The 114,508-nt window shown below is 62.8% G+C and carries 99 protein-coding genes, 5 tRNA genes, 2 pseudogenes and 1 riboswitch (1 of these 107 cut by a window edge); of the genes and pseudogenes, 39 read left to right on the forward strand and 67 right to left on the reverse strand.

What is annotated here, in order from left to right; translation table 11 throughout:
- From flhF to ACTG4K_RS05230, 3 genes are all read left to right on the forward strand, one after another.
- Positions 1-1,181, forward strand: a 1,181-nt coding sequence (gene flhF / locus ACTG4K_RS05220) for a flagellar biosynthesis protein FlhF (protein WP_439113149.1), incomplete at its 5' end; no start/stop codon positions are given.
- Positions 1,178-2,053 carry a hypothetical protein gene (locus tag ACTG4K_RS05225; protein ID WP_439113150.1) on the forward strand — a complete coding sequence of 292 codons (876 nt, stop codon included), beginning with the start codon at positions 1,178-1,180 and terminating at the stop codon, positions 2,051-2,053. The genes flhF and ACTG4K_RS05225, both read left to right, overlap by 4 nt.
- A 4-nt stretch (positions 2,054-2,057) precedes the next feature.
- Positions 2,058-2,777: a sigma-70 family RNA polymerase sigma factor gene (locus ACTG4K_RS05230; protein ID WP_439113151.1), complete on the forward strand. Its 720-nt coding sequence runs from the start codon at positions 2,058-2,060 to the stop codon at positions 2,775-2,777.
- Here the strand turns inward: ACTG4K_RS05230 and ACTG4K_RS05235 are convergent.
- From ACTG4K_RS05235 to ACTG4K_RS05280, 10 genes are all read right to left on the reverse strand, one after another.
- Positions 2,763-3,197 (reverse strand): hypothetical protein, encoded by a 435-nt coding sequence (locus ACTG4K_RS05235; protein WP_439113152.1) that lies wholly within the window; start codon positions 3,195-3,197, stop codon positions 2,763-2,765. The two genes, ACTG4K_RS05230 and ACTG4K_RS05235, sit on opposite strands and share 15 nt — an antisense overlap.
- 2 nt (positions 3,198-3,199) lie before the next feature.
- Positions 3,200-3,535: a flagellar biosynthesis anti-sigma factor FlgM gene (locus tag ACTG4K_RS05240; RefSeq protein WP_439113153.1), complete on the reverse strand. Its 336-nt coding sequence runs from the start codon at positions 3,533-3,535 to the stop codon at positions 3,200-3,202.
- Between the two features lie 11 nt (positions 3,536-3,546).
- Complete coding sequence (gene flgA / locus ACTG4K_RS05245; RefSeq protein ID WP_439113154.1) at positions 3,547-4,209, reverse strand: flagellar basal body P-ring formation chaperone FlgA; 663 nt, start codon at positions 4,207-4,209, stop codon at positions 3,547-3,549.
- A 41-nt stretch (positions 4,210-4,250) separates the two neighbouring features.
- The gene (locus tag ACTG4K_RS05250) at positions 4,251-5,723 is read right to left on the reverse strand and encodes a hypothetical protein (RefSeq protein ID WP_439113155.1); all 1,473 of its coding nucleotides are present in this window, start codon (positions 5,721-5,723) and stop codon (positions 4,251-4,253) included.
- Between the two features lie 37 nt (positions 5,724-5,760).
- Positions 5,761-7,209, reverse strand: coding sequence for a hypothetical protein (locus ACTG4K_RS05255; protein ID WP_439113156.1), 1,449 nt, complete (start codon positions 7,207-7,209; stop codon positions 5,761-5,763).
- Positions 7,206-7,517, reverse strand: coding sequence for a hypothetical protein (locus ACTG4K_RS05260; RefSeq protein ID WP_439113157.1), 312 nt, complete (start codon positions 7,515-7,517; stop codon positions 7,206-7,208). The genes ACTG4K_RS05255 and ACTG4K_RS05260 overlap by 4 nt, the downstream gene beginning before the upstream one ends.
- A gap of 44 nt (positions 7,518-7,561) precedes the next feature.
- Positions 7,562-8,731, reverse strand: coding sequence for a PDZ domain-containing protein (locus ACTG4K_RS05265; protein WP_439113158.1), 1,170 nt, complete (start codon positions 8,729-8,731; stop codon positions 7,562-7,564).
- Positions 8,728-9,570 carry a hypothetical protein gene (locus ACTG4K_RS05270; protein ID WP_439113159.1) on the reverse strand — a complete coding sequence of 281 codons (843 nt, stop codon included), beginning with the start codon at positions 9,568-9,570 and terminating at the stop codon, positions 8,728-8,730. Before ACTG4K_RS05270 ends, ACTG4K_RS05265 begins: the two co-directional genes overlap by 4 nt.
- On the reverse strand, positions 9,563-10,225 hold the full coding sequence (locus ACTG4K_RS05275) for a hypothetical protein (protein ID WP_439113160.1): 663 nt from the start codon (positions 10,223-10,225) through the stop codon (positions 9,563-9,565). The genes ACTG4K_RS05270 and ACTG4K_RS05275 overlap by 8 nt, the downstream gene beginning before the upstream one ends.
- 715 nt (positions 10,226-10,940) lie before the next feature.
- Complete coding sequence (locus ACTG4K_RS05280) at positions 10,941-11,375, reverse strand: bactofilin family protein (RefSeq protein WP_439113161.1); 435 nt, start codon at positions 11,373-11,375, stop codon at positions 10,941-10,943.
- Between ACTG4K_RS05280 and ACTG4K_RS05285 the strand changes: the two genes are divergently transcribed.
- Positions 11,374-11,559, forward strand: a complete 186-nt coding sequence (locus tag ACTG4K_RS05285) for a hypothetical protein (RefSeq protein ID WP_439113162.1) — start codon at positions 11,374-11,376, stop codon at positions 11,557-11,559. The genes ACTG4K_RS05280 and ACTG4K_RS05285 overlap by 2 nt on opposite strands.
- Positions 11,560-12,048: 489 nt before the next feature.
- Here the strand turns inward: ACTG4K_RS05285 and ACTG4K_RS05290 are convergent, their stop codons facing one another.
- A complete protein-coding gene (locus ACTG4K_RS05290; RefSeq protein ID WP_439113163.1) occupies positions 12,049-12,912 on the reverse strand; it encodes a response regulator in 864 nt (287 codons plus the stop codon).
- 161 nt (positions 12,913-13,073) lie between these two features.
- Here ACTG4K_RS05290 and ACTG4K_RS05295 point away from each other — a divergent pair, with 161 nt between their 5' ends.
- From ACTG4K_RS05295 to ACTG4K_RS05305, 3 genes are read left to right on the forward strand one after another with little or no spacing between them, the layout of a single operon-like run.
- Complete coding sequence (locus ACTG4K_RS05295; protein ID WP_439113164.1) at positions 13,074-14,495, forward strand: ATP-binding protein; 1,422 nt, start codon at positions 13,074-13,076, stop codon at positions 14,493-14,495.
- Complete coding sequence (locus ACTG4K_RS05300; protein ID WP_439113165.1) at positions 14,492-15,949, forward strand: sensor histidine kinase; 1,458 nt, start codon at positions 14,492-14,494, stop codon at positions 15,947-15,949. Before ACTG4K_RS05295 ends, ACTG4K_RS05300 begins: the two co-directional genes overlap by 4 nt.
- Entirely contained in the window at positions 15,927-16,580 is a 654-nt protein-coding gene (locus ACTG4K_RS05305) for a response regulator transcription factor (RefSeq protein ID WP_439113166.1), read from the forward strand. The genes ACTG4K_RS05300 and ACTG4K_RS05305 overlap by 23 nt, the downstream gene beginning before the upstream one ends.
- Positions 16,581-16,741: 161 nt before the next feature.
- On the opposite strand, the gene ACTG4K_RS05310 is transcribed toward ACTG4K_RS05305, so the two are convergent.
- Together ACTG4K_RS05310 and ACTG4K_RS05315 are read right to left on the reverse strand one after the other, a co-directional pair.
- Positions 16,742-17,983 carry a flavin-dependent oxidoreductase gene (locus ACTG4K_RS05310; RefSeq protein WP_439113167.1) on the reverse strand — a complete coding sequence of 414 codons (1,242 nt, stop codon included), beginning with the start codon at positions 17,981-17,983 and terminating at the stop codon, positions 16,742-16,744.
- Positions 17,984-17,991: 8 nt separating this feature from the next.
- The gene (locus tag ACTG4K_RS05315) at positions 17,992-18,924 is read right to left on the reverse strand and encodes a tripartite tricarboxylate transporter substrate binding protein (RefSeq protein ID WP_439113576.1); all 933 of its coding nucleotides are present in this window, start codon (positions 18,922-18,924) and stop codon (positions 17,992-17,994) included.
- A gap of 133 nt (positions 18,925-19,057) precedes the next feature.
- Between ACTG4K_RS05315 and ACTG4K_RS05320 the strand changes: the two genes are divergently transcribed.
- On the forward strand, positions 19,058-19,543 hold the full coding sequence (locus tag ACTG4K_RS05320) for a MarR family winged helix-turn-helix transcriptional regulator (RefSeq protein ID WP_439113168.1): 486 nt from the start codon (positions 19,058-19,060) through the stop codon (positions 19,541-19,543).
- Positions 19,544-19,971: 428 nt separating this feature from the next.
- On the opposite strand, the gene ACTG4K_RS05325 is transcribed toward ACTG4K_RS05320, so the two are convergent.
- From ACTG4K_RS05325 to ACTG4K_RS05335, 3 genes are all read right to left on the reverse strand, one after another.
- Positions 19,972-21,156, reverse strand: a complete 1,185-nt coding sequence (locus ACTG4K_RS05325; protein ID WP_439113169.1) for a branched-chain amino acid ABC transporter substrate-binding protein — start codon at positions 21,154-21,156, stop codon at positions 19,972-19,974.
- Positions 21,157-21,383: 227 nt separating this feature from the next.
- Positions 21,384-21,827, reverse strand: a complete 444-nt coding sequence (locus tag ACTG4K_RS05330) for a DNA polymerase III subunit chi (protein WP_439113170.1) — start codon at positions 21,825-21,827, stop codon at positions 21,384-21,386.
- A 27-nt stretch (positions 21,828-21,854) separates the two neighbouring features.
- Positions 21,855-23,363: a leucyl aminopeptidase gene (locus tag ACTG4K_RS05335; protein ID WP_439113171.1), complete on the reverse strand. Its 1,509-nt coding sequence runs from the start codon at positions 23,361-23,363 to the stop codon at positions 21,855-21,857.
- Positions 23,364-23,388: 25 nt separating this feature from the next.
- Here ACTG4K_RS05335 and lptF point away from each other — a divergent pair, with 25 nt between their 5' ends.
- From lptF to ACTG4K_RS05360, 5 genes are read left to right on the forward strand one after another with little or no spacing between them, the layout of a single operon-like run.
- Positions 23,389-24,513 carry an LPS export ABC transporter permease LptF gene (gene lptF / locus ACTG4K_RS05340; RefSeq protein WP_439113172.1) on the forward strand — a complete coding sequence of 375 codons (1,125 nt, stop codon included), beginning with the start codon at positions 23,389-23,391 and terminating at the stop codon, positions 24,511-24,513.
- A complete protein-coding gene (gene lptG / locus ACTG4K_RS05345; RefSeq protein WP_439113173.1) occupies positions 24,510-25,628 on the forward strand; it encodes an LPS export ABC transporter permease LptG in 1,119 nt (372 codons plus the stop codon). The genes lptF and lptG overlap by 4 nt, the downstream gene beginning before the upstream one ends.
- A 7-nt stretch (positions 25,629-25,635) precedes the next feature.
- On the forward strand, positions 25,636-26,001 hold the full coding sequence (locus ACTG4K_RS05350) for a sirohydrochlorin chelatase (protein ID WP_439113174.1): 366 nt from the start codon (positions 25,636-25,638) through the stop codon (positions 25,999-26,001).
- Positions 25,998-26,942, forward strand: a complete 945-nt coding sequence (locus tag ACTG4K_RS05355; protein ID WP_439113175.1) for a CysB family HTH-type transcriptional regulator — start codon at positions 25,998-26,000, stop codon at positions 26,940-26,942. The genes ACTG4K_RS05350 and ACTG4K_RS05355 overlap by 4 nt, the downstream gene beginning before the upstream one ends.
- Before the next feature lie 41 nt (positions 26,943-26,983).
- Entirely contained in the window at positions 26,984-28,162 is a 1,179-nt protein-coding gene (locus ACTG4K_RS05360; RefSeq protein ID WP_439113176.1) for a pyridoxal phosphate-dependent aminotransferase, read from the forward strand.
- Positions 28,163-28,179: 17 nt separating this feature from the next.
- Here the strand turns inward: ACTG4K_RS05360 and ACTG4K_RS05365 are convergent, their stop codons facing one another.
- The 6 genes from ACTG4K_RS05365 to cysS form a co-directional block, all read right to left on the reverse strand.
- Positions 28,180-28,896: a twin-arginine translocation signal domain-containing protein gene (locus ACTG4K_RS05365; protein WP_439113177.1), complete on the reverse strand. Its 717-nt coding sequence runs from the start codon at positions 28,894-28,896 to the stop codon at positions 28,180-28,182.
- A gap of 114 nt (positions 28,897-29,010) precedes the next feature.
- A complete protein-coding gene (locus tag ACTG4K_RS05370) occupies positions 29,011-30,291 on the reverse strand; it encodes an aspartate kinase (RefSeq protein ID WP_439113178.1) in 1,281 nt (426 codons plus the stop codon).
- Positions 30,292-30,389: 98 nt separating this feature from the next.
- Positions 30,390-31,280 (reverse strand): tRNA lysidine(34) synthetase TilS, encoded by an 891-nt coding sequence (gene tilS / locus ACTG4K_RS05375; protein ID WP_439113577.1) that lies wholly within the window; start codon positions 31,278-31,280, stop codon positions 30,390-30,392.
- A gap of 106 nt (positions 31,281-31,386) precedes the next feature.
- Positions 31,387-32,376, reverse strand: coding sequence for an acetyl-CoA carboxylase carboxyltransferase subunit alpha (locus ACTG4K_RS05380; protein ID WP_439113179.1), 990 nt, complete (start codon positions 32,374-32,376; stop codon positions 31,387-31,389).
- A gap of 136 nt (positions 32,377-32,512) precedes the next feature.
- The gene (locus ACTG4K_RS05385) at positions 32,513-33,163 is read right to left on the reverse strand and encodes a DNA-3-methyladenine glycosylase family protein (RefSeq protein WP_439113180.1); all 651 of its coding nucleotides are present in this window, start codon (positions 33,161-33,163) and stop codon (positions 32,513-32,515) included.
- Positions 33,163-34,551, reverse strand: coding sequence for a cysteine--tRNA ligase (gene cysS, locus ACTG4K_RS05390; RefSeq protein ID WP_439113181.1), 1,389 nt, complete (start codon positions 34,549-34,551; stop codon positions 33,163-33,165). The genes ACTG4K_RS05385 and cysS overlap by 1 nt, the downstream gene beginning before the upstream one ends.
- A gap of 272 nt (positions 34,552-34,823) precedes the next feature.
- Between cysS and ACTG4K_RS05395 the strand changes: the two genes are divergently transcribed.
- The 6 genes from ACTG4K_RS05395 (at position 34,824) to ACTG4K_RS05420 (ending at position 40,259) form a co-directional block, all read left to right on the forward strand.
- Positions 34,824-35,840 (forward strand): tetratricopeptide repeat protein, encoded by a 1,017-nt coding sequence (locus ACTG4K_RS05395; protein ID WP_439113182.1) that lies wholly within the window; start codon positions 34,824-34,826, stop codon positions 35,838-35,840.
- 260 nt (positions 35,841-36,100) lie between these two features.
- The gene (locus ACTG4K_RS05400) at positions 36,101-37,345 is read left to right on the forward strand and encodes a L,D-transpeptidase family protein (protein WP_439113183.1); all 1,245 of its coding nucleotides are present in this window, start codon (positions 36,101-36,103) and stop codon (positions 37,343-37,345) included.
- A complete protein-coding gene (locus tag ACTG4K_RS05405; RefSeq protein WP_439113184.1) occupies positions 37,345-37,953 on the forward strand; it encodes a peptidylprolyl isomerase in 609 nt (202 codons plus the stop codon). Before ACTG4K_RS05400 ends, ACTG4K_RS05405 begins: the two co-directional genes overlap by 1 nt.
- A gap of 2 nt (positions 37,954-37,955) precedes the next feature.
- Positions 37,956-38,462, forward strand: coding sequence for a peptidylprolyl isomerase (locus tag ACTG4K_RS05410; protein ID WP_439113185.1), 507 nt, complete (start codon positions 37,956-37,958; stop codon positions 38,460-38,462).
- A gap of 42 nt (positions 38,463-38,504) precedes the next feature.
- Positions 38,505-39,344: a UDP-2,3-diacylglucosamine diphosphatase gene (locus tag ACTG4K_RS05415; protein ID WP_439113186.1), complete on the forward strand. Its 840-nt coding sequence runs from the start codon at positions 38,505-38,507 to the stop codon at positions 39,342-39,344.
- Between the two features lie 18 nt (positions 39,345-39,362).
- Positions 39,363-40,259 (forward strand): zinc-dependent peptidase, encoded by an 897-nt coding sequence (locus ACTG4K_RS05420; RefSeq protein ID WP_439113187.1) that lies wholly within the window; start codon positions 39,363-39,365, stop codon positions 40,257-40,259.
- 127 nt (positions 40,260-40,386) lie between these two features.
- Here the strand turns inward: ACTG4K_RS05420 and ACTG4K_RS05425 are convergent, their stop codons facing one another.
- Positions 40,387-43,146 (reverse strand): DUF349 domain-containing protein, encoded by a 2,760-nt coding sequence (locus ACTG4K_RS05425; RefSeq protein WP_439113188.1) that lies wholly within the window; start codon positions 43,144-43,146, stop codon positions 40,387-40,389.
- Positions 43,147-44,135: 989 nt separating this feature from the next.
- Between ACTG4K_RS05425 and ACTG4K_RS05430 the strand changes: the two genes are divergently transcribed.
- The 3 genes from ACTG4K_RS05430 (at position 44,136) to nrdR (ending at position 47,064) form a co-directional block, all read left to right on the forward strand.
- Positions 44,136-45,035 carry a transglycosylase SLT domain-containing protein gene (locus ACTG4K_RS05430; RefSeq protein WP_439113578.1) on the forward strand — a complete coding sequence of 300 codons (900 nt, stop codon included), beginning with the start codon at positions 44,136-44,138 and terminating at the stop codon, positions 45,033-45,035.
- Between the two features lie 78 nt (positions 45,036-45,113).
- Positions 45,114-45,291: riboswitch (ZMP/ZTP riboswitch) on the forward strand.
- Between the two features lie 47 nt (positions 45,292-45,338).
- Entirely contained in the window at positions 45,339-46,583 is a 1,245-nt protein-coding gene (gene glyA, locus ACTG4K_RS05435) for a serine hydroxymethyltransferase (protein ID WP_439113189.1), read from the forward strand.
- 31 nt (positions 46,584-46,614) lie between these two features.
- Positions 46,615-47,064, forward strand: coding sequence for a transcriptional regulator NrdR (nrdR, locus tag ACTG4K_RS05440; protein ID WP_439113190.1), 450 nt, complete (start codon positions 46,615-46,617; stop codon positions 47,062-47,064).
- Between the two features lie 6 nt (positions 47,065-47,070).
- Here nrdR and ACTG4K_RS05445 read toward each other — a convergent pair whose 3' ends face one another.
- A complete protein-coding gene (locus tag ACTG4K_RS05445) occupies positions 47,071-47,637 on the reverse strand; it encodes a GspH/FimT family pseudopilin (RefSeq protein ID WP_439113191.1) in 567 nt (188 codons plus the stop codon).
- 392 nt (positions 47,638-48,029) lie between these two features.
- Between ACTG4K_RS05445 and ACTG4K_RS05450 the strand changes: the two are divergent.
- Positions 48,030-49,382, forward strand: a pseudogene (locus ACTG4K_RS05450) (transposase).
- 133 nt (positions 49,383-49,515) lie between these two features.
- Here the strand turns inward: ACTG4K_RS05450 and ACTG4K_RS05455 are convergent.
- The 3 genes and pseudogenes from ACTG4K_RS05455 to ACTG4K_RS05465 all read right to left on the reverse strand — a co-directional run.
- Positions 49,516-49,767, reverse strand: a pseudogene (locus ACTG4K_RS05455) (transposase); the annotation flags it as partial.
- 125 nt (positions 49,768-49,892) lie between these two features.
- The gene (gene aceA, locus ACTG4K_RS05460) at positions 49,893-51,212 is read right to left on the reverse strand and encodes an isocitrate lyase (protein ID WP_439113192.1); all 1,320 of its coding nucleotides are present in this window, start codon (positions 51,210-51,212) and stop codon (positions 49,893-49,895) included.
- A 109-nt stretch (positions 51,213-51,321) separates the two neighbouring features.
- Positions 51,322-51,552, reverse strand: coding sequence for a hypothetical protein (locus ACTG4K_RS05465; RefSeq protein WP_439113193.1), 231 nt, complete (start codon positions 51,550-51,552; stop codon positions 51,322-51,324).
- A 43-nt stretch (positions 51,553-51,595) separates the two neighbouring features.
- On the opposite strand from ACTG4K_RS05465, the gene ACTG4K_RS05470 reads away from it, so the two are divergent.
- A complete protein-coding gene (locus ACTG4K_RS05470) occupies positions 51,596-52,522 on the forward strand; it encodes a DMT family transporter (RefSeq protein WP_439113194.1) in 927 nt (308 codons plus the stop codon).
- Positions 52,523-52,551: 29 nt separating this feature from the next.
- On the opposite strand, the gene ACTG4K_RS05475 is transcribed toward ACTG4K_RS05470, so the two are convergent.
- Positions 52,552-53,223 carry a sulfite exporter TauE/SafE family protein gene (locus tag ACTG4K_RS05475; RefSeq protein ID WP_439113195.1) on the reverse strand — a complete coding sequence of 224 codons (672 nt, stop codon included), beginning with the start codon at positions 53,221-53,223 and terminating at the stop codon, positions 52,552-52,554.
- Positions 53,224-53,285: 62 nt separating this feature from the next.
- Entirely contained in the window at positions 53,286-54,665 is a 1,380-nt protein-coding gene (gene hemN / locus ACTG4K_RS05480) for an oxygen-independent coproporphyrinogen III oxidase (protein ID WP_439113196.1), read from the reverse strand.
- Between the two features lie 183 nt (positions 54,666-54,848).
- Here hemN and fnr point away from each other — a divergent pair, with 183 nt between their 5' ends.
- A complete protein-coding gene (gene fnr, locus ACTG4K_RS05485) occupies positions 54,849-55,568 on the forward strand; it encodes a fumarate/nitrate reduction transcriptional regulator Fnr (protein ID WP_304822919.1) in 720 nt (239 codons plus the stop codon).
- A gap of 110 nt (positions 55,569-55,678) precedes the next feature.
- On the opposite strand, the gene ACTG4K_RS05490 is transcribed toward fnr, so the two are convergent.
- The 9 genes from ACTG4K_RS05490 to ACTG4K_RS05530 form a co-directional block, all read right to left on the reverse strand.
- Entirely contained in the window at positions 55,679-55,972 is a 294-nt protein-coding gene (locus ACTG4K_RS05490; RefSeq protein ID WP_439113197.1) for a hypothetical protein, read from the reverse strand.
- 245 nt (positions 55,973-56,217) lie between these two features.
- Positions 56,218-56,514, reverse strand: a complete 297-nt coding sequence (locus ACTG4K_RS05495) for a hypothetical protein (RefSeq protein WP_439113198.1) — start codon at positions 56,512-56,514, stop codon at positions 56,218-56,220.
- A 45-nt stretch (positions 56,515-56,559) separates the two neighbouring features.
- Entirely contained in the window at positions 56,560-58,026 is a 1,467-nt protein-coding gene (ccoG, locus tag ACTG4K_RS05500; protein WP_439113199.1) for a cytochrome c oxidase accessory protein CcoG, read from the reverse strand.
- 77 nt (positions 58,027-58,103) lie between these two features.
- A complete protein-coding gene (gene ccoP / locus ACTG4K_RS05505) occupies positions 58,104-59,012 on the reverse strand; it encodes a cytochrome-c oxidase, cbb3-type subunit III (protein ID WP_439113200.1) in 909 nt (302 codons plus the stop codon).
- A gap of 26 nt (positions 59,013-59,038) precedes the next feature.
- Positions 59,039-59,176, reverse strand: a complete 138-nt coding sequence (locus tag ACTG4K_RS05510) for a cbb3-type cytochrome oxidase subunit 3 (protein WP_439113201.1) — start codon at positions 59,174-59,176, stop codon at positions 59,039-59,041.
- 15 nt (positions 59,177-59,191) lie between these two features.
- Positions 59,192-59,812 (reverse strand): cytochrome-c oxidase, cbb3-type subunit II, encoded by a 621-nt coding sequence (gene ccoO / locus ACTG4K_RS05515; RefSeq protein WP_439113202.1) that lies wholly within the window; start codon positions 59,810-59,812, stop codon positions 59,192-59,194.
- An 11-nt stretch (positions 59,813-59,823) separates the two neighbouring features.
- Entirely contained in the window at positions 59,824-61,269 is a 1,446-nt protein-coding gene (ccoN, locus tag ACTG4K_RS05520) for a cytochrome-c oxidase, cbb3-type subunit I (protein WP_439113203.1), read from the reverse strand.
- 68 nt (positions 61,270-61,337) lie between these two features.
- Positions 61,338-61,475 (reverse strand): cbb3-type cytochrome oxidase assembly protein CcoS, encoded by a 138-nt coding sequence (ccoS, locus tag ACTG4K_RS05525; RefSeq protein WP_304880519.1) that lies wholly within the window; start codon positions 61,473-61,475, stop codon positions 61,338-61,340.
- 62 nt (positions 61,476-61,537) lie between these two features.
- Positions 61,538-63,961, reverse strand: coding sequence for a heavy metal translocating P-type ATPase (locus ACTG4K_RS05530; RefSeq protein WP_439113204.1), 2,424 nt, complete (start codon positions 63,959-63,961; stop codon positions 61,538-61,540).
- A 109-nt stretch (positions 63,962-64,070) separates the two neighbouring features.
- Between ACTG4K_RS05530 and ACTG4K_RS05535 the strand changes: the two genes are divergently transcribed.
- Entirely contained in the window at positions 64,071-64,514 is a 444-nt protein-coding gene (locus ACTG4K_RS05535; protein WP_439113205.1) for a universal stress protein, read from the forward strand.
- A 121-nt stretch (positions 64,515-64,635) separates the two neighbouring features.
- On the opposite strand, the gene ACTG4K_RS05540 is transcribed toward ACTG4K_RS05535, so the two are convergent.
- The 7 genes from ACTG4K_RS05540 to ilvD (ACTG4K_RS05570) all read right to left on the reverse strand — a co-directional run bounded on the left by ACTG4K_RS05540 (position 64,636) and on the right by ilvD (ACTG4K_RS05570) (position 72,926).
- Entirely contained in the window at positions 64,636-66,192 is a 1,557-nt protein-coding gene (locus ACTG4K_RS05540; protein ID WP_439113206.1) for a malonate--CoA ligase, read from the reverse strand.
- 38 nt (positions 66,193-66,230) lie between these two features.
- A complete protein-coding gene (locus ACTG4K_RS05545) occupies positions 66,231-66,998 on the reverse strand; it encodes an enoyl-CoA hydratase/isomerase family protein (RefSeq protein ID WP_439113207.1) in 768 nt (255 codons plus the stop codon).
- A gap of 2 nt (positions 66,999-67,000) precedes the next feature.
- Positions 67,001-67,987, reverse strand: coding sequence for a Bug family tripartite tricarboxylate transporter substrate binding protein (locus ACTG4K_RS05550; RefSeq protein WP_439113208.1), 987 nt, complete (start codon positions 67,985-67,987; stop codon positions 67,001-67,003).
- A gap of 28 nt (positions 67,988-68,015) precedes the next feature.
- Positions 68,016-69,344, reverse strand: coding sequence for a malonyl-CoA decarboxylase domain-containing protein (locus ACTG4K_RS05555; protein WP_439113209.1), 1,329 nt, complete (start codon positions 69,342-69,344; stop codon positions 68,016-68,018).
- Positions 69,341-70,009, reverse strand: coding sequence for a GntR family transcriptional regulator (locus ACTG4K_RS05560; protein WP_439113210.1), 669 nt, complete (start codon positions 70,007-70,009; stop codon positions 69,341-69,343). The genes ACTG4K_RS05555 and ACTG4K_RS05560 overlap by 4 nt, the downstream gene beginning before the upstream one ends.
- Before the next feature lie 176 nt (positions 70,010-70,185).
- On the reverse strand, positions 70,186-70,989 hold the full coding sequence (lgt, locus tag ACTG4K_RS05565) for a prolipoprotein diacylglyceryl transferase (RefSeq protein ID WP_439113211.1): 804 nt from the start codon (positions 70,987-70,989) through the stop codon (positions 70,186-70,188).
- A 77-nt stretch (positions 70,990-71,066) separates the two neighbouring features.
- On the reverse strand, positions 71,067-72,926 hold the full coding sequence (gene ilvD, locus ACTG4K_RS05570) for a dihydroxy-acid dehydratase (RefSeq protein WP_439113212.1): 1,860 nt from the start codon (positions 72,924-72,926) through the stop codon (positions 71,067-71,069).
- A 160-nt stretch (positions 72,927-73,086) separates the two neighbouring features.
- On the opposite strand from ilvD (ACTG4K_RS05570), the gene ilvD (ACTG4K_RS05575) reads away from it, so the two are divergent.
- Positions 73,087-74,790, forward strand: a complete 1,704-nt coding sequence (ilvD, locus tag ACTG4K_RS05575; RefSeq protein WP_439113213.1) for a dihydroxy-acid dehydratase — start codon at positions 73,087-73,089, stop codon at positions 74,788-74,790.
- A 12-nt stretch (positions 74,791-74,802) separates the two neighbouring features.
- Here the strand turns inward: ilvD (ACTG4K_RS05575) and ACTG4K_RS05580 are convergent, their stop codons facing one another.
- Positions 74,803-75,045: a TIGR04438 family Trp-rich protein gene (locus tag ACTG4K_RS05580; protein ID WP_439113214.1), complete on the reverse strand. Its 243-nt coding sequence runs from the start codon at positions 75,043-75,045 to the stop codon at positions 74,803-74,805.
- Between the two features lie 121 nt (positions 75,046-75,166).
- On the opposite strand from ACTG4K_RS05580, the gene ACTG4K_RS05585 reads away from it, so the two are divergent.
- Positions 75,167-75,472, forward strand: a complete 306-nt coding sequence (locus tag ACTG4K_RS05585) for a c-type cytochrome (protein ID WP_439113215.1) — start codon at positions 75,167-75,169, stop codon at positions 75,470-75,472.
- Between the two features lie 93 nt (positions 75,473-75,565).
- Here ACTG4K_RS05585 and acs read toward each other — a convergent pair whose 3' ends face one another.
- Positions 75,566-77,560 carry an acetate--CoA ligase gene (gene acs, locus ACTG4K_RS05590; RefSeq protein ID WP_439113216.1) on the reverse strand — a complete coding sequence of 665 codons (1,995 nt, stop codon included), beginning with the start codon at positions 77,558-77,560 and terminating at the stop codon, positions 75,566-75,568.
- A 166-nt stretch (positions 77,561-77,726) separates the two neighbouring features.
- Between acs and ACTG4K_RS05595 the strand changes: the two genes are divergently transcribed.
- On the forward strand, positions 77,727-78,602 hold the full coding sequence (locus ACTG4K_RS05595; RefSeq protein WP_439113217.1) for an ion transporter: 876 nt from the start codon (positions 77,727-77,729) through the stop codon (positions 78,600-78,602).
- A 48-nt stretch (positions 78,603-78,650) separates the two neighbouring features.
- On the opposite strand, the gene fumC is transcribed toward ACTG4K_RS05595, so the two are convergent.
- The gene (fumC, locus tag ACTG4K_RS05600) at positions 78,651-80,048 is read right to left on the reverse strand and encodes a class II fumarate hydratase (RefSeq protein WP_439113218.1); all 1,398 of its coding nucleotides are present in this window, start codon (positions 80,046-80,048) and stop codon (positions 78,651-78,653) included.
- A gap of 153 nt (positions 80,049-80,201) precedes the next feature.
- Between fumC and ACTG4K_RS05605 the strand changes: the two genes are divergently transcribed.
- The 3 genes from ACTG4K_RS05605 (at position 80,202) to ACTG4K_RS05615 (ending at position 83,137) form a co-directional block, all read left to right on the forward strand.
- A complete protein-coding gene (locus ACTG4K_RS05605; protein ID WP_439113219.1) occupies positions 80,202-81,755 on the forward strand; it encodes a fumarate hydratase in 1,554 nt (517 codons plus the stop codon).
- A complete protein-coding gene (gene murI / locus ACTG4K_RS05610; protein ID WP_439113220.1) occupies positions 81,752-82,564 on the forward strand; it encodes a glutamate racemase in 813 nt (270 codons plus the stop codon). Before ACTG4K_RS05605 ends, murI begins: the two co-directional genes overlap by 4 nt.
- A gap of 162 nt (positions 82,565-82,726) precedes the next feature.
- Positions 82,727-83,137 (forward strand): DUF4332 domain-containing protein, encoded by a 411-nt coding sequence (locus ACTG4K_RS05615; RefSeq protein ID WP_439113221.1) that lies wholly within the window; start codon positions 82,727-82,729, stop codon positions 83,135-83,137.
- 205 nt (positions 83,138-83,342) lie between these two features.
- Here the strand turns inward: ACTG4K_RS05615 and ACTG4K_RS05620 are convergent, their stop codons facing one another.
- The 17 genes from ACTG4K_RS05620 to ACTG4K_RS05700 form a co-directional block, all read right to left on the reverse strand.
- Complete coding sequence (locus ACTG4K_RS05620) at positions 83,343-83,966, reverse strand: DUF6806 family protein (protein WP_439113222.1); 624 nt, start codon at positions 83,964-83,966, stop codon at positions 83,343-83,345.
- A gap of 42 nt (positions 83,967-84,008) precedes the next feature.
- Positions 84,009-84,097, reverse strand: a tRNA-Leu gene (locus ACTG4K_RS05625).
- 225 nt (positions 84,098-84,322) lie between these two features.
- Positions 84,323-84,398, reverse strand: a tRNA-Gly gene (locus tag ACTG4K_RS05630).
- Between the two features lie 24 nt (positions 84,399-84,422).
- Positions 84,423-84,496 (reverse strand) — tRNA-Cys (locus tag ACTG4K_RS05635).
- A 72-nt stretch (positions 84,497-84,568) separates the two neighbouring features.
- Positions 84,569-84,644, reverse strand: a tRNA-Gly gene (locus ACTG4K_RS05640).
- A gap of 77 nt (positions 84,645-84,721) precedes the next feature.
- Positions 84,722-87,154 (reverse strand): endopeptidase La, encoded by a 2,433-nt coding sequence (gene lon / locus ACTG4K_RS05645; protein ID WP_439113223.1) that lies wholly within the window; start codon positions 87,152-87,154, stop codon positions 84,722-84,724.
- A gap of 101 nt (positions 87,155-87,255) precedes the next feature.
- Complete coding sequence (clpX, locus tag ACTG4K_RS05650; RefSeq protein WP_439113224.1) at positions 87,256-88,521, reverse strand: ATP-dependent Clp protease ATP-binding subunit ClpX; 1,266 nt, start codon at positions 88,519-88,521, stop codon at positions 87,256-87,258.
- A 146-nt stretch (positions 88,522-88,667) separates the two neighbouring features.
- Positions 88,668-89,285, reverse strand: coding sequence for an ATP-dependent Clp endopeptidase proteolytic subunit ClpP (clpP, locus tag ACTG4K_RS05655; protein WP_304840021.1), 618 nt, complete (start codon positions 89,283-89,285; stop codon positions 88,668-88,670).
- Positions 89,286-89,514: 229 nt separating this feature from the next.
- Complete coding sequence (gene tig / locus ACTG4K_RS05660; RefSeq protein ID WP_439113225.1) at positions 89,515-90,825, reverse strand: trigger factor; 1,311 nt, start codon at positions 90,823-90,825, stop codon at positions 89,515-89,517.
- Positions 90,826-90,895: 70 nt separating this feature from the next.
- Positions 90,896-90,982, reverse strand: a tRNA-Leu gene (locus tag ACTG4K_RS05665).
- A gap of 106 nt (positions 90,983-91,088) precedes the next feature.
- The gene (locus ACTG4K_RS05670) at positions 91,089-91,733 is read right to left on the reverse strand and encodes an aspartate/glutamate racemase family protein (protein ID WP_439113226.1); all 645 of its coding nucleotides are present in this window, start codon (positions 91,731-91,733) and stop codon (positions 91,089-91,091) included.
- Complete coding sequence (locus ACTG4K_RS05675) at positions 91,730-94,306, reverse strand: TRAP transporter permease (RefSeq protein WP_439113227.1); 2,577 nt, start codon at positions 94,304-94,306, stop codon at positions 91,730-91,732. The genes ACTG4K_RS05670 and ACTG4K_RS05675 overlap by 4 nt, the downstream gene beginning before the upstream one ends.
- 108 nt (positions 94,307-94,414) lie before the next feature.
- A complete protein-coding gene (locus ACTG4K_RS05680) occupies positions 94,415-95,389 on the reverse strand; it encodes a TAXI family TRAP transporter solute-binding subunit (RefSeq protein ID WP_439113228.1) in 975 nt (324 codons plus the stop codon).
- A gap of 139 nt (positions 95,390-95,528) precedes the next feature.
- Positions 95,529-96,908, reverse strand: a complete 1,380-nt coding sequence (locus ACTG4K_RS05685; RefSeq protein WP_439113229.1) for an aspartate aminotransferase family protein — start codon at positions 96,906-96,908, stop codon at positions 95,529-95,531.
- A 52-nt stretch (positions 96,909-96,960) separates the two neighbouring features.
- Positions 96,961-97,854 carry a MurR/RpiR family transcriptional regulator gene (locus tag ACTG4K_RS05690; protein WP_439113230.1) on the reverse strand — a complete coding sequence of 298 codons (894 nt, stop codon included), beginning with the start codon at positions 97,852-97,854 and terminating at the stop codon, positions 96,961-96,963.
- 153 nt (positions 97,855-98,007) lie between these two features.
- On the reverse strand, positions 98,008-101,172 hold the full coding sequence (locus tag ACTG4K_RS05695) for an efflux RND transporter permease subunit (RefSeq protein WP_439113231.1): 3,165 nt from the start codon (positions 101,170-101,172) through the stop codon (positions 98,008-98,010).
- Between the two features lie 8 nt (positions 101,173-101,180).
- The gene (locus ACTG4K_RS05700) at positions 101,181-102,293 is read right to left on the reverse strand and encodes an efflux RND transporter periplasmic adaptor subunit (protein ID WP_439113232.1); all 1,113 of its coding nucleotides are present in this window, start codon (positions 102,291-102,293) and stop codon (positions 101,181-101,183) included.
- Between the two features lie 280 nt (positions 102,294-102,573).
- Between ACTG4K_RS05700 and hpnC the strand changes: the two genes are divergently transcribed.
- The 4 genes from hpnC to hpnD all read left to right on the forward strand — a co-directional run bounded on the left by hpnC (position 102,574) and on the right by hpnD (position 108,806).
- On the forward strand, positions 102,574-103,494 hold the full coding sequence (gene hpnC / locus ACTG4K_RS05705) for a squalene synthase HpnC (RefSeq protein ID WP_439113233.1): 921 nt from the start codon (positions 102,574-102,576) through the stop codon (positions 103,492-103,494).
- 239 nt (positions 103,495-103,733) lie between these two features.
- Positions 103,734-104,759 (forward strand): efflux RND transporter periplasmic adaptor subunit, encoded by a 1,026-nt coding sequence (locus ACTG4K_RS05710; RefSeq protein ID WP_439113234.1) that lies wholly within the window; start codon positions 103,734-103,736, stop codon positions 104,757-104,759.
- A gap of 13 nt (positions 104,760-104,772) precedes the next feature.
- A complete protein-coding gene (locus tag ACTG4K_RS05715) occupies positions 104,773-107,913 on the forward strand; it encodes an efflux RND transporter permease subunit (RefSeq protein ID WP_439113235.1) in 3,141 nt (1,046 codons plus the stop codon).
- Positions 107,914-107,939: 26 nt separating this feature from the next.
- A complete protein-coding gene (gene hpnD / locus ACTG4K_RS05720; RefSeq protein ID WP_439113236.1) occupies positions 107,940-108,806 on the forward strand; it encodes a presqualene diphosphate synthase HpnD in 867 nt (288 codons plus the stop codon).
- A 45-nt stretch (positions 108,807-108,851) separates the two neighbouring features.
- On the opposite strand, the gene ACTG4K_RS05725 is transcribed toward hpnD, so the two are convergent.
- Positions 108,852-109,169: a high-potential iron-sulfur protein gene (locus tag ACTG4K_RS05725; RefSeq protein ID WP_439113237.1), complete on the reverse strand. Its 318-nt coding sequence runs from the start codon at positions 109,167-109,169 to the stop codon at positions 108,852-108,854.
- A 207-nt stretch (positions 109,170-109,376) separates the two neighbouring features.
- On the opposite strand from ACTG4K_RS05725, the gene hpnE reads away from it, so the two are divergent.
- The 3 genes from hpnE to ACTG4K_RS05740 all read left to right on the forward strand — a co-directional run bounded on the left by hpnE (position 109,377) and on the right by ACTG4K_RS05740 (position 113,818).
- On the forward strand, positions 109,377-110,738 hold the full coding sequence (gene hpnE / locus ACTG4K_RS05730) for a hydroxysqualene dehydroxylase HpnE (protein WP_439113238.1): 1,362 nt from the start codon (positions 109,377-109,379) through the stop codon (positions 110,736-110,738).
- Positions 110,739-110,783: 45 nt separating this feature from the next.
- A complete protein-coding gene (locus ACTG4K_RS05735; RefSeq protein ID WP_439113239.1) occupies positions 110,784-113,213 on the forward strand; it encodes a Lon protease family protein in 2,430 nt (809 codons plus the stop codon).
- A gap of 131 nt (positions 113,214-113,344) precedes the next feature.
- The gene (locus ACTG4K_RS05740) at positions 113,345-113,818 is read left to right on the forward strand and encodes an SH3 domain-containing protein (protein WP_439113240.1); all 474 of its coding nucleotides are present in this window, start codon (positions 113,345-113,347) and stop codon (positions 113,816-113,818) included.
- A 66-nt stretch (positions 113,819-113,884) separates the two neighbouring features.
- Here ACTG4K_RS05740 and ACTG4K_RS05745 read toward each other — a convergent pair whose 3' ends face one another.
- A protein-coding gene (locus tag ACTG4K_RS05745; RefSeq protein ID WP_439113241.1) for a quaternary amine ABC transporter ATP-binding protein crosses the window boundary here: on the reverse strand, positions 113,885-114,508 show its 3' portion. It continues 480 nt past the right edge of the window; only the last 624 of its 1,104 coding nucleotides appear in the window; the start codon falls outside the window, past its right edge; it ends in the stop codon at positions 113,885-113,887.

Below are 114,508 nucleotides of genomic sequence, written 5' to 3' on the forward strand. Positions count from 1 at the left end.
TGACGGCGCGGCCCGCTGCGCCAGCCGCAGCGCCCTGGCCGGCGGCGCCTGCTGACTTGGCGCCTGCGGCGGCTGTAGCACCTGTGGCAGCCATGGCGCCTGTGGCACCTGTGGCAGCCATGGCGCCTGTGGCAAGCGTGGCAGCCGTGGCACCTGCTGCGCCTGTGGCAGCGGTGGCGCCGGTGCCGGTGGCGCCCGAAGCGGCTGCGCCCGACCCGGCGGTGTCAAACCTGACGGTGCAAATGAGCGAGATGAAGGCACTGCTGTCGGGCCACCTGGCGGCCAACATGTGGAGTTCGCTGCAACAGGACTCGCCCGCGCGCGCGCTGCTGACACGGCGGCTGCTGAACGCGGGGCTTTCGTCGCAGGTGATTGCGCAGATGCTGAGCGACCTGCCGGCCGAAGACACGCTGGAAGCGCTGCTGGGCCATGCGCAGCGCTGGGTGCAGGCGCGGCTGGAAACGCGAGACGCGTTTGCGCTGTTTGACACGGGCGGTGTCTACGCTTTTCTGGGCCCCACCGGGGTGGGCAAAACGACCACGGTGGCCAAGATTGCGGCGCGCTGCGTGCTGCGCTATGGGCGCCAGCAGGTGGCTTTGCTGACCACCGACACCTACCGGATCGGCGCGCAGGAGCAGCTGAAGGTGTTTGCACGCATCTTGGGGCTGCCGGTGGTGTCGCTGCGCGACAGCGAAGACCTGCAGTCCAAGGTGTCGGAGCTGTCGCGCCGAAAAATCGTGTTGCTGGACACCGCCGGCGTGGGGCAACACGACACCATGATGCTGGAGCAGCTGGACATGATTCGCGAAGGCTGCGCGGACGTGCGCCGGGTGTTGGTGATGAGCGCCACAACGTCCACCCGAACGATGGACGATGTGGTGGAGGCGCACCAGAACGCGCTGGGCGTGCACAACATTGACGCGGCCATCGTGACCAAAATGGACGAGGGCATGAGCCTGGCCCCGGCCATGGACTGCGTGATGCGGCACCGCCTGCCTTTGCTGTTTCTGGCCAATGGGCAGCGGGTACCCGAAGATTTGTTCACCGCCGACGCGGCCTACCTGGCCCACCGCACCGTGAACCCGCGTGGACGCGACGCGAGCGACACCGATGTCGCCCACATTCCCGCCCTGATGGCCGACGAGATGTCGACCTGGACCGAGCACCTGAAAAAATCATGACCCCACTGCAGGACACCCCCACCGAACTTTCTGCGGCTGCAGCAGCAGCAGCCGACCCGATGGCCGATGCGCTGGAGCGCGACGCTGCGGCGCCCAGCGGTATTGCGCGCAACCAGGCCGATGGCTTGCGCACGCTGTTTGGCCAACGCGAACCGGTGGTGTTTTGTGTGGCGAGCGCGCTGTCTCCCGATGCCACGGTGGCTCTGGGCCTGGGCACCGCGCATGCGCTGCGCCGCCGGGGGCACTTGACGCTGCTGGTGGACGAGGTGCCTTTGTTTGAACGCCATTCGCTCACCACGCCGTTTCCGGTGCGTTACGACCTGGGCCAGGTGTTTGGCGGCGATGTGGCCCTGAACCGGGCGCTGCGCAAGGTGATGGACAACCTGTGGTTTGCCTCGGGCATGCGGGTGCAGGCTGCGGTGAACAGCAAGCGCGCGCGCGGCCCCTCGCTGGTGCGCATGCTGCAGGGCACAGAGCTGGATTTTGACGTGGTGGTGGTGGCGACCTGCGAGCCGTTTGGCAGCACGATGCGCTGCTACGGCAACCAGATCCACCGGGTGATGGTGGTGGGCATTGACGATGCGTCGCTGACGCGGGGCCTGTCGCATGTGCGGGAGCTGTCGATCATGAGCGGCGGGGAGCCGGTGCCGGTGATGGTGGTGGGGGGCAACGACGCGGAGGCGGCACGCGAGGCCTTCGACCGGCTGGAAGCCGGCTCGATGGATCTGATGGAACAGCCGCTGGCCTGGATGGGGTGGTTTCGCGCGGCGAGCACGAGTGTGTTTGGTGACAGCCCGGTGGACGGGGAGTTTTTGCCCATTTCGATGTACCAGCTGCTGGCCCGGCACATGGCCGAACAAACGGCGGACTGAGCGCATGGGCTTGCAGCGCGCGCGCAAGGGCGAGGCTTACGGCGCAGCCGTGGCAGACGCGCTGGTGCATGAACATGCCCCGCTGGTGCGCCGGCTGGCGCACCAGATTGCGTCGCGCATGCCGGCCTCGATTGAGCTGGACGATGTGATCCAGGAGGGCATGCTGGGCCTGCTGGATGCCGCGCGGCGCTGGCAGCCGCAACCCGATGGCGCGCCGTTTGCGGTGTATGCGCGGCTGCGCATACGCGGTGCCATTTACGACTGGCTGCGCAGCAACGATTTGTTGCCACGCCACCAGCGCGGGAAATTGCGCGCGGCACAAGACGCGATCACCGCACTGGCGCACGCGCTGGGCCGCGAACCCGAAGACGGCGAAGTGGCGCAGGCGTTGGACATGTCGCTCACGCAGTACCACACGCTGCTGGAGGGGGCGGTGTCGATCACGGTGGTGGAGCAGGTGGCGGAGTCGGACGAGCCCATGGCCGAGATGGACAGCGACCCGTTTGAACAGGCTTCGGTGCGCGAAACGCTGCAACAGCTGGAGCCTTTGCTGGCGCGGCTGGCGGTGAAGGAGCAGCAGGTGTTGGCGCTGCATTACACGGAGCATCTGAGCTACCGGGAAATTGCCCAGGTGTTGGACCTGACACCGGGGCGCATCAGCCAGCTGCACACGCAGGCGATGCTGCGCCTGCGGGCTTGGCTGGAAACGTCAGGCGCGCCGTGAGAGCTGGGAGCCCGTGACGGCGGGCACGCCGGGCGCGTAGGTGGCGAGGTCGCTGGCGGCGAGATGAAAAGCCTGCAGCGCGGCAATGCGCTGCGCGGCAGCGCGTATCAGGGCGCCACTGATGCGGTGTTCCAGGCGGATCTGCACCAGGCGGTCGAGGTTTTCTTGCCGCGAAGCTTCGGGCAGGGCTTTTACGCAGGCGGTGAAGCCGGCAACACCACCCTGCCACCGCTCGATGGGGCCAAAGCAGGCTTCAAGCTCGCTGTTGATGGCGGCGATCTGGTCCAGCTGACCGTCTTCCAGCGCTTGGCACAGGCGCTTGGAAGCCGCCTGCAGGGCCAGCAAAAGGGATTCCACCGTGTGGGTACCCGGGGGCGAGGGCTCGGGCTGGTGGGAATGGGCTGCGCCGGGGGTGTTCATGTTCAACGCTGTTGGCCCATCGCCTGCAAGGCGTCTTCCACGAGGGAGCGGGCGAGGCTTCCGTAGTCAATGTGGAATTCGCCGGCGGCGATGCGGGCCTTGAGGGTGGCGATCAGCTCGGCATCGCTGGTGCTGGATTCGCCGAGCCGTGCAGCGGTGGCCAAGCTGCCTGCCGCTGCCGCCGCAGACACCTGCACGCTGGCAGCGGGAACCGGTACCGCGCTGGGCGCAGCGGGCGCTGCGCCCGCGCGCACGGCTTCGCCGTCCGCGCGGGCAGCGGGTGCGCGGTCAATGGCGTTGGTTGGCACGCCGGTGCCTGGCAGTTGTCGGAGGTTCATGGAAAGCTCCCTTAAAGTCGTATCGCTACTTCGCCGCTGCGCACCACCTCGGCGTTGAGGGGTTTGCCGTCGACCATTTTCACTCGGATGGTGTCGCCTGTGGCGCCACTTTGCAAGGCCGTGCCTTGGCTGAGCACTTCAAAGGTGCTACCCAGTACGCGCACAGAAATTCGGTCACCTGCTTTGATGACGGTCGGCAAGCGCAATGTGTTTAGTGAAATACTGCTTTTTTCGCGCAAGGGGCGCGAGGTTTCTAGGCCCAACACCTGATCCAGCCCGGTGGCGCCCCCGGGTGGCTCCAGAAAAATGTCCACTTCAACGAGCTGCACATCGTCGGGCTGCACCACAGAACCGCTGGGCAAGGCGCGCCGCGTACGCACCACCGGGCTGTAGCGCTTGACGTTCACCATCACGTTCCAGCGCCAGGCGGGCTGCTGGCACTGCAGGCTTACGCGCAGGCGGCCGCGCCACACCGACGGCGAGGGATTGAGCAGGGCCAGGCCTTTGTCGCAACGGGGCGGGCCGGGCTGGTCTGGCGCAAAAGCCAGCTCGGTGCGCACGCCGGGAGGCAGCGCTTGCTGCTCTGCATGGGCCTGCAGAAGCGCTTGCCATGCGGGCACCTCGCGGGCATGAAGGGCACCCGGCAGGCCCAGCGCCAGCCCAGCCCAGACCAACAGCGCGCCAAGGAGCCCCCACCGTGAACAGCGCCGGGCCATCAGCACGGCCGGTTGAGTTGGTATTGCTGGCCTTCGGTGACCGCTTGGGGCACCAAGAGCGGCATCACGCGGCCGTTCACATCGGTGACCACCGCATCCCAGCCCTCGGGGCGCGGCCAATGGCTGGCTGGCGGTAGCTCAAACCGCCAGACGTCCACGGGCGCAGGCTGCTCCGAAAAGCTCTCCATGCGGCAGGGCAGTGCCAGTTGCAGCTCAAGGGCGCCAAACCGGAGCGAGAGCAGACCGGTGACATGGTGCGGCGCATCGGTGACCCAAGCTTCAAATTGCAGGGCATGGACGGCGACGGGGCCTGCGTCGGTTTCGAGCACCACCACCCGCAGCCGATCGGTGTCGGCCGGGACGCTCAAGCGCCATCCCATGGGGCTGGCGTCGATGCGGCCACCACATTGGCCCATAGCGTCGCCCGCAGCGGCCATGGCAAAGGCCGACGTCTCCCGCGCGGCGACGTCGATGCAGACGGTTCCGTCGTCGCCCGGGACGGGCTCTGCGACAGACACCCCAAGGTGCTCAAACGCGGCGCCGAGCCCACCCAGCGCGAGCAACGAGGCCGAAACGGGCGTTTGCAGGGTGACGGCGTCGATTCGGCTGCAGGGCAGGCGCAGGCCTTCGAGCAGCTGCCACACCTGCGCACTGGCGGCGCGCTGTTCGGGGCCCGGATCGAACAGGGCCAACTGGCCATGCAGGTACTGAGCTTGCGAAAGCAGGGCTGTGCGCGAGCGGGTTTCAAAACCGTAGCCCGCAGGTTGTTGGGCGAGCGCGGGCGGCTCGGCAGGCCCGTCCAAGGCCGAACGAGGCGGCCACGCACCGTCTGTGCCGTCTGTGCCGTCTGTGCCGTCTGTGCCTTCTATGCCGTCTGCGCCGGGGAGCATTTCAACGGGCAACACCGCAGCGGCCTGGGCCACTGCTGCGGTGGGCGCGAACCCAGCGGCCAGCGCTGGGTGGGGCTGGGGCGGCTGGGGCGGCACGGTCGAGGACACCGTTGCTGGTGTTGGAGTCGGTGTTGGTGCTGGAGTCGGTGTTGGCGTGGCCGCATCCAGGGGCGGGCTGCCCGTGGGGGGCGGCGTGAGCGGGGCCTGCAACGCCACAGGTGGCTGGCGGGTGCCGTATTCGGCGGCCCACATGGCCGCGAACTCGCTGCCGTCGTCCACCTCTTTTTGGTGGCGCAGTTGCTCAATGACGTCGCTGAGCCGTGCGCTCAGGGTGGCGGCGGCGGCCCGATCGCTGTCCAGGTCGGGCGCCGCGCTGGCGCCGCGCAGGCGGGTCGCCAAGCTCAGGGCGCATGTGGCGTAGTGGTGCAGCCCCAAGCTGCGCAGCAGGTCGCCCAGCGCATCGGCGGCATGGGCTGCGCCACTGGGCGCTGTCACCGACCGACCCCGAGCAAACCGCTGCACTTCACTGGTCAAGTGCTGGGCATCAATCAGAAACAACTCGTTGACTTCACCGATGGTCATGCTCTATCCCGTGTTGAAGACGTACCGATGCGCCCGCTCATGGCGAAAGGGGGCGCGCTTGCAGCAGCTGCTGCAAGCGTTTGGACAGGCTTCGAAGCTCTGCCTGTTGTCGGGCCAGCTGGTGTTGCAGTTCAAACTGCAACACCGTGAGGGTGCGGCGGGACACGAGTGTTTGCGGGCCTTCGGCGTCTCGACCTGTTTCACCTGCGGTGAAGGCATGCAACTGGCTCAACAGCGCCATGGCCGCGGTGAGGTGGCGTTCCAGAAGCTCTGCGGCGGAAAACCGCTTCTCGCTGGCGAGGCTCTCGTCCAGACCAAACGCCATGTTGATGGCGCCCTCTCGTGCATGGAGCAGCAAGCCGTCGAGTTGCTGCAGGGTCTGCGCCATCTGCATCGCGCTTTCGTTGGGCTGGTTCACAGCCCCTTCGACCATGCTTTTCACCCGGCGGTCAAAGCCAGCACTGGACTCCACGGCGCTGTCAACCGCTGTTTGGAGCTCGCGGCACACGCTGTCGAACCGGAGCGACATGTCGGACACGGCGAGCAAGGCTTTGGCGTCGGGCCGCTGGGGTGGCACCGGGCTGAGCGCGGGTGGCGCCATGGGCGCTGCGGGTGGCGCTATGGGTGGTGCGGGTGGTGGCACCGGTGGCGCTGGGCTGGGCTGGGGTGCAGGGGCGCTGCGGTCAACGAGACGCCGGATCTCATCGGGCGGCACCAGGCGCCGGTTGTCGGGTTGGCGCAGCGCCATCAAAACGAGCAGGAGCAGGCCCACAACAGCCGCTGAAACGCTCAGGTTGCGCTGCATGCCCACCGGCAAAACCTCAACGTCCTGAAGGCTGGACAGGCGCAGCTCGTCCGTCATCGACAGCACGTCCGTGCGGTGCGATTCAAAGCGGTCGATGGTTTCGATGCCGGCGCGCAGCGCAGCAGGCGCGTTGGCAACGCCCACCAGAAACGGGTCTTGCACAGCGCCCAGGCCGGTGGCGGGCCGCCGGGCCAGCAAAAAGGCCCTCAACCGCACCAGGTCGTTGGCCGATGTGGTGGAGCCGCGCAGGTTTTGAAGCAGCCGTTGCAGCTGCATTTCGGTCGACGGGACGTCCGCCATGCTACCCAGCAGCCGCGCCAGCGATGCAACCGCTTCCTGCTCGCGCTCAAAATCCGCGAAGGTTTCACGCAGCTGCTTCAACCGTTGAACTTGTGGGGTGAGCCCGAGCAAACGCACATCCTGTTCCAGACGCTGCTCCAGTTGTTCAGTCGCCTGGGCCAGGAGCGCCAAGCGGTTCGGGTGCTGCGGGTCAAGCAGCAGCGGTTGGACCAGCAGGTTGCCCGCGTTGTTGTTCAACTGGGCCATGTCCATGGCGAGTTGTTGCCGGGCGTGGCGCACTTCGCTCAGCCCGAGCGACAGCAGCAGGACGCTCAGGACAGCCGTCCAGGCCAGCAAGACAACCAGATTGAAAGGGCTTCTTTTCACTGCGAAAAATCTCATGAGGGTATGGCGTGTTCGGCCGAAGTGGCTGGCGTCGAGACGGTGGCGTATGCATCTGAAACGACAAAACCGTCCACAGCACAGACGCCAAAGGCCAACACCGGCTGCGCTGGTGCCGAGAGCACGATGGCCCAGGCCGGGTGCGGGGAGGTGTCCACCTTGTCAAGAAACGCCTGCGCCGAAAGCACCACCACCGGCCCCAGATCGGTCTGGGCCAGCATCAAAGGGGATCCCGTGGCGTCTGAGCCCGACCAGCTGACACGGTCCAGCAGACCAACCCGCGCCACCGAAGACAGGGGAAGGTTCACCGTGTCCGCCCCAATCCGCACGCGAAGGCAACGCACTTGCTGTGTCATGAGACCTCCCATTGGGAGCGCATGGCCACACCAAGCCCGACCAGGCAGGCCAAACCCGCGGCGAGCAGCCCCAAACCCAGCTCGTACAAAGCTTGCGTTTGCAATGCCTGCAAGCGCATCAGGGTGGTGCGCTGCCCGTCAGCCGCCTCCAGAAATTTCCCGTGGTACCAGCTGAGCAGCTCCTCGCTGCGGATGTAGTTTTTCCCATCGGGCGGCGCCGCCGCCAAGGCCGACAGGTTGGCGACGATTTCCTGGGTCATGGTCAGCAATCCGTCCACATAGGCTCTGCGCCATTCGGACGGGGCAGCATTGACATAGTCTGTGCGCAGCTGTTTGGCCAGGCGGCTCACGTCGGTGGGGCCGAGGTAGCGAATGTGCGCCGGCACATCAAACAGCAGACCGTGGTTGGTCATGTCAAACGCTGCGCCCTCCTCCAGATCGGCCACCGCGTTCAGCGGTGCCTCGCCGCGCTGGAACGCGATGGCAATCGATTGCTGTGGCGTTTGTGTGAGGGCTTTGTAAAGGTCCCACACGAAGTCCGCCGGCGCCTCGTTGATCCGCGTGATGCGGTCGCCCACCTGAAGGCCTGCAGCGGCGGCGGGCGAGCCCGCGAGCACCGATTGAACGGTGGTGGGTGAGGAGCGCAGCAGCTCCTCTGCGCGGGCATTTTCAAAAGCGGCAATGTTTTGGAATACGCGCACCAAGCTGTCTTGCTCGGGCGAGAGCAGCCGTTGTATGTCTTGATCCAACACAGGCGGGCTGAACAACCGGGTCTGCGCCAGCGGTGGATAGGCCTTCAGCACCGGCGGGCGCAAACGCACCTCCGCGCTGGCATGGGCCACCGAGACGAGTGCCCAGGCAGAAAACATGATCCAGACCACCACGCTCGCACACAGCAGCAGGCCGACCAAGGTCGTCCACTGCCCCGCGCTTCGAAAGACCGGTGGCCGGAGGGTTTCGCCCCGCAGTCCGTCGGCGTCAGCGCTGGGGCCCGGGCTCGCCTGAAGCTGCAGCCGTTTGCGAAACGCCTGGATCAATGGCGACGCTGAGTCCGCCACCGAAGCGCCCGAGGCGGCGGGCTTGTTCAAGCCGCGCAGGTCCACCATTTTTTCGTCCGGCCCTGTCGAACGGGACAGACCGACATAAGCCAATGCTTTTCGAATCATGTATCGGACCTCTGCGTCATTAGCGAACCATTCAGTCCGAAGTCATCGCGCATTTTTTCCAGCTCCCGGTATTGAGAATGAAGCAAAAGGGTTTCACGGCGCTCGTCCATGAGCGCGCGGGAATCGAGTAACACATCGACCCAAGGACCCGGCCGGTACATGGACACCGTCGCATCCAGGATGTGCAGGCGCTGCTGATCGAGGAACACACGGGAGGTCAGCACGGGGTGGTCGTGGCCGTCAAACAGGCTCAACTCGTCAAATGTCGAGCGCGACAATTTGAACGTCCGGCAGGTCACCCGCAAAGGCCGGCCAAAGCAGGTGAAGTCGACCACGTAGTGCGCCGCAGCGGCATCAAGCACCAAAACCGGCCCCGGTTCAACACCCACCATCTGGTGCCAATCGCGGTCAGCCTGCTGCACCAGCAACGACTTCTTGGGCAAGGCGCGCAGGCTCTGGTAAATCTCGTGCACCACGTGCGGCAGACGCATCTCTGATGCCGACTGCCGCAACAACTGGGCGGTGGACTCCACGCGCGCCTTGGTCAACTCGGCCTGCGCACGCGTGTGTTCCAACCGCTCGCGCAGCGACGCTTGGAGGCGGCTGTATTTCTCCAGGCTTTCCAAGGTCTTCGCGAGCGCCGCCGCCGACGGGGCATCTGAAACCTGGGCCGGCTCATCGATGCGCTCACCGGTCGGCGCGCCAGGCCCCGCCACCCGGTGGCGGCGCCGGCGAATCCGGCTCACGCCGATCAATACAACGATACAAATCAGCGTTGCCAGAATCCAGGCCACCTGGTAGCCCGGTCGGAGCGGAAAGTCGAGAAACCAATCAAGCATGGGGCACCTCCACCGGCGAGGGCCACCGTTGGCCTTGCAGCCAGCCCCTCAGGTGTTCAGCCAAGTCAGGCGCGTTGGGCGCGTCAAGTCCAAGCGACAGGTGCTCATTCAGCGCGGCCAGCAGCAGCTCACAGGCTGCTGCCTCCATGGCGAGTGCCTCCCGGTTCAGCACCACCGTGACGGGCAGGGCTGGCGGAATAACCAGCGACACAAACTCCAGGCTCGCCGCACAGCCGGCGGCGCGCGTCCAAGACACACTGCCCGGGGGATAAACGCCCTGCAACCCCAGGGGATGGGACGTGACCGCAACACGGGAGAGAAGGCGCCGGGCGATCCGCGCCGTGCCCAGGCGCAGCAGCACATCGCTGACCTGCGCGGACAATCCGGCGCCGCGTCCGTACGGCAGCGCGTCCTGGCCCATAAACGGAAACAAGGCCAACAGGCGTTGCTGGCTCAACACGTCGGTGCGCGCGGCAGCACTGAGCAGCAGCGTGCCGGCCACGCCAACGCCCACCAAGGCACTGGCGCCCAGGCATTCGCGCCGCAGACGCTCCAGGTTGTCGACCAGCGGCACGTCGCCAAGAACCAGCTCATGGAGCGCGCAAGGCAAACGGTCCACCGCCTGAAGCAAGCCTTGCGACACAGGGTCAGGCATGTTGGAGAACGTGATCAAAACGCATGGGTTCAAGCTGCTTCACTTTCAGCGCAGGGCGCGCACACAGGATGTGCCCACGCCTCGGAGCCGGCTTGGGCACGAAGCATCCTCACCGCCAAACTGGATACATACCGCCATAGCACTTTAAAGTAAAAAATGCGATTTTACTATTTTTCATGATTTAAAGCGTGTCACCACTGCAGAGAAAGTGCCGCCCTGCAGCCGGTTTGAAACGGGATCAGCATCAACAGCCGACACCCTGAACGCCCATACAGCGTGCAGCTGCACAGCGGCGCCACCAATGTGCCCAGCACATCCCGGGGTCGCTGCGCGTTTCGCACCACCGCGCCACCAACGGGGCGGCAAGCCCCCAGCGACAAGGGCTGGATAGACCTGGCTCAGCAGCGCGCAGACCGACAGGGCCCGCCACACCGCCAAGGCCCGGGAAGGGAGACTTCATGCCCATGCAGAGGGCCTGCGCGGCGGAAGGCCTTAGAGCGAAACGGGTGGAAATAGAGCCCCAGGTCGCCGTGCTTTTGAGGACGGTTGCCGTTGCCACAGCCGGAAAAACAGGGGCTAAGTGAGACTTTTCTCCATCCGCTGCAGCCGATGCGCTTTTGCCACGCTGGCGCATGGGCACGAACCCGCCACCGGTGAAGCGATCAAGCGGTGAACCGATGCCTGAAAAACACGGCTCACGGAGGCATGGGGCCCGTTATTCGCTGCCCAAGACCCTGGATATGTCGGGCAAGCTGGTGAGTTCGGGCTTCACATCCAGCGGCTTGGCGGCTGCGCGTGCGGCCTCAGAAACGACCAGCAGCTCCGTCGGGCTGACCTGCCCGACGATGGTTCCACCGCGTGCAATTTCAATTTTTCCGTAGATGGCGGAACCGTGGACCTGGCCCGTGCTGCGAATAATCAAATGCTCTTTGGCCTCGATGCTGTCGTGCGTCGAGCCGTGAATGTCTGCAATGCGCACCACCACCTTACCGACCACGTTGCCCTCAGGCCCCACCACCAACTCGTCCGCCTCCAACTCACCCTTGAGCCAACCATTGATGGTTGCCTTGCCCGGCACACTCAGGGAACCGGTCATGGTCACACCCTCGCCGATGAGGATATTCCCGCTTTTCTCGATGTCTTGGGTCATGCTGCTGTGCAAAAAATGGGAGGAACTTACAGGGCTTGGTCACCAGCGCGGACGCTGCGGCACACCGGTTGGGCGCTGCGTGGCGCGGTACGGTGCGCAAATCACCATGTTTGAAGATTATGTCACTTTAACATTAAAAATGATTTCAAACAATAATTTGTTCCAGCCCGCTTGGCCGGTTTGAGGCGCTGGCGCCAGGACGCAGCCCTCAGGCGCCCTGCCCTTGCGGTCCGGCTGGGGCTGGAGCTACACCTTCACCGTCCGGCGGCAGGGCCACACAGCGACCGCCCTCAGAAGGGTTGCGCCACCCTGGTTTCGGGCTTGAAGTGTGGTGTTAGCCAACCGTTCCGCGGCTGGGAAAATGCAAGATGGGGGCCTTGGTCTGCTTCAGAAGGGTGCCGAACGGCGCAGCACCGCCGCAGTGGCACGCGACCATGAGCAACGCATGGACCAGGCCTGCCGGGAAACCGACCGCAGCAGGCGCCTGGGAGCCTGCCGGGGGTGAGGGTTCAGGCCAAAGAAGCCCACGAGCCCAGGCACCTGCCACCGCCAAATACCCCATTGCATCGGGTGCACACTCGTGTGCGGCTGGTGTGCGGCTGTTGTGCGGCTGGCCGCCTTGCAAGCAGGCCTTGATGCCAATGGTTTTTTTTAACGCGCTCGCTCGGGCGGATTACAGTTCGGGTTGAACCTGTTTCGGCACCGCCGGCGCGCTGATGACATGGCGCGTGGACAGCGCGGTCACAAAACCCTGCAGCCAATTGGGATCGACCGGTTTGCTCAAGACAATGGTGTGTTCGGGCAGGCCGCCCCGGCGTTCAATGTCCAACTCAGACATCCCGGTGATGGCCACCATCACCACCTTTTCAAATGTCGAGTTGCCGCGCAGCGTGCGCAGCAACGCAAAACCATCCACACCCGGCATATTGAGGTCGGTCATGAGCACGTCGGGTCGCAGGTTTTGCATGTCCATCAAAGCTTCCAGGCCCGAAGCCATGAACGTGCAATCAATGGACAATTTCCAACGACCGATCAACTCACCCATCATCTCGCGGGTCGGGGCGTCGTCGTCGATCACAACCATGCGCATGACCGGGTTATTGGCCATCAGCGCAGACGCCTTGACGCCGTACAGCGCCTGGTAGGCCCGTATGGAGGCGATGGATATGCGGCGATGCCCACCCGTGGTTTTCCAGGCTTCGAGCTCGCCTTTTTCCACCATGGACTGGATTTTTCCAACAGACAAGGCCAACAAACGGCTGGCGTAAAAAGTCCCGCAATAGCCGGCTGTTGAGTGGTTCAAAGTTTTGTCTGGCATATGCGCAAACTTTTTGACTTCCTTGTCAACCTGGAAACCACCGTTTTTGGTGTTGGAGTTTTCGCGGGGATCTGATGGCATAGGGCTGGGTGAATATAGAGATAGGGTAAGGCCATCTGATGATCGAACAAATGGCATCGGCGAAAACAAAAAACCGTGTAAGTTGCTCACCTTTCTCAATTTTTTATGGAAAAAACTGCTCGACGGTGACTTGAGCAATCGGTCGCCGCCAAAAATTTTCAGAATGATTTTTAGTTTTCACCATGCTGGGCCGGCGAGCTTATTTTATTCATGCAATGCAGTGAGTGAACTGATCCAAAGTACAGTTGTTACCTCTTGGGGCTGTAATGGCCTCTTCGATGTTATAAATAACAGATCTGATGATTGATAGCCTGACCGCGTTTCTGCTGGCGGCACTGCTGTTCGCCGTGCTTTCGATGATGCTCGCGCTGATCACAGCCGGGCAGCGCAATGTGGCGGTCGCTTGGTGGTGCATGGGCAGTGTGTTCGCTGCGCTGGGCATCGTCTTGGTTGGGGTGCATCCCTGGATACCCCGATGGCTCAGCTTCACGACCGCCAGCGCCAGCTTGGTGGCGGGGTATATGTTTTGGGCCCAGTCGTTGCGGTCGGTGCAGGGCCGGCCTTGGGCGTTGCGCCGGATCGTTGGTTCAATTGTGCTGTTCGCCCTGTGTTACGGCATGCTTTACAGTGAGTTTCAACCCAAGATGAGCGCCATGGCGGTGCGCGCTTCCTTGGGTTTTTTGTCGCTCTTCATTGCGTTGCAGGCCTGGCGGCTGTCGCACGCCTTGACCAGCCACAACGCTACGGCCATCGGCGTGTGTTACGGGATCATGGGCTTGGGTCTTTGGGCACAGACGCTGTCCATTGCTTTTCGGCATGCAGACCACGTCCCCAATTTGTTTGACGACACCTGGTACGCCAACGGCATCGCACTGGTCGCGCTGGTCATCGCCGTGGGTGGGCACTTGTGTTTCGCCGGCATGGTGCTGGATGCATCGAAGCACGAGCGGCTGCGAGCGGCCCGGGAACAGGCAGCGGCCGAGGAGACAGCCCGGCTCGAAGCGCTCTTGCAACTGCACGACCGGCAAACCCGCATGGTGCTGGTTTCGGGATCGCTTGCGCACGAACTGAGCCAACCCCTGACCGCCGCGCTGCTGCAGGCACAGGTGGCGCAGCGCCACCTGCGCAGCGGCGTGGTCCAACACGGGCTGATGGTCGAGCTGCTGGAACGCATGTTGGTGGGCCTGCAACGAACCAGCGCCATCCTGGACCGCATCCGATCGGCCACCCAGGCCAGCGACCAGCCACACGCACATCAGCGGCTGGACCTGCGCACCGTGGTTCGGACCTCGTCGGACATGCTGCAGGCGTATTGGGCCTCGCTGGGCGTGCGGGTCAAGGTCTCCATGGGCAGCGTCCCCCTGATGTGCAACGGCGACGAGGTGGCGCTTTCGCAGGTGCTCATGAATTTGCTGCGCAACGCCACGCAAGCGGTGGAGCGGGGTGAGCAGCGTCTGTTGCATGTGCACGGGCGGGCCGAAGGGAACCAGGTTCATGTCGTGGTGCGGGACCATGGCGCCGGTGTGGCGGACGAGGTACTTGAGGGCTGGGGCGCGCCGTTCATCAGCACCCGCAAGCACTACGCCGGCCTGGGGTTGGGCCTGGCCATTTCCCTGGCCATTGTTCGGCAGCACCGGGGTAGTCTGAGCTTGCGCAACCACCCCGAGGGCGGGACGGAGGCTGTGCTCAGCTTGCCCGGTGCACCCGAGGTGCCCGCATGATCGGTACCGACCTGGACGCGCGCACCCTGATGCTGATCGCCGGTGCCATGTATGTGCTGCTCCCGCTGGGGGTGTGGTTCGTCCTGGGTTTTCCGTGGAAGCGATCCCCCATTTTGTGGTGCGCAGGAAGCATGTTCGGCGGCGTGGGCATTGTGCTGATGGGGCTGCGTGGCCGGGTGGGCGACGAACTCAGCTATGTCCTGGGTCAGCCGCTGATCTTGCTTGGCATTTTGCTGGTCACGCAAAGTTTGCGACCCGCCAGTGAGCGCCCACCGGTGTGGTGGCGCATGGGCTTGGTGTGCATCAGTTACGCCGTCCTGTTGTGGTGGCTGCTTTCTGTGGCGTCGCCGCAGGTGCTGGGCGTGCTGCTGCGGGCGATAAATCTGATCCCGATGCTTGTTTTGGTCGCGGCAGCCTGGCGCATTGGCCAAACCGAGGTGAGCCGCAACGCACAGTTCATTGCCGGCTCTTTTTTTGTGCAGTCGTTGGCCATCGCTGCGAACATGGTCAACGCCGGCTTGGGCTCCCCTGACATCCATACGCTGGCCGGTAGCGCGGTCATCGTGTTGTCCAGTCTGACGTTCCTCGTGATGGCGCTTGTCGCGTCCATGGGCTACCTCGGACTGTCGCTGGAGCGCGCCTTGCGGCACGAGGTGCAACAGGCGCAAACGCTGGCACGCGCGCAGCAGTGGCGCGCGCGCCACGACGGCCTCGTCGCGCTGGACCGCGAACGGCTGCTGGGTGTGCTGTCCGAGTCGCTGGGCCAGGAAATTCGACAACCCCTCACGGCCGCGTTGCTGCATGTTCAGCATGGGCAGCGCATGCTTCGGGCCGAAACACCCCCGGCCGAATACCTCATACCTGGCATGGACCGGGTGATCCACAACATCCGTCGGGCTGAACACACCATCGACCGCACCCGCCACCTGATGGCGCCGGTCGCAGTGGCGTCGGTGCCTGTGGCTGTTTCGGTGCTGTTGCAGGACGCGGCCCAATTGATTCGCCTGAAAGCGATCAGCCGCAACGTGAACCTGCACTTCCCGGCACCCGACACGCGGGCCTGGGTCGAGGGCGATGCGCTTCAGCTGACGCAGGCTGTGTTGCAGGTGATTCTCAATGCCATTGCCGCCGTGGCGGATGAAGCGCTGCGTGAGGTGCACGTGGCTTTGGAGGTGACCGATCGGCTGGTGCGTCTGCAGATCACCGACACCGGGCCTGGGTTTGCGCCGTCTCTGCTGGAGCGCACCCCGGGCAGCTTCCAAGGGGACCCGATGTCGCTGGGAGGCATCGGCCTCTACGTGGTGCAGAGCATCCTTGATCAACATCGGGGCGGGCTCGTGCTGAACAATCAAACCCACGGCGGTGCGGAGGTGACACTCTCCATGCCTCGCATTTTTCCGGCTGACGCTGCTACCGACGAAAAGACCCAACTTGCATACCCCACCATTCAATGACCCCCCAGCCACCACGCAGCACGGACGTGTGATCGTGATCGACGACGATCCAGACATTCTGGATGCGTTTCGCAGTTTGCTGTCTTACGAAGGCCATGCCTGTGAGACCTATTCAGGGCCGCAGGCGTTTCTGGACGCCACCGAGTCGGGCGCATCGCCCACTGTCCCGCTGACCTGCGTGGTGTGCGATGTCAACATGCCGGACATGACGGGTCTGGAGCTTCAAGTGCGGCTGCAACAGCTGCCCGATCTGGGTTTTATCCTGATGAGCGGGTCCAGTGGTGCGTTGGAGGCGGTCACGGCGTTCAGAGCGGGCGCGGTGGATTTTTTGCTCAAACCCATTGATGCAGACCAGCTGATGGCTGCCGTCGAACGGTCGCTGGCACGCAGCCTGCGGCGCCAACAAGCAGCTCAGCGCCGTGCTGAAGCCAGCGCGCTGCTGAGCAGCTTGACCGCTCGCGAAGCCGAGGTGGCCCGCCTGGTGGCGGCAGGCCTGACCGGTGTGGGCATTTCTCTGCAATTGGACATTTCGCTGAGCACCGTCAAGTTTCACCGCCAGCGCATCATCGAAAAACTGGGCATTTCGGGAACGCCCGAACTCGTTCGCCTGCTGCACGCAGCCGACGATTGAGCCGGCCCCGAGCAGACTTGAGCGCGCACCACACCGGGAGAATCGGTGCCCATGTGTGCCTTTGGCTGCTTTCGCCCCAAACTTGGCGAGCGCCGCAGGCGCGAACCGTTCCCCGTTGGGTGGCGGTGGTGGCGTTTGAGTGCACGCCGGGAGCGAAGCCTTCAACGAGGTGACGCTAACGCAAACCCAGCGACCTGTTTGTAGCGGTCGGAAATCGCTTGAAGCTGATCCCGGCTGATCAGGTCATCGATGTTGTCAAAAGGCTGTCCGCCGCTCAACTCGTCGGCCTTCATGATGATGGCGTCGGGGGGTTGCGTTCGGTTGGTCTGCACCACGTTGGCGGTGGCGGGCAGTCGCTTTCCCTCGTAAAGCGCAAGGGCTTGCAGCTCGTCCGGGTGCTGGGCCAGCAGATCCGCCAGGGTGCGTGCATCGAGCAACGCCTGAGCGGACCCGTTCGAGCCCCTGGGGTACATCGGATGTGCGGCGTCGCCCATGAGCGTCACACGACCATGCGTCCATCGCGGCAAAGCATCTTTGTCCACCATGGGATATTCGAATATGTGCTGCGCGCCCCGAATGAGCTCGGGTACGTCCAGCCAGTCGTAGCGCCAATCGGCAAACGTGGGCAAAAAATCGTCCAGATCGCCGGGCTGATTCCAGTCGTTCATCTTGGCGTCTGGGCGCCTGATTTCTGCGACCCAGTTGATCAGCTGGTTGCCTTGGCCATCCACGTTGTCCACGATGGGGTAAATCACCATCTTGCCGGTGTCGATGGAGCCGATGCGGATGTAGCTCTTGCCCGTCAAAATAGGCTTGTGCACAGAGACGCCGCGCCAGGTGTTGATGCCCGCGAAGCACACCGCGTCGCTGGGGAACAGCTGGCGACGTATCGCGGAGTTCACCCCGTCACAGGCCACCACCAGGCGCGCTCTCACGGGCTGGACGGGCTCGCCATCCCCGATGGGCCGGAAATGGAGCGTCACGCCACTGGCATCCTGCTCGAAGTGGGTGCAACGGTGCTGGGTATGCACATGCTCCACCCCCAATCGCTCACAGGCGGCCCGGTACAGGATCTGGTGAAGCTTGCCGCGGTGAATGCCCAGTTCGGGGACTTCGTAGCCCGCGTGGCGACCGCGGGGTTCGCTGTAGATGAACTGTCCGTGGCGGTTAAAAAACACGCTTTCCAGGTTCTCGATCGCCACGGCCTCCAATGCCGGTTGCAAACCCAGTTCGGTCAGTTCTTGCATGGCATGGGGCAACAACGTGATGCCCACGCCAATTTCTTGAACTTCAGGAACGGCTTCAAAGACTTCGCACGTTATCCCCCGTTTGTGAAGGGCCAGCGCCAAGCTGAGGCCTGCAATGCCGCCACCCACGATCGCGATTGGATCTTTGTCACGCATGGCGTTGCTCACTCCGCCTTGATGTTTTGTACGCGAATCAGCTCGGCCCAGCGCTGGGCGTCCTGGCGAACCAGTTCGGCAAACGCCTGCGGTGTGCTGTAGCTGGGGTCCATCCCTTGGGTCTGGAAGGCCTTTTTGACGGCTTCGCTGGCGAGGATCTCCTTGAGCTCGGCGTTCAACCGGTTCACCAGTTCGGTGGGCGTGTCTTTGGGGGCAAAGATGCCGTACCACATGTCAACGTTGACATTGCCCGCACGGGCTTCGGCCAAGGTGGGAACCGCCGGCAGCAGGGGGTGCCGCTTGTCGCTGCCAATGCCCAAGGCCACCAGTCTGCCGGCCTGGATCTGGGGCAAGGCGACGTGTATGGGCAGGAACATGGCGTCGACCTGCCCACCGATCAGCTCTCCCACGGCGGGTCCTGTTCCGCGGTACGGGATGTGCGTCAGAAACACGCCAGCGGTGTTCTTGAACAACTCCATGGACAGGTGGTGTGGTGTGCCGACGCCTGGAGAGGCGTAGTTCAACTTGCCGGGCGATTTTTTGGCTGCCGCAACCAGGTCGGTTGCTGTCTTGAAGCCGGTGCGCGGATGGGTGACCAGCAGCAACTGACCCCAGCTGGTGCGGGCAACAGGTACCAGATCTCTCACGGGGTCGAACGGCAGGCTGGCGTAGAGGCTGCGGTTCATGACCAAGGTGTTCACGCTGACGAGCAGGGTTGACCCGTCCGCAGCCGCGCGCACCACACCTTCTGTTCCGATGTTGCCGGAGGCACCAGGGCGGTTGTCGACCACCACCGGGCGGCCCAGGCGCTCAGCCAGCTGAGGTCCCACGGTGCGCGCGATCAGATCGATCCCGGTGCCGGGCGTGAAAGGAACAATCAAACGGATCGGTCCGGTGTTGGGGGCTTGGGCCGCGACCGGGAGTGTTGCGGACACGCCCATGACCAACCCGGTCACCAAAAGCCAGCGCCGTGCTTTGACGGGAAATTCATACATCATTTGTCTCCTAAGATTGTTAGCATGCCAACAATTTTGATCCAGATCAACCAGCACTTCTATCCATACAATCCCTAGCATGGAGACACCCGACCGGCCCTTGTTCGAGCCACTGCAGCCGATGTATGCCCGCCCGGGTTTTTTGCTCCGAAGAGCGCACCAAATATCGGCTGCCGTTTTTGAGTCCCACTGCGCGGCGCTGGGTTTGACGCAGGCACAGTACGGAACGATGACGGTGCTGGCCAATGCGCCCGGTCTTGACCAGACGCGACTGGCCAGAGCGCTGGCTTTTGACAAAGTCACCGTGTTGCGCGTCATCCGAGGCCTGAGTGATCGCGGTCTGGTGCGCCGCGCCACATCCGCACAAAGCCGGCGCCAGTTGGCGTTGGAGCTGACCGATGAGGGCTGGACGGTGCTGCGTTCGGCGCAATCGCTAGCCGGCGCCGCGTACCAACAACTGACGGGCCCGTTGGATGCGAAAGAAACCAAAGAGCTTGTGCGCTTGCTTCAAAAGCTGAACAGCGGCCTCGCCAACAGCGCGCGGGCACCCTTCCAGCCTTTGTAGGCTTGTGGCGCCGTGCCGCCGTGCCGCAGTTGTTCACCGCCTGCGCTGCCGAGCCGACAGAAACGTGTCTTCCGCCCAAACGGTGACCAGGTCGAACGTGTCCGTCGTTTGGTGACACCAGCGTTTTGGTGGCTGCCCCACCCCCTGCTGAACGCCGATACGCCACCAGGACCTTTGCCGGCAACCGGTGAGCACGCCCGAGGCAATGCCGATGGGTTGGGTGCGGCAGATGACATGCTTGCGCCAAGGCCCGACAACCGCCCGCCATGGCGCCCACCACCGAGACCCCATACCTTTATGCAAGCAAGATGGACCCATGAAGCGGGATGCGTGCAATCGGTCTGCGCAAAGCAAAAAACCACCTTTCGGTGGTTTTTTGCAGGTGGTCAGAGCCCGAAAGCTCTGGCGGTAACTTGCGGGCCGCGCAATCAGCGAATGACGGCCAAGGTGGTGCGTGCACCGGCCTTGTAGGTCATCAGCGTCAAAGCACCGTTCTTGATGTCGCCTTTTTCGTCAAAAGCGATGTTACCGGTCACGCCTTTGTAGTCCGTGGCTTTGAGGGCCGGCAGGTACATGGCTGGGTTGGACGAGTTGGCGGTCACCATAGCGTTGGCCATGACTTTCACAGCGTCATACACGTAGGGTGCGTACACCTGCACTTCAGCGCCGAACTTGGCTTTGAAGTCTTCACGGAACTTGTCCATGCCGGCTTTTTGCTCGCCTTCAACGCCACCGGCTTCCGCGCAATACACCTGGTCGTCGGCCATGCCGTCGCCGGCCAGCTTGGGCAGCTCGCTGGAGCAGATGCCGTCGCCGCCCATGAACTTGGCGTTGATGCCGAGTGCCTTCATTTGCTTGAGCATAGGGCCGGCCACAGCGTCCATACCGCCGAAGAACACAACGTCAGGCTTCTTGGCACGCAGCGTGGTCAGGATGGCGTTGAAGTCAGAGGCTTTGTCGTTGGTGAATTCACGACCCACCACGGTGCCGCCAGCTGCGATCACGCCTTTTTCGAACTCGTCAGCCACGCCTTGGCCGTAAGCGGTACGGTCGTCGATCACGGCAACGGTTTTCGCGCTCAAGGTTTCCACGGCGTATTTGCCCAGCGTGCCGCCCAGGTGCACGTCGTCCGCCACCATGCGGAACACACCGGCGTAACCCTGGCGGGTGTACTTGGGGTTGGTTGCCGATGGGGAGATCTGGGGAATACCAGCGTCGTTGTAGATCTGCGAAGCGGGAATGGTGGTGCCCGAGTTCAGGTGACCGATCACGCCTGCAACTTTGGCGTCCACCAGCTTGGTGGCGGCGGCGGTGCCTTGCTTGGGATCGCCAGCGTCGTCTTCGGCCAGCAGTTCAAACGTGGTGGGCTTGCCGTCGATGGTCAGGCCAGCAGCGTTCAGCTCTTCGATGGCCATCTTGGCGCCGTTTTCGTTGTCCTTGCCGAGGTGAGCAATGCCACCGCTGGTGGGACCGACGTGACCAATCTTGATGACTTGGGCTTCAACGGCGGCAGGTGCCGCAGCGGGAGCAGCAGGTGCAGCCTCTTCTTTTTTGCCGCAAGCGGCCAGAGCGACAGCCGCTGCGATCACGGCCAGTTTCATGTTCAGGTGCATAGTTATCCTCGGAAAGGAATGAGAGTTGGAATGCGGAGGGAACTTTTTTCTCCACACGCATAAAGATACTCTAAAAAAACGCGATATTGCGCGAGCAAACATGAACTGCTTAGAAGTTCAAGGGTTTGCCCCCAGCCCGATCACACCAAAGAATGTGGCATTAGCACTGAGCATACAGTGCAGGCACGGCCCGGCGAACACCAGCAAAGGGACCTGCCGGACGGCCATCAGTCTTGAGGCGCCAGTTGCAGGTCGTGCCGCACCGGTTCAATACCGCGCTGCTTGTAGGCACGCCAACGCTCGCGGGCCTGCAAGCGGTCGCCTTCGTCTTGCGTGACCACCTCGATGACGCGTCCAAAGCGCTCATAGCCGGGCGGCACGCTGGCACACAGGTTGACCAGAACCGTGGTTGCGGCGCCCTCCAAGCTTTCGGGTAGCTCGCTGTACAGCTGAACGGGCGAGCGCTGGAGCACCATTGGTGTATCGCCTTCGCGACCGTGCGGAATGAATTCGCCCTGGGCAAAGGTCCACAACGCGGCGTCCAGCGAAGCCAGGGCCTGGGCATCGGTACGCACCACCAGCCGCGCACCTTTCAGATAGCCCTTGCGCAGCAAGCGACAAGCGTAGGACTGCTTGTCGGGCGCGTTGAAATGAAAAGCCACCTCGGTCATGTTGGATGTACCTGACTGACCAACCCGTCAGGCTTTGCGTGCGCGTTTACTGGCTTTCTTGGGTTCGGTGCTGGGTACGGCTGCCGGTCGGGCCGCCTCGTCCAGCAGGTATTGCAGCAACAGCGGCACCGGCCGGCCGGTGGAGCCTTTTGCGGCGCCGCTCTTCCAAGCCGTTCCGGCAATGTCCAGATGCGCCCAAGGCAGATCGGCTGTGAACTTTTGCAGAAACTTGGCGGCGGTGATGGAGCCGCCAGCGCGCCCGGCCACGTTGCCCATGTCGGCAAAGTTGGACTTGAGGCCTTCGGCGTACTCATCGTCCAGCGGCATACGCCAGCAGGGGTCCATAGCGCTTTCGCCAGCTTGCTGCAGCGCTGTGGCGATGTCGTCGTGGGCTGAAAACAGCCCCGAACGCACGGCGCCCAGCGCGATAACACAGGCACCCGTCAAGGTGGCAATGTCCACCACGCTGCGGGGCTTGAAGCGCGCCGCATAGGTGAGCGCATCGCACAAGATCAAGCGGCCCTCGGCGTCGGTGTTGAGGATTTCAATGGTCTGCCCGCTCATGCTGGTGACCACGTCGCCGGGCTTCACCGCCTGGCCATCGGGCATGTTCTCGCAGCTGGGAATCAACCCCACCACGTTGATGGCGGGCTGCAACTCGGCCAGCGCGGCAAAGGTGCCGAGCACGCTGGCCGCGCCACCCATGTCGAACTTCATTTCGTCCATTTCAGCCGCAGGCTTGATGGAGATGCCCCCCGTGTCGAACGTAATGCCCTTGCCCACCAGCACGACCGGCGCGCTGGACTTGGCCGCACCGGTGTAGTGCATGACGATGAAGCGCAGGGGCTCCACCGAACCGCGCGCCACCGACATGAAGGCACCCATGCCCAGAGCGGCCACTTCTTTGGGGCCCAACACCTCGGTCTTGATGCCGGGCTTTCGCCCGAGCTTGCGGGCGGCTTCGGCCAGCATGCTGGGGGTGGCATGGTTGGCCGGCCGGTTGGCCCATTCTTTGGCGAACTCCACGCCGGTGACCATGGCCTTGCCGGCTTCAAAGGCGGCTTGAACCGCAGGCGCATCGGCCACCGCCACCACCACCGCTTGCAAAGCACGCGCTTTGGCCGACGGTTTGGTGGTGGTGTAGGTGTAGCTGGCATCTGCACAGGCTTGCACCGCCGCACGCACCGCGCCGCTGTTGTGGTCCAGCAGGCTCAGCACCAGACCGAGTTTTTTGATGTTGGGCTGCTTGAGGGAAGCCAAACCGGCGGCGACTGCCTTGCGCACCGCGCTGCCCGAGCCATCGCCCGCCCGCACCAGCACCACGCGGCGGGCTTTGATGCCGGGCACCCGGTAACAAGACAGCGTTTTGCCCAGACCGGCTTCCAAATCCCCCTTGCTGGCGGCCTCGGACGTGAGGGTGGCCAAAGCGCCCGCCAGCGGCGTTGCCGACAGGTTGTCGGGCACCAGCACCAGCAAGGCATCGGCTGCCATGGAGGCGGCTTGTTCGGGCGAAAGGGATTTAAGTTCGAAGTCCATAATTGCGTTTTCCTGTTGTCATTCGATGTTATTCCATTCTTCCATTCGCAAAGAGCTGGCCCGCAGCTTCGGGGCCACGCTGGTCGTGCTGTTCACCATCGTGCTGACCATGCTGCTGATCCGCACGCTGGGCCTGGCCTCGCGCGGCAGCGTCAACCCCGAAGAAATCATGCTGGTGCTGGGCTACACGGTGTTGGGCCGCATGCCCACCATCCTGACGCTGGCGCTGTTCATCGCCATTGTCTTCACGCTTTCGCGCATGTACCGCGACAGCGAAATGATCATCTGGTTCGCCAGCGGACGCTCGCTCGGGGGCTTTATGGGCCCGGTGATGCGGTTTGCCTGGCCGATCTTGCTGGTCATTGCGTTGATGGTGTTTTTTGTGTGGCCTTGGGCCAACCAGCAAACCGAGGACCTGCGCAGCCGCTTCCAGCGCCGCGGCGATTTGGAACGCATCGCGCCCGGGCAGTTCCAGGAATCGTCCAGCGGGCGGCGCGTGTTTTTCATTGACAAAGACACCGCAGATGGCACCGAAGGGCGCAACATTTTTATCTCCAGCAAGGAAGACGATGGGCGGGAGACCATCACCTCGGCGCGTTCGGGCCGCATCGAATGGATCGACGAGCAACAGATGCTGATGCTCAACAACGGCCAGCGTCTGGAAATTGACGCTGACCAAAGCAGCCTGCGCGTGAGCGAGTTTGAGGAATACGGTACCCAGGTGGGCGAAAGTGCTGCGGTGGCCGGTGGCGCGCAAGGGCTGAAAGCCCGACCCAGCTGGGACCTGATTCGTGACCCCACCCAGGCCAATCTGGGTGAGCTGGGCTGGCGTGTGGGCATGGCCTTGACGGCTGTCAATTTCGTGCTCATTGCGCTTGCCACCACAGCCGGCAACCCGCGCGCCGGGCGCGGCGGCAACCTGTTTTTCACCCTGTTCGCCTTCGTGTTTTATTACAACCTGCTCAACCTGGGCCAAAGCTGGGTCGCCAAAGGCTTGGTGGGGCTGGGCACCTTCATGGGGCTGCTGCACGGTGTGGTGTTTGTGCTGGCGCTGCTGTGGCTTGCCAAACGCCACAACAATCTGACCCTGCGCGACTGGCTCCATGCCACGCGCAACAAGGGCCAGCAAGCCAGGGAAGCGCGCGCATGAAAACCATTCGCCGCCTGATTTACGGAGAAATTTTTGTCGCTGTGGGGTTCGTCCTCATGGCGTTCCTGTCGCTATTTTTCTTTTTTGATTTTGTGGACGAATTGCCCGCGCTGGGCCGGGTGTCGCCGATGGACGCCAACATGGTCTACGAAATCCGGCACGCCCTGCTGTACGTGGTGCTGCTCATGCCGAGCCGGGTGTACGAGCTCATGCCCATTGCGGTGCTGATCGGCTCGGTGTTTGTGCTGGCGCGTCTGGCCCAGGGGTCGGAATACACCATTCTGCGCACCAGCGGCCTGGGGCCTTGGCGGGCGCTGCGCACCCTGCTGGGCCTGGGCGCCATCTTTGTGGCCCTGACCTTTGCGATTGGTGACTATGTGGCCCCTTTGGCTGACAAAACAGCGCAACTGCTCAAGGCCACCTACCAGGGTCGTATCAGCCTGGGGCAAACCGGCGCCTGGCTCAAAGAGCGGCAGGCCTACAGCAACTTTTCGGTCAATGTGGGTTCCTTGTCGCCCCAGGGCAGTCTGGGCGATGTGCGCATTTTCGAGTTCGACAACCAAGGTTTTCTGGTGTCCACCGTACAGGCCAACGCTGGGCAGATCGAGGCCGATGAGTCCTGGACGTTGATGCAAGTGGAGCGGCGGGAGTTTGATACCGCAGGCTTGGCCTCGGCGCGCATCACCCGCAGCACGCTGGAGACCTTTCGCTGGCCCAGCAGCATCAGCACCGAAATGGTGTCTGTGGCCCTGCTCAAACCCGAGCGCATGCGCACCGCCGACCTGTTCGCCTACATTCGCCACCTGGAAGCCAACAACCAGACCGCTCAGCGCTACGAAATCGAGTTCTGGCGCAAAGTGTTTTACCCGCTCAGCTGCCTGGTCATGGTGGTGCTGGCCCTGCCCTTTGCCTATTTGCATTTCCGCTCGGGCAGCATCACCGGCTATGTGTTTGGTGGTGTGTTGATCGGCATCAGCTTTTTCCTGCTCAACAACGTGTTCGGCTACATCGGCAACCTCAACCAGTGGCAACCCTGGTTGGCGGCGGCGTCGCCGTCCCTCATTTATTCGGTTTTTTCACTAGGCGCCTTTGGCTGGCTGGTGCTTCGACGATAGGTTCAACATGCTTGGTGTGATTGTTTTTGCCCACGGTTCGCGCGACCCGCTGTGGCGCTTGCCGGTCGAGTCGGTGGCACAACAGATTGAGCGCAGCGACCCTGCGGCCCGGGTGTCGTGCGCCTACCTGGAACTCTGCGAGCCCGACATGGCCACCGCCGCGCGCCAGATGGTGGCGCAGGGTGTGAGCCGCGTGCGCGTTCTGCCGCTGTTTTTTGGCATGGGCAAGCACGCGCGCGAAGACCTGCCGGTGCTGATGGCCGAGCTGGCCCAGGCCCACCCCGGGGTGCGGTTTGAACAACTCCCGGCTGCCGGCGAAGACCCGCGCCTGACCGCACTGCTGGCCACCATCGCCCTAGAAGAACAGCCATGAACCTGCACCAGTTCCGTTTTGTGCAGGAGGCGGTGCGCCGCAATCTGAACCTGACCGAGGCGGCCAAAGCCCTGCACACCTCGCAGCCCGGGGTTTCCAAGGCCATCATCGAACTGGAAGACGAACTGGGCATTGAGATTTTTGCCCGCCACGGCAAGCGCATCAAACGAGTGACCGAGCCCGGCGCTCAGGTGCTCAAAAGCATTGAAATCATTTTGCGGGAGGTGAACAACCTCAGGCGCATTGGCGAGCAGTATTCGGCACAAGACAGCGGCACGTTGTCTATTGCCACCACCCACACGCAGGCCCGCTATGTGCTGCCCGGGCCGGTGGCTGCGTTGCGCCAGGCTTACCCCAAGGTGGGGATCAGCCTGCACCAGGGCTCGCCCGACCAGGTGGCCAAGATGCTGATGGAAGAAGTGGCAGAAATCGGCGTGGCCACCGAGTCGCTGGTGAATTACCCGGAGCTGGTCACCCTCCCCTGCTACGAATGGCAACACGTGCTGGTGTTCCCGTTTGACCACCCGCTGCTGGCGCGTGAGCGCGTCACGCTGGAAGATCTGGCCCAGGTGCCACTCATCACCTACCACCCGAGCTTTACCGGCCGCACCCGCATTGACCAGGCATTTGCCCTGCGCCACCTCAAGCCTAACGTGGTGCTCGAAGCCATCGACTCGGACGTGATCAAGACCTATGTGAAACTGGGTATGGGCGTGGGCATCGTGGCCGAAATGGCCATGCAAGGCGAGAACCAGACCCCCGACCTGGTGGCCCGCCCCGCAGCCCAGCTGTTTGGCCACAACCTGGCGCGCGTGGCCTTCAAGCGCGGGACCTACTTGCGCCACTTCGTGCTGCGCTTTGCCGAACTGCTGAGCGACCGCCTGAGCCGCGACGCGATCTTGCGCGCCATGAGCGGCACGCCGGATGACTATGAGCTTTGACGCCCCTCTGCTCTCGACTTCCCAGATATTCGGACATTGACATGCCTTCTCCAGCCCCCCTCACCCCTGTTCTCACCTCGCGTCTGCCCACAGTGGGCACCACCATCTTTACCGTCATGTCGGCGCTGGCAGCGGAAACGGGAGCGGTCAACCTGGGCCAGGGGTTCCCGGACTTTGGTTGCGACCCGGCGCTGGTGGATGCCGTGACCCGCGCCATGCAGGCCGGCCACAACCAGTACCCGCCCATGCCCGGCGTGCCCGCCTTGCGCCAAGCCATGGCTTCCAAAATGCAGGCGCTCTACGGCTTGGCCTGCGACCCGAACACCGAAATCACCGTCACCGCCGGCGCCACCCAGGCCATCCTCACCACCATCCTGGCGGTGGTGCACCCGGGCGATGAGGTGATCGTGCTGGAGCCTTGCTATGACAGCTATGTGCCCAACATCGAACTTGCCGGCGGCGTGGTGGTGCGCGTGCCGCTCACGCCAGGCAGCTTCCGGCCCGACTTTGACCGCATCGGTGCCGCCATCACACCGCGCACCCGCGCCATCCTGATCAACAGCCCACACAACCCCAGCGGCCAGGTGTGGAGCGCGGCCGACATGCTGCAGCTGCAAGACCTGCTGGCCCCCACCAACGTGCTGCTGATCAGCGACGAGGTGTATGAGCACATGGTGTTTGACGGCCAACAGCACCAGAGTGCGGCGCGTTTTCCTGGTCTGGCTGCGCGCGCTTTCATCATCAGCAGCTTTGGCAAGACCTACCACGTCACCGGCTGGAAAGTGGGCACCGTGGTGGCGCCGGCTGCGCTCACCGCCGAATTTCGCAAGGTGCACCAGTTCAACGTGTTCACCGTGAACACGCCCATGCAGCACGCGCTGGCCGCTTACATGGCTGACCCCGCGCCCTACCTGAACCTGCCGGCCTTCTACCAGCGCAAGCGCGACTTGTTTCGCGACGGACTCGCCAGCACCCGCTTCAAGCTGTTGCCAGGCGCTGGCACCTACTTCCAGTGTGTGGACATTTCCGGCTTGGCCGTGCCCGAGCGCGACCTGCCCGAAGCCGCGTTTTGCCAGTGGCTCACACGCGAAATGGGTGTGGCGGCGATTCCGCTGTCGGCGTTTTACGGCAACGGTTTTGACCAGAAGGTGGTGCGCTTTTGTTTCGCCAAGCAAGACGAGACGCTGCGCGAGGCGCTCAAACGGCTTGCCCGCTTATGAGCCACTGACCGCTCGGCTCAGCAGCGCACGGCGTTGCGGCAAAAGCTGTCCAACTCCCGCACCATGCTGCGCCCGGCCACCGCCTGCTTGGCCCGGGGGCCCGCTTCCAGGCTCAGCTTCATTTCGTACTTCTTGAAAAAGTCGTCAAACAGCTCACCGCCCAGCGTGCCGGTGGCGGTGAGGGTGTCGGCCTTGGGGTCGTGCTCTAGCAGCACGGCACACAGCGGCTGCTCGGCTGGGCCACCCAGCACCTGGGCACCGCGCGCCGGGTCGTACTGGCTGTGGTCGGCGCAACAGTGAATCAGGTCGCTGCCTTTGCTGGGTGTCTGGGGGTTGAGCGCCGCACCTTTGCGAAAGCTGATGAAACTCAGGTCTTTGGTGGGGTAGACCAGCTTGTGCGCACAAATGGCAGAAAACGCCACCAGACTGCGCGCTGGCCCTACACCGCCCGGCCACTGGTAAACCTGCTGGTCCCGGGTGCGCAGGCTGGTGGCTTGCGCGGGCTTGCCCAGGTCGAGCAAGAACACCGGCGTGGCTTCAAATGGATAGTGAAAAACATAGTTGGTCTGCGCACGCAGGCGCGAGGCCTTGACGGGCTGGCCCAGCTCATCGGTCAGCAACACACGGCCATAAGCGCGGGGCTTGGCGTCTGCCGCCCAGGCTTGACCGGCCACTGTGGCTGCCAGTGAGCCTGCGCCCAAAGCGCAACGCTCCACAAAGTCACGACGGTCCATGTGTTGCTCCTCATCAGTCGACGGTGGCACACACCACCAGCCCGCACAGTGAAACGCAAGCGGTGGGGTGCTGTCAACCCTGAAGGTGGTTGCGCACCTGATGCAACACTGTGTCTACCCGGCAATCGTGTCGGCGGTCTGGTCCAGATCAAACTCGCGGTGCAACGCGCGCACGGCCAGCTCCATGTATTTCTCGTCGATCACCACCGAGGTCTTGATTTCCGAGGTGGAGATCATCTGGATGTTGATGCCTTCGTCGCTCAGGCACTTGAACATGCGGCTGGCCACGCCCACATGGCTTCGCATGCCGATGCCCACGATGCTGACCTTGCAGATGCGCGCGTCGCCCACGGCGTCGGCAGCGCCGAGCTCGGGGACCACCTTGGACTTGAGCAAGTCCATGGTTTTCTGGAAATCGTTGCGGTGCACCGTGAAGCTGAAGTCGGTCTTGCCGTCTTTGCTCAGGTTCTGGATGATCACATCGACTTCGATGTTGGCAGCAGCCACCGCACCCAGGATTTGGTAGGCAATACCCGGCTTGTCGGGCACGCCGAGCACGGAGATCTTGGCTTCATCGCGGTTGAAGGCAATGCCGGAAACGACGGCTTGTTCCATTTGTTCGTCTTCCTCAAAAGTGATCAGGGTGCCGGAGGCGGCTTCTTCATTCAGGTCAATGTCCCAGGGCGTGAAGCTTGAGAGCACACGCAGCGGCACCTTGTATTTGCCGGCGAATTCCACCGAACGGATTTGCAGCACTTTGCTGCCCATGCTGGCCATTTCCAGCATCTCTTCAAAGCTGACACGCAGCAGGCGCCGCGCCTCGGGCACCACACGAGGGTCGGTCGTGTAAACGCCGTCCACATCGGTATAAATCAGGCATTCGGCCGCCTTCAGCGCAGCGGCCACCGCCACAGCCGAGGTGTCGCTGCCGCCACGGCCCAGGGTGGTGATGTTGCCGTGGGGATCCACACCCTGGAAACCGGTCACGATGACCACTTTTCCAGCGTCCAGATCGGCCCGCACGCGGACGTCGTCAATCGACTCGATGCGGGCCTTGGTGAAGGCGGTGTTGGTTTTGATGGGCACTTGCCACCCGGCATAGCTCACGGCCTGCATGCCTTCGGCCTGCAAGGCAATGGCCAACAGGGCCGACGAGGCCTGCTCGCCGGTGGAGGCCAGCATGTCGAGTTCGCGGCTGTAGGCGGTGTCGGTGTTGGCAGGCGCCAGCTCTTTGGCCAGGCCCAGCAGGCGGTTGGTTTCGCCGCTCATGGCGCTGGGCACCACCACCATCTGGTGGCCTGCCTTGTGCCATTTGGCCACGCGGCGTGCAACGTTACGGATGCGCTCGGTCGACCCCATGGAGGTGCCGCCGTACTTGTGAACAATCAAAGCCATCGGGTTGGATTGGGTTGGGTAGGTCGTTGGAAACGGCAGGCCCCACCTGAGCGCACGGTGCCTACCGCCGGTTGCCCGACTAGGGCAAAACCCTTGGATTATATCGGGGGGGTGTAGCTCAGCCGTTCACCTGAGCGGGCCACAAAGCCACTGGCCACCTTGAGGTGGATGCGATGCCCCCGCGTGCGGCAGTCCGCCAGCTGGTCCAGCAGCTCGGCCAGCTGCGCCGCGCTGGCCGCCACACCGTGGCAGGCGCGCAGCCAGTGGCGCAGCGCATTGGCCTGGCGCTCGCGGCTGAGGGCTTGCAATGCTGCCACGGCAGGCGGCTCACCGGTCTGGGCCAGATCGAGCCGGGCCAAGTCGTCGAGCAGAGTTTGCGCCTGGGCCGCATGGCGCGCACTGCGGGCCAGCATGGGACGAAACCCTGGGAAGCAGGCCTCCCAGGCGGGCATCAACACCGCGCGAATGCGGTTGCGCGTGTAACGCACATCGGTGTTGGTGGGGTCGTCCACAAACGCATGGCCCGAGGCCTGCAGCCAGCCTCGCAGTTCGGCAGACGCAACCGCCAACAAGGGGCGCCCAAACAGCACGCCATGCCGCTCAAACCGCTCGGCCATCCCAGCCAGGCCAGGCAGTCCGGCACCCCGGCTGAGCGCCAACAACACGGTTTCAGCCTGGTCGTCGGCGTGCTGCCCCAGCAGCACCACGTCTGCGCCCGATTGCTGCGCCATGCTGGCCAGCGCGGTGTAACGCTTGTCCCGGGCGACCGCCTCGGGGCTTTCGCCAGGGCCGTGCGCCGCCTGCACCCGCCTCACCTGCAAAGCAATGCCATGCAGCGCGCAGAAAGCCCGGGCGTGGGCCTCAAAGCCATCGGCAGCGGCCTGCAAACCGTGGTGCACGTGAAGGGCAACGACCCGACCGGGCCAGCGGAAGTGTGCGGCCAGCAGCAAGGCAGAGGAGTCGGCTCCAGCGCTGTAGGCCACGGCCATTTGCGCTCCGGCCTGTAACGCCCCGCCCTGTCCGGGCTGCCAGCGCTGGCACCACTGCTCCAACGCCTGTTCGCAGGGGTTGGTGGGTGGTGCGCCGGCGCTCACGTCAGCGCTTGACCGCTTTGCTGTCGGCTTTGGTATCGGTGAACCGGCCGTAGCTGTTGATACGTGCATAGCGCCGCTCGAGCAGCTCATTCACCTTGAGGTCTGCCACCTGGCGCCAAGCATCGGTCAGACCGCGCTTGAGGAAAGCGGCCATTTGCTTGTGGTCGCGGTGCGCACCGCCCACGGGTTCGTTCACGATCTTGTCCACCAGCCCCAGCGCTTTCAGGCGGTGGGCGGTGATGCCCAGCGCGTCGGCCGCGTCGCTCGCCCGGTCGCTGGTTTTCCAGAGAATGGAGGCACAGCCTTCGGGGCTGATCACCGAATACACCGAGTATTGGAGCATCAACACCTGGTCGGCCACCGAAATGGCCAGCGCACCGCCCGAACCGCCTTCACCAATGATGGTGGAGATGATCGGAACTTCCAGCTGCGCCATTTCAAAAATGTTGCGCCCGATGGCTTCGGACTGCCCGCGCTCTTCGGCGTCGATACCGGGGTAAGCGCCCGGCGTATCCACAAAGGTGAACACCGGCAAACCAAATTTTTCAGCCACCTTCATCAGGCGCAGCGCCTTGCGGTAGCCCTCGGGCTTGGTCATGCCAAAGTTGCGCAGCCCGCGCTCTTTGGTGTCGCGGCCTTTTTGGTGGCCTAACACCATGCAAGGCTGACCGTTGAAGCGCGCCAGACCGCCAACGATGGAGAGGTCGTCGGAGAAGTGGCGATCACCGTGCAGTTCCTGGAAGTGCGTGAAGATGTCGCGCACGTAATCCAGCGTGTAGGGCCGGTCGGCGTGGCGCGCAATCTTGGTGATCTGCCAAGGCGTAAGGGTGCTGTAGATGTCTTTGGTCAGCTGCAGGCTCTTGCGTGCCAGCTGTTCTATTTCGGCTGAAATGTCCACCGCCGACTCGGTCTGCACATAACGCAACTCTTCAATTTTGGATTCGAGCTCGGCTATGGGTTGCTCGAAGTCGAGAAAATTCTTTTTGGCCAAGGTGTAACTCCTGTGGTCTTGTAAGGTGGTAGCGGCTGCACCGCTTCACCGCAGCACCGGCCAAGCAGATCTTTGGGAGGGGCTCCTGCGGAGAAGGTCGCGGTAGGCGGCGAGCAAACGCCCAGGTTAAGCTGTTTCAGTAGGCCACGGGGGCCGGATCCAGAGACCGCCAAATATACCAAGTTGCCACGCTGCAATAGGGCGCCCAGCTGGCCGCCACTTCGCGTATCTCACTGCGGCTCACCGGCTCACCCGAAAAATAGCACCGGCTGATGCCGTTCTGCAAACCCACGTCGTCCAGCGGCAGCACGTTGGGCCGCATCAGGTGAAATATCAGAAACATCTCGGCCGTCCAGCGACCAATGCCGCGAATGGCCACCAGCTCGGTAATGATGGCTTCGTCGTCCATGTCGGCCCAGGCATTCACATGCACCTGGTCGTTGGCAAAGTGCAGCGCCAAGTCCACCAGGTATTCCACCTTGCGGGCCGACAGGCCGGCCCCACGCATGTCGTCCACCTTGAGCTTGAGCACCTGCGCCGGCACCATGGCTGCAGGCAGCAGGGCAAAGCGGTCCCAGACCGACTGCGCCGCCTTCACCGAAATCTGCTGGCCCACGATGCTGCGCGCCAGGGTGACGAAGGCGTCGCCGCGCGACTCCAGGCTGACGCCGGTGTGCTGCGGGATGAGCTTTTTCATCACGCGGTCGCGTTTCATCAGGTGGCGGCAGGCGTCTTGCCAGTACGTGGGAGCACCCGGGCCCACATCGGGCAACGAAGCCACCGCCATCAAGCACGCTCCCAACTCGTGCCCGCAGGGCCGTCTTTGAGCACCACGCCCTGGGCCAGCAGCAACTGCCGAATGCGGTCGGCTTCAGCGAAGTTTTTTCCTTGTTTGGCTGCAGCGCGGTCGGCAATCAGGTTTTGAATCTGGGTTTCGTCCAGACCGCCTGCAGCAGCCCCCCCGCTTTGCAGGTAGGCCACGGGGTCGGCCTGCAGCAGACCCAGCGTGTTCCCCAATGCCCGCAACAAACCAGCGAGCGCCGCGTCCTTGCTGCGGTTCACCTCGCTGGCCAGGTCAAACAACACCGCCACCGCGTCGGGTGTGCCGAAATCTTCATCCATAGCCGCCCGGAAACGCGAAGCGAACGGCGAGGACCAGTTGATGGCAGCGGGCACATCGGCCTTCACGGCCGCCAAGGCGGTGTACAGGCGCTTGAGCGACGCGCGGGCGTCGTCCAGGTGCACGTCGCTGTAGTTCAACGGGCTGCGGTAGTGGGCTCGCAAGATGAAGAAACGGACTGTTTCGGGATCGAACTTCTGCAGCACCTCGCGGATGGTGAAGAAATTGCCCAGGCTTTTGGACATTTTTTCGTTGTCCACACGCACAAAACCGTTGTGCATCCAGACATGCGCCAGCGGCTGGCCGCTCGCGCCCTCGGACTGGGCAATCTCGTTTTCGTGGTGCGGAAACTGCAGGTCAGCGCCGCCACCGTGGATGTCAAAGGTCTCGCCCAACGTGGCGCAACTCATGGCCGAGCACTCGATGTGCCAGCCCGGGCGCCCCTGTCCAAACGGGCTGTCCCACTTGGCCTCGGCAGGCTCGTCGGGCTTGGCCGATTTCCACAACACAAAGTCCAGCGGATCGTTCTTGTCGCCCGCCACCGCCACACGCTCGCCCGCGCGCAGGTCGTCCAGGGACTTGCCCGAAAGCTTTCCGTAGCCGTCAAACTTGCGCACGGCAAAGTTCACGTCGCCGTTGTCGGCCTGGTAAGCCAGGCCTTTGGTCTGCAATTGCCCGATCAACGACAGCATCTGCGGCACATAGGCCGTGGCGCGTGGCTCCAACGTGGGTGGCTCAATGCCCAAGGCGCACGTGTCCGCATGCATGGCTACGGTCATTTCATCCGTCAAGGCGCGCAGGCTGATGCCGCGCTCCACCGCACGTTTGATAATCTTGTCGTCAATGTCGGTGATGTTGCGCACATAGGTCACGCGGTAGCCGCTGACCTTGAGCCAGCGCTGCACCACGTCAAACGCCATCATCATGCGGGCGTGCCCGATATGGCACAGGTCGTAAATCGTCATGCCACACACATACATGCGCACATGGCCGGGTTCAATTGGCCGCAATTCTTCCAGGCGACGCGACAGCGTGTTGTAAATTTTTAGAGTCATGAAGGTCGAGATTTTCGGGTGCGGGGTGGAGCGCTGATGGCATAAAAACCGCTGCGCTCATGCTGTGTGTGACAACGTCCACGTGTGGGGTTGCACAGGCTTCAAACCCGTTGTCCCGCAACCATTGGACCTACACCCCTCAGATACAATCTGCCAGTATAGCCAGCCGATGCTGTGACAGCGTGCGAATACGGGCCACCAAACCGTGTTTCATGTCCCGCCGCACGACACACCAGAACCCATCCGCTCCTCGAGGTCCCATGAGCCACTCAATGACACACCCCTTTACCCAGCCACGCCAGTCCACCAGCGCCAGCCTGGGTAAACAGCTCTGCCGGCTGGCCTTGTCGGTGGCGGTTGCGGCCACCTTGGCCAGCCCGCTGGCCATGGCACAGCCCGACGAGTACGCTGACGTCAACCGCCTGGTGCGGGCTGGTCAGTTCAATGAAGCACTGATCAAGGTCGACCAGTACCTGGTCACCAAGCCCCGCGATCCTCAGATGCGTTTCCTCAAGGGCGTGATCCAGACCGAAGGCGGCAAGCCCGCTGAAGCCATCGCAACCTTCAGCAAACTGACCGAAGAGTTCCCTGAACTGCCCGAGCCCTACAACAATCTGGCCGTGCTGTACGCAGGCCAGAGCCAGTTTGACAAAGCCCGCGCGGCCCTGGAAATGGCCATCCGCACCAACCCGAGTTACGCCACCGCGCACGAAAACCTGGGCGACGTGTACGCAAAACTGGCCAGCCAGGCTTACAGCAAAGCCTTGCAACTCGACGCAGGCAACGCCGCCGTAGCGCCCAAGCTCAGCCTGATCCGCAACCTGTTTGCCGCCGACGCCAAAGGTGCACGCCCGGCTCCAACCACCGTGGCCTCAGCCCCTACGCCCGCGCCGGTGGTTACGCCGGCAGCCAAGCCAGCGCCAGTGCCAGCGCCCGCTGCATCCGGCGGCGCTGAAGACGACGTGGAAGCAGCCGTCCAGGCCTGGGCCAAAGCCTGGTCGTCCAAAAACATGACCAGCTACTTAGGCGCCTACGCCCCCAGCTTCACGCCGCCAGCTGGCCAGCCCCGCAGCGCCTGGGAAGCCGATCGAAAGGCCCGCATCGTGCCGCGCTCACGCATTGGCGTCGACATCAGCGACCTCACCGTCTCCGTCAGCGGTGACCGGGCTACCGCGCGTTTTCGCCAGGCCTACAGCTCCGACACCCTCAACGTCACCAGCCGCAAGGTGCTCGATATGGTCAAAAGCGGTAACCGCTGGCTGATCGTGCGCGAGTCCACAGGTTCTTGATGGCCGGTCGGCGTTATTCTCAGCATGGGTACGCCGCGCTCCCCAAGGTGAGCGTCCGCTCCGTCCCAAACCGGAACTGGCGCAGCGCTCTGGGTCTCGTTGCGGCGCTCGCTGCGGCCGCCGTGGCTGCCCTCTTGTTTTCAGGCTGGGGCCGTGCAACGCCAGGCTCTTCCGGGTCGCGCACCGTCGTGGAACCAGTGGCTGCCGTGGCTGGCCAAGCGGCCGCGCCTGCCGCGCCGGCATCACTCATCGACAGTGCCATGGCCAGGGTACAAGACGCTGCGCAGGCACTGACTGGCCAACCGCCCTCCGGCCTGAGCAGCCAGCCCCTGACCGGCGACGGTTTCCAGCAGGTGAGCCCTCTGCTGGGGCGGGCCGAAGCGCAGCTGATTGAAATCTACCAGCTCATCAGCCAAGGCGAGCGCCGCGATGCGCTGGCCAAAACCGAAGCGCTGGTGCGCGCGCACCCTAACTTTCAGTTGGCACAGCTGGTGCTGGGCGACCTGCTCACCCTGCAAACCCGACCGGTGCGTCTGCTTGGCGACGTGCCCGACACCAAGGCCACTGCTGCTGCCGCGCAACTGGCGGTGTTGCGTGACGAATCGCGCCGGCGCCTGCGCGCGCTCACCGAACGCCCCCCCGAGGGCCACATTCCCACCCAGTTTCTGACGCTGTCGTCACAAAGCCGCCACGCCATCGCCATCGACGCATCGCGTTCTCGTCTCTACCTGTTTGAAAATACAGCGTCTGCTGCGCCTGACGCTGCCGGCCGGCGCAGCCCACAGCTGCGCCTGTTGGGCGACTACTACATTTCGGTAGGTCTTTCGGGCATTGAAAAAATGGTAGAAGGCGACAAGCGCACCCCTTTGGGCGTGTACTACATCACCAGCAACCTCAACCCGTCCGACCTGCCCGACCTGTATGGCGTGGGTGCTCTGCCCATCAACTACCCGAACCCGCTCGATGTGCAACGGGGCAAGACCGGCAGCGGCATCTGGCTGCACGGCACACCGCGCGAACAGTTTGTGCGCGCACCGCAGGCGTCTGACGGCTGCGTGGTGATGTCCAACCCCGATCTCCAGCGCCTGCTTTCCACGGTGCAGATTCGCACCACACCGGTGGTGATTGCACCTGAGCTGCAATGGGTAGAACCATCGGCCCTGGACGCCGACCGCCAGCAGTTTGAAGCCGCGCTCGAAGCGTGGCGCAGCCTCAAGAGCCAAGGCAAACTGAGCGAGCTGAAGGGCTTTTATTCCGACCGTTTTCGCAGCCAAGGCCGCGATCTGGCCCAATGGTGGCCCCGCGTTGAAGGCGAAATCCGCTCAAGCGGCCAGCGCGAACTGGCACTCAAAGACGTGTCCATGCTGCGTTGGCGCGACACCGAAGACACCATGGTGGTGACCTTTGGCGAGGTCGCTATGGGCCAAACCCGTGGCTCGACCAAGCGCCAGTACTGGATGCGCGAAAGTGACCAGTGGAAAATATTTTTTGAAGGAACGCCCTGATGACTCCACAGCCCTTGGCTTTGCGGCTCAAGCGCCGCCAGATCGGTACCCTGCTGGCCACCGCCACCCTGGCCGCAGCACTGGCGCCAATGGGTGCCCTCGCCCAAACCGCTGCGCCCAAAGTGCGCATCACCACGCCCATGGGCGACATCGTGCTGGAACTCTACCCCGACAAAGCACCCAAAACGGTGGACAACTTTCTGCAGTACGTGCGCGACAAGCACTACGACGGCACCATCTTTCACAGGGTCATGGATGGTTTCATGATTCAGGGCGGCGGTTTCACGGCCGATTTTCAGCAAAAAGCCACCCGCGAGCCCATTCCCCTGGAGGCGAAAAACGGCTTGAAGAACGACCGCGGAACCCTTGCCATGGCCCGCACAGCGAACCCCAACTCGGCAACCGCCCAGTTCTTCATCAACGTGGTGAACAACACCATGCTGAATGCACCGAATCCCGACGGCTACGGTTACACCGTATTCGGCAAGGTGATTCAAGGCATGGACGTCGTGGACAAAATCAAAGCCGCACCCGTCGGCAACAAGGGGCCGCATCAAAACGTGCCCCAATCCCCCATCACCATCCTCAAAGCCACTCTGGAGAAATGACCATGGCCAACCCCCAAGTCGAACTGCACATCGCCAACTTTGGCGTCGTTACCCTGGAACTCGACGCCGACAAAGCCCCTTTGTCCACCGCCAACTTCCTGGCCTACGTGAACAAGGGCCATTACAACAACACGGTGTTTCACCGCGTCATTCCCGGCTTCATGGTTCAAGGTGGCGGCTTTGAGCCCGGCATGAACCAGAAGCCCAGCGACGCCCCCATCAACAACGAAGCCAACAACGGCCTCAAGAACGACCAGTACACCGTGGCCATGGCCCGCACCAGCGACCCCCATTCGGCCACCGCTCAGTTCTTCATCAATGTGTCGAACAACGGTTTCCTGAACCACACGGCGCCCAGCGCGCAAGGCTGGGGCTACGCCGTGTTTGGCAAAGTCGTCTCCGGCGCTGACATCGTCAAGAAAATTGAAGGCGTGGCCACGGGCCGCAAGGGCTTCCACGACGACGTGCCGAAAGAAGACGTTGTGATCGAAAAAGCGGTCGCCATCTAAACACTGACAGACAACAGAGGGGGCTCGCAGCCCCCTTTTTCTATGGACGAATCCCACACCGCCCCTTTTGCCGAATGGCACGCCCCGGTGCACTGGCAGGCGGTCGATTTCATTTCAGACCTGCACCTGCAAAGCAGCGACACGGCCACGTTTGACGCCTGGCTGCATTTCTTGCAGCGACCCGTCACCCAGCGGGCCAATGCCCTATTCATCCTGGGCGACCTGTTTGAAGTGTGGGTGGGCGATGACGCGCTGCACCCCAACGGCGGCGAACCGCAACACACCCCAGAAGACGAACACCCGTTCTGGCGGGCCTGTGCAGCCGCGCTGAAGGCCCACAGCCAACACACGCCGGTGTTTTTCATGCACGGCAACCGCGATTTTTTGCTCGGACCGCACGCCCTGAGCGCATGCGGCATGCAAGGCTTGAGCGACCCCACCGTGCTCGTCTTTCAAGCGCAGCGCTGGCTGCTCAGCCATGGCGACGCGCTGTGTCTCGACGACACCGACTACATGCACTTTCGGGCTATGGTGCGCGAGCCAGCATGGCAACGCGACTTTTTGGCCCGCCCCCTTACCGAACGCGAGACCATCGCACGCAACCTGCGCCAGCAAAGCCTGGCACGCAAAGCCCACACGGCGGGCGACCCCACACGCTGGGCCGACGTGGATGGACCCGCTGCCCGCGCCTGGCTGCAGCGCAGCGGCTGCACCAGCCTCATTCACGGTCACACCCACCGCCCGGCTTGCCACGATCTGGGCAATGGACTGCAGCGCGTGGTGCTGAGCGACTGGGACCTGAACGCACGGCCACCACGGGCCGAGGTGCTGCGCCTGGACGCGCAAGGCCTGCACCGCCTGCCGCTCGCAGCGGGTGGCTAAGGCAAGCGACGTTCGCTCATGCCCATAGGGACATTTCCTTCGCTTCCTGCTGCTGTCCAGCGCTGGCTGCCCCGCAAGCTGCGCAAGCCCCAGGCCATGCCCGAGCCCTTGTGGCAGCGCACCTTGGCGAGCCATCCCTTTCTGGCCGTGCTCAGCGCACAAGAGCAGCAGCACCTGCGCCAACTCTCGGCACACTTTCTGATGGAAAAAGAGTTTCACGGCGCCAACGGTCTGGACATCACCGATGCCATGGCGATCGCCATTGCCGCCCAGGCCTGCTTGCCCTTGCTGCACATGGGCGGCGTGGGCAGCCTGGGCCCAGACCCAGACCGCTTGAAAGCGCTGGACTGGTACAGCGATTTTGTGGGCATCGTGGTGCAACCCGGCGCTGCTGTGGCGCAGCGAGAAATCACCGACCGCAGCGGCGTGGTGCACCGCTACCGCGAAGTGCTGGCGGGCGAAGCCATGGACCGCGGCCCGATCATGCTCAGCTGGCAAGAAGTGGCGCACGCCGCCGACGCAGCGCCCGGCGGCAGCAACGTGGTGATCCACGAGTTCGTCCACAAAATAGACATGCACCGCATGCGCCCCGGCGACAGCCCTGACGGTGCGCCGCCCTTGCCTCAAGGCTTCATGGGACTGCAAAACCCCACCGAAGCGCGCGAACACTGGCGAGGCACCATGCAACACGCCTACGACCACTTTCGCGAGGCGGTGGCCATGGCCGAGCGTTTCGGTGGCGAAAAACCCTGGCTGGATGATTACGCCGCCAAAGACCCTGCCGAATTTTTCGCGGTAACCTGCGAAGCCTATTTCGTCAGCCGTGACCGCTTTGCCCAAGAGTTTCCCGAGCTGCTACGGCTGTACGACAGCTTTTTCAGACCCCAGGCAACCCGGCCACGGAACGGTGCGTAAAACGCCTACTGCTTGAACTAGCCGCCCAAAAACGCAGGCAGCGCCTGCGAGAGCGATCCGTTCACATCAGCCGAACCGCACCGGTTCAGCGCCACACCGGGTGCTGCTGCCGGGACTGGTTGGCGCATCAGCGCTTGAGCAGCGCCTTCAGGACGTTTTGCAGACGGCGCGCCACGGCCGCATCAAACGGGCTGGCGAGTACCTTGGCCACGTCTTCAGCCCAGGTTTCGGTAGGGCTGGCGGCGTTGCGGCGCGTCAGAAGCTGCAACTGCAGCATGCGACGGTCGCTCAATTGTTCGGCCGGCGTAGGCACTTCGGCGGCCATTTCCAGACGCAACAAAGTTTCGCCAGCCAGAGCGCCGGCCGCTTTTGATACCGCAGCTACCCAGGCAGAACGCATGGCAGGCGTGAGGCGCGGGCCGAGTGCTTGCGCCGTGGGCAATTGCTGCGCGTCGCGCTGCTCCCAGGCCGTCATCAGCTGCGTCAACACCTCGCCATGGGCCTGCGCGGCCAGCTTGCGCAAGCTGGCCTGCGCCGCTTCAATGGCCTGGCGCTGCGCCCGGAAGGCGGCATCGCCCAGACGCGGACCACGCGGCTCGCGCTCTTCGCGCCAGTCGCGTTGGTCGCGCATGGGGGCGCCAGCACCGCGCGCATCGCGGCCACCGCGGGCATCTGGGCGGTCGGGTGCGCCGTCGCGGCGGTCACCGGGGCGGTCGCTGCGGCGGCCGTCGCGGCCAGCAGGCTCGGCCTTCTTCATACCTGGGCGATCGTCACCACGCACAGCCACCACCTTCTTCGGCGCTGCAACCGGTGCCGCAGCCACCTCCGGCTCGGCAGCTTGTCCTTCGCTGGCTGCTTCGGCAGCGGCGGGTTCGGAAGCGGCGGGTTCGGAAGCGGCTTCGGCTTCAGGCGCTGGCGACGCAGCCTCAGCCGGCTGGGGCTTCGCCACCACCTCGGCGGTCTTGGCTGCAGGCGCGGCCGCTGGCTGGCCAGCCAGGGCGGCTTCCAGTTCGGCCATCGCTGCACGGATTTGCTGGGCATCGCCGGTGGCGCTGGCGGCTTCTAGCGCACGGGAGGCGTCGAGCACGCGCTGATCGTGTTCGTTGAGCGCAGCCGACGCTTTTTCACGCTCGGTACTCTTGCGGGCAAAAGCATCGTCAATCGGCTGGCGGAATGCTTCCCAGAGCTTTTGCTCGTGCTTGCGTTCCAGCGGCACCGCGTGGGCTTCGGCCTGCCAGCGCTGCTGCAGAGCCTTCACGGCGTCAATGCGCAACATGGGCGCGGCACCCAGCACGGTCGCCTCTTCAATCAGAGCGCGGCGACGGGCGGTGCTTTCGGATTGCGCGGCTTCCAGGCGGGCGTGTGCGGCGTGCATCACGTCTTTCCACACGGGCTGGATGTCGGCAAACGCCTTTTCACTCAGGTGACCGGCTTCGCGCCAGCGCTCGGAAAAAGCGTGCAGTTCACGCACTTGTGCTTTCCAGTCGGAGCTTTCAGCGTGGGCCAATGTCCAGGCCTTCAGCTCTTCAATGATGGCAAGGCGCTGAGCCTTGTGGGCGTCGGCTTGCTGGCGCACCTGGGCCAGCCAGGTTTCCACCACTTTGTGGGCTTCGGTGCAGGCTTCATCAAACCGTTTCCACAGCGCGTGGTTGGGCTGGCCGCCCTGGTCGGTGGTCTTCCACTGGTCGCGCAGGCTGCGCAGGGTTTCCTGCATCTTGCGTCCGCCCATGCGCTGGCCTTCCGGGGCCTGCAACAACGCTTCGGCCTTGGCCACCAGCTCTTCACGCAGCTGGTCGGCACGCCAACGCTGCCAGCCTTCAAGCTCGCCAGCCTGCGACAACGCGGCGTGCGCACGAGCCTCTTGTTCGGCGGTGACCAGACGGCCATGGCTCTTGAGCACAGCGCGCACATCGGCTGCGGCTTTGGGCGTGGCTTTGCCGTGGCCTTCAGCCAGCTCGCGTTCGAGCACGGTCAGCGCCTTGTCCAGGTCGGCGGCCACGCGGGCCCGCTTCTCCTGCGCAGCTTGGGAATCGTGGGCGGCCTTTTCCGCAGGAACGGCTGCATCCATGCCTCGGGCAGCACGCAGTTCGTCGGCCCAAACGGGCACGGCGGGCAGCGGTGCCTGCGGGTTGGCGACGGCCGCCACGGTCTGGGCCAGGGCGCCTTCAAAGGCGTCCCACACCAGCTGCAGCTGGTTGCGAGAAGCTTCCAGCATGGGCGGAAACTTCACCTCGACGCTGGGCCACTGGGCATCGTCCATCAAGGCGCTGGCCTGCTGCTGCCAGTGCGCAACGTCACCACGCAGCGTTTCGGTGCTGTGCTGGGCCTCGCGCCAGGGCTTGGTAGACAGCACCTCGATGCGCTGCGCGATCAGCACGGCGGCTTCACGCTCCACCTGCACACGGTGCTGCAGGTCTTCAATGGCTTTCACGCGCTCGGCCAAAGCCTGCTTCAAAGAAGCCAGCGGCTCGCGCGACAGCGGCGCGCCAGCGCGTGCAGCGTCGCGCTGCCAAGCCAGGGCGTCGGCCAGGTTCAGGCGGGAATGGTCGAGCAGGGCCTGGGCTTTTTGTGCCCATTCCACACCAATCTGCTCTTGCGACTTCTGGCGCTTGAGTTCGTCAAGCTTCTCCTTCAGCGGCTTGGCCGCGCCCCGGTCGCGGTGGGACAGCTCTTTGAACACCTCGTTCATGAGCTCCAGCGAAGGGTCGGTGCTCAGCCACTCGCGAATACGCGCAGCGCGTTCGCCCGACGTGGGTGCGGTGAAAGCACCACCCGTCACAACGTCCAGCGGATGGGATGCGGCGGCTTTGGGTTGAGCGGGTGTGTTCACGGCAGACTCGGGGGCGTTGGACTGTGGCGACGACTTACGCAGGGAGAACAGCGACATATATAAATAAGGACTTCAGAAGATTCGGCCGGCCGCACCACAGCGGAGCGGTCCATGTGTGTATTGTCGCCGGTGTTGACGCGGCCCCGATGCTACGGCAAGACGCACTGGTCTGACCAGCCCGCCGGCCACTGGTCGCGCACGGGCTCCCGCAGGTACAAACCCCGCTTGCAAAGCACACCGAACCACCGAAGCAGCGGATTAGCTTGGCACACGGCGCAACGCCTATTCGAGCTTGCATCCAAGCAACGGACCCAACAGGGCATGGATGGGTGTGACCGCTGAAGACGATGCCTCACGCCAGGCTTTACCGATATTCGCTGACGGCGAAGCAAAAACCAGTGGACTGAAAAAAAGAAACCCCGATGGCATGAACCACCGGGGTTGACGGCGGGCAAAACGCTCTTGCCGTCGGTTTTGGCGGAGAGAGATTGGTGTCTCTCCAACCTGGGAGCAAGAGATTGCCCCCGTTGGGTGCTGGCATAGGGGCAAGCCCCGGTGTCAGCCAATGCGGGTCGCAATGACCTGCAACTGCAGGTTACTCTCCTTGCCGCTTTGCATCAAGAGACCGGGCAGGCCAACACGATGGAGATTTTCAATCGCGCAGACACGGCCCATTTGGACCACCGCGATACGCCTTGCCACCATAAAAGGTGGTTTTTAGGCGACAGTGCTACCGCACACGTTGCGGGCGCCTGCAGCCATTGGTGGCACGAGGATCGGTGCTACAAAAGTACAAGCCTAAGCCCATCAGCCTTCCTCTATATATCTTTTAATTCTATTAAATAGATTCATAACATTGACTTGATATTAAAAAATCCCTAATATCCGGCCACTTTACCCATGCAGGGTAAACCCGAACCGCTGCCTAGACAGGCAAACTCGACCGCAAGACCCACAAGGTCGCGCCATCGATGGCGACCCAATCCAGCCGACCTGACTCGAACAGCCAAGCCGGCGCAGAAAGGACCGACAACATGACCGCGCAAATGCCAACGCCAGACAAGAGCACCCCAGATGCCCTGGCCCCCCTGAAAATTGCCCTCCGTGACGTATCCCGGGGTTTCTTCGACATCACACACAGCGGCATTGCCCTGATGGGCACGACCCTGGCCGTGGCCCTGATCGTGCTCGGTATGCGAGCCGACCTGCGATCCAGTGCCGAACAGCATCTGCTGGGCTGGTTGTTGCAGCGCCAGGAAGCCGTGGCCTTGGCAGATACCGACGGCATGGTCTACACCACCGAACCCAGCGCCATCGACCGGGTAACGGCGGCCGAGCCCAAAGCCCTGCCCAAAGAACAAGCCAATGTGGCCTTCTGGCTCAGCCGCAAATACCGGGTGGCCCCCGAACCTTTGAGCGTGCTGGTGGCTGAAGCCTTTGAAATCGGTCAAAAGGCCCGGCTCGACCCCACCCTGATCCTGGCGGTCATGGCCATCGAATCGCGCTTCAACCCCTTTGCCCAAAGCCCTGTGGGCGCACAAGGCCTCATGCAGGTGTTGACGCGCGTGCACACCGACAAATACGATGATTTCGGTGGTCAGCTGGCCGCTTTTGACCCCGTGTCGAACCTGCGGGTGGGCGTGCGGGTGCTTCAGGAATGCATCAAACGGGCAGGATCGGTTGAAGGAGGCTTGCGGCTCTACGTGGGCGCGGTCACCACCGACGGCAGCTGGTACATCGACAAGGTAATGGCCGAACACCTGCGCATCCAGAGCGTGGCGCTGGGCAAACCCATGCCAACCTACACGCAGCCTGTTCGCGCCATCCCGGTGGTTGCACCTGCAGAGCCTGCATCACCACCCGTGACGCTGCAAGACGAGCTGGAAGCCGAAGCCATCCCCCCCAAGGGCACCACGCCGCCCAATGACGCTTTGGCCAAGTCTTGAGCAACAGATATGGCCCGACAAGCCAGCAGCCCAGACCATCCCCAGCTACGCGCCGGGACATGGTTGCTCGGCTAAACTACCACGGTACGCAACTGGCGATAGGCGCGAAACTCAGCTGAAATTCAGCCGGGGTTGAATGTGCTGACGTGGCCCCCCTGCACCATAACTCTCTGGCTGCCGGGACAACCACTGGGAAGCGTACCGCCTCACGGCCAAAAGCCGCACGGGCGATCAGCCGTTCGCCTGGGCAGCCCCTGTCTTTGTCATCACCGCGCAGGGTTCCACGTCACTAGGACTGCCAATATGTACGACCGCAACATTCTGATTGAACAAACCGACCCCGAGCTGTTTGCAGCTATCCAAGCGGAAAACGCCCGCCAGGAACACCACATCGAGCTGATCGCCAGCGAAAACTACGCATCGCCAGCCGTCATGGCCGCGCAGGGTACCCAGCTCACCAACAAATACGCCGAAGGCTACCCCGGTAAGCGCTACTACGGCGGCTGTGAATTTGTGGACATTGCAGAGCAACTCGCCATCGACCGCGTCAAACAAATCTTTGGCGCCGACGCAGCCAACGTACAGCCCCATTGTGGCGCTTCGGCCAATGAAGCTGTGTTCCTCGCCTTCCTGAAGCCCGGCGACACGATCATGGGCATGAGCCTGGCCGAAGGCGGTCACCTCACCCACGGCATGCCACTGAACATGAGCGGTAAATGGTTCAACGTGGTCAGCTACGGCCTGGACGCCAACGAAGCGATTGACTACGACGCCATGGAGCGCAAAGCGCACGAATCCAAGCCCAAGCTCATCATCGCCGGTGCATCGGCCTACAGCCTGCGCATCGACTTCGAGCGTTTTGCCAAAGTGGCCAAAGATGTCGGCGCCATCTTCATGGTCGACATGGCCCACTACGCTGGCCTGATCGCAGCCGGCGCATACCCCAACCCGGTGCCGTTTGCCGACGTGGTCACCTCCACCACCCACAAGAGCCTGCGCGGCCCGCGTGGCGGCATCATCCTGATGAAGTCCCAGTTTGAGAAAGCCATCAACAGCGCCATCTTCCCCGGCTTGCAAGGTGGACCGCTGATGCACGTTATTGCCGCCAAAGCGGTGGCATTCAAAGAAGCGCTGACCCCTGAATTCAAAGCCTACCAGCAGCAGGTGCTGACAAACGCACGCACCGTCGCAGAAACGCTGACCGAGCGAGGGCTGCGCATCGTCAGCGGCCGCACCGAAAGCCACGTCATGCTGGTCGACCTGCGCGCCAAAGGCATCACTGGCAAAGAAGCCGAAGCCGTGCTGGGCAGCGCCCACATGACCATCAACAAAAATGCCATCCCCAACGATCCAGAAAAGCCCATGGTGACCAGCGGCGTGCGCATTGGTACTCCGGCCATGACCACTCGCGGCTTCAGGGACGAAGAAGCCCGCCTGACCGCCCACCTGATTGCCGACGTGCTGGACAACCCGCGCGACCCGGCCAACATCGAAGCGGTGCGGGCCAAAGTGAACGCGCTGACCGCACGCTTCCCGGTCTACAAGTGAAGAACGGCCGCCAAAAGCAGGTATTGCTTCCATGAAATGCCCGTTTTGCGGCCATCTTGAAACCCAAGTGGTAGAAACCCGGGTCTCGGAAGACGCAGATTTCATCCGCCGCCGCCGCCAATGCGGCCACTGCGAAAAGCGCTTCACCACCTACGAACGGCCCGAAGTCAGCTTTCCGGCTGTGGTGAAAAAAGACGGTCGCCGCATGGACTACGTACCCGCGAAGCTAAGGGCTTCGTTTGTGCTGGCCCTGCGCAAACGCCCCGTAAGCACCGAACAAGTTGACGCAGCCATTGAGCGGATCGAAGAGAAACTGCTCAATCTGGGCTCCCGCGAAGTGCCTGCCACCCGCCTGGGTGAAATGGTCATGCACGAGCTAAAAAAGCTCGACAAAGTGGCCTACATTCGCTTCGCAAGCGTCTACAGAAACTTCGAAGACATTGATGAGTTTCGAGCACTTGTGGACGAGGTGCGGCGATAGCGCAAGTCAGGGGCAACTCAAAAGTATTACCGCCTGACTTCGTGGACGTCCAACGCTGTTCACGGCGATTCTTCGTGCTTCCGCCCCTGTGGCGCCGACCCTGCAAATGGTGACAGTGCCCGCCTGAAAAGCCCCATTGATCATCCGAGTAGCGCCCAGGGGATCGTAAGACACATAACGGGCCACAGGTGTGTTTCCAGTCATTGACCAGCCCGTTGGTGCGCTTTGCCTGTAACGAACAACGGCTTCACCACCATCAAGCCATGCATTGTTATTGGTATCTTCGAACACCAGCCAGCCTTGGTGCCACCCTGAGCCAGCGGAACAAGCCGAATCAGATGCTGCTGCACACATCACGACTCGCTGACCGCGCCGAATAGCCTCGGACCGAGTGAGGCGCAAGTGATCCAGCCAGTCATTGCTGAGTGTGCGCAGACGGGTCCCCTCCAGCAAGCGGGCCATTGACGGGAAAGCTAGACTCAGTATCACGGCCAAAATGGCCACGACGGTCATAAGCTCCACGAGCGTGAACCCGCGCAATTTCTTGGTAACTTCGAGTTTTTTTGGCTTCATGACACCCCAGCCTCCCTTGCGATTGAATGCAATACATAATATTATTTTTATAGAGTTTTATAGCTTTTAACAGACTTTTTATCATAAAAAAGTATCTATTTAAACAAGTCCGGGAGCCACTATAACGTTTTGAGTGGAACTTGACATCACACGCAACGCATGAATCGTCCGTGGATACATGGTTTTGCGGCCTCAAACGGACTCGTTGACAAGTGGGCCAGTTTGGACCTACGCAGGTAAGCAATGGGTAATCGAACGGCAACCCCATCCCGTCCGTACGACGCGGCTGTTTTACGAGAAGGCGTTTTCAGTTTGGCTTCCAGCGGTGCGGCAACAACCCGCCGATCTGGCTAGGAGCCTGCGCAGCAGAAGCGCAATGAAGTCGCGAATGCTTGGTAGATTACGGCCATGCCGCAAGTTACCTCCCCTACGAACCACAACAGCAGCGACGGCTGCCCGACGCATTACAAGACTGGCTGCCTGAAGGGCGCCAGGCGTACTTCAGCAGTGACAGCGTCGACAGCCTGGACCTGCGCGCGTTTCACGCCCGTTACGACAAGGGCGGTCCGCGTAGTCAACCGTTTCACCCCGCCATGATCAATGTCTTGATCCATGACTACGCCACAGGCGCCTTCAGCTCGCGCAAGCTGGCGGCAGAGAACTACCCGGCGCACCGCACCCTATCGGACTTTCGGGTACTGCGCCTGCAACCGCTCTCAGCCTTGTTCGTTCAGGTTGTGCGTCTGGCGCGCGAGTGCGGCTTGGTCAAACTTGGCACCGTGGCTGTGGACGGCACCAAGCTCAAGGCCCACGCCAGCCGCCACAAGGCCATGAGCTACGAGCGCATGCTCAAGGCCGGGGCCGAACTCAAAGGCCAGATCAACGGCCTACTCAACTGAGCGAAGGCGACCAACGATCTGGCGAAGAACGAGTCCGACATCAACATCCCCAGCGAGATCAAGCGTCAGGCCGATCGGTTGAGCGCCATCACGGCGGCCAAGCTGCGGCTGGAGCAACGCCAGCGAGAAGCCGATGCAGCCCACGGGCGCAGCGAGGACGACCAGGGCAAACCCCGAGACAAGGATGGCAAACCCAATGGCGGGCGCTACAAGCGCGACTTCGGTGTTCCCAAAGACAGCGCCCAAGAGAGCTTCACCGACACGGACAGCCGGATCATAAAGCGCGCCCGTGGGGGGTATGACTGCAGCTACAACGCGCACACGGCGGTAGACGAGACCGCGCAGATCGTGGTGGCGGCTGAACTGAGCAACAATGCCGCCGACAGCGACCGCCTGCCCGTGTTGCTGGCGGCAGTGAAAGCGACCCTAAGCGATGACACCCAGCAGGTGTTGGCAGATGCAGGGTTGCGCTCGGAGTCGGTGTTCGAGCGACGCAAGGACAGCCCGAGCGAGTTGATCGTGGCGCTACGGCGCGATGGCAAGCAGGCGCTGGAGATCGGCGCCCAGAAGTACCCACACAGCGCGGCGATGGATGCCAAGTTGAAGACGCCCGAAGGCAGGTCGACCTACCGCAAGAGGAAGTGGATCCTGAAGGCGCCCAACGGTTGGATCAAGCGCGTGCTGGGGTTCAGGCAGTTCAGCCTGCGGGGACTGGAAAAGATGAAGGCCGGGTTCAAGCCTATGTGCCTGGCGCCGAACTTGAGAAGGATGTGCCGTTTGCGCGGCACTTGGGGGAAACAGGGCATCGCGGGCCACCCCCAGGGGAGGGTCAGGACTTCTGTGTGAGGCGGTTTCAGAAATGGGCTGATCGGTAAATTTTATTCAAGCTCAGCTAAGGCTTGCCAGGGCGCCGGAAGCGCCCCCGGTTAAGTCCTCGCATGGCGAGGTTCAATCCCTTCATTTGGCACCCCCCTTGAGCAGGCTGAGTGAACCTGTCACCGTACAGGATGGCGAACTGGTTCATTGCTGATTTCCAGTGGTTCGCGACCCGTCCCCAGTCCTGCGTGATGTTGCGCAGTGCCAGCCAAATGAGCTTGGTGGCCGCATCGTCACTGGGAAAGTGACCACGCGTTTTGATGATCTTGCGCGGCCGCGCGTTCACGCTCTCGATGGCGTTGGTCGTGTCGATCACGCGCCTCACCCCGGGCGGGAAGGCAAAGAACAGAACGACCCAGGGACGAAATCGGACCATCGACACAGAGGCTCAACGCACCACCCACCCACAAAAAAGCCACCTGACACAGAAGCATCAGATGGCCTGTTGAAGCAAGCGCCTGTGGAGGCGCTGCCCTTAGATCAGTGGAACTGCTCTTCTTCGGTCGAACCGGTGAGGGCTTTCACGCTGGAGGAACCACCTTGGATCACGGTGGTCACATCGTCGAAGTAGCCTGCGCCCACTTCTTGCTGGTGCGAAACAAAGGTGTAGCCCTTGTCGCGTGCAGCAAATTCTTGCTCCTGCACCATTTCGGTGTAGTGCTTCATACCTTCGCCTTGGGCGTATGCGTGGGCAAACTGGAAGGTGTTGAACCAATTGATGTGGATACCCGCCAGCGTGATGAACTGGTACTTGTAGCCCAGCGCGGCCAAGTCTTCCTGGAACGATGCGATTTGCTTGTCGTCCAGATTTTTCTTCCAGTTGAACGATGGCGAGCAGTTGTACGACAACAGCTTGCCGGGGCAGGCGGCGTGCACGGCCTGAGCGAACTCGCGGGCAAAGCCAATGTCTGGCACGCCTGTTTCGCACCAAACCAGATCAGCGTAGGGTGCGTAAGCCACACCACGGCTGATGGACTGCTCCAGACCGTTCTTGACGCGGTAGAAACCTTCTTGCGTGCGCTCGCCGGTCAGGAAAGGCTTGTCATTGGCATCGTGGTCGCTGGTGATCAAGTTGGCGGCTTCAGCATCGGTGCGGGCCAGCACAATGGTGGACACGCCCATGACGTCAGCAGCAAAGCGGGCAGCAATCAGCTTTTCGCAAGCTTCTTGCGTGGGCACGAGCACCTTGCCACCCATGTGACCGCACTTCTTCACGGCGGCCAACTGGTCTTCAAAGTGAACGCCGGCGGCACCGGAAGCGATCATGTTTTTCATCAACTCAAACGCGTTGAGCACGCCGCCGAAACCGGCTTCCGCATCGGCCACGATGGGCAGGAAGTAGTCGACAAACTCGGGCGAACCTGGCTCGACACCACGGCCCCACTGGATTTCGTCAGCGCGCTTGAAGGTGTTGTTGATACGGCGAACCATCGTGGGCACCGAGTCGTAAGCGTAGAGCGACTGATCGGGGTACATGGTCTCAGAGGTATTGCCGTCGGCAGCCACTTGCCAGCCCGACAGGTACACGGCCTCCAGGCCGGCCTTGGCTTGCTGCATGGCCTGACCGGCGGTGATGGCGCCAAAAGCGTTCACGTAGCCTTTCTTGGCACCGCCGTTGACCTTGGCCCACAGCTTTTCAGCGCCGTTTTTGGCCAGCGTGTACTCGGGCTGCATGCTGCCGCGCAGACGCACAACGTCAGCGGCGGTGTAACCGCGCTTAACGCCCTTCCAGCGGGGGTTGGTGGCCCAGTCTTTTTCGAGGGCTTCGATCTGTTGCTGGCGGGTCAATGTTTGGGACATGAAACTACTCCATGAGGTTGAGAAAAGTGGATTAAAGGCTTGGCATGCAAGGACAGTGCCGATGAACAGACTTTAAGTCTTATAGAAGAGCTTGAAAAGCTCTTATGTCTTATACAAGACAAATATTTTTTCTTTTAAATTCAATGAACTTCACATCATATTTCTCAATATGGAAATTTATTTCCTGTAATGAGAAAATTTCTTGCAATGCAGCAAATTTATTTTTCACATTATGAATATTGCGCCGCTCATCGTGGAAAACCCGATGCAACCAGTGAGCACAAGCCACGACCAGGAAGCCACCCGCGCACAAGATCTGGGCGAGGGCTGAATCAGGCATGATCCGCAGCCATGCATATTCAAACCGAACAAGGCAGTACGCCATGAGCCGCTGGTGGGCTTACGCCAGCCTGGGTCTTAGCATGGCGTTGGTGGGTAGCTATGTGGCGCTCTCCAAACCACTGGTGCTGGTGTTTCCGGTGTTTTTGCTTGCCTGGATGCGCTTTGGCATTGGCGGCATGGCCATGTTGCGCTGGTTGCGCAAGCCGGCCGAAGAGGCCCCCATGTCAAGCCACACGCGCCGGCTGTTGTTTCTGGAATCCTTTTTGGGCAACTTCCTGTTTTCTATCTGCATGCTGTTTGGGGTGAGCATGACCACCGCGGTGGCGGCGGGAGTGGTCATGTCGTCGATCCCGGCGGTGGTCGCGGTGCTCAGCTGGCTGTTTCTGCGGGAGCGCATCGGATGGCGCAGCGCGGCTGGTATTGCCTGTGCGGCTATCGGTATCGGGCTGTTTTCGCTACAGAAAGCCGACCCGGGCGTGCCCTTGCTCGCTGACAACAGCGGCCCTTTCGGCATCAGCCGCAGCCTGCTGGGCAACCTGCTGGTGTTTGTGGCGGTGGTCTGCGAGGCGGCCTATGTGGTCATTGGCAAGCGCTTGACCGATGGCCTTAGCCCCAAGCGCATTTCGGCCATCATCAATTTGTGGGGGTTTGCGTTGGTCACGCCTTTCGGCTTGTGGGCCGCTTGGCAATTTGACTTTGGCGCCGTGCAGGCACCCATTTGGGGCCTGCTGGTGTTTTATGGTCTGGCGGCCAGCGTATGGACCGTTTGGCTCTGGATGACTGGGCTCAAGACCGTGCCAGCCTCACAGGCCGGCGTGTTCACGGTGATGCTGCCGGTAAGTGCGGCGGCCATCGGCGTGTTGCTCATGGGCGAGCGGTTGTCGGGCTTGCAAGTGGTGGCGTTTGGCATTGCGCTGCTGGGTTTGGTGCTGGCCACCCTGCCCGGCCGACGCGCCCGTGCCGACTGAAGTAGGCCGGCCCCATTCAGCGAAAAAGCTCAGGCACACCACAGCCCTGTCGGGTTGGTGATGCCCATCCACAGGGCCCAGCCCGACGTGCCTGCCAGCGCCACGCCTGCCAGCCGAATGCCCCAGGCCCCTGAGCGACCACCCCGCAACCGCAGCAACAGCCAAGGGCCGGCGGTGAGCGAGATGGATGTGCCGATGGAAAACAACGCCATGATGGTGGCCCCCTCGACCGCGTTGGCCGACAAGGAAGCGACCAGCAAGGCCGAATAAAGCAAGCCGCAAGGCATGAGCGCCCATGCGACACCCAACACCACGGGTGCTCGCTGCCCCATCGACGCCATCACAGGACGGGCTTTGCGCCAAATACTTTGGCCAAGGTTTTCAATCCAGGCGGGTTGACGGGCATGCCAGATCAGCACGGCACCGAGCAAGAAGGCGGCTACATGGAACATGGTCCAGACTGGCCGCAACACGGCGGTGTTGGTGCCCAACCAAGCCAGACCTTGCACCGAGCCGGCGGCAAAGGCGCCAAACAGCGCATAGCCCAACATGCGGCTGAACTGAAAGGTCCACAGTGCGCGCGTGCTGCGCTCGCCCGCCGCGCGGCTGATACCTGCGCAGGCGGCGCCGCACATGGCCACACAGTGGGGCCCGCCCGCGAGCCCCATGAACAGGGCCGTGATCGCCATTGAAGTCTGCATGGGTCACTGTAGCGCAGGCCGGGCTCAATCGGCGCCAGCGCCAGTTGTATCCCGCTGAACGCTCAGATGATTTTGGAGAAACGGGCCCGGTCCAGGTCGACCTGCAAGTTCTTGTCAAACACCATGGCTATGGCGCGCACCAGAAACCAGCCAGCGGTCGTGACTTCAACACCGGTGTCGTCAATGGTCACCAGCCCACTCGCGGCCAATCCCGCAAGCACCTCCAGTTCACGCGCGAAGTACGACTTGAAATCGATCAGATGACCGAGCTCGATCGACTCGTACTGCAGCTGACCCTGGCACATGAGAGACATGATGACGGAGCGTCGCAGCAAGTCGTCGCGTGTTAGCGCCAGGCCACGCACGATGGGCAGGCGCCCCTGGTCCAGCGCGTCGTAATATTCGTCCAGCGTTTTGGCGTTCTGGCTGTAGGTGGCGCCAATACGTCCGATGGCCGACACCCCCAGGGCAATCAGATCGCAATCGGGCTGGGTGCTGTAGCCCTGGAAGTTGCGGTGCAGGCGGCCTTGGCGCTTGGCCACGGCCAGCGCATCGGTCGGCAGCGCAAAGTGGTCCATGCCCACGTACACATAGCCCGCGTCCATGAACGCGTCCAGCGAGGCAGACAGCATGGCGAGCTTGTCGCCTGCGCTGGGCAGTTCAGCCGAAATGATGCGGCGCTGCGGCTTGAAACGCGAGGGCAAGTGAGCGTAGGCGTAGAGCGCAATGCGGTCAGGGCGCAACGCGTTGACCTGCGCCAGGGTGCGGGCGAAGGATTCAGGCGTTTGCAGCGGCAAGCCGTAAATCAAGTCCACGTTAACCGACTCAAACCCGATCTTGCGGGCTGTTTCCACCAGAGCAAAGACCTGCTCCGCTGGCTGAACCCGGTGCACCGCTTTTTGCACGGCCGGATCAAAGTCCTGCACGCCAAAGCTCAGGCGGTTGAAGCCCAGGCGCGCCAGGGTCTGAAGGCGCTGGTCGGTCACCGTGCGGGGATCCACTTCGATCGAATACTCACCACCCGGCACCAACGTGAAGTTGCGCCGGATCATCGACATCAGGTCTTCAAGTTCGGCATCGGACAGGAACGTAGGGGTGCCGCCACCCAGGTGAAGCTGCGACACACTGTGGCCCTGCCCAAAGTGCTGCACCTGCAACTCCACCTCCCGCGCGAGGTACCGCAGGTATTCGGCAGCGCGTTCGTGGTGCTTCGTGATCACCTTGTTGCAGGCACAGTAGTAACAAACCGATTCACAAAACGGAATGTGCACGTACAGCGACAACGGCAGCGCCATGGAGCCCGCACGGCGCTGTTCAAGCGCCTGTATGTAGTCTTGCTCGGTGAAAGCTTCAATAAATCGGTCTGCCGTCGGGTACGAGGTGTACCGAGGCCCGGGAATGTCGAATTGCTTGAGCAATTCGTGGGAAATAGCGTGGCTCACAAACAGTTCTCCAGTTCTGAGTGATGAATGTGCCGCATCGGCTCGCCACCGCCTTTGATCTTGATCAAGTCAACGGTCTGACCGGGGGTTGTCCCCAGGGGCGGCCTACACGCTCACGCCCGGCCTTCTCTCGACAGTGCTCAGGCCTATGCGTTAAGCTAACCATGCATTTCTGGAAAAATTATGGACATTCAAAGCATCAAAGTCGCCTGCTCAAGCTGCAACCTGCGGGAGCTGTGCCTGCCCATGGGCCTCAACAGCGAAGAAATCGACAAGCTCGATGCCGTGATTTCCACGCGCCGGCGCATCAAGCGCGGCTCCGCTTTGTTCAACACGGGCGACAAGTTCACTTCACTTTTTGCCGTTCGCTCGGGTTTTTTCAAAACCTGCGTCACCACCGCCGACGGGCGCGACCAGGTGACCGGTTTCCAGATGACGGGCGAAATCATCGGTCTGGACGGCATTGTCAGCGACCACCACTCGTGCGACGCGATTGCGCTGGAAGATGCCGAGGTGTGTGTGATGCCGTTTGACCAGGTGGAAGAACTTTCTCGCGAATTCACCACGCTGCAGCACCATGTGCACAAGATCATGAGCCGCGAAATCGTGCGTGACCACTCCGTGATGCTGCTGCTGGGCAGCATGCGCGCAGAAGAGCGGCTGGCCGCGTTTTTGCTGAATCTGGTGCAGCGCCTGCACGCCCGGGGTTTTTCACAGTCTGAACTGATTTTGCGCATGACCCGTGAAGAGATCGGCAGCTATTTGGGTATGAAGCTGGAAACCGTGAGCCGCACGTTCTCGAAGTTCGTGGACGAGGGCATCATTGAAGTGAAGCAGCGCTATGTGCACATCAAGAGCACCGACGGACTCAAGCAGATCGTGAACCCGCAAACCTGCCGCTGACCTTACCGCGCCATCCGACAAAAACTTGGGCACTGGCCCAGCAAAAAGCCCCGGAGTGGCGACACTGCCAGTCCGGGGCTTTTTTTGTTTGCGCACACGGATGCGCTGTTTCAACCGCATCGGCTGTTCTTGGCGCAGTCCGATGGGCGCTCGCCTTCAGGGATCGGGCAACGATTGACCTCAAACGGGGACATGGCGAGCAAAGTCGTCAAAGCGCTAGAAACCATCGTGGCGCCCCAGAACACAAAAAAAGCCAAGGTGTAGACCGCCTCGCGCGACAACGCCAGCGGAGAGCCGAACCAGTGCAGATCGCTGGGATCCACAAAAGCAAATACCACCATCTCCAGCACGGCAGCCACCAAAAAGGCCGGCCATGCTATCCACATCAAACGCTGTGTCCACATGGGTGTGTCTCCTCTTCCATAATCGTCTTTGTCATCGCGTCAACACCCTGGCACGGTCACCCTAGAAAGCCACGAGGCAGAAGCGCATCGGCTGCAACGGATGGAGAAAAGCTCCACCTCGCCCCTGTTTTTCCGGCTGTGGCAACAGCCACAGCCCTCAAAAGCAGGGCCACATTGGGCTCTTTTCCCACCCATTTCGCTCCAATACCTTCTGCCGCGCAGGCTCCTAGCGGACACGCCAGCACTTATTTTTCAGAGGGGATCAGGGGTGAGGCCGCATGGTTGCGCCCCTGGTTCGCGGGCTGAACAGCCATCAATGCATCGATACGTGCCTGCCCATCAAGGGCCAGGGCAGCCCTGCGTTCGCGCTCGTACACCTCTTTGTCGAGCACGGGGTCTTGGTCCATGGATGAAATGACGACCATGGTGCTGGTGGCCAGCACACCACACAACAAAAGCGCCGGAACGAACACCACATGGGGAATTCGCCACCAAGGCGTGTCTGATGAACTGGACGGCTGGGTCATTGGTGCGTTGCTCATAGGAAGGCTCCAAAAACGAACTAAAAACAAGAGCGGTGAACGGTATCAGCGTGGCACAAGGAAAGCAGCCTTCTCGGACACCTGGACGGGGCCGTCGCCAACAGAACGGATCTCAAACTGAATGGGATGTGAGCCGGGGGATGCACCATCGGGTGGAATCTGAACCCGAATCGCGGCCGAACGGACCTCGGTGGGCAACACCTCGACTTCGTTTTCCGACGCGATGGTGACGCCCGGCAGCCCAGACACCGTGATGACATAGCGCTGCGTGGATTCGGTGGCGTTCATGATTTGCAGGCGGAAGACGTTTTCAATGCGCCCCTGCTCCACCATGCGCGCCAATGCGCCCCGGTCACGGATCACGTCCACCTTGAGCGGCTTGCGCATAAACAAGCTGACCATGACAGCCAGCGTGATGGCTGCCAGGATACCGGTGTACACCAGCACCCTGGGTCGAAAGGCGCGCTTGATCATTTGGGCCGTGCTCCATCCCTGCGCAATCCCGTTCTGGGTGGAGTACTTCACAAGGCCACGCGGATAGCCCACCTTGTCCATGACCTCATCACAGACGTCGATGCAAGCTCCGCAGCCAATACATTCGTATTGCAGCCCTTTTCGAATGTCGATACCCGTTGGGCAGACCTGAACACAGAGTGTGCAATCAATGCACGAACCCAAGCCAAGGGCCAGCGGATCGGCCTTCTTTGAGCGCGGACCACGGGGCTCACCACGCTTTTCGTCGTAGGTGACGATCATGGTGTCTTTATCGAACATTGCACTCTGAAAGCGTGCGTACGGGCACATGTACTTGCAGACTTGCTCGCGCATGAAGCCTGCATTGCCGTAGGTGGCAAAGCCGTAGAAAAATACCCAGAAGGTTTGCCAGGGGCCCAGCGATGCCGCCAGAGACAAGGCAGCCAGTTCCCGAATGGGGGTGAAATAGCCAACGAAGGTGAAACCAGTCCAGAGCGCAAACGCAATCCACAGCGCGTGTTTGAGCCATTTTTTGCCGAGTTTCTGTGAGGAAAAGGCAGCCTGGTCCAGACGCATGCGGGCCGAACGATCGCCCTCCACCTTTTTCTCGATCCAGAGAAAGATCTCGGTGTAGACCGTTTGCGGACACGCATACCCGCACCACAAGCGACCGGCCACGGCCGTAAACAAAAACAGGGCCAGCGCCGAAATAACCAAAAGCCCGGTCAGGTAAATGAAGTCCTGCGGGTACAGCACCAAGCTGAAGATGTAGAAGCGGCGCGCTTCCAGGTCAAACAAAACCGCCTGGCGAGCATTCCACTCCAGCCAAGGCAAACCGTAAAACACGATTTGTGTGATCCAGACCGTGATCCATCGCCAGTTTGAGAACATCCCCGACACCGAGCGTGGGTAGATCTTTTGCCTCGCGGCGTACAGGGAAACCATCTCCTCGTCATCATCTTTGGCTCCTCGGGCGGAAACGGCGGTGATGGAAATGATGGGCTTGCTGGCGTTGCTGTCTGGTGTGTCGGAACTCACGGGGAACCCGGTGTTGGAAGCCAATGGGGAACCGAGGCGGTCATCACAACCGCCACGGCGTCAGGAGACAGAGGCGCTCAGTTAGCCGATTTGTTGGACATGCCCCAAACGTAGCCGCTGAGCACGTGGATCTGAGCCTCGTTGAGCAACGCCGCTTGGCCAGGCATCTGGTTGTTGATCCCGTTGTTCACCGCGCGAATGATGGCCTCTTCGCCCCAGCCGTGCAGCCACACACCGTCGGTCAGGTTGGGCGCACCCATGGCGGTGTTGCCCTTGGCGTCCATGCCGTGGCAGGCGGCGCAGGCGCCAAAGCTGTTTTTACCCTGCGTGGCACGCACGCTGTCGTGCGGGCTACCCGACAGGCTGAGCACATAGTGAGCCAGATTGCGAACCTCTTCCGGACCACCCACAGCGGCACCCATGGGCGGCATCACGCCGTTGCGGCCTTGAGCGATCGTGGTCTTGATAGCTTCTGGGTCGCCACCATAGAGCCAATCGCCATCGGTGAGGTTGGGAAAGCTCTTGGCACCACGGGCGTCAGAGCCGTGGCACTGGGCACAGTAGTTCATAAACAAGCGTTCACCCACCGCCATGGCTTGGGCATCGCCCGCCAGCTGTTCGGGCTTCATCTCGTTGAACTTGGCGTAGATGGGCGCGATGGCTTCCTGAACCTTCTTCACCTCAGCGGTGTGCTGGCCTTGTGATGACCAGCCCAGCACGCCCTGGTATTTTCCAAACGTGGGGTACAGCACGCCGTAAGCCAGCGCAAACACCACGGTAATGATGAACAGATACACCCACCAGCGGGGCAGCGGGTTGTTCATCTCGGCCAGGTCACCGTCCCACACGTGACCGGTGGTGTTGTCGGCGTGTGTAGCGGCCTTGGTGGTGCCACTGATCCAAAGCAGGATCAGGCAGGCAATGATGCTGACCAGCGTCAGCCCGGCAACGTAGTAGTGCCAGAATTCACTTGTAAAGTCGCTCATGATTGTTCTCTTGTTGGTGCCGCGGTTTAGTCTTCGTTGAAAGGCAGCTGGGCTGCCTCATCAAAGTTGGCCTTGTTGCGTTTGGACCAGGCCCAGACCACGATGCCGACAAAGGTCAGCAGGCTGACCACTGTGACGATGCTGCGCAGGTCGTTGATGTCCATGACGAAGCTCCGTATTTATTTGCGAGCGGTGCCCAGCACCTGCAGGTAAGCAATGACTGCCTCCATTTCGGTCTTGCCCTTGACGTCTTCCACCGAAGCTGCGATCTCTTCGTCGGTGTAAGGCGCACCCAGCGTGCGCAGCACTTCCATGCGTTTGGGCAGCTGGGTCTCGTTGACCATTTTTTCTGCCAGCCAAGGGTAGGCAGGCATGTTGGACTCGGGCACCAGATCGCGCGGATTGGTCAGGTGAATGCGGTGCCATTCGTCGCTGTAGCGGCCGCCCACGCGGTGCAGGTCAGGACCGGTGCGCTTGGAACCCCACTGGAATGGACGGTCATAAACGAACTCACCAGCCACCGAGTAAGGACCGTAGCGCAGGGTTTCGGCCTGGAAAGGGCGAATCATCTGCGAGTGGCAGTTGTAGCAACCCTCGCTGACGTACACATCCCGACCAGCGAGTTGCAGCGCGCTGTAAGGCTTGAGGCCCTCAATGGGTTGGGTGGTTGACTTCTGGAAGAACAAAGGAACAATTTCGACCAGACCGCCCACTGCCACCACAAGCGTGATCAACACGATCATGAGGAAGTTGTTGGTCTCGATCCTGGCGTGGCCCGAGAGTTTTTCGTTGTTTGCCATGTTGGTTCTCCTCAGGCGTGTGCAGGGTTAACAGCCGTCACGGGGACAGGCACAACGCGACCTTGACGCACGGTCATGATGACGTTCCAGAGCATGACAACCATGCCGCCGAGGTACAACAGACCACCCACCAGACGGATCACATAGAACGGGAAGGTGGCTTTCACCGACTCCACGAAGGTGTAAGTGAGGCTACCGTCGGGGTTGACCGAGCGCCACATCAGGCCCTGCATCACACCGGCAATCCACATGGCAGCGATGTACAGCACGATACCGATGGTGGCCACCCAGAAGTGCAGCTCAATGGCGGGCACCGAGTACATCTTTTTCTGGCCGTAGAGGCGTGGGATCAGGTAGTACAGCGAACCCATAGAGACCAGACCGACCCAACCCAAAGCCCCAGAGTGCACATGGCCCACGGTCCAGTCGGTGTAGTGGCTTAGCGCATTGACGGTCTTGATGGACATCATCGGGCCTTCGAAGGTGGACATGCCGTAGAACGACAAGGACACGATCAGGAAGCGCAGGATGGGGTCGTCACGCAGTTTGTGCCAGGCACCCGAGAGGGTCATGATGCCGTTGATCATGCCGCCCCAGCTGGGAGCCAGAAGAATCAAGGAGAACACCATGCCAACAGATTGCGTCCAGTCCGGCAGTGCGGTGTAGTGCAGGTGGTGTGGGCCGGCCCACATGTAGGTGAAGATCAGCGCCCAGAAGTGGACGATAGACAGGCGGTAGGAGTAAACCGGGCGCTCAGCCTGCTTGGGGATGAAGTAATACATCATGCCCAGGAAGGCAGCCGTGAGGAAAAAGCCCACGGCGTTGTGACCATACCACCACTGCATCATGGCATCCTGAACACCAGCATAGACCGAGTAAGAGTGCGTCGCGCTGGTGGGGATCTGGATGTTGTTGAAGATGTGCAGCAACGCCACCGCAATGATGTAGGCACCGAAGAACCAGTTGGCCACGTAGATGTGGCGAACCTTGCGGATGCCCACTGTGCCAAAGAACACCACAGCGTATGAGACCCAGACCACAGCGATCAACAGATCGATTGGCCAGATCAGCTCGGCGTATTCCTTGCTCTGGGTCAGACCCATGGGCAAGGTGACGACGGCCGAGACGATCACCAGGTTCCAGCCCCAGAACGTCAACCAGGCCAGCTTGTTGAGAAACAGCTTGGTGTGGCAGGTGCGCTGGACCACGTAGTAGCTGGTTGCGAACAACACGCTACCGCCAAACGCAAAAATCACCGCGTTGGTGTGCAACGGACGCAAGCGACCATAGCTCAACCACTCAATGCCCATATTGAGCTCGGGCCAGGTTAACTGGGCCGCAATGATCACACCCACCAACATGCCCACCACGCCGTAGATCACGGACATGATGGCAAAACCACGGACAACACCGTCGTCGTAGACCGCCGACTGGCTGGCCTTTGTTATTACGGACATACAGAACTCCTCGTAAATGTCACTGTGTGGAGTGTCCTCACGGACCCCCTCTTGCGCCTTGACTTATATCAATCGCCTCTGAGAATGCGATCGCCCTCTCGCTCAATGTTGTCAAATTGCCCCTTTTGAAGCGCCCACCAGAACACGCCGATGATGGCGAACACCAGCAGGATGGAAATGGGGATCAACAAATACAAAATATCCATGGCGAAAACCCAGAAAATTCAAACTTCACATACCGGTTGCCGAACCGCTGCATGGTACGCCCTCAGGGTTTACCCGGGGCAGTATCAGAGGGCTGCGATGGGACTTTAGAAGCCAGGCGCAAAGCGTTGCCGATCACCAGCAACGAACTGCCAGCCATGCCGAGTCCGGCCAGCCAGGGCGGCATGAAGCCCAGCAAGGCCAGCGGCACACACACCAGGTTGTAAAGCGCGGCCCACATCAGGTTTTCCCGCACGATGCGCAGCGTGGAGCGCGCTTGCTTCAAAGTCAGCACCACATCCATGACCTGCCCGCCCTGTATCACGTAATCGGACTGCGCTTGCGCCAGGGGCGCGGCATGGCCGAGCGCAAACGACGTGTTGGCACGCGCCAGTACCGGGCCGTCGTTCAGACCGTCGCCCACCATGGCCAGCTGGATGCCTTGCGCCTGGAGCGCTGTCACCTCGGCCAGCTTTTGCTCGGGTGATGCGCCGGCGATCACGTGGTCCACGCCCACGGCCCGCCCCACTTGCTGCGCGGCGGCTTCGCGGTCACCAGACAACAGCCATGTGCGCACGCCCATAGCGCGCAGCGCAGTCACGGCAGCCTGGGCGTCGTCTCTCAAGCCTTCTTGCAATTCAAAGGTGGCAAGCCAACCTTGTTCGTCCGAGAGACACACGCGGGGCGAGTCGCTCGCCTCCTGTGCGTTGGCATCGCTCACACCACAAAAGGCTGACGAACCCAGGCGCACACGGGTGCCGTTGGGGCGCAAGGCCTGCATGCCCTGCCCGGCCACTTCGGTCAGGTCGGTTAAGTCGGTCAATGCAGTGGGCGGCAGGTTTTCAAGGCTGCCAGCCGCCAAGGCAATGGCACGCGACACCGGATGCAATGAACCCGCCGCCATGGCAGCAGCCAACACAAGCGCCTCGTCATGCTCAACACCGGCACGGGTGCGCACTTGGGCCAGCAGCAGGCGGTCGTGCGTCAGGGTGCCGGTTTTGTCAAACACGACCGCATTGATATTGGCCAGCGACTCGAACGCCTGCAAACGGCGCACCAGAATGCCGCGCCGTGCCAAGGCGCCGGCCGACGTGAGCATGGCCGCTGGCGTGGCCAGCGACAAGGCACAAGGGCAGGTCACGATCAACACCGCCACCGCAACAGCCAGCGCCTTGGAGTGGTCAATCTGCCACCAGTACCAGCCAGCAAACGCCGCCGCCACCAGCACCGCCACCAAAAACGGCGCCGCAATCCGGTCCGCCAGAATCGCTAGGCGGGGCTTTTCGGTGGACGCTTTTTCCATCAACGAAACGATCTGGGCAAAGCGCGTGTCGCGTCCCAGCTTATCCACGCGCAACAGCACCGGGCCACCCAGGTTGAAACTGCCGGCGACCACGCCCTCCCCTTGCTGCCGCGTGACGGGCCGCGACTCACCAGTCAGCAGCGCTTCGTCCACCGTGGCGCTCTCGCTGAGCACCGAGCCGTCGCCCGGAAACGCCTGGCCGGCCTGCACCCGCACCACGTCGCCCACCGCCAGCCGGCGAATGGAGACGGCCTCAAAACTGCCATCGGGTTTCTGCAGATCACACACCTCGGGCAGGCGGTTCATCAGGCTGTCGAGCGCGCCGGCGGTGCGGTCGCGGGCTTTCAGCTCCAGGTAGCGCCCGCCCAGCAAGAAGAACACAAACATGGTGAGCGAGTCGTACCAGACCTCGTAACCCCAGGGGCCCGTGGGATCAAAGGTAGCGGCCGCACTGGCTAGAAAGGTGACCAGAATGCCGATAGAGACTGGCGTGTCCATCCCCACGCGGCCATGCTTCAAGTCGCGCCACGCACTGCTGAAAAACGGGCCGCTGGCGAAAAACACCACCGGCAGGCTCAGCACCCAGCTGGCCCAGCGCAGCAGTTGGTCGATGTCGGCAGGGATTTCGCCCGGCTCGGTCACGTAGGCTGGCCACGCATACATCATGACCTGCATGGCGCAAAATCCCGCGACAAAGAGGCGCCAGAGTGCCTGGCGGGTTTCGCGCAGCCGCTCGCTGATAGACAGCGCCTGCTGCATGGGCAGCAACCGGTAGCCGGTGTCACCCACGGCACGGGCCAGGCTGGACATGGTGGTTTTTGCCGGGTCCCAGCGCAGCGTGAGCCTTCGGGTGGCCGCGTGCACATGGGCGCGCTCCACACCCGGCAGGTGTTGCAGCGCGCTTTCCACGGTATCGGCGCAGGCGGCGCAATACATGCCCTGCACCATCAGCACCGATTCGGCTTCGGTGTGGCCGTCAACGTCGTTGAATTCGGTGAACTCGCGCTGCTCGATCGGGTCGTCGAGCACGGCGAAGTTGTCGGTCACGTTCAGAGGACCACGGTGCTCGCCGAGCCAGCTGGCGGGCCCGGGGACCGTTGGGTTTGTCTGTGCCGTGGCTTTGCCGCCCAAGCGCGGGTCGGTGAGTGCAAGCCCTACCGGGGGCGCGGTAGTGGCCTCGTTCATGCGTTTAGCGTAAGGGAAGTCAGGTTCCATGTGCTTGATTTAAGTCAACCTGATTGGGAGCGTGTTTGCTAGTCTATGGCTTCCCTACCCATTTTTGAGGAGATACCGCATGTACAAACGTATTCTGGTGGCCACCGACGGCTCCAAACTCTCGCAACAAGCGGTGGAGCACGCCATCAACCTGGCCGACCTGACGGGTGCCGACGTGGTGGCGCTGAAAGTGGTACCGCGGTATCCGCAAACCTACTTTGAAGGCGGCGTGGCGCTGGCGGCAGCCGAGGTGGCCCGCATTGAAAAGCAGTGGCAAGACGAAGCCATGGCCGCGGTGACGGCGGTGAAATCGGCTGGTCAGCTCCGGGAGGTGAAGGTCAAGCCGATCACGGTGAAGTCGGACCTGATTGCCGAGGCCATCATTGCTGCAGCCAAGCGCAACAAGTGCGACCTGATTGTGATGGCCTCACACGGCCGCCGTGGCCTCAAGCGCCTGCTGCTGGGCAGCGAAACGCAGCAGGTGCTGACGCATTCACACACGCCGGTGCTTGTTTTAAGGTAACCCCCCGCGCCGCCTGCGGCGTCACCCCCCAGGGGGCAACGCGAGCGGCCCGGCAAAGCCGGTTCCGCCGCGTTATGGGTTCAGTCACGCGCTCCGGACCGCACGCCGCAGCGGTTTGTCGTTAGGCGGTGAACAATCCCTTGTACTGCTCGCGCAGCAGGTTCTTTTGTACCTTGCCCATGGTGTTGCGGGGCAGTTCGTGCACCACAAAACAGCGCTTGGGAATCTTGAAATTGGCCAGCTTCGACTTGAGTGCGGCAACGATCTGATCCGCTTCCAGCACAGCACCAGGCTTGGCAATGACCACCGCCACACCCACTTCGCCAAAGTCGGGGTGGGGCACGCCCACCAACGCGCTTTCAGCCACGCCAGGCAACTCGTTGATGAAGCCCTCAATCTCGGCCGGGTACACGTTGTAGCCGCCAGAGATGATGAGGTCTTTGCTGCGCCCCACGATGCACACGTAGCCCCGTTCATCCACACGGCCCACATCGCCCGTCTTGAAAAAGCCGTCGGCGGTGAATTCTTCGGCGGTTTTTTCGGGCATGCGCCAATAGCCCTGGAACACATTGGGACCGCGAACCTGAATGCCGCCAATCTCACCCGCCGGCAACCCTTGACCCGCGTCGTCCACCACACGCAGGTCCACACCCGGCAGGGGAAAACCCACCGTGGAACCCCGCCGCTCCATCTGGTTGTCGAAGCGGGCATCGGGGCCGCAGGGGTTTGAAGTGAGCATCACCGTTTCGCTCATGCCGTAGCGCTCCAGAATGGTGTGGCCTGTTCGGTTCTGCCATTCATTGAAGGTCTCGATCAGCAAGGGCGCCGAGCCCGAGATGAACAGCCGCATGTGGGCCGCCTGCTGCCGCGTCAGGGAAGTCTCAGCGAGCATGCGCACATACAGCGTGGGCACACCCATGAATACAGTGGCACGTGGAAACAGCGAAATCGCCTTGGGCGCGTCGAACTTGTTGAGCCACAGCATGGGGCTGCCATTGATGAGCGCACCGTGAATGGCCACAAACAGGCCGTGCACATGGAAGATGGGCAAGGCGTGGATCAGCACGTCGTTTGGTTGCCAAGCCCAGTAGGACTGCAACACCTGGGCGTTGCTCAGCACATTGCCATGGGACAACATGGCGCCCTTGCTGCGCCCGGTGGTGCCACTGGTGTAGATGATGACGGCCAGGTCGTCGGCCGCACAAACCGCTGGCTGGTGCACATCGCTGTGGTGGGCGGCACGCTCAAGCAGGCTGCCGTTGCGCGCGTCGTCCAGGGTGAACACGTGGCGCGTGCCCGCATTGAAGGCGATCTTGGACACCCAGCCAAAGTTTTTCGGGCTGCACACCACCACGGCCGGCTCGGCGTTGCCCACAAAATATTCGATTTCAGCGCTCTGGTAAGCGGTATTGAGCGGCAGAAACACATAACCGGCCCGCAGCGTGGCCAAATAAAGCACCAGCGCTTCCACCGATTTTTCAACCTGTACGGCCACCCGGGCACCCGGGGGCAGATCCAGCGAATCCAGCAAGTTGGCCATCATGGCGGTGGCCCGGTCCAGGTCGCGCCAGCTGTAGCGCAGGCTGGGGCCATCGGGGTCAACGGTTTCCACCGCCAAGCGGTCCAGATCGAGGGGGAAGGCCGCGCGCAGCGCAGCAAACAGGTTGTGGTTGGTCATGCTTTGGCCACAGGTTTCAAAAAGGATGGATCAAGGAATCAAAAAGCCGGTTTGCGCTTGGCCATGAAGGCACCCACACCTTCGCGGTGCTCGGCGCTGTCGGCGTAGCGGTAGGCGTCCGCCAGCAAGTCGGGCGGCAGCGGCTGAGACGCCAGGCGGCGCAGGGTCTGTTTGTTGAGGCGAGCGGCTTGCGGTGCCAGTTGGGTCGCTTGCAGCGCGCGCGCCAGGGCTTGCCCGGCCACCTCGGCGTCGGGCCACACCGCCTGCAAAAAGCCGCGCTGCCTCATTTCGGATGCGTCCAGCACGGCAGCTTCCAACAGCATCTCACGGGCGGTAGCCAGCCCGACTTCTCGCGCGACCAACTGCGCCTCGCGCGGGGCCATGGGAAAGCCCAGGCGGGCGATGGGTGCGCCAAAACGGGCACCCTGCCCGGCCAGGCGTATGTCACAGCAGCTGGCAATTTCGACGCCAGCGCCCATGCAGTTGCCTTCAATTTGTGCGAACAGGGGCAGGTCGCAGGCCAGCATGGCGCTCAAGCCGCCCCACACATCTTGCTCATGGAAGTCGCGCAGACCCGCTTCGTCAAAACGAAACGCTGGGTATTCGCTGATATCGCCACCGGCACAGAAATGCCCGCCCTGCCCGCACACCAGCACGGCACGCACCTCGGTGCGGCTTTGCAAGTCGTCAAAAACGACCTTCAAGGCGCGCCACATGGCGCGGGACATGGCGTTGAAACGCCCCTGGTGACTCAGCGTCACGCGGGCCAGTGGGCCATCACATTCAAGCAAGACACTGCCCGACATGCTCAGTCCAGCTTGGCGCCAGACGCCTTGACAACCTGAGCCCAGCGGCGGATTTCGCCTTTCACAAAGGCGTCAAACTGAGGCCCACGCACGTTGGCGAACTCGGCGCCCTGCCCCGCCCAGATGGCCCGACTTTCATCGGCACTGACGGCGCGGGTGATTTCTTCGATGGCGCGCACCTGCACATCGGGCGGCGTACCTGCGGGAGCCCAGATGCCGTACCAAGTGGTCACCGTGTAGTCCGGCAGGCCCAGTTCGGCGGCGCAAGGCACGTCTGGGAACGCAGCGTTGCGCTTGCTACCCGACACCATCAGCGCCTTGATGCGCCCACCCTTGATATGGCCAGCCGAAGAACCCAGCCCATCAAACATCATGTCAACGTTGCCCGCTATGAGATCGTTGAGTGCCGGGCCGGCGCCGCGGTACGGAATGTGGGTGATGAAGGTTTTGGTCTGCTGCTTGAACAGTTCGCCCGCCAGGTGGTGCGATGTACCGCTGCCCGCTGAGCCGTAGTTGAGCTTGCCTGGGTTGGATTTCACACGAGCCAAAAATGCCTTGAAATCCAGACCTTCGTATTTCTTGCTGTTCACCACCAGCACCTGGGGCACGCTGGCCACCAGTATCAGCGGCACAAAATCCTTCTCGATGTCGTAGTCCAGACGGGGGTACATGCTGGGTGCAATGGCATGGTGCACGGCCCCCATAAACAGCGTGTAGCCGTCGGGCGCGGCCTTGGCTGCCACGCCCGCACCCAGCGTACCGCCGGCGCCACCGCGGTTGTCAATCACCAGCGACTTGCCCGAGAGGCGCGTGAACTGGGCACCCATCGGCCGGGCGAAGGCATCTGTCCCACCGCCGGCGGGAAAAGGCACCACCAGGTTCACCGGCCGGGTGGGCCAAGTAGCCTGCGCGTGGCCTGCTGTGCTGTAAACAGCAGCGCCGGCGATGGCGGCACACAAAATATCTCGTCGGTTCAGGTCGTGGTTCATGCTTGTCTCCAGGGTTGTAATGGGCGCGTCACAGGTAGAGGTCCTTGATCGCGCGGGCTGTCGGGATCTTTGCTTGCGCCAGCATGGCGCGGTGTTTGTCGAGTCGCTTCAGGTCGTAGAGGTAGTTCACCATCAAGCCGTACGATTGTTTCAGTCCCTTGGCTGAGGGGTCTGCGGCCCAGTTCAAGCGCTCCACACAGGCGCCGTTGCCCAGGTGAAAGCGAGCCACCGGGTCCACCGGTTTGCCTTCTTTCAGCTCGGCACCCAGGTAGCGCGCCGCCCAGCCCAGCAAGGCGCGCCGCTCGGGCGCGTTTTCAGGCAATTCGGCAACCTGCTCCCAGGCCGTGAGCAGCTCGCCTGGCGCGTTTTTCACCAGCCAGCCGCGCAGGCCGGGAATGGGTGACAAGGTCGCGAATGTCTTGAGCCTGGGAAATTCCTGCTGCAGCGTTTCCACCACTTCCTTGATGAGCGAGTCTCCAAAACTGACGCCGCGCAAGCCGGGCTGGGTGTTGCTGATGGAATAAAAAATAGCGGTGGTGGCGCGCTCCAGATCGGCGGGGGCTGCGGCCTCGTCCAGCAGCGGCGTGATGCTGGTGGCGATCTCTTTGACCAGCGCCACCTCCACAAAAATGAGCGGCTCACCCGGCAGGCGCGGGTGAAAAAAACCGTAACAACGGCGGTCGCTATCGAGCCGGTTTTTCACATCGGCCCAGCTGCGTATGTCGTGCACCGCCTCGTATTTGATGAGCTTTTCCACCAACGAGGCCGGCGAGTCCCAGCTGATGCGGCGCAGCTCCAGAAAGCCAACGTCAAACCAGGTGGAAAACATGTATTCCATCTCTACGTCCAGCGCCAGCAAGCGCTTTTCAGTCTTCAATGCGGGCTGCATTTCGGCCCGCAAGTCCACCAGAAAGCGCACACCTTCCTGGTGGGCGCTGAAGCGCTGCAGCAGCCTGCGCCGGGGCGAAACGGTCGCGCGCCGAAAAAGCACCTCGGCCGCAGCTTCGTCTGGGGTACCCATCGCGGCGTCCAGCCGGGCCTGCGCCTGCTTGACCTGCACCGGGTCGGCCATGAAGCGCTCGCTCATCAGCAACCACAGGTCGCGACGCTGCGGCGCTGGCGCGCTGGCGTACCAGTCCATCACCGCCTCGGCGCGGCGCCCACCTTCCACCTCGCTCACCAACGGGTCCACGATGGCGCGCAAGTCATCCAACACATGGCGCAGCGCTCGCGGCGACAGGGCCTCTGGCCCCTGACGCAGCGTCGCCTTGAGGCGGTCTTGCGTCGAACGCGGTGCGCTGGGCGCAGCAGACTTGAGGCGCGCGACGCGCTGAACGATCCAGTCGGTGGTGTTCATGCCGTGATCCGTGTGGTCTGGTTGCGAGCAAGTTCGCGCAGGGCAATGCGCTGGCGCGTCAAGTGGGTGCGCATGGCGGCTTCAGCGCCCTCGGCATCGCGCGCCTTGAGCGCGGCAAACACCGCCATGTGCTCGGACAGGCTTTGCTCCAGGCGGCCTGGGGCGTGCAGCTGCTGCAGCCGCGCGAGCTTGACGAGCTTGCGCAAGTCGCCAATCACCTGCGCCAGCCAGCGGTTGTTGGCCAGGGTGATGATGGCTTCGTGGATCGCGAAATTGGCCTCGTAGTAGTCGTTGATGCGGCGCGCACGCGCATGCCGGTTGAGCCGTTCGTGCAGCTGCTCCAATGCAGCCAGGTCGGCGTCGCTGGCGTTGTTGGCGGCCTCGTAGGCGCAGCGCCCTTCCAGCAGCGCAATCACCGGGAAGATTTCATCCAGATCGCGCTCGGTGATTTCGCTCACGAAACAGCCGCGGCGCGGCTGGTGGTGCAACAAGCCTTCGGCCGTGAGCACCTTGAGCGCCTCACGCAGCGGCGTGCGCGAAATCGCCAGTTCGCTGCACAAGGCCAACTCGTCAACAAAGCTGCCAGGCGCCAGCACGCCCGCAAAGATGCGTTCTCGCAACTTGGCCGCCACTTCGTCATGCAGAGAGTTGAGCACCACGCGCATCCGTAATCACCTGTAATTACGGATAATTCTATGGGCACAGAGCGGTGTCTCCCTGTGGTGTTTACCCTCGAAACGGTTGGCGGCTGAACAAGTTGGCCCATCCACAGCGCCCCGTACCGCGCAGGTAGCGCCCTGTCAGCACCCCGCAGCTCGCGGGCAGCTGAGCAGGCAAGGTGTCAGGCCTTGCGCCCAAACCACCACCACAGGCCGGCGCCACCCAGGATCATGGGCACGCACAACCACTGTCCCATGCTCATGCCCAGCGACAGCAGGCCCAGGTGGGCATCGGGCTCACGGAAAAATTCGGCGATAAAACGGAACACACCGTAGCCCAGAAGAAACAGCGCTGAGACCTGCCCCGTGGCGCGTGGCTTGCGCGCATAGAGCCAGAGCAATACAAACAGCAAAAGCCCTTCCAGCAGGAACTGATAGGCCTGCGAAGGATGGCGCGGCAAGTCGCCCGCGCCACGAAACACCATGCCCCAGGGCAACGACGGATCGGCCACGCGGCCCCACAACTCACCGTTGATGAAGTTGCCCAGGCGACCGGCGGCCAGCCCCGTCGGCACACAAGGCGCCACAAAATCCATGACCTGAAGAAACGGTCGACGGCGGCTGCGCGCGTACCAGACCATGGCCAGCATCACGCCCAGCAAACCGCCGTGAAAGCTCATGCCGCCTTGCCAGACGGCGAAGATCTCCAACGGATTCGCCAGGTAATAAGCGGGCTTGTAAAACAGGCAATAGCCCACACGCCCACCCAGCACCACGCCCATGACGCCAAGGAACAGGATGTCTTCCACGTCCCGCCGAACCCAGGGTGAGGGCTGCTGCACGGCGGCAAACGGCAGGTGCCGCAGCCGGGCGTTGGCCAGCAGCATGAAGAGGCCAAAAGCGGCGAGGTAAGTGAGCCCGTACCAGTGAATGGCCACAGGCCCGATCTGCAGCGCGACAGGGTCGATTTGAGGATGGATCAGCATGGTCTGCGATTGTGCACGCAAGCGCCACCCGATGAGCCGAGCGGCACCGGCATGCCTGCCCGCGCCGCTGTGGAGGGTCAGTCGCCGAGCAGCGACAGATTGCGCACGGCGCCTTTGTCGGCCGAGGTTGCGAGCAGTGCGTAGGCTTTGAGCGCGGCCGACACCTTGCGCGGACGCGGCAGGGCTGGTTTCCAGCCTTTGGCGTCTTGTTCAGCGCGGCGCTGGGCCAGTTCTTCGTCGCTCACCAGCAGGTTGATGCTGCGGTTGGGAATGTCGATGCGGATCTTGTCGCCGTTGCGCACCAGACCGATGGCGCCGCCGGCGGCTGCTTCGGGCGAGCAGTGGCCAATGGACAGGCCCGACGTGCCGCCCGAAAAACGACCATCGGTGAGCAGCGCGCAGGCCTTGCCCAGGCCCTTGGACTTGATGTAGCTGGTCGGATACAGCATTTCCTGCATGCCGGGGCCGCCTTTGGGCCCTTCGTAGCGCACGATCACCACGTCGCCGGCCTTCACGTTGTCGGCCAGGATCTGGGCCACCGCTTCGTCCTGCGACTCGGTCACAAAGGCCGAGCCTTCGAACACCAGAATCGATTCGTCCACCCCTGCGGTCTTCACTACGCAGCCGTCCAGCGCAATGTTGCCATGCAGCACGGCCAGGCCGCCCTCTTGCGAGAAGGCGTGTTCGCCCGAGCGAATACAACCTTCGGCGCGGTCCACGTCCAGGCTGGGCCAGCGCGTGGCCTGGCTGAACGCAACCTGCGTGGGAATGCCGGCCGGGCCCGCCATGTAGAAGGTCTTGACGGCTTCGGACGGGCTGCGCGCAATGTCCCAGGCGTCCAGCGCGTCCTTCATGGTCTTGCTGTGGATGGTGGGCACATCGGTGTGCAGCTTGCCGGCGCGGTCCAGTTCACCCAGGATGGCCATGATGCCGCCGGCGCGGTGCACATCTTCAATGTGGTACTTGTTGGTGTTGGGCGCCACCTTGCACAGCTGCGGCACCACGCGCGACAGACGGTCGATGTCGGCCATGGTGAAGTCAATTTCAGCTTCCTGGGCAATCGCCAGAATGTGCAGGATGGTGTTGGTCGAGCCGCCCATGGCGATGTCCAGCGTGATCGCGTTCTCAAAGGCCTTGAAGCCCATGGAGCGCGGCAATACCGTCGCATCCTCTTGCTCGTAATAGCGCTTGCACAGCTCCACCGCCATGCGGCCAGCGCGTTTGAACAGCTGTTCGCGGTCGGCGTGGGTGGCCAGCACCGTGCCGTTGCCGGGGAGCGCCAAGCCCAGTGCCTCAGCCAGGCAGTTCATGGAATTGGCGGTGAACATGCCCGAGCACGAACCGCAGGTGGGGCAAGCAGAGCGCTCCACTTCGGCCAGATCGGCCTCGCTGACCTTGTCATCCACCGCCATCACCATCGCGTCCACCAGGTCGAGTTTCTTGAACTCGATCTTCTGCGTGTCGGGGTTGGCCAGGCGCACCTTGCCCGCTTCCATCGGGCCACCCGAGACGAACACCACGGGGATGTTCAGGCGCATTGCTGCCATCAGCATGCCGGGGGTGATCTTGTCGCAGTTGGAGATACACACCAGCGCGTCGGCGCAGTGGGCGTTGACCATGTATTCCACCGAATCGGCAATCAGCTCGCGGCTGGGCAGCGAATACAGCATGCCGTCGTGGCCCATGGCAATGCCATCGTCCACCGCGATGGTGTTGAACTCTTTCGCCACGCCGCCCACGGCCTCGATCTCGCGCGCCACCAGTTGGCCCAGGTCTTTCAGGTGCACATGGCCCGGCACAAACTGGGTGAACGAGTTGGCGATGGCGATGATCGGCTTTTCAAAGTCACCGTCTTTCATGCCGGTGGCACGCCACAGCGAACGGGCACCTGCCATATTGCGGCCGGCGGTGGAAGTTTTGGAGCGGTAAGCGGGCATGGTGAGGCTTCGGCTGGAAGGGTTCAGGAAGGGGAAATATCGACCGCAATTATCGCCCACCCCGCGGCGGGTTATGCAGCGTGCGCTATAAGGCGGGGTGTCCGAACAGCCCAGCCACACGGCACACCAACGCCCATTGACCTGACCGAAGAGACCCACCATGGCCGAATCCAAAACCATCCCGATCCAGCCCATCAACCGCCGCAGCGCGAACATCACCCAGGGCAAATCACGCGCGCCCAACCGCTCGATGTACTACGCCATGGGCTACGAAGAAGGCGACTTTGTGAAACCCATGGTGGGCGTCGCCAATGGCCACAGCACCATCACACCGTGCAACTCGGGCTTGCAGAAACTGGCCGACGCAGCGATTGCCGGCATTGAAGAGGCGGGTGGCAACGCCCAGGTGTTTGGCACCCCCACCATTTCGGACGGCATGGCCATGGGCACCGAAGGCATGAAGTACTCGCTGGTGTCGCGAGAGGTGATTTCAGACTGCGTGGAAACCTGCGTGCAGGGCCAGTGGATGGACGGCGTGGTCGTCATCGGGGGTTGCGACAAAAACATGCCCGGCGGTCTGATGGGCATGCTGCGGGCCAATGTGCCTGCCATTTATGTGTACGGCGGCACCATCCTGCCGGGGCGCTACAAGGACCAGGACCTTAACATCGTCAGCGTGTTTGAAGCCGTGGGGCAAAACGCTGCCGGCACCCTGAGCGATATTGACCTGCATGAGATCGAGCGACGCGCCATTCCCGGCACCGGCTCTTGCGGTGGCATGTACACCGCCAACACCATGTCGTCGGCCTTCGAAGCGCTGGGCATCTCGCTGCCCTACTCCTCGACCATGGCCAACGTGCACAACGAAAAGGTGGAGTCGGCCAAGGAGTCGGCCCGGGTGCTGATCGAAGCGATCCGCCAGGACATCAAGCCACGCGATATCGTCACGCGCAAATCTATCGAGAACGCAGTGGCCGTGATCATGGCCACCGGCGGCTCGACCAATGCGGTGCTGCACTTCCTGGCCATCGCGCATTGCGCTGGCGTGGAGTGGAGCATCGACGACTTCGAGCGTATCCGCCAGCGCACCCCCGTGCTGTGCGACCTGAAGCCCAGCGGCAAGGCGCTTGCAGTGGATCTGCACGTTGCAGGCGGTATTCCGCAGGTCATGAAAATGCTGCTGAACGCCGGCCTGCTGCACGGCGATTGCATCACCATCACCGGGCAGACCATTGCCGAGGTGCTGAAAGATGTGCCGGACGCGCCGCCCGAGCAGAGCGTGATCCACACCATCGAGAACGCGATGTACAAGCAGGGCCACCTGGCCATCCTCAAGGGCAACCTCTCGCCCGAGGGCTGTGTGGCCAAGATCACGGGCCTGAAAAACCCGGTCATGACCGGCCCTGCCCGCGTGTTTGACGACGAGCAGTCGGCGCTCAAAGCCATCCTGGACGGCAAGATCGTGGCTGGTGACGTGATGGTGCTGCGCTACCTGGGCCCCAAAGGCGGTCCCGGCATGCCTGAGATGCTGGCACCCACCGGCGCTTTGATTGGCGCAGGGCTGGGCGAAAGCGTGGGCCTCATCACCGATGGCCGCTTCTCGGGTGGCACCTGGGGCATGGTGGTCGGCCATGTGGCGCCCGAGGCAGCCGCCGGCGGGACCATCGCCTTTGTCGAAGAAGGCGACAGCATCACCATCGACTCCGTCGCACTGAAGCTGGAACTCAACGTGCCTGACAGTGAAATTGCACGGCGCAAGGCGGGTTGGACCGCTCCGGCACCGCGCTACACGCGAGGCGTACAAGCCAAGTTTGCCTTCAACGCGTCCAGCGCCAGCAAGGGCGCCGTGCTGGACAACTACTGAAGCACACGCCGCTTATTTGCGCCGCTTGCTTTTGATGCCCAGCGCCTCGCGCTGGCGGTCGATGCGGTCCTGCTTTTTCTGGTCCATGCGTTCCATGGCTTTGCGTTTGGTGTAGCCGGTGGTGTCGGCCCAGGCCCACCAGCCCATGGCCATGGCAAAGGGCGACAAGACCCACCACCATGAGAGATCGGCCACGAAACCGATCTCGAAATACTTCAACAGCATCAGGCCAATGCCCGTGAACAGGAAAAACATCACACCCTCCAGTAAAGGCCCGATAAAGCCCGGCAAGAAACTGTAACCGACCGTATCAAAGCCGGGGTAACCGCTAAAATTGCAACGTCTGCCCCATTCTCATATTCCACAAGGACACCATATGAAACGCGCTCTTTTGATTATGGCCGCCATGGCCGCTATCGCTGCACCGGCCATGGCCGATGAAGCCCTGGCCAAAAGCAAGAACTGCATGGCTTGCCATGCCGCCGACAAGAAGCTGGTCGGCCCGTCTTACAAAGATGTGGCCAAGAAATACGCTGGTGACGCGAAAGCTGTTGACATGCTGGCCGCCAAGATCATCAAAGGTGGATCTGGCGTGTGGGGTGCGATTCCCATGCCAGCCAACACGCAGGTGAGCGAAGCCGACTCCAAGAAGCTGGCAGCTTGGGTTTTGAGCCTGAAGTAAGTTTGGGCCCACTTGAGATAAAAAAAACCCGCTGGAATCCAGCGGGTTTTTTGTTGCCCGAACGACTTGCGGCGATCAGGCAGTTTCACAGCCTCAATTGTTTTCGGACAATTGATCCAAGATGGCCGGATTCTCCAGGGTGGAGGTGTCCTGGGTGATGGCCTCTCCCTTGGCGATCGAGCGCAGCAGGCGGCGCATGATCTTGCCCGAGCGCGTCTTGGGCAGGTTGTCGCCAAAACGGATGTCCTTGGGCTTGGCGATCGGGCCGATCTCCTTGCCCACCCAGTCGCGCAGCACCTTGGCAATGGCTTTGGCTTCGTCACCGGTGGGGCGCGAACGCTTGAGCACCACGAAGGCCACGATGGCTTCGCCAGTGAGGTCGTCTGGACGACCCACCACGGCGGCCTCTGCCACCAAGTCCGTCTTGCCCACCAGCGCAGACTCGATCTCCATCGTGCCCATGCGGTGACCCGACACGTTCAGCACGTCGTCAATGCGGCCGGTGATGCGGAAATAACCGCGGTCCACGCTGCGCACGGCGCCGTCGCCGGCCAAGTAATAACCCTTGAGCTCTTCGGGGAAGTAGCTTTTCTTGAAACGCTCGGGGTCGCCCCAAATGGTGCGGATCATCGAAGGCCAAGGGCGCTTGACCACCAAAATACCGCCTGCGCCATTCGGCACGTCGTTACCCGTCTCGTCCACGATGGCGGTGGTGATACCGGGCAGCGGCAGCGTGCACGAACCAGGCACCAGCGGCGTGGCGCCTGGCAGCGGCGAGATCATGTGGCCACCGGTTTCGGTCTGCCAGAAAGTGTCCACAATGGGGCAACGCTCGCCGCCAACATGCTTGTAGTACCACATCCAGGCTTCCGGGTTGATGGGCTCACCCACCGAACCCAGCAGGCGCAAGCTGCTCAGGTCGGAGCGGGCCGGGTGCACCTTTTCGTCGCCTTCGGCGGCCTTGATCAGCGAACGGATAGCGGTGGGCGCGGTGTAGAAGATCGTGCACTTGTGCTTTTCGATCATCTGCCAGAAGCGGCCAGCGTTCGGGTAAGTGGGCACGCCTTCAAACACGATCTGCGTGGCGCCGGCAGCCAGTGGGCCGTAGGCGACATAGGTGTGGCCGGTGATCCAGCCAATGTCGGCCGTGCACCAGAAAATGTCGCTGTCCTTCAGGTCGAAGGTCCAGTTCATGGTCAGGTTGGCCCACAGCAAGTAACCACCGGTGCTGTGCTGAACACCCTTGGGCGTGCCGGTGGAACCGGAGGTGTAGAGCACGAAGAGCGGATGCTCTGCACTCACCATTTCCGCAGGGCAATCGGTCGATTGTGCGGCCATCACGTCGTGCATAAAGCTATCGCGACCGGCCACCATGTTCACGGCGGTGGCGGTGCGCTGGAAGACGATCACGTCTTTCACGCACTCGCAACCACCCATGCCAATGCCTTCGTCCACGATGGACTTCAGCGGCAGCTCTTTGCCACCACGCAATTGGTAGTTGGCGGTGATCACGGCCACTGCACTGGCATTTTGAATGCGCTCTTGCAGCGCTTTGGCCGAGAAGCCACCGAAGACCACGCTGTGGGTGGCGCCAATGCGGGCACAGGCCTGCATGGCCACCACGCCTTCAATGGTCATAGGCATGTAGATGACGACGCGGTCGCCCTTCTTCACGCCTCTGGCCTTGAGCGCATTGGCAAACTGCGACACCTTGGCCAGCAGTTCTTTGTAGGTCACCTTGGTCACTTCGCCGCCATCGGCTTCGAAGATGATGGCGGTCTTGTTCTCCACAGGGGTGCCCATGTGGCGGTCCAGGCAGTTGTACGAGGCATTCAGTTCACCGTCTTCGAACCACTTGTAGAACGGCGCGTTCGACTCATCCAGCGTCTTGGTGAAAGGTTTGTGCCACGTCAGGGTTTCGCGAGCACGCTTGGCCCAAAAACCCTCAAAGTCGTTTTCCGCCTCGGCACACAGCGCGTTGTAGGCATCCATGCCCGAAATGCGGGCGGACTTGACCGTCGCTTCGGTGGGTTCAAAAACGCGGTTTTCGACCAGGGTGGATTGAATGGACGTCGACGGTGCGGACATGGGCAGTCTCCTCGGGTGTATTGGATAACAGATCAGCCATCGAATGTGCGCAAAGGCTCTTACGAGCCACTTACATGACCGGCAGGCTACATGGCCCGTTGAACCGCAGGGCACTGGTAAGACCCCTAAAATGCAATCCCTCTTTTACCCTCGCTTTTCAAGCGCCATGCCCGTATCACACCCCGATTCCAACCCAGGCATGCGCGTGCGCTTGGGCGCGTTCCTGGCCAATGCCCGCGTTCAGCAGTTCATCATCGCCTTGATCGTGATCAACGCGGTGCTGATGGGGCTGGAAACATCGGGCACCTTGATGGCCCAATACGGTCCCACCCTGCTGGCGTTCGACCGCGCCATCCTGGTGGTGTTCGTGCTGGAAATTGCCCTGCGCCTTTACGTGCATCGCGTAGCGTTCTTCCGCGACCCCTGGAGCCTGTTCGATTTTGCGGTGGTGGGCATCGCCCTGGTTCCGGCCAGCGGACCCTTCGCAGTGCTGCGCGCCTTGCGCGTGCTTCGGGTGCTGCGCATGCTCACCATGGTGCCTTCCATGCGACGTGTGGTGGGTGCCCTGCTGTCGGCCATCCCTGGACTGTCGTCGATTGCCCTGGTGCTGCTGCTCGTTTTTTACGTTTTTGCCGTGATCGCCACGCACTTGTTCGGCGCAGCCTTTCCAGAATGGTTTGGCCACTTGGGACGATCGCTGTACACCCTGTTCCAGGTCATGACGCTGGAGAGCTGGTCCATGGGCATCGCCCGGCCGGTGATGGAAGTGGCACCCTTTGCCTGGGTCTTCTTCATCATCTTCATCCTGTTTGCCACCTTCACGATGCTCAACCTGTTCATCGCGATCATCGTCAACGCGATGCAGACCTTCAACGAGGGCGAACACCAGTCCACGGTAGAAGCGGTGGAGCAGGTTGGCCAGTCCATTGAGCACCAGCTGCACTCAGAAGTGCAACTGCTGCGCCAGGAAATCAGCGAACTCAAGGGACTGCTGCGCGGCACTGACGGAGCCATCGGCGCCCACCGCCCGCGCCCTGCCTAAGCCAAGCCCCGCTGAGGGCGGCCAAGCGCCCGTGGCGTGGCGCATACTTCAGCGCCCCACCATGGCAGCGGGATCCACCCAGCAGTCAAACTGCTCAGCGGTCACATGGCCCAAGGCCAGGGCAGCAGCCCGCAAAGTGGAGCCGTCCCGGCTCGCCTTTTTGGCGATCTCTGCTGCCTTGTCGTAGCCGACGTGCGCATTCAAGGCGGTCACCAGCATCAGGGAGCGCTCCACCATCTCGGCCATGCGGCCCATGTCCGCCTCAATGCCTTCTGCGCAATGCACACGAAAGCTGTGCATGCCATCGGCCAACAGACGCACGCTTTGCAGAAAATTGTGCGCCACCATGGGGCGAAACACATTGAGTTCAAAGTTGCCCGACGCACCCCCCAGGTTGATGGCTACGTCGTTGCCCATCACCTGACAACACAGCATGGTCAGCGCTTCGCACTGCGTCGGGTTGACCTTCCCCGGCATGATGGACGACCCGGGTTCGTTTTCGGGAATCCGGATTTCGCCCAGGCCACAACGCGGCCCGCTCGCCAGCCAACGCACATCGTTGGCGATTTTCATGAGGCTGGCGGCCAGTGTTTTCAATGCGCCGTGTGCATGCACCAGTGCATCGCAGCTGGCAAGCGCCTCAAACTTGTTGGGCGCCGTAACCAGGGGCAGGTTCGTGCTGCGGGCCAGTTCAGCGGCCACGGCCACGTCAAAACCAACCGGTGCATTAAGGCCGGTGCCCACCGCTGTGCCACCCAGCGCCAACTCACACAGGTGGGGCAGTGCTGCGCGGACATGGCGATCCGCCTGAGACAGCTGAGCCGCCCAACCCGAAATTTCCTGTCCCAACGTGAGTGGAGTCGCATCCTGCAGATGGGTGCGGCCTATCTTGACGATGCTGTCAAAGGCCGCCGCCTTTGCCGCCAGGGTGGCGTGCAAGTCGGTCAGAGCCGGCAGCAAGCGCTGGCGCAGGCCCAGCACCGCAGCCAGGTGCATGGCGGTGGGAAACACGTCATTCGAAGACTGGCTGCGGTTCACGTCGTCATTCGGATGTACCAGACGGCCGGAGCCCCGGGGTCCACCCAGCAGCTCGCTGGCCCGATTGGCCAGCACCTCGTTCAAGTTCATGTGGGTCTGGGTACCCGAGCCGGTCTGCCAGACCATCAGCGGGAATTCGTCGGTGTGCTGACCGCGCATCACCTCGTCAGCCGCGGCCACAATGGCCTGCGCTTTGGCGCGGTCCAGCCCGGCCAGCCGGGCGTTCACCGGTGCACAAGCCCGCTTCACCTGTGCGAGGGCGTGAATCAGTTCGCTCGGCATGCGCTCGCCCGAAATATGGAAATACTGCAGCGAGCGCTGCGTCTGCGCGCCCCACAACCGGTGGGCGGGCACCGCGATGGTGCCCATGCTGTCCGACTCGATTCGAGTGCCTGGTTCAGCGGTCATGGCGAAGCCTCCAGTCGTCAGCCAGCCCAAGGGCTGACCTGTCAAAATAGCATGTTTCGCACACCGTAGCAGAGTCAGCGGCGCGCGGCCACTGCGGCAACCGCCACTCAAGCCTCTCACCAAGCCAACCCACTTGCAAACAGCACCCACGCCATGACCACGAGCATCCGCCAGAACGACCTGATCGAATCCGTTGCCGCCGCCCTGCAGTACATCAGCTACTACCACCCGGCCGACTACATCGCCCACCTCGCGCGTGCCTACGAGCGCGAGCAAAGCCCGGCCGCCAAGGACGCCATCGCGCAGATCCTCACGAACAGCAAGATGAGCGCCACCGGCCACCGCCCCATCTGCCAGGACACCGGCATCGTCAACGTGTTCCTGAAGGTTGGCATGGATGTGCGCTGGGAGGGCTTTACCGGCAGCCTGGACGACGCCATCAACGAGGGCGTGCGCCAGGGCTACAACCACCCCGACAACACACTGCGCGCCAGCGTGGTGGCCGACCCGCAGTTCGACCGCAAGAACACCAAAGACAACACCCCCGCCGTGATCTTCACCGAGATCGTGCCCGGCAACACAGTGGAAGTGACCGTGGCGGCCAAGGGCGGCGGCTCGGAAAACAAGTCCAAGATGGTCATGCTCAACCCCGGTGACAACGTGGTCGACTGGGTGCTCAAGACCGTGCCCACCATGGGCGCCGGCTGGTGCCCGCCGGGCATGCTCGGCATCGGCATCGGCGGCACCGCCGAAAAGGCCGTACTGATGGCTAAAGAGAGTCTGATGGACGACCTGGACATGTACGAACTGCAAGCGAAGGCCAGCAAGGGCGAGAAGCTCAGCAAGGTCGAAGAAATGCGGCTGGAGCTGTTCGAGAAGGTCAACGCTCTGGGTATTGGCGCGCAGGGCCTGGGTGGACTGACCACCGTGCTCGACGTGAAGATCAAGATGTACCCCACGCACGCCGCCAGCAAGCCCGTGGCCATGATCCCCAACTGCGCGGCCACGCGCCACGCGCATTTCGTGCTAGACGGCAGCGGCCCGGTCTACATCACGCCGCCCAGCCTGGACCTGTGGCCCAACGTCAACTGGACGCCCGACACCCAGAAGAGCCAGCGCGTCAACCTCGACATGCTCACTGCAGCCGAAGTGGCCAGCTGGAAGCCCGGCCAGACACTGTTGCTCAACGGCAAGATGCTCACCGGCCGCGACGCCGCGCACAAGCGCATCCAGGACATGCTGGCCAAGGGCGAAAAGCTGCCGGTAGATTTCACCAACCGCATCATTTATTACGTGGGCCCGGTGGATCCTGTCAAAGGTGAAGCGGTTGGCCCCGCTGGCCCCACCACCGCCACCCGCATGGATGGCTTCACCGAGATGATGCTGGCCCAGACCGGTCTCATCGCCATGGTGGGCAAAGCCGAGCGCGGGCCGGTCGCCATTGAGGCCATCAAAAAGCACAAAAGCGCTTACCTCATGGCCGTGGGCGGTGCCGCCTACCTGGTGTCCAAGGCCATCAAGACCGCCAAGGTGGTGGGCTTTGCCGACCTCGGCATGGAAGCGATCTACGAATTTGACGTGGTCGACATGCCCGTGACCGTGGCGGTGGATTCTGGCGGCACCAGCGCTCACATCACCGGCCCGGCCGAGTGGAGCAAGCGCATCGCCACCGGTGAGTTCAAGGGCATTACCGTCGCCGGCGCTTGAAGACCATCGGGGTTTTTGACAGCGGGGTAGGCGGCCTGAGTGTGCTGCGCGCCCTGCTGGCTGAAATACCCGAGGCCCAATTTTTTTATGTGGCCGACAGCGCTTTTGCGCCTTACGGCGAACGCAGCGCCCAGGCCGTGGTCGATCGCTCCCAGCGCATGGCCGCCTACCTGCTGCAACACCACACCGTTGACGCTCTGGTGGTGGCCTGCAACACCGCCACAGCCATGGCGGTGGACGAGCTGCGGCGCATGTACCCGCACTTGCCCATTGTGGGCGTGGAGCCTGCGCTGAAAACCGCAGCCTCCTTGAGCCGCACCGGGCACATTGGTGTGCTCGCCACACGCGGCACCCTGGACAGCGAGCGCTTTGCCCAATTGCGAGGTCGCGTGGAAGCGTCAACCCCGCGCATTCACTTCAGCTGTCAGCCCTGTGACGGTCTCGCCGATGCCATTGAACGCGCCGACCCGAGCACCACCCAGCTTCTCTGCGAACGCTATCTGCAAGCCGTGCAAGCGCTGAAAGAACCCGCACAACCCATCGACACATTGGTGCTGGGTTGTACGCACTACCCTTTCGCGGCCCCTGTGCTGAGCGAACTCTGCGGCCCTGGCGTGGCGCTGGTAGAAACGGGTTTGCCAGTAGCTCGCCGCACCCGAGCGGTGCTGGGGCTCGATGCAACGGGGCATCGCAGCGCTGACGCAGCGGCCGGGCTGCGGCTGTTTTCCACAGGTGATCCAGCTGCGCTCACCCTGGCCGCACAGCGGTGGCTATGCACCTCAGCGAGCGCATCGCATCTGGTTTGCTGAGTTTTTTGGCCAACCTTGAGCACACCACATTGCCACACGTTCATGTGACGACTCGCACACCCTGTCAAGACGCCACTGGCCCAAACGAAACCAATTCTGTACATTGACGGTCGTGCACCGCAACGGTGTTCGTCTCAACCACCTCTGAAAGGAATACAAGGCATGGCCAACAAAAAGATCAATGACGTCGAGGGCATCGGCGCAGCCATCGGTGAAAAGCTGAAAAACGCTGGCGTGTCTGACACCGACACCCTGCTCAATGAGACCAAGACGCCCGCACTGCGCAAGGCACTTGCTGTCAAAGCCGGCATGACGGACAAGCAGGTGCTGAAGTTTGCCAACATGGTCGACTTGTACCGCATCAGCGGCGTAGGCTCGGAATACGCTGAACTGTTGGAGGCCGCCGGGGTAGACACTGTGCCAGAACTGGCCCGGCGCAGGGCAGACAATCTGACCACCGCCATGGCCGAACTCAATGCCATCAAAAAGCTGGTGCGCCGCGTCCCCACCGAAGCCGAAGTAACCAAATGGGTAGAGCAAGCCAAAGACCTGCCACGCATGCTGGAATACTGAAGCCCCGAAGCCATCGCGAGTCACATGGCCCTGCGGGGCCATTTCTCATGCATCAGCCACAAAGCCAACAGACTCCAGGTGCTGCACCGCCAGCGCGCCTATGAAGTCTATCGTCGGGTGTGAGCGCGTGCCGCTCACACACCAGATACTCCCCTTAAAAAGTACCAACGCCAACCCGCAACGAGCCACCAACCAAGGCTGAGGATCAGTGCAAGTGGCGGGGTTTTCGAGGCCCACCGTGGCCAGACGGGCCACCATGACCCCGGGGGGGGCGACCGAGCTGCATCGAATTCACAAGTGCATCAAAACGCTCGGTGAACAGCTTGTCAATGGCCACGACCACATCACCGAGTTCGGCGGCGTCAAAGTGGCGCTCCATGATGTGCACCACGTCCTGCACCAGCAAATCGCGCTGCACCTGCATGATCGCTGCTGGCGTCGGACCCACAAAGCACATCATGAAATCGTCACGGGCTTCCTCTTCGGCCGACTCGTCTTCCTCGTCGTATTCGGTGTCGTAAAAAGACACCTCCAAAGGCGCTCCAGCAGAGGCAATTTCGTTCAGGCCCATACAAGCCTCTTCGATCACCTGTCGAAAATCTTCGTCACCAGGCACGGTCCAACATATCTGCAACACGTGCGCAGCAGCATCAAAACGGATGCCAGGCTCATCTTCATAGGCGCTCTCTGCGGCTGCTGCCAGCGAGCGGGCGCCGGCGTACTGCCAAAGCGGCTTGAGCGCGTCCTGGATCTGGCTGAACACCACATCGTCGCGCAGCGGCACGTCTCCATGCACATGGATTTCGAAGGGTGCGTTGTATCGGGTCATGGAAAACTCACTGTACCGGCGAAACCGGAAAAAACCTAGTGGTGGTGCCTCGAACCGGAATCGAACCGGTACGGCCGATTAAAGCCGGCGGATTTTAAGTCCGCTGTGTCTACCAATTTCACCATCGAGGCCGGTCGTCATTGTCGCAGGTTCGACACCTGAACTTTCAAAGAGCCTGCGCCGGTCAAACGGTACCGATTAGAAAATGCCGACCCGCCCCGGTTACCCACCAGGGGCGCGGTCTGTGGCTTGGCACCGCGGCCCACGGTCACGGCCCACCTCGCCATACGGATGCTCGCCGTGAGCTTGTTTCGAGCCAACAACAAAAAAAGGAAGCAAAGCTTCCTTTTAAAGATTGGAGCGGGATAAGAGACTCGAACTCTCGACCTATACCTTGGCAAGGTATCGCTCTACCAACTGAGCTAATCCCGCTTACATGTGCCGCTTGCCAGCGACTGGAGGCGCGACCCGGAGTCGAACCGGGCTAGACGGATTTGCAATCCGTTGCATAACCGATTTGCTATCGCGCCAAATGCACCTAGCAAGAAAGCCAGATGCAGCATCACCGACGAAAAAGGGAAGCAGGGCTTCCCTTTTTTATTTGGAGCGGGATAAGAGACTCGAACTCTCGACCTATACCTTGGCAAGGTATCGCTCTACCAACTGAGCTAATCCCGCATACTTCCGACAACTGCCACAAGCTGAAATTCTAGCGCAAAAAAACGCTGGTTTTCAAGCCCCTCTCAATTTTTTGGTCAGTGCTTCACAGCATCTGGCGCCACTGCGGCCGGTCGGGCCGAAGCGGCAGCCACCTGGGCGGCCACCTCTTCATCGGTCAATGGCACGGGCAAGCGCTCCAGCGCAATCGCCAGCACCTTGTCGATCCACTTCACCGGGACGATTTCAAGACCTTGCTTCACGTTGTCTGGAATCTCCGCCAGATCCTTCACATTCTCTTCCGGAATGATCACGGTCTTGATGCCACCCCGCAGTGCCGCCAGCAGCTTCTCTTTGAGGCCACCAATGGCCGTGACCTCGCCGCGCAGAGTGATCTCACCGGTCATGGCCACATCTGCGCGAACGGGAATGCCCGTGAGCGAAGACACCAGAGCCGTGGTCATGGCAGCACCCGCGCTCGGGCCGTCTTTGGGTGTTGCACCGTCTGGAACGTGAATGTGGATGTCCCGCTTGTCGAACTGCTCGTCTTTGATGCCCAGCGATCGCGATCGGCTGCGCACCACGGTACGCGCCGCCTCGACCGATTCCTTCATCACGTCGCCCAACGAACCGGTGCGTGTGATCACGCCCTTGCCCGGCATGATCGCCACCTCGATGGTCAGCAGATCGCCGCCCACTTCGGTCCACGCCAACCCGACCACCTGACCAACTTGGTTTTGTGCTTCAGCGCGCCCATAGCTGTACTTGCGAACACCCAAAAAATCGTTGAGATTTTCCGAATCGACGACCACGGTGGGGCTGTACGTCTTGAGCAGCAGCCCTTTCACCACTTTGCGGCAGATCTTGCCGAGTTCGCGTTCTAGGGAACGCACACCGGCTTCGCGGGTGTAGTAACGCACGATGTCGCGCACCGCCGACTCCTGCACATCCATTTCACCGTCTCGAATACCGTTGTTCTTCAGCTGCTTGGGCAGCAGGTACCGCATGGCGATGTTGGTCTTTTCATCTTCGGTGTAGCCCGACAGTCGGATTACCTCCATCCGGTCCAGCAGCGCTGGCGGGATGTTCATGGAGTTCGACGTGGCAACAAACATCACGTCGGAAAGGTCAAAGTCCACTTCAACGTAGTGATCCCCGAACGTATGGTTCTGTTCGGGATCCAGCACCTCCAGCAAAGCGCTCGATGGATCGCCCCGAAAATCGGTACCCAGTTTGTCAATCTCGTCCAGCAAGAACAACGGGTTGCGAGTGCCCACCTTGCCCAGGCTTTGCAAAACCTTGCCGGGCATTGCACCAATGTACGTGCGGCGGTGACCACGAATCTCAGCCTCGTCGCGCATACCGCCCAGCGCCATGCGCACGTACTTTCGGCCAGTGGCCTTGGCCACCGATTGCCCCAGCGAGGTCTTGCCCACACCGGGTGGGCCCACCAGGCACAGGATGGGCGCTTTGACCTTGTCCACACGCTGTTGAACAGCAAGGTATTCGAGGATGCGGTCCTTGACTTTGTCCAGGCCGTAATGGTCTTCGTTGAGCACAGCTTCGGCATGCGCCAAGTCGTGTTTGATCTTGGTCTTCTTGCTCCACGGCAAGGCCACCAGCGCGTCAATGTAGTTACGCACCACCGTGGCTTCGGCTGACATGGGCGACATCAGCTTGAGCTTTTTGAACTCGGCATCGGCCTTCTTGCGCGCTTCGGCGGGCATTTTGGCAGCTTTGATCTTCCTCTCAATCTCTTCAATATCGGCGCCCTCTTCGCCCTCGCCCAACTCTTTCTGGATCGCTTTGACCTGCTCGTTCAGGTAGAAATCGCGCTGGTTTTTTTCCATCTGGCGCTTGACGCGGCCACGGATTTTTTTATCAACATTCAGGATGTCGACTTCGCGTTCCAGCTGCTCGAACAGGTTCTCCAGCCGCTTGTTCACCGGGTCCAGATCGAGCACCACCTGCTTGGATTCCAGCTTGAGGGGCAGGTGGGCCGCAATAGTGTCGGCCAGGCGACCTGGGTCGTCGATGCTGGAGATCGATGTGAGGATTTCCGAAGGGATCTTTTTATTCAGTTTGACGTACTGGTCAAACTGCTGCATCACCGCGCGGCGCAGGGCCTCCAGCTCGGTGGACTGCATGTCGGCGCGCTCAGTCGATGGATCAACGGGGGTCACATTGGCCACAAAATGGGTGTCACCATCACGAATGTCGAGCACCTTGGCCCGCTGAAGGCCTTCAACCAGCACCTTCACGGTGCCGTCGGGCAGCTTGAGCATTTGCAAAATGGTGGCCACGCAACCCATCTCAAACATGTCGTCGGTGGACGGCTCGTCCTTGGCTGCGGCCTTTTGCGCCACCAGCATGATGCGTCGCTCGGCCTCCATGGCCGCTTCGAGTGCTTTGATGCTTTTCGGGCGACCCACAAACAGGGGAATCACCATGTGCGGGAAGACCACCACGTCGCGCAAGGGCAGCAAGGGCAGGTCAACCGGCAAACTGGGCAAGGGGGTATGTCCGGACATTTCAACCTCAGCAAAATGAGCAGGTAGGGTTGATGCGGGCGATATCAAACGGACGCATCAATAGCATTAAAAAAGCAGGCACCCATCGGGTAGGACGATGTTCAGGCCTGCTTGGCCGCTTCGCGGTACACCAACAGCGGTGGCTTGTTTTCGTCAATGGTGGATTCGTCGACCACCACTTTTTCAACGTTGCTCATGCCGGGCAGTTCAAACATGGTGTCGATCAGCGCATTTTCCAGGATGGAGCGCAAACCCCGGGCACCTGTCTTGCGGGCCAACGCCTTGCGGGCAATTGCCTTGAGCGCTGCAGGACGCACCTCTAGCTCGGCACCCTCCATGGACAGCAAGCGGGAAAACTGCTTCACCACGGCGTTTTTCGGTTCCGTAAGAATTTCGACCAAAGCGTCTTCACTAAGTTCAGACAAAGCAGCAATGACTGGCACACGACCGACCAGCTCGGGGATCAACCCAAACTTGATGAGGTCTTCAGGCTCGATTTCCTTGAAGGCTTCGGTCAGGCTGCGCTGCTGCTTGCTCTTGACCAGGGCACCAAACCCCATGCCAGAGGCTTCGGTGCGGTTTTCAATAATCTTTTCGAGACCGGCAAACGCGCCGCCACAGATGAACAGAATATTGGTGGTGTCCACCTGCAGAAAATCCTGGTTCGGGTGCTTGCGACCTCCCTGCGGCGGCACGGAAGCCATGGTGCCTTCGATGAGCTTCAGTAGGGCCTGCTGAACGCCCTCGCCCGATACGTCACGGGTAATGGAAGGGTTGTCCGACTTGCGGGTGATCTTGTCAATTTCATCGATGTAGACGATGCCCTGCTGAGCCCGTTCCACGTCGTAGTTGCAGCTCTGCAAAAGCTTGGCGACGATGTTCTCCACATCCTCACCCACATAACCAGCTTCGGTCAGGGTGGTCGCGTCGGCCATGACGAAGGGCACATTGAGCATGCGCGCCATGGTTTGGGCCAGCAGCGTTTTGCCGGAGCCGGTGGGCCCAATCAATAAAATATTGCTCTTGGCGAGCTCGACATCGTCCTTGCGGGCCGTGAGCTTATGGCGAAGGCGCTTGTAGTGGTTGTACACCGCAACCGCCAAGGCACGTTTGGCCGGATTTTGGCCAATCACGTAGTTGTCCAGATTGGACTTGAGCTCGGCGGGCGTAGGCACCTCATCGCCAGCCGCCTTGACCGATTCCAGACCGGGCAATTCGTCACGGATGATGTCGTTGCAAAGATCAATGCACTCGTCGCAGATGAAGACCGAAGGGCCAGCGATCAGCTTCTTGACCTCGTGTTGGCTCTTGCCACAAAACGAGCAGTAGAGCGCTTTTTCACTGGAGGTGGCTTTTTTGTCGGCCATATGTCTTTGAGGTCGTAGGTACGATAAATGCAAGCAGCGAAGATGATAGTTCAAGGCTGCCGGGGGTCAAACGGGTGAAAAGCGCCGGGTTTGGCGCTTTCTCCTGCGTGCAGCGCGCACCAGACTGGCCACGCCACCGCTGTAGCTCAGACTGCGCCGGGGCGCTTGTCGATCACTTTGTCGATGAGGCCGTATTCGGCCGATTCGGCAGCCGAAAGGTAGTAATCGCGCTCGGTGTCGCGTTCAATTTTCTCCAACGGCTGGCCGGTACGCTCGGCCAGGATCTTGTTGAGTTGGTCACGCGTCTTCAAGATCTCGCGGGCGTGAATCTCGATTTCGGTGGCCTGACCCTGGGTTCCACCCAGTGGCTGGTGAATCATGATCTTGGAGTTGGGTAGCGCAAAACGCTTGCCCTTGGCACCCGCCGACAGCAGGAAAGCACCCATGCTGGCCGCCATACCGATGCACAAAGTGGACACGTCGGACTTGATGAAGTTCATGGTGTCAAAAATCGCCATGCCAGCGCTCACCGAGCCCCCGGGCGAATTGATGTAGAACGAAATGTCCTTGTCCGGGTTTTCACTTTCCAAAAACAGCAACTGAGCCACCACCAGGTTGGCAGACTGGTCATTCACCGGGCCCACCAGGAAGATCACGCGTTCCTTGAGCAGCCGCGAATAGATGTCGTAGGCGCGCTCACCGCGGCCCGACTGCTCGATCACCATGGGCACCATGCCCAAGCCTTGAATATCCATTGCGCTCATGCGTTTCTCCGTGTATTAATTGGTCGCGATGCCACTACTGTAACCAACCTGAGAAGGCTGATACCTGGTCACGGGCATGACCAGTCCTTGCATATGGCGTGCAGATCACAAAAGGCAAGCGAAAGCCGAAAAAAAGGGCGGAAAACTCCGCCCTAGGCATTGCCGACAAAGGAAGCACGCCGCTTGGCTGCCTGCGCTGACGCGCTGTCAACCAAGCGGCATAAGCCGATCAGGCCTGACCCATCAGCTCTTCGAAGCTGACCGACTTGTCAGCGATCTTGGCCTTGGACAGAACGAATTCGGTCACATTGTTTTCGATCACGATGGCTTCCACTTCGGCCATGCGGCGGTTGTCGCCGGTGTACCAGCGCACCACGTCAGCAGGCTTTTCGTACGAAGCTGCCAGCTCTTCGATGTGGGCTTTGATCTGCTCGGGCTTGGCGTGCAGCTCGTTGGCACGCACCAGCTCGGCCACCACCAGGCCCAGGCGCACGCGGCGCTCAGCTTGGGGACGGAACAGATCATCAGGAATAGGCGCCTTGTCAGCGTCTTTGACACCGCGCTGCTTGAGGTCGGCGCGGGCGCCTTCCACCAGGCGGTCCAGTTCGGCCTGCACGACCGACTTGGGCAAGTCCAGCTCAGCTTTGGCGGCCAGGGCATCCATGGCGGCCTGCTTGTTGCGCGCCTGCAGACGGAACTTGACTTCGCGCTCCAGATTTTTCTTGATGTCGGCGCGCAGGCCATCCACCGTGCCGTCGGCAATGCCGAGCGAAGCGGCCAGAGCGTCGTCAACTTCGGGCAGGTGCGCGGCTTCGATCTTGTTCACGGTGACGAGGAAGTCGGCGGTTTTTCCGGCGACGTCCTTGCCGTGGTAATCCTCAGGGAAAGCGAGCGGGAAGGTTTTGGACTCGCCTGACTTCATGCCACGCACGGCATCTTCGAATTCCTTGAGCATCTGGCCATCGCCCACGATGAACTGGAAGGCCTCGGCCTTGCCGCCTTCAAACGGCTCGCCGTCGATCTTGCCAGCGAAATCGATGGTGACGCGGTCGCCGTCCTGGGCGGCCTGGTCTTGTGCACGCTGTGCAAAGGTGCGGCGCTGCTTGCGCAGGATGTCCAGGGTGCGGTCGATGGCGGCATCGTTCACGTCGGCGCTGACTTTTTCCACTTCAGCGGTGGTCAGGTCGTCGATTTTCACTTCGGGGTACACCTCGAAAACCGCGTCAAAAGCCAGTTGACCTTCGGGTGCTTCTTCTTTTTCGGTGATCTTGGGCTGACCGGCCACACGCAGCTGGGCTTCGTTGGCGGCCGTGGCGAAAGCTTCGCCCACTTTGTCGTTCATGACCTCGTAGTGCACCGAGTAGCCGTAGCGCTGGGCCACGACGTTCATGGGCACTTTGCCGGGACGGAAACCGTCCATCTTGACGTCGCGTGCCAGGCGCTTGAGGCGCTTGGCCACCTCGCTCTGGATCACTTCGGCCGGCAGCGTCAGCGTGATCTTGCGCTCGAGCTTCTCAAGGGTTTCAACGTTCACGGTCATGGTTTTCTCCAAAAGGGTGTCGGTCAACCAGCCTGCCTGGCCGACCCGGGATGTCTGTTCGTCTGTGAGGTGGTGCGCGGGGGGGGACTCGAACCCCCACATCCTTGCGGACGTCAGGACCTAAACCTGGTGCGTCTACCAATTTCGCCACCCGCGCGTCCTGTGAGCGGTCTTTCTTGCATGGCGCCCCGAAGGCGCAATTTGCAATGTGCCCGCTTTACGGCAACCCTAGATTGTAGCTGCTGTGGCTGCCTGCGCCTGGCTTAGCCGGCCAACCGCTGGCGCAAAGCCCGCACGGCGCTGCCCGGCGTGGTGAGCACCGGCAGCCCCACCGCCTGCTGAACGGCCGCCTGGGCACGCGCCATGCTGAACTGAGCTAACGCGATCACTTGGCAACCCTGGCGGGCGAGCGCCTGGGCCGCCTCCACCACCAAGGCGTCGTGGCGCGCGGTGTCGCCTTCGTTCAGGGCCTGCAGCGCGCCGTCGGCCAGGGCGGTGGTCAAGACGGTGCCCGGTGGAAACTCGGACGGCATGGACGCCAGCGTAGGCGCAAACGAAGCGATCAAGCCGATGGGGCGACCGTGACGTACCGCCTCGACCACCATGGCCTCGTTGGGCTTGAGCACCGGCATGTGCGGCCGGCGCGCGGCCACCGCTTCAATGCAAGGCCCAAAGGCCGAGCAGGTGAACAGGATGGCCTGGGCGCCTGTGCCCTCGGCGTAGGCGGCCAGCGCCTCGAAGCGCTGGTGCAGGGCCTCGTCCAGCCCTCGGCCTGAACGCGCGAGGTCGGCGGACAGGCTGTCGTCCAGCAGATTCATGCGCTGGGCCTGCGGCCAGTCGCGCGCCAACTCGTCGTTGATGGGCGCGACCGAGTGCGCCAGCGCGTGGATGAGCGCAAGGCGCGTCATGCCGAGGCGCCCTCGCGGGGTCGGCGGGCGCGCTGCAGCGCCATCACCAGCAGCAACAAGGCCAGCGCTGGCACAAACAACCACTCTTTGGCCGGCCGGGTTGAAGGCACTTCGGCCGACACGATGCGGTAGCCCTGCTCAATACCCAGCTTGGCTGCGGGACTGCCAAACCGCACCCCGGCAATCAGCAATTCGTCGCCCTGCGCCATGACGGTCAGGCCTGCACTGGCCATGCGGTCGCGAGCGCTGCCGGGGTCACCCAGCGGCAGCAGCACACCCTTGCGTATGTCTTTGCCGTCCATGTTCATGCCCTCGATCCAGATGCGCTTGCCGGCGCCGGCTGGGGCTTGCTCAATCAACTCGTTCATCTGGGCCGCCGGCACCTCGTCAAAAGGCGGGTACAGCATGTCCCACCAGTAGCCGGGCCGGAACAAGGTGAAGGTGATCAACAACAGGGCAATGGTTTCGTACCAGCGCGACTTGACCAGGAAAAAGCCCTGGGTGGCGGCCGCGAAAACGAGCATAGCCACCGTGGCGCTGCCCACGGTGAGGATCAGGTGCAGTGGACCCGTCAGCCCCATCAGCAACAGCTGGGTGTTGAAGATGAACAGGAACGGCAGGATGGCCGTGCGCATGCTGTAGTAGAAAGCGGTGATGCCTGTCTTGATGGGGTCGGCGCGCGCAATGGCCGCCGCCGCAAACGAGGCCAGGCCGACCGGCGGCGTCACGTCGGCCATGAGGCCGAAATAGAACACGAACAGGTGCACCGCAATCAGCGGCACGATCAGGCCGCTTTGCGCACCCAGCTCCACCACTACCGGCGCCATCAGCGTGGACACCACGATGTAGTTGGCCGTGGTCGGCAGGCCCATGCCCAGGATCAGGCTGATGAGTGCCACCAGCACCAGCATGAGCATGAGGTTGCCGCCCGAGAGCAGTTCCACCAGCTCGGTCATGACCAGACCCACGCCGGTGAGGGACACTGTGCCCACAATGATGCCGGCTGCCGCCGTGGCCACACCAATGCCAATCATGTTGCGCGCACCGGTGGCCAGGCCATCAATCAAGTCGGCAAAGCCTTGCCGGGTGGCCGCACCCAGACCGCCCTGCCCGCGAAACGCAGCCAAGATGGGCCTTTGCGTGACCATGACAAAAATCATGAACAGCGTCGCCCAGAAGGCCGACAGGCCTGGCGACATCTGCTCGACCATCAGACACCAGATCAGCACCACCACAGCCAGCAGGTAATGCAGGCCCGACTTCACCGTGGGCCCGGTTTCGGGCAGTTCAAACACGGGTGCGTTGGGGTCATCCAGCTCCAGCGCGGGCTGTCTCGCCCCAAACCAGAGCAAACCGACATAGCTGGCCAGCAGACCGGCGCCGACCACCCAGACAGCGGCGTCGCCCATGACGGTCTTGATCCAGCCAATGCCCCAGTACACCGCGCCCGACAGCACGATGAAACCAGTCACCGTCATGGCAAAAGACATCAGACGCGAGCCGACCGTGGCATTGCCCCGGCGCGGCAGGCCGACCATGTTGGCCTTCAGGGCCTCCAGGTGCACGATGTAAAGCAGTGCGATGTAGGAAATGATGGCCGGCAAAAAGGCGTGCTTCATCACCTCGATATAGGGAATGCCCACGTACTCCACCATCAGGAACGCGGCTGCGCCCATCACCGGCGGCATGATCTGGCCGTTCACCGAACTGGACACCTCCACCGCGCCGGCCTGGTCGGGCCGGTAGCCCACCCGCTTCATGAGCGGGATGGTGAAGGTGCCTGTGGTCACCACATTGGCGATGGATGAGCCGGAAATGATACCGGTAGCCGCCGACGACAGCACCGCAGCCTTGGCGGGGCCACCGCGCATGTGACCCAGCAGCGCAAAGGCCGACTTGATGAAGTAGTTGCCCGCGCCCGCTTTGTCCAGCAACGAGCCGAACAGCACAAACAGAAAGATGAAGCCGCTGGACACGCCCAGCGCCACACCGAACACGCCTTCGGTGGTCAGCCACTGGTGGCTCATGGCGCGGTTGAGCGAGAAACCCCGGTGGGCGATCATGTCGGGCATGTAGGCCCCGCCAAAGGTGTATCCGAGGAACACCAGGGCCACGATCACCATGGGCAGCCCCAGCACGCGGCGGGTGGCTTCCAGCAGCAAAACGATACCCACCGCACCGGTGTACACGTCCATGAGCGTGGGTTGGCCCGGACGGGTGGCCAGCTCGCCGTAGAAGATAAACAGGTAGGTGGCGCAGAAAGTGCCCACCAGCGCAAACACCCAGTCGGTGATGGGCACGTAGGCGCGCGGCGAGCGCTTGAACGCTGGGTAAGCCATGTAAGACAGGAACACCGCAAAGCCCAGGTGGATGGCACGCGTTTCGGTGTCGTTGAACACCAGAATGCCGAGACTGAACGGCAGCGGTGAGGCGATCCAGAGCTGAAACACGGACCAAGCCAGTGCCACAGCAAGCAGCATGCGGCTCATCCAGGGACCGGGTGCGCGGCCACCGGTGTCGTTGTCGGCAACCAGTTGGTTGACGTCAACCTCGGGTGCGGTGTGGGTTTTCATGCAGACCTATGCGTTGTGTTTTTTTGTGAAGAGCCAACAAAAAAGCCCTGACGCGTCAGAGCTTTTTTGCGGCATCAGTCCGGTTGGACCTCAGCATTCGGCAGGCAATTACATCCAGCCTTTTTCCTTGTAGTACTTCACGGCACCGGGGTGCAGCGGAGCCGACAGGCCGTCCTTGATCATGTTCTTGGGATCGAGACCGACAAACGCAGGGTGCAGCTTTTTGAACTCGTCGAAGTTCTCAAACACGGCCTTGACCAGCTCGTACACCGCCGCGTCGGACACCTTGGCCGACGTCACGAAAGAAGCCAGCACGCCGTAAGTGGGCGTGGGGTTGGGGTGACCGGCGTACACACCGCCAGGGATGTTGACCTTGGCGTAGTAGCTGTTGGCAGCCACCAGTTTGTCCACCGCTGGGCCGGTCAAAGGCACCAGCTTGGCGCCACAGGTGGTGATGGGATCCTGAATGTTGGCGCTGGGGTGGCCCACGCCATAAATGAAACCGTCAATCTTGTTGTCGCACAGGGCGGCGCCGTGTTCGTCGGCCTTGAGTTCGGCCGCCAGGCCGAAGTCGCTGATCTTGCCGCCGCTGCTGGCCAGGTACTCGTCCATGGCGGCGCGGGTGCCGGAGCCAGGGTTGCCGACGTTGAAGCGCTTGCCTTTCAGGTCGTCAAACTTGGTGATGTTGGCTTCTTTGCGCGACAACACGGTGAAGGGCTCAGGGTGGATGGAGAACACGGCGCGCAGGTCGGTGTGCTTGCCGTCTTTCTCGAACTGCTTGGCGCCGTTGAAGGCGTTGTACTGCACGTCCGACTGGGACACGCCGAAGTCGAGCTCGCCGGCCTTGATGGTGTTGATGTTCACCACGGAACCGCCGGTGGATTCCACCGAGCAACGGAAGCCGTGCTTGGCGCGGTCTTTGTTAACCAGACGGCAAATGGCGCCGCCAGCGGCGTAATACACGCCGGTCACGCCACCAGTGCCAATGGTCATGAACTTTTGCTGTGCCTGGGCCTGCCCCACGGGGGCTAGCATGGCGGTAGCGGCGGCAACAGCGCTCAGGTAGGCGGTGATTTTCTTCATCTCGAACAACTCCTGCAGTGGACTGCGTGATTACGGAAATAAACGGGCTTGTGAAACAAGAACCGTGATGGTATCGCAAGGTTCGCGTAAGCCTCAGCGATAACCCCTCGTGTTTACCCTGAAACCTTATGCATTATTTTTATGGAAACACACCCACAGCGGCCAACGAACGGTTGAGCGCGCGTTGCAGCCGCTCAACGATCTGCGCCAGTTCGTCGGGCGTGCTGATGAAAGGCGGCGCCAGCAAGATGTGGTCGCCGCAGCGACCATCCACCGTGCCGCCCATGGGGTAGACCATCAGACCCTCGGCCATGGCTTCGCGCTTGATCCGCACATGCAGCTTGTGGGCCGGGTCGATCCACTGTTTGCTTGCCCGATCCGCCACCAGTTCCACCCCCCAGAAAAGGCCGCGTCCGCGGATGTCGCCCACGTTGGGGTGGTCGCCCAATGTCTGCTGTAGCAAGCCTTGCAGCTGCGCGCCACGCTCGCGCACCTGACCCAGCAGGCCGTCACGCTGGATCACGCGCTGCACCGCCAGCGCCGCTGCGCAGGCCACCGCATGGCCCAGGTAGGTGTGGCCATGCTGAAACAGGCCGCTGCCCTGGCGAAACGCATCCACCAGCCGGCCTTGGGCCAGCACTGCGCCAATGGGCTGGTAGCCGCCGCCCAAGCCTTTGGCGATGGTCAGCAAGTCGGGCACCACGCCGTCTTGCTCGCAGGCGTGCAGGGTACCGGTGCGGCCTATGCCGCACATCACCTCGTCCAGAATCAGCAGAATGCCGTGGCGGTCACACAACTCGCGCACACCCTTGAAGTAGCCCGGCACCGGCGTGAGCACGCCGGCCGTGGCGCCGCCCACCGTTTCGGCCACAAAAGCCATCACGTTCTCGCCGCCCAGCGTGTCAATGGCGGCAGACAACTCGGCCACCAGGCGCTGCCCGTATTGTTCGGCGGTTTCGTCGCTGCGGCGGTCGCGGTATTCATAGCAAGGCGATACATGCGTCACGTCGATCAAGATCGGCTTGAACTGCTCGCGCCGCCAGGCGTTGCCGCCCACAGCCAGCGCGCCCAGGGTGTTGCCGTGGTAGCTCTGGCGCCGGGCGATGAAGTGGCGGCGCTGGGGCTGCCCGATTTCCACAAAGTACTGGCGCGCCATTTTCAGCGCGGCCTCCACGGCCTCGGAACCGCCACTGACGAAGTACACATGGCTCATGCCGGCGGGCGCGGTGTCGATCAACAGGTCGGCCAGCTCTTCGGCCACGGCGGTGGTGAAAAAGCTGGTGTGGGCATAAGCCAACTGGTCGATCTGGGCGTGCATGGCCGCAATCACGTCGGGGTGGCCATGGCCCAGGCAAGACACCGCAGCACCGCCCGAGGCATCCAGGTAAACACGGCCATTGGCATCGGTGATGGAAATACCCTGGCCGCTGACGGCCACGGGCAGGCCGTGGTGCAGCTGACGATGGAACACGTGGGTGGCGCCTGGCTGGACGGTTGAAAGGGTGGTGGGTGCGTTCATGTTTGGGCAAAAAATGGGAAATAGGCAGTCGGTGTTCAGCCGGTCAGATACGTCAGATACGTCCGATACGTCTGATCGGGCCGGGCTTGTCCCAGTAGACGTGGGCTGCTTGCAACTGTTTTTGGCGCAGGGTGAGGCGCTGCGCTACGGCATCACCGCCCTGCTCGGCCACGGCGTGCATGAGCGCTTCAGCCAGGGCCTGGGCGCCGGTCATGGAATGAAAAAACGCGGGCGAAGCTGCGTCAAACAGCAGGCTCTGGGTGGCCACGCGGGCCAGTGGCGAGAGCGCGCTGTCGGTCAACGCCAGGACCGGCACACCCCGAGCGGCCGCCTGCTGCGCGGCTTGCACGGCTTGCACGGTGTACGGCGCCTGGCTTACCGCCACCAGCAGGTCGGTCGCTTCCAGCGCGGCCAGGCGGTCGGCCCAGGCGCCACCGGGGTCGGTGGCCAGGGCGGTGCCGGCGCGCAGCCAGTCGCAGGTGTAGTGCAGGTGGTAAGCCGTGCCAAAGCTCGCGCGCAGCCCCAGAAACAGCACGCTGCGCGCCTGCAAGATACGCTGCGCGGCAGCAGCCAGGCTAGGCGCCGGGTTGTGCGCCGTCACAGAAGCCAGGTTGCCAGCTTGAGCACGGGCCAGCGCGGGCTGCGCCGCAGCGTGTTCAACCTCGTCACCAGCGCCAACCGCAGCTTCGCCGCCCTGCCCACCCACCGAGCGCGCAAACGCTGCCATGGCGGGCCGACGCATGGCGTCAAACCCGCTCAGACCGAGCGCCTGGGCCAGCCGCGTCATGGTGGCGGGTGCCACACCGGCGGCCCGCGCCGACTGCCGCATGGACTGCAAACCCAGCTCGGCCGGGTGTACCCGCACCCAGCGGGCCGCCCGCTGCAGTTCGGGGCTCAGGCTGTCAAAGTGGTGGTCCAGATGCTGGATGAGTTGGCGGTAGGGCACGCTGCTGACATTGAAACAATTGAATCGTAAAAATTATAATGATTCATTCGTTTCAAATCAACATTGTTGAAACACCCGAACGATGCACCCACAAAAGAGCCCGCCAATCCGTCGCAACCGACAGCCTGGCGGGCTTTCCCGGGCAAAGCCAGGTCAGGCTGGTTGCGGCTCGCGCTTCACGCGAAACCAGGCGGCGTACATGGCGGGCAGGGCCAGCAGCGTGAGCACGGTGGCCACGATCAGGCCGCCCATGATGGCCACGGCCATGGGGCCCCAGAACACGCTGCGCGACAGCGGGATCATGGCCAGTACGGCCGCCGCAGCGGTCAGCACAATGGGGCGCATGCGGCGCACGGTGGATTCCACCACCGCATCCCAGGCTGGCACACCGCGGCTGCGGTCTTGCTCAATCTGGTCGATCAAGATCACCGAATTGCGCTGGATCATGCCCATGAGCGCAATGACGCCGAGCAGCGCCACAAAGCCAAACGGACGGTTCAACAACAGCAGCGCGCCGGCCACACCCGCCAGGCCCAGCGGGCCGGTGATGAACACCAGCAGCGAGCGGCTGAAGCTTTGCAACTGCAGCATGAGCAGCGTGAAGGTGATGAACAGCATGAGGGGAATGCCCGCCGCAATGGACGACGAGCCCTTGCTACTTTCTTCCACCGCGCCCGCCACCTGCACCCGGTAGGCGCCCAAGCCGCGCTGCGCCCAGTCGCCCTCAATGGCCTTGAGCGCCGGCAGCAACTCGGCGGTGACGGTCGCACCTTGCAAGCCCTCCACCACATCGCCCTGCACGGTGATGGCGTAGTCGCGGTTTTCCCGCCACATCACACCAGGCTCCCAGTCAAATACAGGGCGTGCAATCTGCAGCAGCGGAATGCTCTGGCCACTGGCGGTGGGCAGGTAGGCGTTGGCCAGGCTGGAGATGGCGTCGCGCTCGTTCAAGGGCTGGCGCAGCACGATGTCGATCTGCTTGTCGCCGTCGCGGTACTGGCCCACGGTGCTGCCACTGAGCAAGGTGCGCCCGGCCTGCGCAATGCTCTGGCTACTCACGCCCAGCGCGCGCGCCTTGGCCTGGTCCACATCCAGACGCAGCACCTTCACCGACTCGTTCCAGTTGTCGTTCACGCCGCGCATGTTCGGGTTGGCGCGCACCGCGGCTTTCACCTCGTCGGCCAGGCCGCGCAGCACGGCGGGGTCGGTGCCCACCACGCGGAACATCACCGGGTAGGGCACCGGCGGGCCGTTGGGCAGCAGCTTCACGCGCCCGCGCACCTCGGGAAACTCGGTGGCCAGCAACTCGGGCAGGGCCTTGCGCAGGCGCTCACGGGTTTTCAGGTCTTGCGGCAACACGATCATTTGCGACACGTTGGTCTGCGGAAAAATCTGGTCCAGAGGCAAGTAAAAACGCGGCACGCCCGAACCGACCCAGGTGCTCACACTGGTCACGCCCGGCTCTGCGGCCAGGCGGGCTTCCACCCGGCGCGTCACTTCGTCGTTGGCGGCCATGCTGCTGCCCTCGGGCAACCACACGTCCACCATGATTTCGGGCCGGCTGGAATCGGGAAAGAACTGCTGCTGCACCTGGCCCATGCCCACGATACCCAGCACAAAGGTGCCGATGGTGAGGCCAATGGTGATCCAGCGGTGTTGCACGCACCAGTCCACTGTGGCCCGGAAGCGGTCGTAAAACGGGCCGTCAAACACCTCTTCGGCCGGGCCCACATGGGGTTTCACCTTGAGCAGCTTCACGCCCAGGTACGGCACAAAAAACACCGCCACGATCCAGGACAGCACCAGCGCAATCACCGTCACGGCAAAAATGGCAAAGGTGTATTCACCCACGGTGGAATTGGCCATGCCGATGGGCAGAAAACCCGCTGCGGTGATCAACGTGCCAGTCAGCATGGGCATGGCCGTGGCCTCCCAGGTGAAGGTGGCCGCGCGCATCATCGTGTAGCCCTCTTCGAGCTTGCGCACCATCATTTCCACCGCAATGATGGCGTCGTCCACCAGCAAGCCCAGCGCAATGATGAGCGAGCCCAGCGAGATCTTGTGCAGGCCAATGCCCCAGTACTGCATGGCCAGAAAGGTGATGGCCAGCACCAGCGGAATGGTGATGAACACCACCAGACCGGGCCGCATGTCCAGCGTGTAGCGGCGCAAGCCCCGCCCACCTTCGCGCTTGTGCAGACCCAGCGCCAGAAAGCTCACCGCCAGCACGATAACGACCGCTTCAATGAGCACCTTCACGAACTCGTTGACCGAGCGCGTGACCGCGGCGGGCTGGTCTTGCACCTGCACCAGCGCCATGCCAGCGGGCAAAGCGGCTTCAATCTCGGCCACCGTGGTTTTCAGGGCCTTGCCCAGCGCGATGATGTCGCCGCCCTTGGCCATGGAAATGCCCAGGGCGATGCTGTCTTCGCCGTTGTGCCGCACCATGACCTGCGCCGGATCGGCATAGCCCAACCCGATCTGCGCGATGTCGCCCAGGCGAAGCTGCCGGCCATTGGCCGCCCGGATGGGCATGGCACGCAACTGATCGACCGAGGTGAACGCACCGGCCACCCGCACCTGCACCACGTCTTGCGGTGCCTGTACCGCGCCAGCGGACTCCACCGCGTTTTGCTGCCCCAGTGCGGCCAGCACCTGCGGCAAGTCCAGCCCCAGGGTGGCCAGGCGCTTCATCGAGATTTCGACATAGAGCTTTTCGGCTTGTACGCCAAACAGCTCCACCTTGTTCACGTCTTTCACGCGCAGCAGGCGCTGGCGCACGTCGTCGGCCACCAATTTTTTGTCGGCCGGCGAAAAGCCTTCGCCCTGCAAGGCGTAGATCACGCCATACACGTCACCAAACTCGTCGTTGTAGAACGGCCCCACCACGCCTGGGGGCAGCGTGCCGCGCATGTCACCGATCTTTTTGCGCACGGTGTACCAGGTCTGCGACACGTCGCTGGCGGGCGCGTTGTCTTTCAACTGAAAGATGATGAGCGCCTCGCCGGGTTTGGAATAGCTGCGGATCTTGTCTGCATAAGGCACCTCTTGCAGCGTCTTTTCCACCCGGTCGGCCACCTGCTCGGCCATCTGCTGGGCGGTGGCGCCGGGCCAGTAGGCCTGCACCACCATGGCACGAAAGGTAAACGGCGGGTCTTCGTCCTGACCGAGCTGAAAGTAGGCGGCCACGCCCAACAGCATCAGCACAATCATCAAATAGCGGGTCAGGGCCTGGTGGTCCAGCGCCCATTGGGACAGGTTGAAACGCGACACCCAAGACGACTGGGCTGCGGTGGCCGGTGGCGTGGTGAGGTTCATGCCGGGCCTCACTGTGTGGCAGCGCCAGCAAAGCGCGTCACCTTCTGGCCAGGCTGCAACACGTGCACGCCTGCAGCCACCACCTCTTCGCCCAGCTTCAGGCCGCTGGCAATCACCATGTCGTTGCCATCGGCCCCGGCCACCACCACCGGGCGCGGTTGCACCGTGCTGGTGGCCGCGTCAAACACCCACACCGAAGTGGTGGACGGTGCGCCCGCCTCTGAGCGCATGAGCGCGCTGGTGGGCAGCTTCACCACCGCCGGCGCCGAAGCCCCGTCCCATGCAAACGCCACGTAAGCCGTGGCACCCAGCGGCACCTGCACGCCTTCGGGCAGCGCCAGCTTGACCTGGTAGGTGCGGGTGGCCGGGTCTGCGGCGGCCGCCACTTCGCGCACGCTGGCCTGCAGCGGCGCAGCGGCCAAGGGCACACCCGCGCCAGCCCACAGCCGCACTTGTGCAGCCTGCCCGGTGCGCAACCGCGCCAGCCGGTCTTCGGGCACCGCCACCACCACGTCGCGTGCGCCGTCGCGAGCAAGGCGCACCACTGGCGTGCCTGCAGCCACCACCTGGCCCACCTCGGCCTCCACCGCCAGCACCACGCCTGAGGCGTCGGCCAGCAAGCGGGTGTAGCTGGCCTGGTTACCTTGCACCGCGCCCTGGGCCTGCGCTTGTTTCAGGGTCGCGTTAGCCGCCTGCAGCGTGGCTTGGCGGCGCTCAATTTCAGCACCGCTCACAAAGCCCTGCGCCTTCAAGTCGGTGAAGCGCTTCAGCTCGGCAGCCGCCAGGTCGCGCTGGGTTTGCGCAGCGCTCACCTGCGCCTGGGCCGCCTGGTTGGCCAGGGCGAAGTCTTGCGCGTCCAATTGGGCCAACAACTGGCCCGCCACCACGCGCTGCCCCACCTCGACCGGGCGCTGCACCAGCTTGCCACCCACCCGAAAGCCCAGCCGCGATTCGGTGCGCGCGCGCACCTCGCCGGCGTATTCGCTCCGGGCGCCCAGCGCCCCGGCGCTCACCGTGAGCAGCTTGACGGAGCGCACCGGCTCCTGCGGTGCTTCCGGGCGCGAGCAGGCGGCCAAGGCCAGTGCGGCGGTCATGATGAGGACAAAATGCGGTGTTTTCATGGAAACAGTGAACAAGCGGTGGTGAAATGGGGTGCTCGATACCGGCGTGGCCAGGGCCAGAGTGGTGGAGCTGTGTTCTGCCGGGAAGCCGATTCAAAGCCGTTGGGGCGGCTCTGGTAAATTAATGACCGACTGGTTAGTAAGCAAAATTGTAGTGCAATTGCGTGCTTAGCCAACGGCCTGGCAGCGACCAGGGTGAGGCCCCAAAGCACTGCGTGCATGCCAAGCCCTGTCAGACTCAGCGACCACCAGCCCACCCTGCCGCCCCGCCAAGCCCCACATGCCTGAACCAATGCCGCATCCAGCCCCCGCCGAACCACCGGCACAACCCGTGGAAGATGCGCCGTTGTCGGCACAAGTGGCGCATTACGAAAATTTTCCGGTGGCGTCGTGGCTCTGTCCCCAACATCTGCGCCCGGCGATCGTGGCGATCTACCACTTCGCCCGCACGGCCGACGACATCGCCGACGAAGGCGACGCGACTGCCGAGCAGCGCCTGGCCGAGCTGGCGGCCTACCGCGGCGCCCTGGATGCTTGCCTGGCTGGGGCCGCCGTGCAGGGGCGCTGGGCCGGCGTTTTTGCGCCCCTGGGCCAGGCCTTGGCACAGCACGCCCTGCCCGCCCAACGGCTGCACGACCTGCTCAGCGCCTTTGAACAAGACGTGCGCCACACCGCCAGCGGCCATCGCTACGCCAACACCGCCGAGCTGCTGGCCTATTGCCGCCTGTCGGCCAACCCGGTGGGCCGTCTGCTGCTGCACCTGTATGGCGTGCACGACGCGGCGTCGCTGCAGCAAAGCGACCAGATCTGCAGCGCTTTGCAACTGATCAACTTCTGGCAAGACATCAGCGTGGATCTGCCGCGTGGGCGCATCTACCTGCCCACCGACGCCTTGCAGCGCCACGGCGTGCAGGTGGCCGACTTTATGCACGCCAGCGAACAACCACCGCAGGGCACACCCAGCGCCCAGCAAGCCGTAGTGACCGAGCTCTGTGCCCACGCCCGCGGCCTGATGCACATGGGCGCCCCGCTGGCGCGCCGCGTGCCGGGGCGCGCCGGCTGGGAACTGCGCCTGGTGGTGCAAGGCGGGCTGCGCATACTGGATGCCATCGCAGCCGCTGATCACCGCAGCTGGCAAACCCGCCCCACGCTGAGCAAAGCCGATGTGCCGCGCCTGCTCTGGCGTGCGCTGTGGATGTGACCCGCGCCAGCGCGCCCCGCAACCCGACACCCCAAAAAACAGCCCCAGGAAGCCCCATGACAACACAGCCAACCCACCTTTTCAGCGCGCCAGTGCACAGGCACCTAGGGCTCTGGCCCCATGAAGTAGCAACCGTTCGCCCTGAGCCTGCCCTGCGACAAGCGCACCCCGAACGGAAATTCAGACTTCGCTGGGCTGGATCTTTGGGGAGCGCGCTCACGCTCAGCCTTCTGCTGGGCATGAACACCGCCTGGGCGCAAGCCACCCCCGCCGCGCCTGCAGCCAGCAGCCCGGCGCGCGCCCTGGTGGGCGTGGCCCGGCTCGACAGCGTGTGGGTACAACCCGAGCGCGAGGCCCCGGCCAGCGTGGTGGCGCGCAACGTGTCGCGCCTGTCGGCCGAGACGGCGGGCACCCTGCTGCGCTGGACCGCCGATGTGGGGGCCACCGTGAAACGCGGCGAGGTGCTGGCCCAGATCGACCCGCGCGACGCTGAACTGGGTGTGCAGCGCGCCCAGGCAGCACTGGATGCCAGCGCCGCGCGCCTGAAGCTGGCGCAAGCGCAGCTGCAGCGTTCGCGCGACCTGGTGGCGCAGGGGTTTTTCTCGCAAGAAGCGCTGGCGCAGCGTGAAACCGAGGTGGCGCTGCTGCAAACCGAAGCCAGCGCCAACCGCGCCCAGCTGGCCACCGCCCAGCGCCAGCTCAGCAAGACCACGCTGCGCGCGCCGTTCGACGCCAGCGTGACCGAACGCCCGGCCCAAACCGGTGAGGCCGTGGCGCCCGGCAGCGTGCTGTATGTGCTGACCGACAGTGGCCCCGCTGAGCTGGCCACCACCCTGAGCCCAGCCGACGTGGCCGGGCTGCGCGCCGCCCGCACCGTGCGTTTTGAAACGCCCGGCGCCAGCCACGCCGTGCGCCTGCTGCGCGTGGCATCCACCGTCACCGCACCCGCGCGCACCCAGGCCGCCCGCCTGGCGTTTGCCGACGCGGCCACAGCGCCAGCGGCCGGCACCAGCGGCACTCTGCGCTGGCAAGAAGCCGCCCCGCACCTGCCGCCGGGCCTTATGGTGAGGCGCCCAAACGGGCTGGGTGTGTTTGTGCAGCAAGGCAGTGGCGCCCAAGCCACGGCGCGCTTTGTGCCGCTGCCCCGCGCGCAAGAGGGCCGCGCCAGCGCCGTGGCCCTGCCGGCCGACACGGTGGTGATCGTGCGCGGCCAGGCCACGCTGCAAAACGCCCAGGCCATCGACGCACAGCCTGCGGGCCAATAAGGCGGAACACCCCATGAAATTCCTGCGCGCCCTGCTCACCAACCACCCACTGGCCAACATCGCTTTTGTGGTGGTGCTGCTGCTCGGTCTGGTGAGCTACAACACCATGCCCCGCGAGCAAGACCCCGAGGTCAACTTCAACTGGGTCAGCGTCACCGCCGTGCTGCCCGGCGCCAGCGCCGAAGAGGTGGAACGCCTCGTCACCAACCCGTTGGAAGACGGCATCAAAGGCGTGGCCGACGTGCGCTTTGTCATCAGCAATTCGCGCGAAAACGTGGCCAGCCTGCTGGTGCGATTTCGCGAAATCAACGAACGCACCTTTGACAAGCGCATGGCCGACCTGCGCCGCGAGATTCAAAACAAAGCCGCCAGCGAGCTGCCCCGGGAGGCGCGCGACCCGATGATTCTGGAGATCACCACCAGCAACGGCTTTCCCACCGCCGCGCTCATGCTGCTGGGACAGGCCGACGACGAAACCCTGCGCCTGAACGCGCGGCGCATCAAAGATGACCTGGAGCGCATGGGTGGCGTGGACCAGGTGTTTGCATCCGGCCTGCGCGAGCCCGAAATTTTGATCAGCCCCAACGCCCAGGCACTGGCCGCGCGCGGGCTGCTGGCTTCAGACGTGGCCGACACGGTGTCGGCCTGGTGGCGCGACACCTCGGGCGGCACCCTGAAAACGCAAAACGGTGCCTGGTCCATCAGCGTCAAGGGCGTGCTCACCGACCCGCAGGCTCTTGAAGGCCTGCCGGTGGCATCCAGCATGCGACCCGGTGTGTCGGCCCGGCTGGGTGAGGTGGCGCGCATTGAGCGCGCCCGCGCCCCGGCCTCGCAATACGCGGCCTCCAACGGCCAGCCGGCCGTGTCGCTAGCAGTCACGAAAAAGTCGGGCACCAACACCCTGGAGCTGGTGGACCGACTCAACGCCTATCTGGCGACCCAAAACAGCGTGCTCGCCGCCGCCGGCCTGCAACTGGTGCTGACCGACGACCAGACCGTGCCCACCCGCGACGCCATCAACGTGATGCAAACCAACGCCCTCGTGGGTATGCTCATGGTGCTGGCGGTGTGCTGGGCGTTTCTGGGCTGGCGCATCGGGCTGCTGGTCACACTGGGCATTCCGTTTTCTTTGCTCGGCACCTTCGCCGTGCTCTCGGCCATGGGCTACACGGTCAACGTGTCGGTGCTGCTGGGTGTGGTAATCGCGCTGGGCATGCTGGTGGACGATGCGGTGGTGGTGGTCGAATCCATTTACTACCGCATGCAGCGCGGACAAGAGGCACTGGCCGCCAGCCTGGATGCAATTGGCGAGGTGTGGAAACCGGTGCTGGCGTCGGTGGCCACCACCATGGCGGCGTTTTTGCCGCTCATGCTGCTGCCCGGCATCATCGGCAAGTTCATGTTTGTGATTCCCTTTGTGGTCACGCTGGCGCTGGCCATTTCGCTCATTGAAGCGTTCTGGATGATGCCAGTTCACGTCAGCGCCATTGGCGTGCGCTTTGACCGACCGTCGCGCGTACAAGCCTGGCGCGAGCGATTCAACCGGGCTATTCGCTTGCGCTACGGGCAGGCGCTGGGCTATGTGTTGCGCCGTCCCAAGCGCTCCGCGCTGGTCAGCGCCCTGGCGGTGGCAGCAGCGGTGGCGCTGCTGGTCACTGGCGTGATCCGGGTGCAGTTCTTTGCCTTCGACCCGATCCGGGCGTTTTACGTCAACGTGGACATGCCGCAAACCGCGTCACTGGAAGACACGCTGACCGAAACCCAGCGGGTAGAAGCGGCGGTGCGCGAGCAGCTGCGTGGCGTGGGTCTGGACGGCGAAGCGCGCGCGGTCACCTCCACCGCCGGCTTGAAGTTCACCGAAACCGAGCCGGTGTACGGCGATCTGTATGGTCAGGTGTTTGTGTCGCTCAACCCCCGCACCGACGGCTCGCGCGACGTGCAGCAGGTGGTGCAAGACATGCGCCAACGCATCGAAGGCCTGAGCGGCCCGGGACGCAAGAGCTTCACCGTGCTCTCAGGCGGCCCGCCCGCGGGCAAGGCCATCAGCGTGAAGGTGCGCGGCGACGACTTCGACCAGATTCAAGCCGCCGCCGACGCGCTCAAAACCCTCGTGGCCACGGTGCCCGGCGCCAAAGACGTGCAAGACGACAACCTGCCCGGGCGCGCGCAGCTGCAACTGCGCCTGGACCGCGACGCCCTGCGCGACGCCGGCCTGAGCGCCGCCCAGGTGGCGCGCCTGGTGCGCCTGGCGGTGGACGGCGAGGTGGTCGCCTTCACCCGCGACGAGGGCGACAAGATCGAGCTGCGCGTGCGCTCAGACCAAGCGCTGCGCGGCCCCGACGATCTGCGCGTGGACCCGGTCAGCCTGCTGGACGAACCGATTGCCTTGCCCAACGGCCAGACCACCCGCCTGGGCGCCCTGGTGCAAGCCGAAGCCACACCCGGGCGCGGCTTCATTCGCCACTACAACCTGCGCCGTACCACCACGGTGGAGGCCAATTTGGACAAAGAGATCACCGACACAAAAGCGGCCAACGACCTGATCAAGGCCGGCTGGGAAACCATTCGCGCGCAGCACCCCGGCGTGGACCTGGACTTTTCGGGCGAGCTCGAAGACATCGAGGAAGGCCTGGCCGCCATGCAGCAGCTCTTTTTGCTGGGTGTGGGCATCATCTACCTGATCCTGGCAGCGCAGTTCAAAAGCTACTGGCAACCCATGATGATTCTGGTGACCGTGCCGCTGGCTTTCACCGGCGTGGCCTTTGGTCTGGCCATTTCCAACAACCCGCTGTCGCTCTACACGCTGTACGGCGTGATCGCGCTCACCGGCATTGCGGTCAACTCGGCCATCGTGCTCATTGACGCTGCCAACGACCGCATGCAGCGCGGCATGAGCACCATACACGCCATCATCCAGGCCGCGCGCCGGCGCGTGGTGCCCATTCTCATCACCACCACCACCACCATCGGCGGCCTGTTTTCGCTGGCCTTCGGCATCGGCGGGCAAAGCCTGCTCTGGGGGCCGGTGGCCGCCAGCATCGTGTGGGGTCTGGCGTTCTCTACGCTGCTCACCTTGTTTGTGGTGCCGCTGCTGTATCTGGCGTTCATGCGGCCACGCCAAGCCGGCCAAGCATTCCGGGTGGAACCCGTTTGATCGGGCTGATTACACTCAGAGCGCCCATGAATCCACAAGACTATGTCAAGCAAAAAGCTGCTGCCTCGGGCAGCAGCTTTTATTACGCCTTTCTGTTTTTGCCACCCGAGCGGCGCGCGGCCATCACCGCGTTTTACGCCTTCTGCCGCGAGGTGGACGACGTGGTGGACGAAGTGAGCGACCCCGGCGTGGCGCAGACCACGCTGGCCTGGTGGCGGCGCGAAGTGGCGCAAGCCTTTGGGGGCGAGCCCAGCCACCCGGTGATGCTGGCCCTGATGCCGCACACCGCCCCGTTTGGCATCGAAGCGCGGCACCTGCTGGCTGTGGTTGACGGCTGCCAGATGGACCTGGACCAAAACCGCTACCTTGACTTCGCCAACCTGCAGCAATACTGCCACCTGGTGGCCGGCGTGGTGGGCGAAGTGGCCGCCCGCATTTTTGGCCAGACCGTGCCCGAAACCACCGCGTTTGCCCACCGGCTGGGCCTGGCGTTTCAGCTCACCAACATCATCCGCGACGTGGGCGAAGATGCCACCCGCGGGCGGGTGTACCTGCCGGTAAACGAGCTGCAGCGTTTTGACGTGAAGGCCCACGAACTGCTCAAGCGCGGCAAGGCGCCCGGCACCGACGCGGCCGACTTTCAGCGTCGCTTCACTGCGCTGATGCAGTTTCAGTGTGAGCGCGCCCTGCGCACCTACGAAGAAGCCCTGGCCATGCTGCCCGAAGCCGACCGCCGCAGCCAGAAGCCCGGCCTGATGATGGCCAGCATCTACCGCACGCTGCTGCAGGAGATTGCGGCAGACCCCACGCTGGTGTTGACCCAGCGCGTGAGCCTGACGCCGCTGCGCAAGTTTTGGCTGGCGTGGAAAGTCCAGGCGCTGGGCCGGCTGTAAGCCGAGCGCCCAGGGGCGGGGTTGGCCCACCCGTGTGGTGGGGCATCAGCCCGCCTTTTTGACGTATGCGCTGCACCAGCCGTTACCGGCCACGGCCTTGCCCGGGAAAATGCCGCAAGGACCCGAAACGTCGCCAGCCTTGCCTGTGAACAGCATGCAGTTGCTGCATTTTTGAGCAGCGGCATGCTTCGGGTATTTTTTGCCATCGACCTTGGTGGTATCGGCCAAATAACCCAGCGAAACCGCCTGGGCGTCTTTTTCGTTCACCAGCGGAGCCCCCTGGGCCTGGGCGGCTGCAGCGCCCAGCAGGGCGCTGCCAGCGGCAACTTGCATCATGAAAACACGGCGGGTGGAACGCATCATGGAAAACCTTTGAAAGTGGTTGCGACATCGCCCCGCCACCTTGCCCTCCCAACATTAAGGTGGCCTTAAAAAGGCATGCGCGCGGTCCAGCGGCTGAGCCAGGCCATCGCCATGAAAAGGGCTGCGTACACTCAGGCCAAAGCACAACGCAGCGATGAAGCATCCAGCCACCACCACCCAACCGATGCCCCCATCGGGAAACTCGAAATGAAGCTCGCCATCGTTGGCGCCGGATGGGCCGGTGTGGCCGCTGCGGTGGAGGCCGCAGCGGCCGGCTGGGACGTGACCCTGTTTGAAGCCACCCGCACCCTGGGTGGGCGCGCCCGCGCGCTGCCCGCCCAGCGGCCCGACGGTGTGGCGCTCACCCTGGACAACGGCCAGCACATCTTGATAGGCGCCTACGCCGACACGCTGGCGCTGATGGAACGCGTGGGTGTGCCACCAGCCAGCGCGCTGCTGTGCTTGCCGCTGGCGCTGCCCTACCCCGACGGCACAGGCCTTCAAACGCCCCGCTGGGCTGCGCGCTGGCCGGCGCCGCTGGACGCGGTGGCCGCCATTGCCACAGCAAAGGGCTGGCGCTGGCGCGAGCGCTGGGCGCTGGTTCGCGCTTCGCTGGGCTGGCAACGCGCCGGTTTTGCCTGCGCACCACCGCTCACGGTGGCCAGCCTGTGTGCAACGCTGCCCCAGCGGGTCATGGACGAGCTGATTGAGCCGCTGTGTGTGTCAGCGCTGAACCTGCCGGCTGCGCAAGCCAGCGCCCAGGTGTTTCTGTGCGTCATGCGCGACGCGCTGTTTGGCGCTGGGTTTGGTGGCTGGGCCGGGTCGAGCTTGCTGCTGCCGCGGACCGACTTGAGCGCCTTGCTGCCCAACGCCGCCGTGCAGTGGCTGCAAGCGCAACACGGCCGCAGCACCCGGCTGCGCCTGGGCACCCGGGTGCTGGGCCTGCAGCCGCAGGCCGGTGGCTGGCAGCTGCAAGGCAGTGGCTGGCAAGCGCGTTTTGACCGCGTGGTGTGGGCCACCGCCGCCAGCCCTGCGGCCCAGGCCATGCGCGGGGCCGCCCACAGCACGCAGGCCGAAGCACCCGCGCTGGCCGAGCGCCTGGACCGCTGGGCCGACACCGCTCAGGCGCTGCATTTCACAGCCATCACCACGGTGTACGCCTGGGCACCCGGCGTGCGGCTGGCCTCGCCCATGCTGGCTTTGCGTGCCGAGCCCAGCGCCCATGCCGCACCCGCCCAGTTTGTGTTTGACCGCGGTCAGCTCAACCCGCAAGACCCCACCGCCCAGGGCGTGTTGGCCTTTGTCATCAGCGCCAGCGAAGGCGAGCGCGACGAGCTTCAGGCCCGTGTGCTGCAGCAAGCTGCGCGGCAGTTAGGTCTTGCAAGCCTGCAACCCATGCAGACCGTGGTGGACAAGCGCGCCACCTTTGCCTGCACACCGGGACTGCAGCGCCCCGCCCAGGCCATTGCCCCGGGCCTGTGGGCGGCGGGTGACTATGTGGACGGACCCTACCCCGCCACGCTAGAAGGCGCGGTGCGCAGCGGGCTGGCAGCCGCGCGCCTGCTTTGATGCACATCAACGGCAAAGCCGGTCACCGCCGGTAGAAAGGTCAGCATGCCCACCACCCCGCTCCAGCCCCAACAGCTTCGCCGGACCATCGACCCCGCCTCGCTGGGCTTTCAAGACACCAGCGAGCTGCTGGCGCAGCCGGTGCGCTGGATCGGCCAGGAGCGCGCCGAAAAGGCCGCCCGCTTTGGCATGGCGATGGACCAGCCCGACTACCACCTGTTTGTGCTGGGCGAGGTGGGAAGCGGCCGGTCTACCTTGCTGCGCGAACTGGCGCACACCGTGGCCGCCAGCCGGCCGGTGCCGCCCGACCTGTGCTACCTGCACAACTTTGACACCCCGGAGCGCCCACGCGCCCTGCGTATGCCGCCCGGCCAAGGCCGCCAGCTGCGCCAGCTGATGCAGCAGCTGTGCAAAACCCTGCAGCGTGACGTGCCTTTGCGCCTGGACAGCGAGGACTTCAAGGCCGAGAGCGAGCGCATTGAAAGCACCTACAAGAGTGAAGAGTCGCGCGCGTTTGCCGCACTGGAGGCGTTTGCCGAAGCCCGCCACTTTCACCTGTTTCGCGAAGAGGGCCACCTGGTGTTCACGCTCATGGGCGACAGCGGCAACGCGCTGACCGCGACCGAAGCCCACAGCCTTTCGCGCGAGCGCCGCGCCGAAGTGGACCAGGCCGAAGCCGAGCTGCGCGAGCAGATTGGGCAGTTTCTGGAAAAAACCCGCCCCTTGGCCCGCGTGATGAACGAGGGCCTGGCCGCGCTGCGCCGCCAGGTGGCCAAGCCCTTGCTCGACCACGAGCTGCAAGACATCCGGGTCAGCCTGAAAAAGCAGATCAAGGACTCGGTAAAGCTCAGCCACTACCTAGACCGCGTGCTGCACGACGTGCTGGAGCACATTGAACTCTTCATCGTGCAGGAAGAAGACGACGAACAGCGCATGGCCGCGCTGGAGCAACTGCTGATGCGCTACCAAGTCAATGTGGTGGTGGACAACAGCGGCCTTGGCGGTGCGCCGGTGATCGCGGAAGACAACCCGGTCACACACGCGCTGTTTGGCAGCATCGAATACCAGGCCGAAGAAGACGTGTTGATGACCGACTTTTCGCGCGTGCGCGCCGGCAGTCTGTTGAAAGCGCACGGTGGCTTTTTGCTGCTGCACCTGCGCGACCTGCTCACCGACCCGCAGGCCTGGGAAAAGATGCGCCGCTACTTGCGCTGCGGGCGCGTGCAAATTGAAGAACCAGGCGCAGCGCTGATGCCCATGGCGGCCGTGTCGCTACAGCCCGAGGCGGTGGACGCGGAGGTCAAACTCATCCTGATCGGGTCGGTGGAACACTACTACGCGCTGCAAGAAGGTGACCCCGAATTTGCCCGGCGCTTTCGCGTCAAGGTGGACTTCGCAGAAAGCTTCGCGGCCACCGACGACACGCGCCAGGCCACCGCCGTGTTTGTGGCCCACACCTGCCGCAAACACGGCCTGGCGCCTTTGTCGGCAGCGGCCGTGGCCCGCTTGCTGGAAGACGCGCACCGCGAGGTGGACGACCAGGCCCGCCAAAGCGCCATCTTTGCACGCACCGAAGCGCTGGTGGCCGAAAGCGCCGCACTGTGCCGCGCCCGCGCCGCCAGCCGTGTGGAAGCCACCGACGTGGACGCCGCCCTGGCCGCGCGCCGACTGCGCCACGACTACCCCGAACAACGCCTGCGCGAATCCATTGCCGACGGCGAGCGCCTGATCACCTGGCAAGGCAGCGAAATCGGCCAGATCAACGGCCTGACGCAGATCGACCTGGGCGACTGGCGCTTTGGCCTGCCGGTGCGCGTGAGCGCGCGCACCCATGCCGGCAACCAGGGGCTGCTCAACATCGAGCGCGAGGTGGAAATGTCGGGCCCCATCCACGACAAAGGCGTGCTGATTTTGCACAGCTACCTCACCGCCCTGTTTGGCCATCTGGCCCCGCTGGCGCTCAACGCCTCCATCGTGTTCGAGCAGGAATACCACGGCGTGGAAGGCGACTCGGCCTCGTGCGCCGAGCTGTTTGCGGTGCTCTCGTCACTCGCCGGCGTGCCGCTGCTGCAAGGCATTGCCGTGACCGGCGCGCTCAACCAGCACGGCGAGGTGCTGCCGGTGGGCGGCATCAACGAAAAAATAGAAGGCTGGTTTCGCGTGTGCGACGCTGCCGGGCTGGACGGCCAGCAAGGTGTGCTGATACCAGCGCGCAACCTGCGCCACCTGATGCTCGACCCCGCCGTGGTCGACGCGGTGGCGCAAGGCCGCTTTCACATCCACACCGCAACCCATGCCAGTGACGGGCTGGCGCTCATGACCGGCATGGTCACGGGCCTGCCCACGGCACCCGGCGAGCCTGTGGCCTACCCGGAAAACAGCGTGCTCGGGCGGGCCGCACACACGCTGCAAGCCTACCGCCGCGCCTGCCTGCGCGCGGGCATCGTCGGACGCTCGCGCCGCAGCCTGCGCTGAGCGGGCGAAGGCTCACCAAACGGCAGCGCATTTTCAGGGGAACCTCTGGGGCGGTTGCGGTTCCCAAGTGCTCGGTGTTTCCTTGCTGAAACACCCCACTTTTGCAACCGATAGAAAAGGAGCCCCTGCCCATGACCTGGACCACCCCCACCCGACGACGCCTGAGCGCAGCCAGCCTGTGCATCGCCGTGCTCTGCGCCAGCCCCCTGGTACAGGCCCAACCCGCCCAGCAAATGGTCAGCGTGAGCGGCAGCACGCTCAACATGCGCAGCGGCCCTGGCACCAATGCGCCTGTGTTGTGGGAGCTGAAAAGGGGCTACCCGCTGCAAGTCACGCAGCGCAAAGGCAACTGGCTGCAGGTGCGTGATTTTGAAGGTGATACCGGCTGGGTGGCGCGCTCGCTCACAGGCAAAGCCCCGCACCATGTCGTCAAAGCCAAGGTGGCCAACATCCGTAGCGGGCCGGGCACGCAGCACCGCGTGGTCGGCAAGGCCGATTACGGCGAGTTGCTGCGCACCCGCGAAAAGCGCGCCGACTGGGTGCGGGTGGAACGCGCTGACGGCCCGGGCGGCTGGATCGCCAAGACCCTGCTCTGGGGCTGGTGAGCGGCTGATCGTCTGAAAAAAGTGGCGTACCCCGAGAGGCCGCCGCTTTTTTAGGGTGCCGTCCGGTCAGTCCACCGGCGCTGCAGCCGCCTCCGGGTTGGGCGGCACGATGGCGCCAATGATGTCGCTCATGCTCAACGTGCCCAGGTGCTTGCCCTTGCTGGTGACCACATTGGCAACCTCTTTGTTGTCGGCACTCAACAGGCGGGCCACTTCTTCAATCACAAGGCTCGGGTCCACATCGGGCCCGTCCACCCGGGCGCCCGGCACCATGAGCGTGCGCGAACGGATCACGCGGCCCCGGTTCACATCGCGCACAAAGCTTTCGATGTAGTCGTTGGCTGGCTTCAACACAATCTGCTGCCCGGTGCCCTGCTGCACCACCTCGCCATCGCGCAGAATCGCAATGCGGTCGCCCAGGCGCAAGGCTTCGTCCAGGTCGTGGGTGATGAACACCACCGTCTTGCCAATTTCTTGCTGCAGGTCGAGCAACACGCTTTGCATGTCGCTGCGAATGAGCGGGTCGAGCGCAGAAAACGCCTCGTCCATCAGCAAAATGGGCGCGTCGTTGGTGAGCGCACGGGCCAAGCCCACGCGCTGCTGCATACCGCCCGAGAGCTGGTTGGGGTAGCTGTCTTCGTAGCCCTTGAGGCCCACGCGCTCGATCCAGCGCATGGCGCTTTCGCGGCG

The organism is Hydrogenophaga sp. (assembly GCF_965657535.1).
Classification (GTDB): domain Bacteria; phylum Pseudomonadota; class Gammaproteobacteria; order Burkholderiales; family Burkholderiaceae_C; genus Hydrogenophaga.

Bases quoted from the DNA above. Each gene is read 5' to 3' on its own strand.
- ACTG4K_RS05225 (WP_439113150.1), top strand. From the start codon at position 1,178: ATGACCCCACTGCAGGACACCCCCACCGAACTTTCTGCGGCTGCAGCA.
- ACTG4K_RS05230 (WP_439113151.1), top strand. From the start codon at position 2,058: ATGGGCTTGCAGCGCGCGCGCAAGGGCGAGGCTTACGGCGCAGCCGTG.
- ACTG4K_RS05235 (WP_439113152.1), bottom strand. From the start codon at position 3,197: ATGAACACCCCCGGCGCAGCCCATTCCCACCAGCCCGAGCCCTCGCCC.
- ACTG4K_RS05240 (WP_439113153.1), bottom strand. From the start codon at position 3,535: ATGAACCTCCGACAACTGCCAGGCACCGGCGTGCCAACCAACGCCATT.
- ACTG4K_RS05250 (WP_439113155.1), bottom strand. From the start codon at position 5,723: ATGACCATCGGTGAAGTCAACGAGTTGTTTCTGATTGATGCCCAGCAC.
- ACTG4K_RS05255 (WP_439113156.1), bottom strand. From the start codon at position 7,209: ATGAGATTTTTCGCAGTGAAAAGAAGCCCTTTCAATCTGGTTGTCTTG.
- ACTG4K_RS05265 (WP_439113158.1), bottom strand. From the start codon at position 8,731: ATGATTCGAAAAGCATTGGCTTATGTCGGTCTGTCCCGTTCGACAGGG.
- ACTG4K_RS05270 (WP_439113159.1), bottom strand. From the start codon at position 9,570: ATGCTTGATTGGTTTCTCGACTTTCCGCTCCGACCGGGCTACCAGGTG.
- ACTG4K_RS05275 (WP_439113160.1), bottom strand. From the start codon at position 10,225: ATGCCTGACCCTGTGTCGCAAGGCTTGCTTCAGGCGGTGGACCGTTTG.
- ACTG4K_RS05285 (WP_439113162.1), top strand. From the start codon at position 11,374: ATGCTGCTGTGCAAAAAATGGGAGGAACTTACAGGGCTTGGTCACCAG.
- ACTG4K_RS05280 (WP_439113161.1), bottom strand. From the start codon at position 11,375: ATGACCCAAGACATCGAGAAAAGCGGGAATATCCTCATCGGCGAGGGT.
- ACTG4K_RS05295 (WP_439113164.1), top strand. From the start codon at position 13,074: ATGATTGATAGCCTGACCGCGTTTCTGCTGGCGGCACTGCTGTTCGCC.
- ACTG4K_RS05300 (WP_439113165.1), top strand. From the start codon at position 14,492: ATGATCGGTACCGACCTGGACGCGCGCACCCTGATGCTGATCGCCGGT.
- ACTG4K_RS05310 (WP_439113167.1), bottom strand. From the start codon at position 17,983: ATGCGTGACAAAGATCCAATCGCGATCGTGGGTGGCGGCATTGCAGGC.
- ACTG4K_RS05315 (WP_439113576.1), bottom strand. From the start codon at position 18,924: ATGGGCGTGTCCGCAACACTCCCGGTCGCGGCCCAAGCCCCCAACACC.
- ACTG4K_RS05320 (WP_439113168.1), top strand. From the start codon at position 19,058: ATGGAGACACCCGACCGGCCCTTGTTCGAGCCACTGCAGCCGATGTAT.
- ACTG4K_RS05325 (WP_439113169.1), bottom strand. From the start codon at position 21,156: ATGCACCTGAACATGAAACTGGCCGTGATCGCAGCGGCTGTCGCTCTG.
- ACTG4K_RS05330 (WP_439113170.1), bottom strand. From the start codon at position 21,827: ATGACCGAGGTGGCTTTTCATTTCAACGCGCCCGACAAGCAGTCCTAC.
- ACTG4K_RS05335 (WP_439113171.1), bottom strand. From the start codon at position 23,363: ATGGACTTCGAACTTAAATCCCTTTCGCCCGAACAAGCCGCCTCCATG.
- lptF (WP_439113172.1), top strand. From the start codon at position 23,389: ATGTTATTCCATTCTTCCATTCGCAAAGAGCTGGCCCGCAGCTTCGGG.
- lptG (WP_439113173.1), top strand. From the start codon at position 24,510: ATGAAAACCATTCGCCGCCTGATTTACGGAGAAATTTTTGTCGCTGTG.
- ACTG4K_RS05350 (WP_439113174.1), top strand. From the start codon at position 25,636: ATGCTTGGTGTGATTGTTTTTGCCCACGGTTCGCGCGACCCGCTGTGG.
- ACTG4K_RS05355 (WP_439113175.1), top strand. From the start codon at position 25,998: ATGAACCTGCACCAGTTCCGTTTTGTGCAGGAGGCGGTGCGCCGCAAT.
- ACTG4K_RS05360 (WP_439113176.1), top strand. From the start codon at position 26,984: ATGCCTTCTCCAGCCCCCCTCACCCCTGTTCTCACCTCGCGTCTGCCC.
- ACTG4K_RS05365 (WP_439113177.1), bottom strand. From the start codon at position 28,896: ATGGACCGTCGTGACTTTGTGGAGCGTTGCGCTTTGGGCGCAGGCTCA.
- ACTG4K_RS05370 (WP_439113178.1), bottom strand. From the start codon at position 30,291: ATGGCTTTGATTGTTCACAAGTACGGCGGCACCTCCATGGGGTCGACC.
- tilS (WP_439113577.1), bottom strand. From the start codon at position 31,280: ATGGCCGTGGCCTACAGCGCTGGAGCCGACTCCTCTGCCTTGCTGCTG.
- ACTG4K_RS05385 (WP_439113180.1), bottom strand. From the start codon at position 33,163: ATGGCGGTGGCTTCGTTGCCCGATGTGGGCCCGGGTGCTCCCACGTAC.
- cysS (WP_439113181.1), bottom strand. From the start codon at position 34,551: ATGACTCTAAAAATTTACAACACGCTGTCGCGTCGCCTGGAAGAATTG.
- ACTG4K_RS05395 (WP_439113182.1), top strand. From the start codon at position 34,824: ATGACACACCCCTTTACCCAGCCACGCCAGTCCACCAGCGCCAGCCTG.
- ACTG4K_RS05400 (WP_439113183.1), top strand. From the start codon at position 36,101: ATGGCCAGGGTACAAGACGCTGCGCAGGCACTGACTGGCCAACCGCCC.
- ACTG4K_RS05405 (WP_439113184.1), top strand. From the start codon at position 37,345: ATGACTCCACAGCCCTTGGCTTTGCGGCTCAAGCGCCGCCAGATCGGT.
- ACTG4K_RS05410 (WP_439113185.1), top strand. From the start codon at position 37,956: ATGGCCAACCCCCAAGTCGAACTGCACATCGCCAACTTTGGCGTCGTT.
- ACTG4K_RS05415 (WP_439113186.1), top strand. From the start codon at position 38,505: ATGGACGAATCCCACACCGCCCCTTTTGCCGAATGGCACGCCCCGGTG.
- ACTG4K_RS05420 (WP_439113187.1), top strand. From the start codon at position 39,363: ATGCCCATAGGGACATTTCCTTCGCTTCCTGCTGCTGTCCAGCGCTGG.
- ACTG4K_RS05425 (WP_439113188.1), bottom strand. From the start codon at position 43,146: ATGTCGCTGTTCTCCCTGCGTAAGTCGTCGCCACAGTCCAACGCCCCC.
- ACTG4K_RS05430 (WP_439113578.1), top strand. From the start codon at position 44,136: ATGCCAACGCCAGACAAGAGCACCCCAGATGCCCTGGCCCCCCTGAAA.
- glyA (WP_439113189.1), top strand. From the start codon at position 45,339: ATGTACGACCGCAACATTCTGATTGAACAAACCGACCCCGAGCTGTTT.
- nrdR (WP_439113190.1), top strand. From the start codon at position 46,615: ATGAAATGCCCGTTTTGCGGCCATCTTGAAACCCAAGTGGTAGAAACC.
- ACTG4K_RS05445 (WP_439113191.1), bottom strand. From the start codon at position 47,637: ATGAAGCCAAAAAAACTCGAAGTTACCAAGAAATTGCGCGGGTTCACG.
- aceA (WP_439113192.1), bottom strand. From the start codon at position 51,212: ATGTCCCAAACATTGACCCGCCAGCAACAGATCGAAGCCCTCGAAAAA.
- ACTG4K_RS05465 (WP_439113193.1), bottom strand. From the start codon at position 51,552: ATGCCTGATTCAGCCCTCGCCCAGATCTTGTGCGCGGGTGGCTTCCTG.
- ACTG4K_RS05470 (WP_439113194.1), top strand. From the start codon at position 51,596: ATGAGCCGCTGGTGGGCTTACGCCAGCCTGGGTCTTAGCATGGCGTTG.
- ACTG4K_RS05475 (WP_439113195.1), bottom strand. From the start codon at position 53,223: ATGCAGACTTCAATGGCGATCACGGCCCTGTTCATGGGGCTCGCGGGC.
- fnr (WP_304822919.1), top strand. From the start codon at position 54,849: ATGGACATTCAAAGCATCAAAGTCGCCTGCTCAAGCTGCAACCTGCGG.
- ACTG4K_RS05490 (WP_439113197.1), bottom strand. From the start codon at position 55,972: ATGTGGACACAGCGTTTGATGTGGATAGCATGGCCGGCCTTTTTGGTG.
- ACTG4K_RS05495 (WP_439113198.1), bottom strand. From the start codon at position 56,514: ATGAGCAACGCACCAATGACCCAGCCGTCCAGTTCATCAGACACGCCT.
- ccoP (WP_439113200.1), bottom strand. From the start codon at position 59,012: ATGAGCGACTTTACAAGTGAATTCTGGCACTACTACGTTGCCGGGCTG.
- ACTG4K_RS05510 (WP_439113201.1), bottom strand. From the start codon at position 59,176: ATGGACATCAACGACCTGCGCAGCATCGTCACAGTGGTCAGCCTGCTG.
- ccoO (WP_439113202.1), bottom strand. From the start codon at position 59,812: ATGGCAAACAACGAAAAACTCTCGGGCCACGCCAGGATCGAGACCAAC.
- ccoN (WP_439113203.1), bottom strand. From the start codon at position 61,269: ATGTCCGTAATAACAAAGGCCAGCCAGTCGGCGGTCTACGACGACGGT.
- ccoS (WP_304880519.1), bottom strand. From the start codon at position 61,475: ATGGATATTTTGTATTTGTTGATCCCCATTTCCATCCTGCTGGTGTTC.
- ACTG4K_RS05530 (WP_439113204.1), bottom strand. From the start codon at position 63,961: ATGAACGAGGCCACTACCGCGCCCCCGGTAGGGCTTGCACTCACCGAC.
- ACTG4K_RS05535 (WP_439113205.1), top strand. From the start codon at position 64,071: ATGTACAAACGTATTCTGGTGGCCACCGACGGCTCCAAACTCTCGCAA.
- ACTG4K_RS05540 (WP_439113206.1), bottom strand. From the start codon at position 66,192: ATGACCAACCACAACCTGTTTGCTGCGCTGCGCGCGGCCTTCCCCCTC.
- ACTG4K_RS05545 (WP_439113207.1), bottom strand. From the start codon at position 66,998: ATGTCGGGCAGTGTCTTGCTTGAATGTGATGGCCCACTGGCCCGCGTG.
- ACTG4K_RS05550 (WP_439113208.1), bottom strand. From the start codon at position 67,987: ATGAACCACGACCTGAACCGACGAGATATTTTGTGTGCCGCCATCGCC.
- ACTG4K_RS05555 (WP_439113209.1), bottom strand. From the start codon at position 69,344: ATGAACACCACCGACTGGATCGTTCAGCGCGTCGCGCGCCTCAAGTCT.
- ACTG4K_RS05560 (WP_439113210.1), bottom strand. From the start codon at position 70,009: ATGCGCGTGGTGCTCAACTCTCTGCATGACGAAGTGGCGGCCAAGTTG.
- lgt (WP_439113211.1), bottom strand. From the start codon at position 70,989: ATGCTGATCCATCCTCAAATCGACCCTGTCGCGCTGCAGATCGGGCCT.
- ilvD (WP_439113212.1), bottom strand. From the start codon at position 72,926: ATGCCCGCTTACCGCTCCAAAACTTCCACCGCCGGCCGCAATATGGCA.
- ilvD (WP_439113213.1), top strand. From the start codon at position 73,087: ATGGCCGAATCCAAAACCATCCCGATCCAGCCCATCAACCGCCGCAGC.
- ACTG4K_RS05580 (WP_439113214.1), bottom strand. From the start codon at position 75,045: ATGTTTTTCCTGTTCACGGGCATTGGCCTGATGCTGTTGAAGTATTTC.
- ACTG4K_RS05585 (WP_439113215.1), top strand. From the start codon at position 75,167: ATGAAACGCGCTCTTTTGATTATGGCCGCCATGGCCGCTATCGCTGCA.
- acs (WP_439113216.1), bottom strand. From the start codon at position 77,560: ATGTCCGCACCGTCGACGTCCATTCAATCCACCCTGGTCGAAAACCGC.
- ACTG4K_RS05595 (WP_439113217.1), top strand. From the start codon at position 77,727: ATGCCCGTATCACACCCCGATTCCAACCCAGGCATGCGCGTGCGCTTG.
- fumC (WP_439113218.1), bottom strand. From the start codon at position 80,048: ATGACCGCTGAACCAGGCACTCGAATCGAGTCGGACAGCATGGGCACC.
- ACTG4K_RS05605 (WP_439113219.1), top strand. From the start codon at position 80,202: ATGACCACGAGCATCCGCCAGAACGACCTGATCGAATCCGTTGCCGCC.
- ACTG4K_RS05615 (WP_439113221.1), top strand. From the start codon at position 82,727: ATGGCCAACAAAAAGATCAATGACGTCGAGGGCATCGGCGCAGCCATC.
- ACTG4K_RS05620 (WP_439113222.1), bottom strand. From the start codon at position 83,966: ATGACCCGATACAACGCACCCTTCGAAATCCATGTGCATGGAGACGTG.
- lon (WP_439113223.1), bottom strand. From the start codon at position 87,154: ATGTCCGGACATACCCCCTTGCCCAGTTTGCCGGTTGACCTGCCCTTG.
- clpX (WP_439113224.1), bottom strand. From the start codon at position 88,521: ATGGCCGACAAAAAAGCCACCTCCAGTGAAAAAGCGCTCTACTGCTCG.
- clpP (WP_304840021.1), bottom strand. From the start codon at position 89,285: ATGAGCGCAATGGATATTCAAGGCTTGGGCATGGTGCCCATGGTGATC.
- tig (WP_439113225.1), bottom strand. From the start codon at position 90,825: ATGACCGTGAACGTTGAAACCCTTGAGAAGCTCGAGCGCAAGATCACG.
- ACTG4K_RS05670 (WP_439113226.1), bottom strand. From the start codon at position 91,733: ATGACGCGCCTTGCGCTCATCCACGCGCTGGCGCACTCGGTCGCGCCC.
- ACTG4K_RS05675 (WP_439113227.1), bottom strand. From the start codon at position 94,306: ATGAAAACCCACACCGCACCCGAGGTTGACGTCAACCAACTGGTTGCC.
- ACTG4K_RS05680 (WP_439113228.1), bottom strand. From the start codon at position 95,389: ATGAAGAAAATCACCGCCTACCTGAGCGCTGTTGCCGCCGCTACCGCC.
- ACTG4K_RS05685 (WP_439113229.1), bottom strand. From the start codon at position 96,908: ATGAACGCACCCACCACCCTTTCAACCGTCCAGCCAGGCGCCACCCAC.
- ACTG4K_RS05695 (WP_439113231.1), bottom strand. From the start codon at position 101,172: ATGAACCTCACCACGCCACCGGCCACCGCAGCCCAGTCGTCTTGGGTG.
- ACTG4K_RS05700 (WP_439113232.1), bottom strand. From the start codon at position 102,293: ATGAAAACACCGCATTTTGTCCTCATCATGACCGCCGCACTGGCCTTG.
- hpnC (WP_439113233.1), top strand. From the start codon at position 102,574: ATGCCTGAACCAATGCCGCATCCAGCCCCCGCCGAACCACCGGCACAA.
- ACTG4K_RS05710 (WP_439113234.1), top strand. From the start codon at position 103,734: ATGAACACCGCCTGGGCGCAAGCCACCCCCGCCGCGCCTGCAGCCAGC.
- ACTG4K_RS05715 (WP_439113235.1), top strand. From the start codon at position 104,773: ATGAAATTCCTGCGCGCCCTGCTCACCAACCACCCACTGGCCAACATC.
- hpnD (WP_439113236.1), top strand. From the start codon at position 107,940: ATGAATCCACAAGACTATGTCAAGCAAAAAGCTGCTGCCTCGGGCAGC.
- ACTG4K_RS05725 (WP_439113237.1), bottom strand. From the start codon at position 109,169: ATGATGCGTTCCACCCGCCGTGTTTTCATGATGCAAGTTGCCGCTGGC.
- hpnE (WP_439113238.1), top strand. From the start codon at position 109,377: ATGAAGCTCGCCATCGTTGGCGCCGGATGGGCCGGTGTGGCCGCTGCG.
- ACTG4K_RS05735 (WP_439113239.1), top strand. From the start codon at position 110,784: ATGCCCACCACCCCGCTCCAGCCCCAACAGCTTCGCCGGACCATCGAC.
- ACTG4K_RS05740 (WP_439113240.1), top strand. From the start codon at position 113,345: ATGACCTGGACCACCCCCACCCGACGACGCCTGAGCGCAGCCAGCCTG.